Consider the following 113,438-nt stretch of genomic DNA (forward strand, 5'->3'; position numbering starts at 1 on the left):
GGCCAGTTGCCGGCGGGGGCAGGCGCCGCGGCCGAGCAGCGCCTGGATGCGACGTACGCAGCCGCCGCAGTCGGTGCCCGCCTTGCAGGCGGAGGCGATCTGCCGGGGCGTGCAGGCGCCGGCTTCCGCGTGGTTCCTCACCTGTTCCTCGGTGACACCGAAGCAGCTGCAGACGAACACGCGGTTCACCTCCCGAGCGGGGTACAAGGTCGTGCCGTACCGACGACCGGAGGGCCCGACTGATCGGTGAGGCAAACCTAACCTTACCCATCGCGCAAGGTCGGCAAAAGTGGAGGGGGCGCGGATCCTGTGTGACCCGCGCCCCATTTCACCGCCCGTCCGACGGGCGGGCCATCACTGGTCCCGGTACATCTCCGCCACCAGGAACGCCAGGTCGAGCGACTGGCTGCGGTTGAGCCGCGGGTCGCAGGCCGTCTCGTAGCGCTGGTGCAGGTCGTCGACGAAGATCTCGTCGCCGCCGCCCACGCACTCGGTGACGTCGTCGCCGGTCAGCTCCACGTGGATGCCGCCCGGGTGGGTGCCGAGCGCCTTGTGGACCTCGAAGAAGCCCTTGACCTCGTCGAGCACGTCGTCGAAGCGGCGGGTCTTGTGACCGGAGGCCGCCTCGTAGGTGTTGCCGTGCATCGGGTCGGTGATCCAGGCGACGGTCGCGCCGGACGCGGTGACCTTCTCCACCAGCTCGGGGAGCTTGTCGCGGATCTTGTCCGCGCCCATGCGGACGATGAACGTCAGCCGGCCGGGCTCGCGCTCGGGGTCCAGCCGCTCGATGTACTGGAGCGCCTCCTCGGCCGTCGTCGTCGGGCCGAGCTTGATGCCGATCGGGTTGCGGATCCGCGAGGCGAACTCGATGTGGGCGTGGTCCAGCTGCCGGGTGCGCTCACCGATCCACACCATGTGCCCGGAGACGTCGTACAGCTGCCCCGTGCGCGAGTCGACGCGGGTGAGCGCCGACTCGTAGTCGAGCAGCAGCGCCTCGTGCGAGGAGAAGAACTCGACGGTCTTGAACTCCTCCGGGTCCGTGCCGCAGGCGTGCATGAAGTTCAGCGCCTGGTCGATCTCCCGGGCGAGCTGCTCGTAGCGCTGGCCGGAGGGCGAGGACTTCACGAAGTCCTGGTTCCAGGCGTGCACCTGGCGCAGGTCGGCGTAGCCGCCGGTGGTGAAGGCGCGCACCAGGTTCAGCGTGGACGCCGACGCGTGGTACATGCGCTTGAGCCGCTCGGGGTCCGGGATCCGGGCCTCTTCGGTGAAGTCGAAGCCGTTGACGGAGTCGCCGCGGTAGGTCGGCAGCGTCACGCCGTCGCGGGTCTCGGTGGGCTTGGAGCGCGGCTTGGAGTACTGGCCGGCGATCCGGCCGACCTTCACCACGGGCACGGAGGCGGCGTACGTGAGGACGGCGCCCATCTGGAGCAGCGTCTTCAGCTTGTTGCGGATGTGGTCCGCGGACACGGCGTCGAAGGCCTCGGCGCAGTCGCCGCCCTGGAGGAGGAACGCCTCTCCCTTGGCGACGGCCGCCATCCGGGCGCGCAGCTGGTCGCACTCGCCCGCGAAGACGAGCGGCGGATACGACTCGAGGTCCGCGATCACTGCGCGCAGAGCCTCGGTGTCGGGGTACTCGGGCTGCTGCGCCGCGGGCAGGTCTCGCCAGGTGTTGCCGGCGCTCGGGCCGGTCTTAGCGTTCACGGTCACCCCTCAACCCTACGGGGTCCTGTCACGCGGTTTTCGTACGGCTCGACAGGTGAGACAGCACCCCGGCGCGGACCGCGGGGCGGCGGTTGGTAACCTCACGCGCCTTTGAAGTTTGAATCACAGACATCTCACATACATACCGAGCGCATATCAGGGGTGGGACTTGAGCGCGGATCATCGCAGAGACCGCAAGAAGAAGAGACTGCTCGTCTACGGTGTCGCCTCGGTCGTCGCCGCCGCCACGACGGCCGGCACCCTGGCCCTGGCCTCGCCGAACCTGCTCGGTTCGGACGACGCCAAGGCGGCCGCCGCCCCGGACGTCCGGCTGCAGGCGGAGTTCGAGAAGGCCGCGGAGGAGTTCGACGTCCCGCGGAGCGTGCTGATGGCGGTCTCGTACCGGCAGACGCGCTGGGAGGACCACGACGGGCTGCCGAGCACCACCGGCGCCTACAACGTGATGGGGCTCACGGACGTCGACCCCAAGGACCTCGGTGACGGCGACGCCGACGAGCGCGAGCACCAGCTCGAGCACATGAACCGCAGCGGCGACCCGGCCATCGAGAAGAACTTCGACGCCGAGAAGGCCCTGGCGAGCCTGCGCGAGAAGCCCGTCGACACGAGCGACCCGCGGCTGCACACCCTGGACGAGGCGGCCGGGCTGATCGACGCGTCGGCGGAGGAGGTGCGGAGCGACCCCGGGGAGAGCATCAGGGCGGGCGCCGCGCTCCTCGCCAAGTACCAGGAGGACGCCACCGGCTCGCTGCCCGAGGACCCCGGCGCCTGGTACCCGGCCGTCGCGCGTGCCAGCCAGGCCACGGACCACAAGGGCGCGGAGCTGTTCGCGAAGCGCGTGTTCGAGTCGATCAAGACCGGTGAGCGGCGCCTCACCGTGGACGGCCAGTACCTCACGCTGCCGGCCGACCCGGCGGTGGAGCCCGACCGGGGCACGGACTTCGATCTCGCGGCCGCCTACACCGCCGAAGCCGCCGCGACCCCGGACTGCCCGACCGGCCTGAACTGCGACTTCCGCCCCGCGGCGTTCAAGCAGAACAGCAGCAGCCTGGACGACTGGGGCAACTACAGCGTCGCGAGCCGCCCCGCGGCCGGCCACGAGATCAACTCCATCCTGCTGCACGACACCGAGGGCAGCTACGAGAGCGCCCTGGGCGTCTTCCAGAACTCCCGCACGTACGCCAGCGCGCACTACCTGATCCGCGCCTCCGACGGCCTGGTCACCCAGATGGTCGAGAACAAGAACGAGGCGTGGCACGCGGGCAACAAGTCCCTCAACATGCACTCGATCGGGATCGAGCACGAGGGCTACGCCATCAAGGACGGCAGCTGGTACACCGAGCCGCAGTACGAGTCCTCGGCGGCCCTGGTGAAGCACCTGGCCGGCACGTACGACATCCCGCTGGACCGTGAGCACATCATCGGCCACGACGAGGTGCCGGGCGTCCTGGACGCCAAGGTCAAGGCCCAGCACTGGGACCCGGGCCCGTTCTGGGACTGGAACCACTACATGGAGCTGCTGGGCGCGCCCACCGGCGCCGAGGGCCCCGGCGGCCCGTACAAGGCCGGCCAGGTGATCCGGGTCGTGCCGCCGTTCACCACGGCGAACCGGCCCAAGCTCACCAACGGCGGGTCCGCGGTCGCCAAGCAGCCCGCGAACTTCACGTACCTGTACTCCTCGCCGACCACCGGCTCGGCCACCCTCACCGACCCGTACCTGGGCAGCCAGACCTGGACCGAGGGCTGGAACTGGGCCAACAAGGTCGTGGCCGGCGGCGAGTACGTCGTCGCCGAGGCGCGGCAGGACTGGACCGCCATCTGGTACGGCGGCAAGAAGGCCTGGTTCTACAACCGGGGCGGCCAGTTCGCCACCGCCGTCGGCACCCCGGACGTGATCACGCCCAAGTCGGGCGTCGGCACGGTCCCGGTGTACGGGCGCACGTACCCGGAGGACGGCGCGTACACGGACACCGGAGTGGATGTCCAGGACGACAACACCGCGTCGCTGACCAAGTACGGCGTCCTCGCCGGGCAGAAGTACGCGCTGGCCGGCTCGGCCGTCAACGGCTCGTACTTCAACAGCGGCAACATCGACGGCTCGGGCGAGGGCTCCCGCACGGTGGTCGTGGGCGACACGGTCTTCTACCCGATCCGCTACAACCACCGGCTGGCCTGGGTCCGCGCCTCGGACGTCCAACTGGTCAAGGGCACCGCGCCGGACGCGGGCACGAACCGCTACGACATCCTCGGCCGGGACTCGTCGGGCGTGCTGTGGCAGTACCAGGGCACCGGCAGCGCGTCCTCCCCGTTCTTCGGCCGCTTCCGCATCGGCGGCGGCTGGGACGCCTACAACGCGGTGACCACGCTGACGGCGCTGCGCGCGGACGGCACCGGCGACGCGGTGGCCCGCGACAAGAGCGGCGTGCTCTGGTACTACCAGGGCAGCGGCGACCTGACGGAGCCGTTCCGCAAGCGCACCCGGGTCGGTGGCGGCTGGTCCGTCTACGACACCATCACCGGCGCCCGGGACCTCACCGGCGACGGCAGGCCGGACCTCGTCGCCCGCGACAAGAGCGGCGTCCTGTGGCTCTACCGCGGCACCGGCAGCACCTCGGCGCCGTTCGAGAGCCGGAGCAGGATCGGCGGCGGCTGGTACATCTACAACGCGCTGACCGACACCGGCGACCTCACGGGTGACGGCAGGCCGGATCTGGTCGCCCGCGACAAGAGCGGCGTCCTGTGGCTCTACCGCGGCACCGGCAGCGCCACGGCGCCGTTCGCGAGCCGGACCAGGGTCGGCGGCGGCTGGTACGTCTACAACGCGCTGAACGGCCCGAGCGACCTGAACCGCGACGGAGTGCCCGACCTGGTCGCCCGCGACAAGGACGGCGTGCTCTGGCTCTACCGCGGCACCGGCAGCGCCTCCGCGCCCTTCACGGGCCGGAGCAGGATCGGCGGCGGCTGGAACACGTACAACATGATCGTCTGAGGCCGCTCGGCGCCGCGGCACGTCCCGGGACACGGAAAGTGCCGCGGCGCCACGGGCGGATGCGTTAAGGTCGGCTGCATGTTCGCGCACTCGACCCAGAACTGGTGGTGGACCGCTCATCCGGCGGCCCACTGACTGCGCGTGACGAAAGACTTCGCGAAGGCCGCCCGAGGGGCGGCCTTCGGTGTTTTCGCGACCGGGGCCGTTCCTCCCACCGAGAGTCTCTGTGAGACACCGAGAGGGACACGGACCCATGACACCGATCGCCCCCATGACACCGCTCGACGGTCTCCTGGCCGATACACGCCCGTTCGCCCTGCTCCGCCGCCGCACCCCGGGCCATGACCACGACACCGTGGAACTGCTGCTCGGCCCGGTGACGGAGCACGACAGACTCGCCGGCCTGCCCGACGAAGGGCTGGCACTCGTCCCCTTCCGGCAGATCCGCGAGCGCGGCTTCGACGTCCGCGACGACGGCACACCGCTGCTGGTGCTGACCCCCGAGGAGCGGTACGACATCCCGCTCGCCGAGGCCCTCGACCGGCTCCCCGCGCACGACGTCCACGTCGAGAACGGCGCCTTCGACGTGGACGACGAGGAGTACGCGGAGATCGTCGGACGCGTGCTGGACGAGGAGATCGGAGGCGGCGAGGGCGCCAACTTCGTGATCCGGCGGACGTACGAGGGGCGGGTCCCGGGGTTCGGGCGGGCCGACGCGCTGGCGCTGTTCCGGCGGCTGCTGGCGGGCGAGCGGGGCGCGTACTGGACGTTCGTGGTGCACACCGGGGACCGGACGCTGGTCGGCGCCAGCCCCGAGGTGCACGTGCGGATGTCCGGCGGGACGGTCGTGATGAACCCGATCAGCGGGACGTACCGCTACCCCGCCGAGGGGCCGACCCCCGAGCACCTGCTCCGCTTCCTCGCCGACGGCAAGGAGATCGAGGAGCTGTCGATGGTGGTCGACGAGGAGCTCAAGATGATGTGCACCGTCGGCGACATGGGCGGCGTGGTCGTCGGGCCGCGGCTCAAGGAGATGGCGCACCTCGCGCACACCGAGTACGAACTGCGCGGCCGCTCCTCGCTGGACGTGCGTGAGGTGCTGAAGCAGACGATGTTCGCGGCGACGGTCACCGGCTCGCCGGTGCAGAACGCCTGCCGGGTCATCGAGAGGCACGAGGTCGGCGGGCGCGGCTACTACGCGGGAGCGCTGGCGCTGCTCGGCAGGGACTCCGGCGGTGCCCAGACGCTCGACTCCCCCATCCTCATCCGCACCGCCGACATCGACGCCGCCGGGCGGCTGCGGGTGCCGGTCGGCGCCACGCTGGTGCGGGGCTCGGACCCGGCGGGCGAGGTCGCGGAGACCCACGCCAAGGCGGCCGGGGTACTGGCGGCGCTGGGCGTACGTCCGTCCCGGCCGCGTGCGAAGGCCGGGCGGCCGAGCCTGGCCGACGATCCGCGCGTGCGGGCGGCGCTGGACGGGCGCCGGGCCTCGCTGGCGCCGTTCTGGCTGCGGATGCAGGAGCCGTCGGACGCGCTGGAGGGGCACGCCCTGGTCGTCGACGCGGAGGACACCTTCACGGCGATGCTCGCGCACGTGCTGCGCTCGTCGGGGCTCACCGTGACCGTACGGCGGTACGACGAGCCGGGGCTGCGCGAGGCCGTGCTCGGGCACGAGGGCCCGGTGGTGCTGGGGCCCGGCCCCGGTGACCCCCGCGACCCGGCGGATCCGAAGATGCGCTTCCTGCGCGCCCTGACCGCCGACGTGCTCCGGGAGAACCGGCACGGCGTCCTCGGCGTCTGCCTCGGGCACGAGCTGATCGCGGCCGAGCTGGGGCTGGACATCGTCCGCAAGGAGGTGCCGTACCAGGGGGCGCAGACGGAGATCGACCTGTTCGGGCGGCGGGAGACCGTCGGCTTCTACAACAGCTTCACCGCGCGCTGCGACGAGGACGCCCTCCAGGAGCTGACCGCGCACGGCGTGGAGGTGAGCCGCGCGGACAACGGCGAGGTGCACGCCCTGCGCGGGCCGGGCTTCGCCGGGGTGCAGTTCCACCCGGAGTCCGTGCTGACGCTGAACGGTGCCGCGGTCGTGCGGGAGCTGGCCGGTCAGCTGCGCGGTACGAGCACGTTCTCCGAGCGGCGGCCCTCCCGGTAGTCGAGGACGTTCCGCACCGTGGCGTCGACGATCTGACCGACGGCGTCCTCGGTGTAGTACGCCTGGTGCGAGGTGACCAGGACGTTCGGGAAGGTGACGAGGCGGGCCAGGGTGTCGTCGGCGATGGCCTCCAGGGACTTGTCGAGGAAGAACAGGCCCGCCTCCGCCTCGTACACGTCCAGGCCCACGCCGGTGAAGCGGCCCGCGCGCAGCTCGCCGACGAGGGCGGCGCTGTCGATCAGGCCGCCGCGGCTGGAGTTGACCAGGATGGCGTCGTCCCGCATCGACTTCAGGGCGGCCGCGTCGATCAGGTGCCGGGTCTCGGCCATCAGCGGGAGGTGCAGGGTGACCAGGTCGGAGTGGGCGAGCAGCTCGTCCTTGGGGACGTAGCGCATGCCCAGCTCCATGCAGGCGGGGTTCTCGGCGACGTCCCAGCCGAGCAGCCGCATGCCGAAGCCGTGGGCGATCCGGGCGAAGGCCTCGCCGATCTTGCCGGTGCCGAGGACACCGGCGGTCCGGCCGTGCATGTCCCGGCCCATCAGGCCGTGCAGGCGGAAGTCGAAGTCCCGGGTGCGGGTCGAGGCACGCACGATCCGCCGGTTGACGGCCATGGCGAGGGTCCAGGCGAATTCGGCGACCGAGTAGGGCGAGTAGTACGACACCCGGGCGACGGTCATGCCGAGCCGCCCGGCCGTGTCGAGGTCGATGTTGTTGAAGCCGGTGGAGCGCTGGGCCACCATCCGGGTGCCGCCGGCCGCGAGGATCTCCAGGACGCCCGCGCCGAGGTCGGCGTTGACGGACGTGGAGACGATCTCGTGGCCGGCCGCGATGGGGGCGGTGTCCTCGTTGAGGAAGACGTCGAGGCAGCGGATCTCGTCGTGGCCGTGGAAGGCCCGCTCGATCAGGGGCTTCTCGTCGGCCTGGACGCCGAAGGCCAGGATCTCCATGACCGCTCCCGTTCTGCTGGGCTCCGGGCTTGTGCTGGGCTCCGGGCCGAATATACGGCGCGGCGCCCGGAGCCGCCGGTCAGCGGTCAGCGGTCAGCGGTCAGCGGTCAGCGGTCAGCCGAAGAAGACGCCGACCTCCTCGTACAGTTTCGGGTCGACGGTCTTCAGCCGGGCCGTGGCGTCGGCGATCGGGACGCGGACGATGTCCGTGCCGCGCAGCGCGACCATCTTGCCGAAGTCGCCGTCGCGGACGCAGTCGACGGCGTGCAGGCCGAAGCGGGTGGCGAGCCAGCGGTCGAAGGCGCTGGGCGTGCCCCCGCGCTGGACATGGCCGAGGACGGTGGTCCGGGCCTCCTTGCCGGTGCGTTTCTCGATCTCCTTCGCCAGCCACTCGCCCACCCCGGACAGCCGGACGTGCCCGTAGGAGTCCAGCGACTGGTCCTTGAGCACCATGTCGCCGTCGCGCGGCATCGCCCCCTCGGCGACGACGACGATCGGGGCGTACGAGGCCCGGAACCGCGAGGTCACCCAGGCGCAGACCTGCTCGGTGTCGAAGCGCTGCTCGGGGATGAGGATGACGTTGGCGCCGCCGGCCAGGCCGGAGTGCAGCGCGATCCAGCCCGCGTGCCGGCCCATGACCTCGACGACGAGCACGCGCATGTGGGACTCGGCGGTGGTGTGCAGCCGGTCGATGGCCTCGGTGGCGATGCCCACCGCCGTGTCGAAGCCGAAGGTGTAGTCGGTGGCGGACAGGTCGTTGTCGATGGTCTTGGGCACGCCGACGCACGGCACGCCGTACTCGTCCGCGAGGCGGGTGGCGACGCCCAGGGTGTCCTCGCCGCCGATGGTGATGAGCGCCTCGACGTCGAGCTTGGCGAGGTTCTCCTTGATGCGCCGGATGCCGTGCTCGTGCTGGAGCGGGTTGGTGCGCGAGGAGCCGAGGATGGTGCCGCCGCGGGGCAGGATGCCGCGGACGGCCGGGATGTCGAGGCGGACGGTGTCGCCCTCCAGCGGACCGCGCCAGCCGTCCCGGAAGCCGACGAAGTCGTAGCCGTACTCCTGTACGCCCTTGCGGACGACGGCCCGGATGACGGCGTTGAGCCCGGGGCAGTCGCCGCCTCCGGTCAGTACTCCGACCTTCATCACGTAACCCCTTTGCCACGGTGGGTGGTTGGGGCCACTGTCCCGCGAGGGGTCAGGCGTCGTCCAGACCTCGTTCTATCGCGTACCGCACCAGCTCCACCCGGTTGTGCAGCTGGAGCTTGCCCAGGGTGTTCTGTACGTGGTTCTGCACGGTGCGGTGGGAGATGACGAGGCGTTCGGCGATCTGCTTGTAACTCAGGCCCTTGGCGACCAGGCGCAGCACCTCGGTCTCACGGTCGGTGAGCCGGGGCGCCCCGGGCTCGCCGGTCGCCGCGGCCGGGGCCGGTTCGGAGGCGAGGCGGCGGTACTCGCCGAGGACCAGTCCGGCCAGTCCCGGGGTGAAGACCGGGTCGCCGAGGGCCGTGCGGCGCACCGCGTCCTGCAACTCCTCGGTGGAGGCCGACTTCAGCAGGTATCCGGTCGCGCCGGACTTCACCGCCTCCAGCACGTCGGCGTGCTCCCCGCTCGCGGAGAGCACGAGGACGCGCAGCTTCGGGTCGGCGCCGACGACCTCCTTGCAGACCTGGACGCCGGGCTTGCCCGGCAGGTTGAGGTCGAGCACGAGGACGTCGGGCGCGGCGGCCCGGGCCCGGCGCACGGCCTGGTCGCCGTCGCCAGCGGTGGCGACCACGTCGAAGCCGGACTCGGCCAGGTCCCGGGCGACGGCGTCGCGCCACATCGGGTGGTCGTCGACCACCATGACCTTGATCGGCTCCTGTCGCTCGGTCATCGGTCTGCCGCCTTCCCCCGCGCGGTGGCGCTGGTTTCCTGAGCTGCCTTGGGTGCCTTCAGTTCGACCTCCGTGCCCTGGCCGGGCACCGAGACCAGCTCGGCCGTGCCGCCGAGTTCGCGCAGCCGGCCCCGGATCGACAGGGCCACGCCGAGGCGCCCTTCGCCCTCGGCCTCGGCGAGCCGCCCCTCCGGGATGCCGGGCCCTTCGTCGCGGACGGTGACGATCACCTCGTCCGGCTCGTCCTCGACCAGGATCCACGCGCGCGCCTGCTCACCGACGTGCTTGCGGACGTTGTCCAGGGCGGCGCCCACGGCGGCCGCGACCTCCCGGGCCGCGAGGGGGGCCAGCAGGACCGGCGCGCCCGGCTCGGCGAGGTTCACGAGGGAACCGGCGTACGGGGCGAGCAGGGCGCGCAGATCGACGGGACCGTCCGGATCGTCCCGCTCCGGTTCCTCCACCGCGCGTACGAGGGCGCCCTCGGCGGCGTCCTCCGACACCCGGGAGACGGGCACCAGACCGCCGGAGACCAGCGTGCGCAGCGCCACCTCCTGCTCACCGGCCATCCGGCCCAGCTCGGCCGCCTCGCCGCCGATGACGGCGCCGCGCCGCTGCACCATCGCCAGCACCTGGAGCACGCTGTCGTGGATGTCCCGGGCGAGCCGCTCCCGCTCCCTGGTCGCCGCCTCGATCTCCAGGGCGCGGGCGAGGGTGCGCTCGGAGGCGCGGGCCACCTCGACGACGTAGCCGATCGCGATGGAGGCGACCCAGACGAGGATGACGTTGTGGACGGTGTCGCGGGCGGGGCTGCCGCGTTCGACCAGGTTGGCGACGGCGACGAGGGTGGAGGCGACGGCCGCCCAGCGCCAGCCGCCCTTGATGGCGAAGGCCAGGACGGAGCCGGCGGTCCATATCGACGGCAGGGTCGGGCCGCCGTCCATGACCCGTTCGTGGGCGTCGGCGAACGGCGTGAGCAGGATGCCGGTCAGCGCGATGGTGAGGTCGGCGGCGAGGAACCGCTTGGTGCAGCTGGCCGCGCCAGCGACCTTGGGAAGGGTCGCCAGGGTCCAGACGAAGAGGACGGCGTAGTAGGCGACGGCGAGCCAGGGGCGGGCGAAGCCGGAGTAGGCGGTGGTGAAGAAGCCGATCGCGTACAGCATGGTGAGCACGCGGTAGCCCGCGAGCGCGCGCCACAGCGGCTGCTCGACCGACATCCTCATGACTCTCTCGCGCCTGGCCATGTCCCCCCGTCCTACGGCCCGTACGGTCCGCTGCCCGGCCCCCGGCCGCTAGCGGTCGCCGGCGGTCCGGTCCTGCTCGGCCGCCGCCTTCTCCTTGGCGGTCTGTTCCTTCTCCGCCTGGGCGAGCGCGGCCTTCGCGGCCTTGCCCGCCTCCTTCTCGGCCTTCGCCGCCTCCGCGAGCTGCCGCTTCATGGCGGTCGCGTACATGTCGACGTACTCCTGACCGGAGAGCTTCATGATCTCGTACATGACCTCGTCGGTCACCGCGCGGAGCACGAAGCGGTCGTGCTCCATGCCCTGGTAGCGGGTGAAGTCCAGGGGCTTGCCGATCCGGATGCCGGGCCGCATCAGCTTCGGCATCACCTGGCCGGGCGGCTGGATCTTCTCGGTGTCGATCATGGCGACCGGGACGACGGGCGCACCGGTGGCGAGCGCCACGCGCGCGAGGCCGCCCGGCTTGCCCCGGTAGAGCCGGCCGTCCGGGGAGCGCGTGCCCTCGGGGTAGATGCCGAACAGCTCGCCCCGCTCCAGTACGTCTATGCCGCTCTTGATGGCGGCCTCGCCCGCGCCGCGTGCCCCGGAGCGGTCCACGGGCAGCTGGCCGACCCCTTTGAAGAAGGCGGCGGTCAGCCGGCCCTTGACCCCGGGAGTGTTGAAGTACTCGGCCTTGGCGATGAAGGTCACCTTGCGGTCCAGGACGGCCGGCAGGAAGAACGAGTCGGAGAACGACAGGTGGTTGCTCGCCAGAATGGCGGGGCCGTCGGCCGGGATGTGCTCCATGCCTTCCACCCAGGGCCGGAAGGCGAGCTTCAGCGACCCTCCGATGGTGAGCTTCATCGTGCCGTACAACACCCCAGTGCCTCCCGTGTCCGTGGGTCCGACCTTATCCCGGGGCACCGTCAATGGCCCCGACGGCCCTGGTCGGTGTCAGTGCGGTCGCGTACGGTGAAGTACCCGCGAGTACCGCCGCGAAGTACCCGCGAGTACCGCACCGCGTCCATCGCACCCGACGGTCCGGCTGTGCCGGCCCCCCTGACGACAGGAGACCGAGACGTGCCGGTCCTGCCCGGAGCCGAGCCGTTCCGCCACGAGGGCGGTGAGGTCGGCGTCCTCCTCTGCCACGGCTTCACCGGTTCCCCGCAGTCGCTGCGCCCCTGGGCCCAGTACCTCGCCGCGCGCGATCTGACCGTGGCGCTGCCACTGCTGCCCGGGCACGGCACGAGCTGGCAGGACATGCAGGTCACCGGCTGGCAGGACTGGTACGCGGAGGTGGACCGCGAGCTGCGTGCCCTGCGGGAGCGCTGCGCGCGCGTCTTCGTGGCCGGCCTGTCCATGGGCGGCGCGCTGGCCCTGCGGCTCGCCGCCAAGCACGGGGACGCGGTGTCGGGCGTCGTGGTCGTCAACCCGGCGAACCGGATGCACGGCGTGGCCCAGCACGCCCTTCCCGTCGTGCGCCATCTGCTGCCCGCGACGAAGGGCATCGCCAGCGACATCGCCAAGCCGCTCAGCTCGGAGCTGGGGTACGACAAGGTGCCGCTGCACGCGGCGCACTCGCTGCGCAGGTTCTTCCGTCTCGCCGACGGCGACCTGCCGCAGGTGACCCAGCCCCTGCTGTTGTTGCGCAGTCCGCAGGACCATGTGGTGCCGCCGGCCGACTCGGCCCGCATCCTCGGCCGGGTCTCGTCGACGGACGTCACGGAGATCCTGCTGGAACAGAGCTACCACGTGGCGACGTTGGACCACGATGCGGACCGGATCTTCGCGGAGAGCGTCGCGTTCATCGGCCGGCTCGCGCCCGGTTCCGTCGGGGAGCCGGAGCCCGGTCTCGGCAAGGAAGGGACGGCCGCAGGTGGCTGAGCACGACTCCGACCGCGAGGACCGCGAGGAGCGCGAGGAGCGGGACCTGGAACGGGAGCGGGAGCACCGCGAGGGACAGGAGCGCGCGGCGGACCGCGCGCCCGAGGAGCAGGGCGTGCCCATCGACGAGGACGCCGCCTGGGCCGCGATCGTCGCCGGGTACGGGGACGAGCCGCCGGACCCGCCGGGCGCGAAGCCGTTCAAGTCGGTGGAGGACCTGGCGCTCCTGGAACCGGAGACCAACGACGACAGACCCGAGACGGACCGCCCCGAGACGGACCGCCCCGCGGCGGACCGGCCGGCCTCGGCCCGGCCCCTGGGCGGCTCCGTGGCGTTCGCCCCGGGTGTCGGCCCGCGCGACCACACCCTGGCCGAGCCCTCGGACGACGAGCTCGGCGAGGACGGTGACATCGGCGAGGACGACGAGGGCCACTTCGTACCGCCCGAGCCGCCCCCGCTTCCCGAGGGCGACCCCACCGCGAAGTTCGCCTGGCTGGGCGTGCTCGGCGGCCCCGTGCTGCTCCTGCTGGCGGTGGTGCTCGGCTGGGACATGACCTGGTGGCTGCAGACCCTCAGCATCGGCGGCTTCCTCGGCGGCTTCGCCACGCTGGTCATGCGGATGCGGACGGGCGACGAGGACGACGACGATCCGGGGCGGGGCGCGGTGGTCTAGGGCCTGTCAGACAGACGCGGGAACGCGGAGGGCGGTCAGGACCGGGAGGTGGTCCGTGGCCGCCCTCAGGTCGTCCTCGGCCACCCCGGGGAGCCCGAGCGGCACCCCGCAGCCCAGGACCTCGATGCCCTCCGTGACGAAGACCGCGTCGATCCGCCGGTCGGGACCGGTGGCGGAGAAGGTGTACTCGCCGCCCCAGGGCTCGGCGGTCCAGCAGTCCCGCAGACCGTCGCCGAGCCGCCGGAAGGTGCGGCCGCCGGGACGCTCGTTCAGGTCGCCGCCCGCCACGGCGTGCGTCACGCCCAGGCCGGCGAGCCGGTCGAGGAGCAGGCCGGCCTGCTCGTACCGCTCGTCCGCCTCCAGTGACAGGTGGCAGCTCAGGACGCCGAGGCGGGCCCCGCCGATCCGGACCACCGCGGTGGCGAGGCCGCGGCGGTGCCGGCCGGGGGTGAGCGGGAGCAGCACGTCCTCGGTGCGCTCCACGGTGGCGCGCAGGGAGCACAGCAGCGCGGGCCCGGCGGCGGTGCCGCCCCCGGACAGGAGTACCAGCCCGGACGCGGCGGCAAGGCGGGTGAGCTTCTTGCGCCAGCGGAAGAACCGGGGAGCCTCCTGGAGGAGGACGAGGTCGGGGGCGCAGGCCGCGATCACGCGGGCGAGGGCGTCGGTGTCGTCGCGCATCGAGCGGATGTTGTAGCTGAGGACCCGGATGACGGCGGAACCGTCGGGTTCGGTGCGGGAGTTGGGGAGCGGCTGGAGGGACGTTGCCATGGGGTCAATTTACGGGAGCGGAGGCCGGACGCCCGACAGCGCGGGGCGCGAGGATCCTGGGCGACTGCCGGTTCGTCGTGGCGTGTCGCGCCCGCGGGGCGGAGCCCTGAATGGACTCCGCCCCGCGCCCCTTCAAGGACGTGCGAGCGCCGTACGCCTACATGATCGGGTCGGGCTCCCGGGCCAGGTCGGCCGCGCCGACGAGGCCGGCCTTGTTGCCGAGCCGGGCGGCGACCACGTCGGCGACCGGGCGCCAGTTGCCGCCGACCAGCCACCGCTTGTACGACTTGCGGATCGGGTCGAGGACCAGGTCGCCCTCGTCGGAGAGGCCGCCGCCGACGATGAAGGCGGACGGGTCGAAGAGGGAGGCCAGGTCGGCGAGGCCGGCGCCGGCCCAGCGGGCCAGCTCGCGGTAGGAGTCGACCGCGACCGGGCAGCCCTGGCGGGCGGCGACCGAGATGTGCTTGCCCTCGATGCCGTCGGGGGTGCCGTCGCCGAGCGCGAGCAGCACCTCGGCGCGCTCGGGGGTGGCGTTGGCGCGCTGCTTGGCGTAGCGCACGAGGGCGCGGCCGGAGGCGTACTGCTCCCAGCAGCCCTGCGAGCCGCAGCCGCACAGCAGGCCGTCCGGCACCATGCGGATGTGGCCGAACTCGGCGGCCACGCCGAAGTGGCCGCGGCGCAGCTTGTTGCCGATGATGATGCCGCCGCCGAGGCCGGTGCCGAGGGTGATGCAGATGACGTTGCGGTGGCCCTTGCCGCCACCGAACTTGTACTCGCCCCAGGCCGCGGCGTTGGCGTCGTTCTCCACGACGACCGGGAGGCCGACGCGGGCCTCGACCTTCTCCTTGAGCGGCTCCTGGCGCCAGTCGATGTTGGGCGCGAAGTAGACCGTGGAGCGCTGCCGGTCGACGTATCCGGCGGCGCCGATGCCGACGCCGACGATCTCGTGCCCCACGCGAGCACCCTCCACCGCGGAGGCGATGGCGTCCACGATGGCCTCGGGCGTGGTGGGGGTCGGCACCTTGTGGGTCGAGAGGATGTTGCCTTCCTCGTCGACCACGCCGGCCGCGATCTTCGTGCCGCCGATGTCGACGCCGATGGTGAGTCCCATGAATCCCTCAGTTCGGTCGAGCCCCGCTAGGGCCAACCGTACCCGAGGGCGGTGTCAGTCCAAGTCGATGCGCTGGCCCGGGCCGGTGCCCTCGTCGCCGTCGTCGCGTCCGGTGTCGCCTGCGTCGTCACGCGGTTCGTCCAGGTCGCGGGGGTCGCGGGGGTCGTCCCCCGAGGCCCCGGCGGTCCAGCGGCGCTCCTGGTTCTGGACGGCGGAGCGGTAGGCGGCGAGGAGTTCGCCGCCGGCGGCGGCGAGGTGGTCGAAGACGTCCGGGTTGCGCTCGATGACCGGTTCGACGGCGGCCTTGGCCTGCTGGACGACCTGTCGGACCACCTGCTGGGCGGCCGGTCCGGCGACCTGGCCGAACAGCGGGGACTGGAGGCCGGCCAGCTTGTCCGCGACGGTGTCGACGAGCCGGCGCAGCTCCTCGGCGGCCGAGCCGGACGGCGGCCCGTACTCGGCCCGGCGGCGGGCCTTCTCCGCCTCCAGGTCCTCGGCGCACGCCGTCGCCCAGGCGTCGGCGTCGGCCGGCCGTGTTGCGCCGGCCCCGTCGACCGCGTCGGCCTCGTCGGGGCGAGGGGCCTCGGACGGGGGGAGCTCTTCGCTCATGACGGACTCCTGACTACGGTTCGTCCTTACGACGTTACCCGAACGGGTGCGGCGCGTTCAGCGGCTCCGCGGCCACAGCCTCGGGTCCGGCGCGAACCGGACGGCGAGCGTGCCCTCCCGCAGGGCGGCCCCGTCGACCGTGCAGCGGCGCAGCGCGGACGGCAGCGGCACGATCCGGCGGAACGGCCCGGCGGTGACGACCAGTTCGTCACCGCGGCGGACCAGGTCGAGCTCGTCGCGTGCGGCGCCGGGCAGCGGGATGTTCCAGACCAGCACGCCGTCCTCGGCCAGCCGGTCGGTGACGGGCCACTCGACCGGGGGGACGCCCCCGTTGACGCCCGGCGCGTCGAGCGCCGCCAGGTCGTCCCCGCCGCGCGGGTCCCGTCCGAGGTGGGCGACGGTGCGGACGTCGTACGTACCCTGCCACTCCTCCAGCGTCTTGCGCTGCTGGGTGAGGGGGCCGGTGAGCCAGCTGTCCGCCGGGGTGTCCTCGGGCAGGACGCGGTTGGCGACCAGCAGGTCGGTGCGCAAACCCCGCAGGGCGAGGCCGAGGGTGGCGGAGCGGACGGCGTCCAGACCGGCCGGGCCCGGCTCGGCGACCAGCCGTACGACGGTGTTCCGGTCGGCGACGACGGCTTCCGCGGCGGCGAGTTCCAGGTCCCAGCGGGCGGCGGCCTCGTAGAGCGCCTCGGCGGGCATGGGGACGCCGGCGAGCCGGCCGAGGACGGGGCGCAGGGCACGGGCCGCCTGCCGCTCGGGCGGCAGGAGACGGCGCAGGTAGCGGCGCAGTTCCTCGGGCAGGGCGAGTAGCGCGAGGGCGCGCGGCGCGGGCGGGAGGTCGACGACGAGGAGTTCGTGTCGATCGGGGCCCTCGGCGAGGGCGGCGTCGCGCAGGGCACGCAGCAGGGCGAGTTCGCCGGCGCCGGGCAGGGGGGTGAGTTCCTCGGGGTCGAGGCGGCCGGCGCCGAGGAGGTCGAGCGCGGAGGCGGCGCGGTCCTGGAGGGCGGCGAGGCCGTCCCGGAACCCCTTCGCGGCGTCGGGCCGCCAGGCGGTGAGGCGGGGCTCGACGGTGATCGGAGCGGGTCCGCCGGTGGGCATCCCGAGCACGGCGCCGAGGGTGTCGTCGCGGTCGGCGCCGAGGAGCAGGGTGCGGGTGCCCTGCCGGGCGGCGGCGAGCGCGGTGGCGGCGGCGACGGTGGTACGGCCGCTGCCGCCGGGGCCCGTGATCAGGATGGTGCGCATGAGGCTGAACGGTACCGGTGCCTCGGCGGCGCCGGGTGCGGGTGCCGGGGGGCGGCCCGGCGTCGCGGGGTGCCGCTGCCGCTGCGCCCGCCCGTGCCGCCCTGCGGCACGACTGCCCGCGGCTACGCCGACTCGACTCGCTTCTTCAGGCCCGCCAGTGCCCGGTCGATGATGACCTTTTCCGCCTTGCGCTTGATCATGCCCAGCATCGGGATCTTGACGTCGACCGTGAGCCGGTAGGTGACCTCCGTGCCCGTGCCGGCCGGGCGGAGCAGATAGGAGCCGTCCAGGGAGCGCAGCATCTGGGACTTCACCAGCGTCCAGGACACCTCGTGCTCACCGGTCCAGGTGTACCCCAGCGTCTGGTCGTCCTTGATCGCCCCGGCGTCCATGACGAGTCGGACCTGCTCGGCACGCCCCTGCGCGTCGGTCGCGAGGACCTCCGCCTCCTTCACCTCACCGGTCCAGTCCGGGTAGCGGGCGAAGTCGGCGATCACCGCCATGACGTCGGCCGGTGCCGCCTCGATCGTGATGCTCGAGCTGGTGTGTTCCGCCATCGCTGTGGCTCCTCCAGATGCGGGCCGGTACTGAGGGTCGTCGTGCGCCGGATCGTCGTGCGCCCGTGGCACGCACGTGTGTGCCGCGTGAAGGCTATCGCGCACGGGCAGCGCGAATGTCACCACCTACCTGCGCAAGTCCGGCCACCGCGACGCCCCCGGCTCACCACTCCAGCGCCCACGGCCGCCCCGTCGACGCGAAGTGCCCGACGTTCACGCACTCGGTGGCCCCGATCCGCATCCGGCGCGCCAGCGGCTGGTGCACGTGCCCGAACAGGGCGTAGCGGGGGCGGGTGCGGCGGATCGCGTCCAGCAGCGCGCGGCTGCCCCGCTCGAAGCGCCGCGCCACCGTGTCGTAGACCAGTTCCGGCACCTCCGGCGGGATGTGCGTGCAGAGCACGTCCACCTCGCCGACGGCCTCGATCTTCGCCGCGTACTCCTCGTCGCCGATCTCGTAGGGCGTGCGCATCGGGGTGCGCAGGCCGCCGCCGACGAAGCCGAAGACCCGGCCGCCGATCTCCACCCGCTCACCGTCGAGCACGGTGGTGCCGGGGCCGGCGTACTCCCGCCACAGGGGCGGCATGTCGACGTTGCCGTAGGTGGCGTACGTCGGGGTGGGGAAGGCGGCGAACAGCTCGGCGTACTGCTTGCGCACCGCCCCCTCGATCAGCTCGCGCCGGTCCCCGCCGACGCCGGCCCACAGCCGCGCCTGGAACTCCTGCGCCTCGGCGAAGCGGCGGGCGGTGCGCAGCTCGACGATGCGGTCGGCGTTCGCGGCGCCGAACAGGTCGGGGAAGATGCCGCGCGTGTGGTCGGCGTAGTCGAGGAAGAGGACCAGGTCACCGAGGCAGATCAGGGCGTCGGCGCCCTCACCGGCCCTGGCCAGGTCGCGGGCGTTGCCATGGACGTCGCTGACCACATGGACGCGCGTCCTTCTGTTACCGGGCGGTGTGGGTGCCATGACGATCAAGCGTAAGCAGCGCGTGCCTCCTGTGAACAGTGGCGGTGGGACCTGCGGTTACTGGCTGGTCGGTTGATCCGTCGACTACTGTGCGCAAAGGAAACCCCATCCGTGTGACGCAGCGAACATCTCGCGGGGACCCCCTGTCGGAGAAGGCATACCGGCGGGTAACGTCCGGGCAGTCCAGTCGTGCTCTGGTTTTCAACATGTGAATCGGCATGTGATCCAACATCTGATCAGCATGTGTTCTCCCGAGCACTTGCCCGAGCCTTGGACCGCACCGTCGCATCGCACAACGTCGTGGCGCCGGCGCCTTATGAGGAGCAGCAGTCTTGCGCGAGTTCAGCCTTCCGGCTTTGTACGAGGTCCCTGCGGACGGAAATCTGACCGACATCGTCCGCAGAAACGCCGCGCAGCACCCGGACGTCGCCGTCATCTCCCGCAAGGTGGCCGGCGCGTGGCAGGACGTGACCGCCCGCGACTTCCTCACCGAGGTGCAGGCCGCCGCCAAGGGCCTCATCGCCTCCGGGGTCCAGCCGGGCGACCGGGTCGGCCTGATGTCCCGTACGCGCTACGAGTGGACCCTGCTGGACTTCGCGATCTGGTGCGCGGGCGCGATCACCGTGCCGGTGTACGAGACCAGCTCGCCCGAGCAGGTGCAGTGGATCCTCAGCGACTCGGGTGCCACGGCGTGCGTCGTGGAGTCGGCCGGGCACGCCGCCACCGTCGAGTCGGTGCGCGAGCGGCTGCCCGCCCTGAAGCACGTCTGGCAGATCGACTCCGGGGCCGTGGAGGAGCTGGGGCGCCTGGGCCAGGACGTCACGGACCAGGCCGTCGAGGAGCGCGGCTCGATCGCGAAGGCCGACGACCCGGCGACCATCGTCTACACCTCCGGCACCACCGGCCGCCCCAAGGGCTGCGTGCTCACCCACCGCAGCTTCTTCGCCGAGTGCGGGAACGTGGTGGAGCGGCTGCGGCCGCTCTTCCGCACCGGTGAGTGCTCCGTCCTCCTCTTCCTCCCGCTCGCCCACGTCTTCGGCCGCCTCGTCCAGGTCGCGCCGATGATCGCGCCGATCAAGCTGGGCTGCGTCCCCGACATCAAGGACCTCACCGACGAGCTGGCCGCGTTCCGGCCCACGCTGATCCTCGGTGTGCCGCGCGTCTTCGAGAAGGTCTACAACTCGGCGCGCGCCAAGGCGCAGGCCGACGGCAAGGGCAAGATCTTCGACAAGGCCGCGGACACGGCGATCGCGTACAGCAAGGCCCTGGACACCCCCTCGGGCCCGTCCGTCGGCCTGAAGATCAAGCACAAGGTCTTCGACAAGCTCGTCTACAGCAAGCTCCGCACGGTCCTCGGCGGACGCGGCGAGTACGCCATCTCCGGTGGCGCCCCGCTCGGTGAGCGGCTCGGTCACTTCTTCCGCGGCATCGGCTTCACCGTCCTGGAGGGCTACGGCCTGACCGAGTCCTGCGCGGCCACCGCCTTCAACCCCTGGGACCGGCAGAAGATCGGCACGGTCGGCCAGCCGCTGCCCGGCTCCGTGGTGCGCATCGCGGACGACGGGGAGGTGCTGCTGCACGGCGATCACCTGTTCAAGGAGTACTGGAACAACCCGGGCGCGACCGCCGAGGCGCTGGCCGACGGCTGGTTCCACACCGGCGACATCGGCACCCTCGACGAGGACGGCTATCTTTCGATCACCGGCCGCAAGAAGGAGATCATCGTCACCGCCGGCGGCAAGAACGTCGCCCCGGCCGTCATAGAGGACCGCATCCGCGCGCACGCGCTGGTCGCGGAGTGCATGGTGGTCGGTGACGGGCGGCCGTTCGTGGGCGCGCTGGTCACCATCGACGAGGAGTTCCTCGGCCGGTGGTGCGCGGACCACGGCAAACCGGCCGGTTCGACGGCGGCGTCGCTGCGGGAGGACCCGGATCTGCTCGCCGCGGTCCAGTCGGCGATCGACGACGGCAACGCGGCGGTCTCCAAGGCGGAGTCGGTGCGGAAGTTCCGTGTGCTGTCCGCCCAGTTCACGGAGGACTCGGGGCATCTGACGCCGTCGCTGAAGCTGAAGCGGAGTGTCGTCGCCAAGGACTATGTGGACGAGATCGAGGCGATCTACTCCAAGTAGGGGGGCGCGTACCGGGGTGCCCCTCGTCGGCGTCGCCGTGGGCGGGTGCGGATGCGGGTGCGTGGTGGCTTGTCGCGCCCGCGCGGCGGAGCCGCACCGCGACACAGCCTCGCGCCCCTTGCCGGGGCGCTGCTCTACAGGAGTGTTCTCAAGTGCTCCGCCAGCAGGTCCCAGCGCCACTTCTCCTCGACCCAGGTCCGGCCGCGCTCGCCCATGCGGCGGCGTAGTTCCGGGTCGCCGAGGAGGGTGACGACGCGGTCGGCGGCCTGTTCCTCGTCGCTGCCGCGCACCACCCAGCCGGTCTCTCCGTCGAGTACGGCGTCGGGAGCCCCGCCGGAGTCGCCCGCGACCACGGGCAGGCCGGTCGCGGAGGCCTCCAGGTAGACGATGCCGAGGCCCTCGACGTCCAGGCCGCCCCGGCGGGTCCGGCACGGCATGGCGAAGACGTCGCCGGCGCCGTAGTGCGCGGGCAGCTCGGACCAGGGGACGGCGCCGGTGAAGTGGACGGAGTTGGCGACGCCGGTCTCGGCGGCGAGGCGGCGCAGGTCCTTCTCGTAGGGGCCGCCGCCGACGATCAGCAGTACGGCGTCGGGCTCGGCGGCGAGGATGCGGGGCATCGCCCGGATCAGGGTGTCCTGGCCCTTGCGCGGCACCAGCCGCGAGACGCACACCACGACCGGCCGCTCGGACAGTCCGAGCCGGGCCCGCACCTCGTCGCCGCCGCTGCCCGGGTGGAACGTCTTCTCGTCGACACCGGGCGGCAGCCGCACCATCCGCGCGGCGGCGTCCGGGGCGAGCGCGCCCGCGATCCGCGAGCGCGTGTACTCGCCGAGGTAGGTGATCGTGTCCGTCGACTCCCCGATCCGGCGCAGCAGTCGCCGGGCGGCGGGCAGCTGGGCCCACCCTGCCTCGTGGCCGTGGGTGGTGGCGACGATCCGCTCGGCCCCCGCCTTCCGGAGCGCCGGCGCCATCAGCCCGAGGGGCGCCGCCGCCCCGAACCACACCGACGTGCACCCGTGCTCGCGCAGCAGCCCGACGGCCCGCCGGGTCGCGCCCGGTGTCGGCAGCAGCATCGTCGTACGGTCCCGTACGACCGTGAAGGGCTGCTCGGCGTCGAAGGCGGCGGTGGCCTCGGTGCCCTCCCGGCCGCGCTTCCAGGTGGAGGCGTAGACGACGAGCCGCTCGGGGTCCAGCCGCAAGGCCATGTTGTGCAGGAAGGCCTGGATGCCGCCCGGGCGGGGCGGGAAGTCGTTCGTCACGATCAAGGTCTTGCGCATCGCCGCCGACCCTACCGAACCCGTCGCGCGGCGCGGGGCCCGGTGCCTCCGGTGGCACACGCACAGGTGTCCGGGTCATCATGGCCGCGAAGCACGGCACGCGGACGGGCAGGGAGCACGTGGAGACGACGGACGCGAGGCGGCCCGCGGCGTGGCTGCTGACGGCCTGGGGCGCCACGCGGCTGGTGCTGCTGCTGTTCGTGCTGAAGGTGCTGGTCTTCCCCGGTCCGGACGTCACCGGCGACGTGTCCGTCATCTACCGGGACTGGTACGAGGTCCTGCGCACCGGAACGTTTCCGCTGGACGACGTCACCTGGCAGTACCCGCCCGCGGCGGCCTTCGCGATCCTCTCCCCCGCGCTGCTGCCCTTCCTGGAGTACGCGACGGCCTTCTTCGTCCTGGCCTGTGCCGTGGACCTGGCCGTCCTCGCCCTGCTGTGGCACGCGGGCCGGGGCACCGGGCGCTCGTCGCGCGGTGCGTGGGTGTGGGTGGCGGGCGTTCCGCTGCTCGGTCCGACGGTGTACGCCCGCTACGACGTGATGGTCACCGCCGTCGCGGTGGCGGCGCTGCTCGCCGCCGGCCGGCATCCGCGCGTGGCGGGGGCCCTGGCGGCGCTCGGGGCGCTGCTGAAGGTGTGGCCGGCACTGGTGCTCCTCGGGATGCGCGGGCGGGCGCCGTGGGCCGCCGCGGCGCTGAGCGGGGCCGGGCTTGCGGCGCTGTTCGCCGCGACGATGCCGGGGGCGTTCGCGTTCCTGACGTTCCAGCGCGACCGGGGCACCGAGGTGGAGTCACTGGGCTCGCTGGTCTTCCACGTCGCCCGGCACTTCGGCTGGGACGGCGAGGTGCTGCTCAACTACGGCTCGGTCGAGTTCCTCGGCCCGTACGTGGGCGCGGTGAGCACGGTCGCCCTCGCACTGACCGCGACGGCGTTCGGCTGGCTGCTGCTGTGGCGGCTGGCGGCCACGCGCTTCGCGGCGCACACGGCGGCGGACGCGGCCTTCGTGGCGGTGCTGATGTTCACGGTCACGAGCCGGGTGATCAGTCCGCAGTACCTGGTGTGGCTGATCGGCCTCGCCGCGGTCTGCCGGTGCTTCCGGGCGAGCCGCATGCGGGTCCCGGTCGCCCTGGTGCTGGCGGCGAGCCTGGTGACGGTGCTGGAGTTCCCGGTCTGGTTCGCCGAGGTCGTCGCGAGCGACCCGCTCGGCATCGCCCTGCTCGTCGTCCGCAACGGCCTGCTGGTCGCCGCGGCGCTCCTCGCGGCCCGCGCCCTGTGGCGCGACACGGCACCGCGCGGGACACCCGTACCGACGCCGCCGTCCCGCGCCGCCCGCCCCGACAAGGCACCGGCCTCCCCTTGAGCGGACGGCGTCCGCACCGACCCGTGGGGCGACGCGAGCGGAGCGGCCTCAGTCGAACTGCGCCCGCAGATACTCCCGCCACCGTGCCGTGAACTCCTCCGGCGTCGTCGCGAGCACCTCGTTCATCGCGTCCTCGACCGCGCCCGCGCGCTTCTCGTGCGCGCCGACGGCGCGGTAGAAGGCGTCCAGGCGGTCCTCGCCCCACAGGTCGGCGATCATGCGGCAGGCCAGCCAGCCGCCCTCGTAGGCGCGGGCCAGTCCGCCCGCGTCGGCGGTGAAGCCGAAGTCCTCGTCGGTCGGGAGACTCGCGGGCACGCGGCCCTCGGCGACCGCGCCGGCCAGCTCGGGGGCGGCCTCGGCGGGGGTGCGGTCGCCGTCGCGGTAGCCGACCCAGTCCGCGTAGCCCTCGGACAGCCACAGCGGGGTGGCGGCGGTGGTGTCGGCGCGGGTGGCGACGTGGGTGGTCTCGTGGGTGAGCACGACCTGTTTGCCCAGGTCGCCGAGGAGCCCGTACGCGTCGGGATTGACGATGATCCGGTCCGCCGGGGCCTGCTCCCGGCCGCCCGTCTCGCCGGTGGTGACCGCCGCGATGCCCCGGTAGGAGGAGGCGGGCGAGCCGAGCAGGCCCGCCATCCCCTCCAGCGACTTCGGCACCAGTACGACGACCCGGCGGGCCCAGTCGCCGTCCCAGGCGTCCGACACGGCCGGCACCGCCCGGTCGGCCAGGTCCGCGTAGCCGCGCAGCGCCCCGGTGGACTGACCGACGCCGAGCACGAGGCTGTGCGTCCCCCGGACGACCTCGACCGCGCCCTGGTCCCACGGCTGCTGGCCGGACCGCTTCGCGGGCCGGTCGGAGTCGACGGTCCACCGCCCGTCCGCACCGTCCCGGCTCAGCCGCAGGGTGCGGCCGGTGGTGACGGGGCCCCGGTCGTGGCCCTCGACGCGGTAGCGCAGCTCGACGTCGGCGGTGGCGGTGTCCCCGGTGCGGTCCACGCCGGTCACGCGGTACGACCAGGCGGCCAGCGGCACCTCGCGCAGGTTGTCGAAGCCGGCCCCGGTGCCCGTACGCGTGTAGGCCGCCCGGTCGTGGTCGAGGACGGCTTCCGCACGCCGGTCCAGTACCCGCTGCACCTCGGCCGGGACGGGGTCGGCGGCGGCCCGGCCGCCGCAGGCCACGAGGGAGACGAGCAGCAGGCACAGCGCCACCACCGAGGAACCCGACACCCGCCTTCGACCAGCCACCTCCCGATCGTACGGGCGTCCGGCCGAAGGGGGCAGCGGGCGGAGGGACCGAAGGGCCGCGAGGCCCAGGCCCGGTGACCGAGAAGGTCAGACCCGGTGACCGTGAAGGTCAGCCCCGGGCGACCGAGAAGGTCAGACCCGGGTGACCGACGAGACCGGCATCATGCCGACCGGGTCGTAGCGCACGGGGGCGCCGGGGTAGGGCGCGTGGATCACCTGGCCGTTGCCGACGTACATGCCGATGTGGCTGGCGTCGTCCCGGTAGGCGACCAGGTCGCCGGGCCGGGCCTCGGCCAGGGACACCCGCTGCCCGGCGCCGGACTGCGCCTGCGAGGTGCGCGGCAGGCCGACCCCGGCCTGCGCGTACGACCACTGGGTCAGGCCCGAGCAGTCGAAGCCGGTGGGCCCGTTGGCGCCCCAGACGTAGGGCTTGCCGAGCGCGGAGCGGGCGGCGGCGACGGCGGCCGCCGCGCGGCCGGAGACGGGCCCGGCGGCGCCGGGGGCGGGCAGGTCGGTACGGCCGGAGCGGGAGCCTCGGTCGTAGGCGGCGCGTTCGTCGTCCGGGAGGGAGTTGAGCAGCTCGCGAGCCTGGGCGAGCTTTCGCTCGACGGTCCTCTTGTGGGCGGCGACGGCCTTGCGGCCCTTCTCCAGCTCGGCGAGTTTCCGGCCGGCCTCGGCGCGGTCCTGGGCGAGGTCGCGCATGGCGCCCTGGAGTTCCCTCAGTTCACCGGCCTGGTGGGTGGTGATCCGGTCGAGCACGGATGCCTTGTCCAGGTAGTCGTCCGGGTCGGTGGCGAGCAGCAGTTCCAGCGAGGGGTCGATGCCGCCGGAGCGGTACTGGGCACCGGCCAGCGAACCGAGCGCGTCCCGCATGGTGTTGATCCGCGCCTGCTGCCGGGCGATCGAGTCCTGCGCGGTGCTGACCTCCTCGCGCAGGGCGTCGGTGCGCGCGTCGGCCTTGTTGTAGGCCTCGGTCGCCTGCTCCGCCTCCGTGTGGAGCCGGTCCACCTCCGCCCGCCGGTCCTCGTGCGGGGTGGCCGTGGCCGGTACGGCGCCCAGGACCGCGGCGGCGACGGACAGCAGGCCGACGGCGGCGGTGGCGCCGCGGTCGAGCCCGGTTGGTGCAAGGCGGCGATGGAACCCCACGGGAAGCCGCACTCCTTCCTCTGGCGGACAGGGAAACGCGGCAGACAGTAACCCCGCGGCGGGGCACCGGCCAACGACCTCGGGGGCCCGCGCAGCACGACGCCCCGCCGCTGACGCAGGTCACCGGCGGGGCGGAGGTCAGAAGGCCGTACCGTGATTCGCCCGAACGGGCGGCATGGCGAGGGCGACTGAAGGGTTCGGGAGGGGCGTCGGGTCAGACGCGCACGCCGAACATGAACGGGCCGCCGATGGTGTTCATCGACTCGTAGCGGACGACGGTGCCGGTACGCGGCGCGTGCAGCACCTGGCCGTTGCCGGCGTAGAGGCCGACGTGGTGCAGGTCGTTGAAGAAGAACACCAGGTCGCCGACCTGGAGGTCGCTCATCGAGGAGATGCGCGTACCCGCGCCGGTCTGCGCCTCCGAAGTGCGCGGGATGCCGACGCCGGCCTGCGCGTAGGCCCAGGAGGTCAGGCCCGAGCAGTCGAAGGAGGACGGGCCGGTGGCACCGTAGACGTACGGTGTCCCTATCTTGCTCTGGGCGGCGGCGAAGGCGGCGGCGGCCCGGCCGGAGGCGGGCTTGCCGGTGCCGGAGAGAACCTCGCGCTCGCTGCTTCGGGTGGAGCGCTGCTCCTCCTCCTGGAGGGCGGCCTTCTCCTGCGCGGTGAGCGAGTTGAGCAGCTTCTGCGCCGAGGAGAGCTTGCCCTGGACTTCCTTCTTCTTCTTGCCCAGTTCGGTGCGGGTGGAGGCGAGGTCCTGGAGCTTCTCGGTGGCCTCGGAGCGCTGCTGGGCGAGGTCGCGCTGCTTGTCCTGGATCTTCTTCAGCGCCTCGACCTGCTGACCGCTCAGCTGGTCGAGCGTGGAGGCCTTGTCCAGGTAGTCGTCCGGGTCGGCCGAGAGGAAGAGCTGGAGGGAGGGGTCGATGCCGCCGGACCGGTACTGGGCGCTGGCCATCGAACCGAGGCCGTCACGCAGGTCGTTGAGCTCCTCCTGGCCGCGGGCGACGTTGTCCTGGATCGTGGAGATCTCCTTCTGGAGCTTCTCCTGCTTCTCCTTGGCGCCGTTGTACTTCTCGGTGGCCTGCTCCGCCTCTTCGTAGAGCTTGTCGACCTTGGCCTTGACCTCGTCCTTGCTCGGCTTCTCGCTCGGGGCGGCGTTGGCGGCCTGCGAGCTGAGAGCGACGGCGGCGGCGGCAGCGGTGGTCAGCACGGTCACGCGCGTGCGGCTCGGCTGCTTGGGACGACGGTGGGACGCCACGGAGACGAGCTCCTTCTTGAGAGGGATCACCCGTGCGAGGGTTCGAGGGCTGACCCTAGTGACCCACTCGTGATCAGTTCAAATCCTCCGCCGAAAAATCCCGGTTACGCACCGCATTCTTTGCCACAACTCACGTGCAGTAATCCCCACTTGACACTACGTTGCGTGACGGTTCCGTCAATTCAGGCATAGAGCGCCTACGTTGCGGTTGCCACGAAAGTGAAGCAAGGGGCCGGCGAGGGGCTAGGAAAGCCGCTTGAGGAGTACCGCGGACGCCACCGGTCGTGCGCCGGCGCGCGCCACGCCGTCGGCGACCTCGCGGTCGGTGGAGACCACGATGACCGGCCGCCCGGGCGGCTCGGCCCGCACCAGCTGGCGGATCAGCTCGTCGGCGGTGACGCCGGGCTTGGAGAACAGCACCCGCACCCCGCGCGGCGGCGCGAGCAGTACCGGCGCCACCAGTTCGGCGCCGTCGAAGACGCAGGTCATCTCGGCGCCGGTCTGTGCGGCGAGCTGGGAGAGCTGGCCGAGCAGCCGGAGCCGCTGCTTCTCCAGCGGCATCTGCGGATAGCCGGTCTTGGTGACGTTGTAGCCGTCGACGACCAGGTGCGCCTGGGGCAGCGCGAGCAACTGGTCGAGGATGGCGGGGTCGTTCTCGGACAGGGCGCGGGCGGCGATGTCCTTGGGCGTCATCCGGCCGGGCTCGACCGCGTCCACCGTCTCGGCGGGCCGCACCGACACCGGGGGCAGCGCGAGCTCCCGGCGCAGCCCCTGCGTCGCGTCCAGCAGGGTGTCCAGCAGCAGCCGCACCCGCATGTCCTCGACGCTGCGCCCCTCACGGGCCGCCTTGCGGGTGGCCTCCAGGGCGGCCTCCGCCTCCCCGAGCCGGGTCTTGAGCCGCCGGGTCTCGCTCTCGGCGGCGGACACCTGCGCGTGCCCCTCGGCACGGACGGCGTCGATCTCGGCCCGGATCTTGCGCAGCGCCGCCTCGCCGCGCTTGACGTCGCTGAGGGCCGAGCGCAGCTTGCGGTGCAGCGACTCGCCCTCCTTCTTCGCCGCGTCCAGCTCGGTGCGCAGCCGCTCGGTCTCGGTCCTGGTGTGCTCCCGGGCCCGGGCCAGCTCCTCGTGCAGCCGCTCCAGCTCCGCGCGGCTCTCCTCGTCGGCGCGCTCGGCGTCGGCGCGCTGCGCCTCCTCGCCGGCGGCGGTCACCAGCTTCACCCAGCCGTGCGGCCGCAGCACGTAGGCGGCGGCCGCCACGTCGAGCGGGTCCGCGGCCGGCGGCGGGGAGGCGGCGTCCAGGGCCCCGGCCAGCTCCGGCTGGGCCTCCCTGAGCTTCTCGCCGATGCGCTGGCGGAAGAGGGGATCGCTCTCCACGGCGGCGGCCATGGCGTTGCCGGCGAACTTGGCCCTGCGGTTCGGCGCGAACCGGGCGTACTGCCTCAGCTGCGCCGGCAGCTCGCCGACCGTGAGTCCGCCGAAGCCGTCGGACACGATCTGCACGACCCTGCGGCGCACGCCGTCGGGCAGCGGGCGGTCGAGCACCTCGGCGGCGCCGTCGCCCGGCTCCCCGCCTTGTGTCTCCACCATCCGTCACCCCAAATGTCTCAGGGCGACCCCACCGCGGGATCGCCTCGTGCGGGGGCCGCTCCGCTCAGGAGGCGGCACCCGGCCTGTCCACGAGTTCCACCTGGTCCACGGCGTTGCACCAGCGGCACCGCACCGACTCGATGGTCTCACTGAGCACCTCGCGCTCCTCGACCTTCGGCTCACCGGCCAGATCGAGGTGCACGTACTCGACGACCTTCGAGGCCCGGGTCACGTCGAAGCGGGTGAGGTTGCCGCAGAGGGTGCAGCGCCACCGCGTCGTGTCGGTCGGCAGGGGAACCGTCATCGTGGCTGTTCGCTCTCTTCCAGTGTGGGTGCCGCGCCGGGCTCCCCCGGCGCGTGTGGCTCGTAACCCTACGGCCTGGCGGGTACCCGACGCCCGCGTGTCCACGGCGGCGAGGCGGGCCGGTCGGTTGCGTCCCGTTACGTCATGCTCTGTGTCCATGATCCGCAACTGGAGCACGGCGGCCCTCAGGACAGCAAGGACGGTCAGAACGCCGGGCAGGTCCCGCACGACCCGGGGCCGGTCGGCACCGGTGACGTACGGGCTGATCACTCTGTGCTGTCTGCTGTTCCTGGTCAGCCCGGCGGCGGGCCTGAATCCGGTGTACGGCACCGGCGACGAGCTGCTCGCCGCGCAGCGCGCCTACTTCCGGCGCTGGGGCGTGATCCCCGCAGAACTGTTCGAGGACTCCCCCGGATCGGCCCTCACCCCCGCCACGGCGCTGTTCGTCCACGGCAGCTGGGTGCACCTGCTGGGCAACATGCTCTTCCTCTACGTCTTCGGCGCGATGACCGAGGAACGGATGGGCAGGCTCCAGTTCGCCCTGTTCTACCTCGGCTGCGGCTACCTGGCCCTGCTCGGTTACGCGGGGGCCAACGCCCACTCCCAGCAGTCCCTGGTCGGCGCCTCGGGGGCCATCTCCGCGATCCTCGGCGCGTTCCTCTTCCTCTTCCCGCGCGCCCGGGTGACCAGCCTCCTGCCCTTCCTCTTCTTCCTGCCGCTGCGCTTCCCGGCCTGGGTCGTGCTGCCCTTCTGGGCCGGCCTCCAGTGGATGGCGGCGGGCCGGGCCGGTGACGGGCCGGGGGTGGCGTACCTCGCGCACCTGGTGGGCTTCGGGCTGGGCTTCGCCTTCGCCTGGGTGCGGTTCGGGCGTACGGCTAGAGTGCAGAGTGTTCCAGTGACGGCCCCCGAGGGAGAGAAACAGCCGTGATCAGCGCGATCGTCCTCATCAAGACCAGCGTGGACCGGATCCCCGAGATCGCGGAGCAGATCGCCGCGCTGGAGAACGTCAGCGAGGTCTTCTCCGTCACCGGCACCTACGACCTGATCGCCATGGTGCGGGTGAACGAGCACGAGGACCTGGCGGAGGTCATCCCCGGCCGGATCAGCAAGATCCCGGGCGTGGAGGGCACGGACACGCACGTGGCCTTCCGGACGTACTCGCAGCACGACCTGGAGGCGGCGTTCGCCATCGGGCTCGACAACTAGCGTCCAGCGAGGACGTGGATGAAGAGTTCTTCATCCCGGACTCATCCGGGACACGGGGTGTCGGGCGCAGGATCAGGGACATGGTCTTCTCACGCCGGATGGCGGCCCTGGCGGCCGTCGTCCTGATCCCGCTCGGCATCGCGGCGACCAGCTTCGCCCTCACCGACAGTCCGCAGGAACCGAAGGTCCCGGCCAAGGTGGAGCTGGAGAGCGGCTCCCCCACCCCGACCCCCACCTCCTCCTCACCCACCTCCTCCTCGCCCGAGCCGACGCCGAGCGACCAGGTGGTGACCCGGCCGCCGGTGACCGACAGCGCCCCGGATGACGACGATGACGACGACCGAGGCAACGACGCCGGAGACGACCGGGGCGCCGACGACGGAGCCGGCGACGACGGCTGACCGCGAGCGCCGCCGGATCTCGGCCCGGGTCCGCATCCTGCTCTGGCTGCTGCTCGTGATGGCGGTCGCCCTCGCCTCGGTGGCCGCGACCACCCGCTCGATCCTGCTGCGCGACACCGACCAGCGGATCAACGGCCTGCTCGCCCAGGAGGCCGGCGAGTTCGCCAACTTCGAGGAGCAGGGTTTCGACCCGGAGACCGGCCTCCCGTTCACCGAACCGGAGCGGCTGCTCAAGGTCTTCCTGGAGAGGCAGTACGCCGACCTGGACGAGGAGCTGATCGGCCTGGTGGGCGAGGTGGGCAGCAGGCCCACGCAGATCATCCAGCAGCGCGAGATCCCGGTCGCCCTGCCCCTGCGCAAGGACGCGGACGCCCGGCGCCGCATCTACGCCTCCCCGGATTCCACCGGCACCCTGGAGCGGCCGCAGGGGGACATCCGCTGGGCCAAGGTCACCGTGGCCCGCTACGGCGGCGAACCGGCGGCCGCCTTCGTGGTCGCCTTCCATCCCGGGCGGGAACAGGCGCGCGCGGACGAGGTGTTCCGCGTCCTGCTCGCCATCTCCGGTGTCGCCCTGCTGATGACGACCGGCATCGCCTGGGTGGTCGCGGGCCGGATCCTCAAACCGGTCCGGCTGGTGCGCACCACGGCCGCCCAGCTCACCGAGCAGGACCTGACCCGGCGCATCCCGGTGCACGGCCACGACGACGTGGCCGCGCTCGCCGAGACCTTCAACGCCATGCTCGACCGGCTGGAACGCGCCTTCGGCACCCAGCGCCGGTTCGTCGACGACGCGAGCCACGAGCTGCGCACCCCGATCACCATCGTGCGCGGCCACCTGGAACTGATGGGCGACGACCCGGCCGAACGCGAGGAGACCGTCCGCCTCGTCACCGACGAACTGGACCGGATGAGCCGCATCGTCGAGGACCTGCTGCTCCTCGCCAAGGCCGAACGCCCCGACTTCGTCACCCCCGAGCCGGTCCAGCTCGCCGAACTCACCGCCGACGTCTACGTCAAGGCCCGCACCCTGGGCGACCGGGACTGGGTGCTGGCCGAGGTCGCCGACCGCGAGGCCCGGCTGGACCCCCAGCGCATCACCCAGGCCATGGTGCAGCTCGCGCAGAACGCCGTGCAGCACACCACCACCGGCCAGACCATCCGCATCGGATCCCGCGCCGACGGTCCCCGGATCGAGCTGTACGTCGCCGACTCCGGACCCGGGGTCCAGCCGCAGGACGCCGAGGTCGTCTTCGAGCGCTTCCGGCGTGGCACGGCCCGGCGCGGGGTGCGCGGCACGGGCGCCGGCCTCGGTCTGTCGATCGTCAAGGCGATCGCCGAGGGCCACGGCGGCCGGGTCGCCCTGCGCGCCACCGAGGGCGGCGGCGCCACCTTCGTACTCACTCTGGAAGAGGCACGCCCATGAACCGCATCCTCATCGTCGAGGACGAGGAGCGCATCGCCTCCTTCGTCGAGAAGGGCCTGCGCGCCAACGGCTTCACCACCACCGCGGTCACCGACGGCGACACCGCCTACGAGTACGCCCTCACCGGCGGCTTCGACCTGGTCGTCCTGGACATCGGACTGCCCGGCCGGGACGGATTCACGGTCCTGCGGGAGCTGCGCGAGTCCCGGGTGACGACCCCGGTGATCGTGCTGACCGCCCGGGACTCCGTACGGGACACCGTGGCGGGCCTGGAGGGCGGCGCCGACGACTGGATGACCAAGCCGTTCCGCTTCGAGGAACTGCTCGCCCGGGTACGGCTGCGGCTGCGTACGGCGGCCAGGGCACCGGAGGTGACGGTGCTCAGGTCCGGCGACCTCTCCCTGGACCTGCGCACCCGCCGCGCCCGTGCCGCGGAGCGGACGGTCGACCTGACGGCCCGTGAGTTCGTGCTGCTCGAACTCTTCCTGCGCCACCCGGGGCAGGTCCTGTCGCGGGAGCAGATCCTGTCCCATGTGTGGGGCTACGACTTCGACCCCGGCTCCAACATCGTGGACGTGTACGTGCGGGCGCTGCGCAAGAAGCTGGGGGCGCAACGGGTGGAGACGGTACGGGGCATGGGGTACCGGCTGCCGGGCTGACGCACCCGGCCCGGCCACGCACCCGACCCGCCGACGGGCCGACCGGCTTTTGTGTGAAGTTTCCTTCATGTCGGACTCATTGAGGGCTCACCGCCCGGGAGAACCCTCGATGACGTGACGTTGAACCTCCGCCTGGCGGCGGCCCTCTGCGTGGCGCTGTCCCTGTGCGCGCTGCTCGCGGTACCCGCGAACTTCCCCGCCCTCGGTGGTGACGCTCGCCTCACCCTGGCCGTGTTCGCGCTGGCCACGTGTGCCTGGATCGGTACGGCGATCGACGACACGTACATCGCGCTGGGCGCCGGACTCGCCCTGACCGCGACCGGTGTGATCAGCAGCGACACCCTCTTCGGCACCCTCGGCGACGACACGGTGTGGCTGCTGATCTGCGCCTTCGTGCTGGCGGCGGCGGTGGCCCGGACCGGGCTCGCGGGGCGGGCCGCGGCGTTCCTGGTCGGCGGGGCGCGCAGCGTACGGCAGTTGGTCCACCTGACGACGGCCGCGCTGGTCGTGACGGCGTTCGCGGTGCCGGCCACGTCGGGCCGGGCGGCGCTGGCGCTGCCGGTCTTCCTGGCCCTCGCCAAGGCACTCGCCGACCGGAAGCGACTGGTCGTGATGCTGGCACTGCTGTTCCCGACCGTGATTCTGCTGTCGGCGGTGGCGACCCTGATCGGCGCGGGCGCACATCTGATCACGGTGTCGGTGCTGTGGGAGGCGACCGGGGACCGGATCGGCTTCACGCAGTGGCTGCTGCTCGGCCTCCCGCTGGCGGTGACCTCCTCCCATCTGGCCGCCGAGACGGTCCTGTTGACGACGACTCGGCGCACGGACCGCAAGGGCCCGGTCCACATCACCGCCGAGGAGATACAGCGGCACACCGAGAGCCCGGTCACCGGGCCCTGGACGCAGGCGGAGAAGCGCTGCGCCCTGCTGCTGGCCACGGTGGTGACCCTGTGGTGCAGCGAGCCCCTGCACCATGTCCCGCCCGCGGTGGTGGCGCTGATCGGGGCGGTCGTCGCTTCCTCCCCCGCGCTCGGCACCGTACGGCTCAAGGACGCGCTGAAGACCGTGCCCTGGTCGCTGCTGCTGTTCATGGCGGCGACCATGGCGATGGGCGTCGCGCTCGCCGACTCCGGTGCCGCGAAGTGGCTGGTGTCGGGGCTGCCCGCGCACGTCGCACCGGCCGTCTTCCTCGGGGTCGTGGTGGCGGTGAGCACGGCGGCCCACCTGGTCCTCCAGTCCCGCTCGGCCCGCTCCTCCGTCCTGGTCCCGCTGGTGATCGCCGCGGCCGTGGGCGCCGGGGTCAACCCGGTCGCCGCCGCGCTCGCGTCCACCGCCGCCGCCGGTTTCTGCCACACCCTCCCGGCCTCCGCCAAGCCGGTCACGCTCTTCTCCGACATCCCCGGCACCCCCACCTACACCCCGCGCGACCTGCTGCGGCTGTCCGCCGTCCTGGCACCGCTGACCGCCGCCCTCGTGCTGTTCTTCGCCGCCGCCGTCTGGCCGCTGCTCGGCGTGCCCGTGACCCGTTGAAGGAGTCCTCCATGTCCTCCATGCCCGCCGCGTCTTCCGTGCCCTCCACGCCCGCCGCGTCTTCCGTGCCCGCCGTGCCCTCGCTGCTGAACCGTGTCGTCGTGGCCCCCAGCGGCTTCAAGGAGTCCCTGTCCGCCCAGGCCGCCGCCGACGCCATCGCGGCGGGTGTCCGCCGGGTCCTGCCGGACGCCGAGATCGACCTCATCCCGCTGGTGGACGGCGGCGAGGGCACGGCCGTCGCGCTGGCCGCCGCGACCGGCGGAAGGCTGGTCGCGCTGGCCGCCACCGGCCCGGTCGGCGAACCCGTCGGCACCCACTTCGCACTGCTCGGCGCGCAGGACACGGCGGTGGTGGAGATGGCGGCCGTCGCGGGCCTCTCCCTGGTCCCCCGTGCCCTGCGCGACCCGGGCGCCACGACGACCTACGGCGTCGGCGAGCTGATCCGCGCCGCGCTCGACACCGGGGTACGGCGCGTCCTGGTCGGCTGCGGCGACTCGGGCACCTCCGACGGGGGCGCCGGCGCGCTCCAGGCGCTGGGGGCCCGGCTGCTGGACGCGGACGGCTTCGAACTCCCGCACGGCGGACGGGAGCTGATCCGCCTCGCCCGTGTCGACCCGTCCGGTCTGGACGCCCGGCTGAAGGACACCGAGCTGCTCGTCGCCTGCAACCCGTTCAACGTGCTGTGCGGCGAACGGGGCGTGGCCCGGGTGTTCGGCCCGCAGAAGGGGGCGACGCCCGCGCGGGTCGAGGAGTTGTCGGCCGGTCTGGAGAACTGGGCGCGCGTCCTCACCCGGGACCTCGGTGTCATCGGCACGGACCTGCGGGGCGGCCCCGGCACCGGCGCCTCCGGCGGGCTGGGCGCCGGGCTTGCCGCGGTCGGCGGACGGCTGCTCCCCCGCTTCGACGTGCTGCTCGACCACCTCGACCTGGACGCCCGCCTCGCCCGCGCCGACCTGGTGCTCACCGCCGAGGGCGCCCTGGACCACCAGACGCCGCGCGGCAAGGTCCCGGCCGAGGTGGCCCGCCGCGCCAAGCTCTACGGCCGTCCCGTCCTCGCCCTGGCCGGCACGCTCGGCGAGGGCGCGCACGAGGTGCCGGGGGTGGACGCCTTCCACGGCATCATGCCGGCGCCGATGGCCCTGGCGGACGCGCTGCTGCGCGCCGCCGAACTCGTCACGGACGCCACGGAGCGGGCGCTGCGGATGATCCTGCTGGGGTCGCGGCTGCCGGGTCAGGCGGCGGCGGTGCCCGCCGCGGAGGTGTCGGCGGCGGACGTGTCGGCGGCGGACGTGTCGGGCACGCACCGCCCGTCCTCGGTGCGGTAGTTCCAGCGGGCGCCGTCGCTCACCAGCTCCTTGACGGCGTTCACGAACCGCTCGACGTGCTCCTCCGGGGTGCCCGCGCCGAAGCTCACGCGGATGGCGTTGAGGGACTTCTCGCCGGGCTGCGCCTCGGGGGCGCCGCACTCGCCCTGCGCCTGCGGGTCGCTGCCGAGCAGGGTGCGCACCAGCGGGTGGGCGCAGAACAGGCCGTCGCGCACCCCGATGCCGTACTCGGCGGAGAGGGCCGCGGCGAAGTGGGAGCTGTTCCAGCCCTCGACGACGAAGGAGAGCACGCCGACGCGGGGGGCGTCGTCGCCGAAGAGCGAGAGGATCCGCACCTGGGGCACCTCGGCGAGCCCCTCCCGCACCTTGCCGATCAGGTACTCCTCGCGGGCGACCAGCGTGTCGAACCCGGCCTCCGTGAGCGCCTTGCAGGCGGCGGCGACGGCATAGGCGCCGATGACGTTGGGCGACCCGGCCTCGTGCCGCGCGGCGCTGTCGTGCCACTCCACGTCCACGCCGCCGTCGGCGCGCCGGGTGACCCTGCGGCTGGCGCCGCCGCCGGCGAGGTACGGCTCCGCCTCGCGCAGCCAGTCGGCCCGGCCGGCCAGTACGCCGGCGCCGAAGGGGGCGTACAGCTTGTGCCCGGAGAAGGCGACCCAGTCGACGTCCAGGTCGGCCACGGAGACGGGGTGGTGCGGGGCGAGCTGGGCGGCGTCCAGCACGATCCGGGCACCGTGCGCGTGCGCGGCGGCGGCCAGTTCACGCACCGGCCACAGCTCGCCGGTGACGTTGGAGGCACCGGTGACGCAGACCAGGGCGGGCCCGTAGGGCTCACGGGCGGCGAGGGCGCGCTCCAGGGTCTCGACGGCCTGCGCCGGGGTGCGCGGGGCGTCCAGGTAGGTCACGTCCGCGTCCCGCCAGGGCAGCAGCGAGGCATGGTGCTCGGTCTCGAAGACGAAGACCCGACAGCCGGCGGGCAGCGCGCCGGCGAGCAGGTTGAGGGAGTCGGTGGTGGACCGGGTGAACACGACCTGGTCCCCTTCCCGGCATCCGAGGAACCCGGCGACGGTCTCCCGGGCGTTCTCGAACAGGTCGGTCGACAGCTGCGACAGGTACCCGGCCCCGCGGTGCACGCTGCCGTAGTACGGGGCGTAGGCCGCCACGTCGTCCCAGACCTGCTGGAGCGCGGGCGCGCTGGCGGCGTAGTCGAGCGCGGCGTAGGTGACCTCTCCGCCGGTGACGAGGGGGACGGTGACGTCCCGGCCGAGGACGGGCAGCGGGGTGGCGACAGCGGTGGGTACGGACATGGCGGACTCCCGTGAGGACCAGCGCGAGGAAACGCGCTGTGAAAGAGAAGAAAGAGGTGTGCGGAGGCGGGGCTCTGCGGCCCTATCGCATTCGCCGGTTCACGGGAGACTCCTCGGACGACCCAGGACCCCTGGTTTCGCGAGGGGTCCGCGCTTGCCGTGAACCTTGCTGTCCACGGCCTGGTCTTCACCCGGGGCACCCCGCCACGGACGGAGGGTTGCCGGACAGTCGGCCGGGGCCTCATGACTGTCACTCATGACCTGTCGAAAAACCTAGGGGAAATGATCGGCGCCCCGCAACCCGAGTCCGGATCGCGGGACGCACGTCACACGAGAGGGCGGCTACGCGTGCGTCGCGGCCACCCAGCGCTCCAGGACGCGCCTGGCCGCGCCCGAGTCGACCGCCTCCGCGGCCCGGTCCATCCCGGCCCGGATCTGCTCGGTCAACGGCCCGTCGCCGGGCTCCAGCGCCACCAGCGCCGCCGCCGAGTTCAGCAGCACCGCGTCCCGCACGGGGCCCGTCTCGCCGGCCAGCAGGCGGCGGGCGACGTCGGCGTTGTAGGAGGCGTCGGCGCCGCGCAGCGCCTGGACCGGCACGAGTTCGAGGCCGACGTCCCGCGGGTCGAAGGTCTCCTCGGTCACCCGGCCGTCCCGCACGACCCACACCCGGGAGGTGGCCGTCGTGGTCAGCTCGTCGAGGCCGTCGTCACCCCGGAAGACCAGGGACGAGTGGCCGCGCTCGGCGAAGACACCGGCGATGATCGGCGCCATCCGGGCGTGGGCGACCCCGATCGCCTGGGACTTCACCTTGGCGGGGTTGGTCAGCGGACCCAGGAAGTTGAACACCGTGCGGATACCCAGCTGGCCGCGCGCCGCCGCCACGTGGCGCAGCGACGGGTGGAACTTCACGGCGAAGCAGAAGGTGATGCCGGCTTCCTCGGCGACCTCCGCCACCCGCTTCGGCGTCAGCTCCAGATTGACCCCGAGCTTCTCCAGGACGTCGGAGGCCCCGGACGCCGAGGAGGCGGCCCGGTTGCCGTGCTTGACGACCTTCGCGCCCGTCCCGGCCACGACGATCGCCGACATGGTGGAGATGTTGACCGTCTTGGCGCCGTCGCCGCCGGTGCCGACGATGTCGACCGTCTCCCCCGGCACCTCGATCACGTTGGCGTGGGCGTACATGGTGCGGACCAGCCCGGAGATCTCCTCGACGGTCTCGCCCTTCGACCTGAGCGCCACCGCGAAGCCGGCGATCTGCGCGTCGGTCGCCTCGCCGCGCATGATCACGTCCAGCGCCCAGGCGGTGTCGTCCGCGGAGAGGTCCTGGCCGTCCAGCAGCCCGTTCAGCAGGGTGGGCCAGGAGCGGCCCGCCGCGGTGTCGCCTCCAGCGGGGGTCACAGCGCTCATGAGCCGCTCCTGAATCGTGTGTATGGCGGAAAGGGAGTGTGGTCCCACCCTATCCAGCCCCGGGCACGGCGAAGGGCCCCGTCCGCGGAACGGACGGAGCCCTTCGCCGTGGTGTGGCGACGCCGGAGGGTCAGTGGTGGCCGTGGCCGCTCGTGACCTCCTTGTACTCCTCGACGGTCGGCTTCGGGATCTGCGACTCCTCGCCGTAGTACCCCTTGCTGAGCTTGGCGCGGAGCCTCTCCGTGCGCTTCACCTTGCGCCGGACGCCGTTCTCGTCGACCTCGGGGCCGATCTCGGCCGGCTTGTACTGCTCGTGCGCCGTGAGCGTGTGCAGCTGCTCCTGGCTGAGCGGCTCGTGCACCTCGATGAACTCACCGTGCGGCAGGCGCTTGATGATGCCCGACTCGCGGCCGTGCAGCACCTTGTCCCTGTCCCGGCGCTGGAGGCCGAGGCAGATCCGCTTGGTGATGATGAACGCGACGACCGGGGCGACGAAGAACCCGATGCGGACGAACCAGGTGATCGCGTTGATCGACAGGTGGAAGTGCGTGGCCCACAGGTCGTTGCCGCCACCGATCAGCAGCACCATGTACCAGGTGATCCAGGCGACACCGAAGGCGGTCCGGGTCGGGGCGTTGCGCGGGCGGTCCAGGATGTGGTGCTCGCGCTTGTCGCCGGTGACCCAGGACTCGATGAACGGGTAGACCGCGATCGTCGCCAGGACCAGCGGGAAGATGATCAGCGGGATGAGCACACCCAGGACGAGCGTGTGACCCCAGAAGTTGATCTCCCAGCCCGGCATCACACGGATCAGGCCCTCGGAGAAGCCCATGTACCAGTCGGGCTGGGCGCCGGTGGAGACCATGTCCGGCCGGTAGGGGCCGATGGACCAGATCGGGTTGATCGTGGCGATGGCCGAGACGGCGGCGATCACACCGAAGACCAGGAAGAAGAAGCCTCCGGCCTTGGCCATGTAGACCGGCAGCAGCGGCATGCCGACGACGTTCTTGTTGGTCTTGCCGGGGCCCGCGAACTGCGTGTGCTTGTGGTAGAAGACCAGGATCAGGTGGCCGACCACCAGGCCGAGCATGATGCCCGGCAGCAGCAGGATGTGGATCGAGTAGAACCGGGCCACGAAGTCGTGGCCGGGGAACTCGCCGCCGAAGAGGAAGAACGAGATGTACGTGCCGACGATCGGCACGGACAGGATCGCGCCCTCCATGAAGCGGATACCGGTACCCGAGAGCAGGTCGTCCGGGAGCGAGTAACCGGTGAAGCCGGTGAACATGCCGAGGACGAACAGCAGGAAGCCGAACAGCCAGTTGATCTCACGCGGCTTGCGGAACGCGCCGGTGAAGAAGACGCGCATCATGTGCACGAACATGCCGGCGAGGAAGATCAGCGCCGCCCAGTGGTGGATCTGCCGGATGAGCAGACCACCGCGGACGTCGAAGCTGATGTCCAGCGTCGAGGCGTACGCCTCACTCATCAGCTGGCCCTGCAGCGGCACGTACGAGCCGTGGTACGTGACCTCGTTCATCGACGGGTGGAAGAACAGCGTCAGGTACACACCCGTGAGGATGATGATGATGAAGCTGTAGAGGCAGACCTCACCCAGCATGAACGACCAGTGGTCGGGGAAGATCTTGCGCATGTTGGCCTTGGCCAGGGAGTAGATCCCCAGCCGGCCGTCGGCCCAGTCGGCGACGCGCTCGCCGGCCGGTGCCTTCCCGCGAGAGCGGGGGGCTTCGTTGGCTGTAGTGCTCATCCGCGCTCCCAGAAGGCAGGACCGACGGGCTCTTCGAAGTCGCCGAGCGCTTCGAGGTAACCCTCGTCGTTCACGCCGATACGCAGCTGCGGCAGGGCGTGACCGGCGGGACCGAAGATCACCCGGGCGCCGTCGGCAAGGTCGAAGGTGGACTGGTGGCAGGGGCAGAGCGCGTGGTGCGTCTGCTGCTCGTACAGGGAGATCGGGCAACCGACGTGGGTGCAGATCTTCGAGTACGCCACGATGCCCTCGTGCGACCACTCGAGCTCGCGCTTGTCCTTGATGGCCTCCGGCTCCAGCCGGATGATCATCAGGGCCGCCTTGGCGATCTCGGTCATGAACTCCTCGTCGTGCTCCTCCAGGCCCTCGGGCATGGCGAAGGTGAGCGAGCCCACCGCGACGTCGGAGGGGCGCAGCGGCTCGTGGGTGTTCATGTTGACGAGCAGCTTGCCCTTGGACCACAGGGTGTGGCGGAGCTTGGTACCGGGCAGCGGGCCGAGGTCGCGCAGCAGGACGACACCGGAGAGCGGCACCAGCGTGAGCGCGCCCAGCATCGTGTTGCGGATCAGCTTGCGGCGCCCGATCACGGACTCCTTGGCGCCCTGCTTGAAGTCCGCGTGGACCTTGGCACGGGTCTCGGCGTCGGCCTCGATCGGGTGCCGCTCGTCGGCGACCTCCTCGTCGGACATCAGCGTGCGGGCCCAGTGGACCGCGCCGGCGCCGATCGCGAACAGCGCGACGCCGAGCGTCATGCCGAGCGCGAAGTTCAGCGCACTGATGTGACCGAGCGGGAAGATGTAGACCGACTTGTCGACCGGGATCGTCACGAACGAGGCGATGAAGCCGACGGTGGCCAGCATCGACAGCGTGAACAGCAGGGCGACCGTGCGCTCGGACCGCTTGGCGGCCCGCTCGTCGGTGTCCTGGATCCGGTGCTCGTGGGGCGGCAGACCCGGGTCGGCGAACGGGTTCTGCTCGTCCGCGGTGCGCAGCGAGCCGTGCCCGTGCGGGGCGTCCTGCTCAGCGGGCAGGTTCTCTTCTGGAATGTCTTGGCTACTCATGACTTCTTGGCCTTTGCGGTCCGAGCGGCGACCCAGACGGCGACGGCGATCAGGGCGCCCAGTCCGAACACCCAAGCGAACAGACCTTCACTCACCGGACCCAGTCCGCCGAGGTTGAGGCCACCGGGCTCCACGGTGTCGTCGCTGTTGACCGCGTCCAGGTAGGCGATGATGTCCTTCTTGTTCTGCTCCGACATCGTGCTGTCGGGGAAGGAGGGCATGTTCTGCGGGCCGGTCTGCATGGCCTCGTAGATGTGCTTGGGATCGACGTCCTCGAGGTTCGGCGCGTACTTGCCGTGCGTCAGGGCGCCGCCCTTGCCGGTGAAGTTGTGGCACTGCGCGCAGTTGTTGCGGAACAGCTCACCGCCCTTGGCGATGTCCGCGCCCTCCGGGCCGTACTTCTCCTCCGACGGGATGGCCGGACCGGCACCCAGCGAGGCGATGTAGGCGGCGAGCTGGTCGATCTCGGCCTGGGAGTAGATCACCTTCTTGCGCGGGACCTGCGCACCCGGCTGCTGGGCCGGCATACGTCCGGTGCCCACCTGGAAGTCGACGGCTGCGGCGCCCACGCCGACCAGGCTCGGACCGTCGGTGGTGCCCTGACCCCCGGTGCCGTGGCAGCTGGCACAGCCGACGGCGTAGAGCTTCTTGCCCTCGTCGATGGCGAGGGACTGGGCGGTTTCATCGGCCTGCGCCTTGTCCGCGGGTGCGAACGCGGCGTACAGCCCCCCTGTGCATGCCAGCGCGAGGAGTAGGACGACGAGCGCCGCCAGCGGGTGGCGTCGTCGTGCGGAGAGCTTTTTCACGGATTACCCCGGTGTCAGGATCTTCTGCGTCGATGCTTCTGGAATTGGGCGGGTGCGCGCCGCGACTACTTGATCATGTAGATCGTGGCGAAGAGGCCGATCCAGACGACGTCGACGAAGTGCCAGTAGTAGGACACGACGATGGCGGCGGTCGCCTGCTCGTGGGTGAACCTCCGGGCCGCGTAGGTGCGGCCGAGGACCAGCAGGAAGGCGATGAGGCCGCCCGTCACGTGCAGTCCGTGGAAGCCGGTGGTCAGGTAGAACACCGAGCCGTACGGGTCCGACGAGAGCGAGAGGCCCTCGTGCTTGACCAGCTCGGTGTACTCGAACACCTGACCGCCGATGAAGATCGCACCCATCACGAAGGTGACGATGAACCACATCCGGAGCTTCTTCACGTCACCGCGCTCGGCAGCGAACACGCCGAGCTGGCAGGTGAGGGAGGAGAGCACCAGGATCGTGGTGTTCGTCGCGGAGAACGGGAAGTTCAGCGCGTCGGCCTTCTCGGACCAGAAGTCCGGGCCGGTCACCGATCGCAGGGTGAAGTACATCGCGAAGAGGGCCGCGAAGAACATCAGCTCGGAACTCAACCAGATGATGGTTCCGACGCTGGTGAGGTTCGGTCGGTTGACCGACGGGTGCGCGTGCCCGGTTTCTACTGTCGTTGCTGTCGCCACGACCGACATTATGTCGGTCGCTTATCCCGCCCTCACCCCGGGGGGTGCCGTTCGGAGTGTCCGCACCGTCTGTACTGCCCGTATGGCCCATCGAACGGCCCGTCGAAGCCGTGTCCGAACCAGTGTTGACGAGGTGTTCAAGGGAGTAGCATCCGGCGCGACGGGCTACGACTGTTTCACTGCGTATCGGAGGAAGCATGCAGCCGACCGCCACGGTGCTGGTCTACAGCGACGACTCCAACACCCGCGAGCAGGTGCGGTTGGCGACCGGTCGCCGGCCGGCTCCGGACGTGCCCGTGGTCGAGTTCGTGGAGTGCGCCACCCCGGCCGCCGCGATCAAGGAGCTGGACAAGGGCGGGATCGACGTCTGCGTCCTGGACGGCGAGGCGGTGCCCATGGGCGGCATGGGGCTCTGCCGGCAGATCAAGGACGAGGTCTTCCAGTGCCCGCCGGTGCTGCTGCTCATCGCCCGGCCGCAGGACGCGTGGCTGGCGACGTGGAGCCGGGCGGAGGCGGCTGTGACGCTGCCTGTGGAACCGGTGGAGTTCGCGTCCGCGCTGGCCGCGCTGCTGCGTGAGAAGAGGCTGCAGGGCGTCTAGGGCGCCTCCTGGGCAGGGGGTGCGGGTGTCCGGCGGGGGCGGCGCCGTGGTGGCTCGTCGCGCGGTTCACCGCGCCCCTGTGGGTCGCTCACACCGCCGTCGGCCGTAGCCTTGCCGCCTCCTGGGTGTTCGGGGCGTTCGCGGTGCCGGCCGTCAGGGCGCTGCCCGTGCGCCACTTGGTCCAGTCCAGGTTCCAGTCGCCGAAGCCATTGCCGAAGGCTTCCATCGTCTCGCCGCCCGAGTTCACGACCTCCACCAGGTCGCCCTCCTGGACGGCGCCGAAGAACCACTCGGCGTTGGCGGTGCTCATACCGACGCAGCCGTGGCTGACGTTGGCCGTCCCCTGGGAGCCGACCGACCAGGGGGCGGCGTGCACGTACTCGCCGCTCCAGGTGACCCGGGTGGCGAAGTACACGGGCAGGTCGTACGACTCCGAGGACCCCTCGGCGATGCCGACGGTACTGCTGCGCATGCGTACGAACGGTTCCTTGCCCAGGACGACCTTGACGCCGTTGCGGGTCTCGAAGCCGGGCTTGCCGGTGGTGACGGGGATCTTCCTGACCTCCCGGCCGTCCTGGAAGACCGTGAGCGTGTGTGCGGCGGCGTCGGTGACGGCCACGACGCGGTCGTCCGTGGTGATCGTCAGGGACTTGGCGGCGCCGCCCCACATCCGGTCGCCGATCTTGATGCCGTCGAGGGTGCTGCGGACCTGGACGGTGGCGTGGGCGGGCCAGTACTCCTTGGGCCGGTAGTGGAGCTTCTTGTCGTCCACCCAGCGCCAGGCGCCCTCCACGGCCGGCGTGGAGTCCACCTTCAGGGCACGTTCCACTATGGCCCGCTGGGCCGGGTCCGCGACCGGCTGACTCAGTTCCGCGGTGATGGGCTGGCCGACGCCGTACGCGCCCGCCTCGGGCCCGAAGGAGACGTCCAGGGTCTTCTTGGAGCTGGGCAGTCCGGTCTCGAAGGTGAGGACCTTGCGGCCGGGCGCGCCGTCGCCGTCCTCGGTGCTCACCCGGACCGTGTAACGGGCGCCGGCGGCCAGCGGTGAGGTGCTGTGCCAGCGGGCTCCGTCGGCGGAGAGTTCGCCCGCGACGTAGCGGCCCGCCGCGTCCATGGCCGTGACGTCCGTGATGCGCCCGTCGGCGCCCTCGGCGACGACCTCCAGGGGTTTGTCGGGGTCGGCCTTCTTCCCGGCGTCCGTGGGGCCGTTGAAGGAGATCTGGCCGGCCGCGTCGTAGGGCGAGGCGGACAGCGGGTTGTCGTCGTCGCCGCTGCAGGCGGTGACGCCCGCGCCGAGGGCCATCACCAGCAGGGTGCAGCCGACGACCGTACGCCCCCGCGCCTGGAAGTGAACCGTGTCGCTCATGACCTCACGCTAGGGAGACACGTCAACGACGGCACGGTGGGTAATCCGGACGAGTGAGGGAGTGTAGGGCAGACGAAGGGGCCCGGACGCTCCTGACGGAGTGTCCGGGCCCCTCGGCGCTCGGCGCGTGCTACTGGGTGCGGTTCTCACCGCGGTAGTACTCGAAAACCCAGCCGAACAGGCCCACGAGAAGGATCGGTGCCGAGAAGTACATGATCCACCAGCCGACCGCCACGCCCAGGAAGGCGAGCGCTCCGCCGAACCCGAGCGCCAGCGGCTGCCAGCTGTGCGGGCTGAAGAACCCGAGCTCGCCGGCGTCGTCCGCGACGTCCGCTTCCTTGTTGTCCTGGGCACCGGCGTCGACCCGCCTGGCCGTGAAGGCCAGGTAGAAGCCGATCATGATGGACAGGCCGAAGGCCAGGAACAGGGCCGTGGTGCCGGCCGGCTCCATCGACCAGTAGCCGTAGACGATCGCGACGGCCAGGATGAAGACGCTCAGCCAGATGAAGAGCTGTCCCTGGATCTTCACTTGCCGGCCTCCTTGCCGCCGGCGAGGGTCTTCTCACCGTGACCGACGTTCTCGAGCTGGTCGATCGCCGAGACCTCCGGGTGGTGCAGGTCGAAGGCGGGGGATTCACTGCGGATCCGCGGCAGCGTGAGGAAGTTGTGCCGCGGCGGCGGGCAGGAGGTCGCCCACTCCAGCGAACGGCCGTAGCCCCACGGGTCGTCCACGTTGACCGGCTTGCCGTACTTGGCCGTCTTCCAGATGTTGTAGAAGAACGGCAGCAGCGACATGCCGAGCAGGAACGAGCTGATCGTCGAGATCGTGTTCAGGGCGGTGAAGCCGTCGGCCGCCAGGTAGTCGGCGTACCGGCGCGGCATGCCCTCGGCACCCAGCCAGTGCTGGACCAGGAAGGTGCCGTGGAAGCCGATGAACAGCGTCCAGAAGGTGATCTTGCCGAGGCGCTCGTCCAGCAGCTTGCCGGTGAACTTCGGCCACCAGAAGTGGAAGCCGGCGAACATCGCGAACACCACGGTGCCGAACACCACGTAGTGGAAGTGCGCCACCACGAAGTAGGAGTCCGAGACGTGGAAGTCCAGCGGCGGCGAGGCCAGGATGACACCGGTCAGACCACCGAAGAGGAAGGTGATCAGGAAGCCGGTGGACCACAGCATCGGTGTCTCGAAGCTGAGTGATCCCTTCCACATGGTGCCGATCCAGTTGAAGAACTTCACACCGGTCGGGACCGCGATCAGGAAGGTCATGAAGGAGAAGAACGGCAACAGCACGCCGCCCGTGACGTACATGTGGTGGGCCCACACCGTCACCGACAGACCGGCGATCGCGATCGTCGCGGCGATCAGGCCCATGTAGCCGAAGATCGGCTTGCGGGAGAAGACCGGGATGATCTCACTGACGATGCCGAAGAACGGCAGCGCGATGATGTACACCTCTGGATGCCCGAAGAACCAGAACAAGTGCTGCCACAGCAACGCTCCGCCGTTGGCCGAGTCGAAGATGTGCGCACCGAACTTGCGGTCCGCCTCCAGCGCGAACAGGGCCGCGGCCAGCACCGGGAAGGCGAGCAGGACCAGCACACCGGTCAGCAGCACGTTCCAGGTGAAGATCGGCATCCGGAACATGGTCATGCCCGGCGCGCGCATGCAGATGATCGTGGTGATGAAGTTGACCGAGCCGAGGATGGTACCGAAGCCGGAGAAGGCCAGGCCCATGATCCACAGGTCACCGCCGATACCCGGCGAGTGCACCGCGTCGGACAGCGGCGAGTAGGCGAACCAGCCGAAGTCGGCCGCGCCCTGCGGGGTCAGGAAGCCGCCCACCGCGATCGTCGAGCCGAACAGGTACAGCCAGTAGGCGAACATGTTCAGCCGCGGGAAGGCCACGTCCGGCGCGCCGATCTGCAGCGGCATGATCCAGTTCGCGAAGCCGGCGAACAGCGGCGTCGCGAACATCAGCAGCATGATCGTGCCGTGCATCGTGAACGCCTGGTTGAACTGCTCGTTCGACATGATCTGCAGACCCGGGCGGGCCAGCTCGGCGCGCATGAACAGCGCCATCACGCCGCCGATCACGAAGAACGCGAACGACGTCACCAGATACAGCGTGCCGATCGTCTTGTGGTCAGTGGTCGTCAACCACTTGATCACGACGTTGCCGGGCTGCTTGCGCCGTACCGGCAGCTCGTTCTCGTACGAGTCCTCCGCTGCCGAGGCACCCTGGGGTTCGTTGAGGATGCTCACAGGTTGTTCGTCTCCCGGTTCTTCTCGTGGCTCGTCTGCGCGATGCCCGCGGGAACGTAACCGGTCTGCCCCTTCTTCACGAGGTCCTGGAGGTGCTGCTCGTAGCGCTCCGGGGAGACGACCTTCACGTTGAACAGCATCCGGGAGTGGTCGACGCCGCACAGCTCGGCGCACTTGCCGAGGAAGGTGCCCTCCTTGTTGGGGGTCACCTCGAAGGCATTGGTGTGGCCCGGAATGACGTCCTGCTTCATGAGGAACGGCACCACCCAGAAGGAGTGGATGACGTCACGCGAGGTCAGGACGAAGCGGACCGTCTTGCCCTTGGGGAGCCAGAGGGTCGGGCCGGGGTTGCCGGTCTGCGGGTTCTCCGTGCCCGGAACGCCGCAGTCGTAGGTGCCGCCGGCGTTCGCCGGGAAGTCCTCCTTGAACCGGTCCGGAATCGCGGCCAGTTCCTTGGAGGTCTTGGCGTCGCCGGAGGAACCGTCGACGTTCTCGACGTAGTTGAAGCACCAGCTCCACTGGAAGCCGACCACGTTGACCGTGACGTCGGGCTTCTTCTTGAGGCTCATGAGCTCGGACTCGTCACGGGCGGTGAAGTAGAACAACACCGAGACGATGACGAGCGGAACGATGGTGTACAGCGCCTCGATGGGCAGGTTGTACCTGTTCTGCGGAGGAACCTCGACCTTGGTGCGGGTGCGCCGGTGGAAGAAGCAACTCCACAGGATCAGGCCCCACACCAGCACGCCGGTGGCCAGCGCGGCTGCCCAGGAACCCTGCCACAGGGAGAGGATCCGCGGAGCCTCTTCCGTGGTTGGGGTGGGCATGCCGAGGCGGGGGAAGTCCTCGTATGTGCAACCGGTGGCGGTCGCCAGGACCAGGCCCGCGGTCAGTGCCTGCAGCAGCTTCCGCCGCATCGGGCGCCGCGGCGAGCGGTCGGAGCCGTTGGGACTCACGTAGCGCCTTCCCGAGAGTCTCGCCCGCGCTGTTCGGCTGCGGCCTTCTCGCTGGTCGGTCGCCGCCCTGCGTCGGGCAGGGGTTTGATGTTTATGCGGACCAAACCCTAGCCGACGCTCTCCGAGGGGTCGCGGGGAGGGTGGCATACGCGCCGGGGGGCACCCTGAAAGGGTGGGACGGAGGCGCCTACGGGGGTGCGAGCTGGGGGTTCGTCGGCGGCTGACGGTGCGTCGGGGCCGGTCGCGCCCGCGCGGCGGAGCCGCAGATCGAGCACAGCCCCCGCGCCCCTGGTCGGCGCCGCCCGGCCGGACGTCATAGCGTGGCCGTGTGGCTTACCTCGACGCCGCTTCCGCGGTTCCCCTTCACCCCGTGGCCCGCCAGGCCCTTCAGGCCTCCCTCGACGAAGGGTGGGCCGATCCCGCTCGGCTGTACCGGGAAGGGCGGCGGGCCCGGATGCTGCTCGACGCCGCCCGGGAGGCGGCCGCCGAGGCCGTGGGGTGCCGGGCGGACGAGTTGGTGTTCACCCCTTCGGGGACGCGGGCGGTGCATTCGGGGGTCGCCGGGGCGCTGGCCGGGCGGCGTCGCGCCGGAAGTCACCTGATCGTGTCGGCGGTCGAACACTCCTCCGTGCTCCATGCGGCCGAGGTGCACGAGGCCGGCGGCGGGTCGGTCGCCCGGGTCGCCGTGGACCGGACGGGGGCGGTGGACCCGGCGGCGTACGCGGCGGCCCTGCGCGGCGACACCGCGCTGGCCTGCCTCCAGTCGGCCAACCACGAGGTGGGCACCGAGCAGCCGGTGGCGGAGGTCGCCGAGGCCTGCCGGGCGGCGGGCGTGCCGCTGCTGGTGGACGCGGCGCAGTCGCTGGGGTGGGGGAAGGTGCCGGGCGACTGGTCCCTGCTCGCGGCCAGTGCCCACAAGTGGGGCGGGCCTTCGGGGGTGGGACTGCTCGTCGTGCGCAAGGGCGTGCGGTTCGCGCCGCAAGGCCCCGGGGACGAGCGGGAGTCGGGCCGGGCGCCCGGTTTCGAGAACCTCCCGGCGATCGTGGCCGCGGCGGCGTCGCTGCGGGCGGTGCGGGCCGAGGCGGTCGCGGAGGCGGCCCGGCTGCGGGAGCTGACGGAGCGGATCCGGGCGCGGGTGGCGGCTCTGGTGCCGGACGTGGAGGTGGTCGGCGATCCGGTGCGCAGGCTGCCCGGCACCGTCACCTTCTCGTGTCTCTATGTCGACGGGGAGACTTTGCTGCACGAGTTGGACCGTGCCGGTTTCTCGGTCTCCTCCGGATCGTCCTGCACGAGCAGCACCCTGATGCCGAGCCACGTCCTGAAGGCGATGGGAGTGCTCAGCGAGGGCAACGTCCGGGTGTCGCTGCCGCCGGGGACGCCGGCCGAGGACGTCGAGCGGTTCCTGGAGGTGCTGCCGGGCACGGTGGCCGCGGTGCGGGAGAAGCTGGGAGCGCCGGCCGCCGCGCAGGCCGCCCCCGAGAGCGGGGACGACCTCGTCGTGGACGCGATCGGCCGGCGCTGCCCCATCCCGGTCATCGAGCTGGCCAAGGTCATCGGCGACGTGCCCGTCGGGGGCACGGTCCGCGTCCTCTCCGACGACGAGGCGGCCCGCCTGGACATCCCGGCGTGGTGCGAGATGCGGGGGCAGGAGTACCGGGGGGAAGAGCCGGCGGATCAGGGCACGGCTTACCTGGTACGCCGAACCAGGTGACCCGACAGGGGCGCGGGGCTGTACCGACATACGGCTCCGCCGCGTGGCGATATGCGGCTCCGCCGCGTGGGCGCGAGCAGCCCCCACGCACCCGCACACGACCACGCGCCCCGGCCAGGCAGACGAGTGGTCGCGAACCACGTCCTCAGCTCAGGCGCGCCTGAACCTCGACCGCGGCCTCATCTCCGTACGCCTTGGTGAACCGCTCCATGAAGTGCGCCCTGCGCAGCTGGTACTCCTGCGTCCCCACCGTCTCGATGACGAGGGTCGCCAGCATGCAGCCCACCTGCGCCGCCCGCTCCAACGACACTCCCCAGGCCAGTCCCGACAGGAACCCCGCGCGGAAGGCGTCGCCGACGCCGGTCGGGTCGGCCTTGCGCTCCTCGTCCGGGACGCCGACCTCGATGGTCGGCTCGCCGGCCCGCTCGATGCGGACGCCCCGCGCGCCGAGGGTGGTGACGCGGTGGCCGACGCGGCCGAGGATCTCCTCGTCGGTCCAGCCGGTCTTGGTCTCGATGAGCCCCTTCTCGTACTCGTTGGAGAAGAGGTAGGTCGCCCCGTCCAGCAGTATCCGGATCTCGTCGCCGTTCATCCGGGCGATCTGCTGGGAGAAGTCGGCGGCGAAGGGGATGGACCGCGTGCGGCACTCCTCGGTGTGCCGGAGCATCGCCTCCGGGTCGTCGGCGCCGATGGAGACCAGGTCGAGGCCGCCGACCCGGTCGGCGACGGTCTTGAGCTCGATGAGGCGGGCCTCGCTCATCGCGCCCGTGTAGAAGGAGCCGATCTGGTTGTGGTCGGCGTCGGTGGTGCAGACGAAGCGGGCGGTGTGCAGGGTCTCGGAGATGCGCACCGAGCCGGTGTCGACGCCGTGCCGGTCCAGCCAGGCCCGGTACTCGTCGAAGTCCGAGCCGGCCGCGCCGACCAGGATCGGCCGGGTGCCGAGCTGGCCCATGCCGAAGGCGATGTTCGCGGCGACGCCGCCCCGGCGTACGTCGAGCTGGTCGACCAGGAAGGAGAGCGAGACCGTGTGCAGCTGGTCCGCGACGAGCTGGTCGGAGAAGCGGCCGGGGAAGGTCATGAGGTGGTCGGTGGCGATGGAGCCGGTGACTGCGATGCGCACGGCGTGGACTCTCTCCTGAGGGGGAGGCGGGTTGACAGTTCACGCTACCCGGGAGTGCCCCTGCTCCGAAGCAGGCAAAACTACCCGGTAGTACAACTTTCTTCGCGGTCTGGGACGTGCCTACGGTTCTGTTATGACGAACCTGAGGACCGCCGACCCCGCCCCGGCCGACCTGGACGGCGACCTGGCGTCGCTGCGCGGCGACTGCGCCCGGATGACCCCGCGCTGGGAGGCACCGGTGAAGGTCTCCACCCGCCCCGTCCCCGTCTCCCTCATCCACGGCGTGCGGGTGCCCCGGACGTCGGCCCGATTGCTGGACGCGATGTCGGACTACGGCGACTGAGGGTCGTCCGGCGACTCGAACCGTCCGGCGGCTCCGAGGCCGTTCGGGCGGCTCCGAGGCCGTTCGGGCGACGCGTGACGTCGCCGGGAACCGGATCCTCCCCCACCGCGTCCCATCGCTGTCCCCAGTAACAGCCGAAGGAGCGATGCGGTGAACACCGAGCGACCCGACAACGACGCCGACGCCGCCGACGAGGCCGGCACCGGGCGTCCCGCGCGGCGGCGTCCCCGGGCGGTCGCCGTCGCCTCCGTCGCCGCCGCCGTGCTGTTGGTCGGGACCGGCGGGGCCTATCTGGCCACGTCGGCCTCCGATGGCGGCCCGGACGGCGGTACGGCCTCCGGGGCGTCCGGCGACGACACTCCCCCGCCGCTCCCCCTGGACGACCACGGGGCGCCTGCCCAGAGCGGCACGAACGGCATCGCACCCGGCGAACCCAACCCGTACGGCGTCACCTACCGCGCCGACGGCTCGCTTCCCGAGGGGCCCGGATCGGCGCCCGTGTACCGGGCGCGGGGCGAGGTCACCGAGGCGGAGGTGGCCCGGCTGGCCGAGGCGCTCGGGGTCGACGGCACGCCGCGCGTGCGGGGCGAGGCGTGGAAGGTCGGCAACGCCAAGGACGGTTCGGGGCCGTTGCTGACGGTGCACACTCAGGCCCCGGGCACCTGGACGTTCCACCGCTACACGCCCGGTACCGACGACTGCGAGAAGGGTACCGTGTGCAAGGGCCCGTCCGCCGACGGGGACCCGGTGAGCGAGGCGGCCGCGAAGAAGGCGGCGGCGCCGGTGCTGAAGGCACTGGGCCAGGACGACGCCAAGCTGGACGCGGGCCAGGTCATGGGCGCCCGGCGGGCCGTGAACGCCGATCCCGAGGTCGGCGGGCTGCCCACGTACGGCTGGACGACCGGTGTGGTCGTGGGCGCGCGGGGCGAGGTGGTCGGCGGCAGCGGCCAGGTGAAGGCGCCGGTCGAGGGGGACACGTATCCCGTCCTGGGCGCCGAGGAGACACTGGCGCTGCTGAACGCGCCGGGCGGCACCTCCGGCGCCGGCATCGGCGGCTGCGCGAGTCCCGTACCGCACCGGGACCGCACGGACTCGCCCTGCGAGCCGCCGACGGGCGCCCCCGGGAAGCCGGTGAAACCCGAGAAGCCCCAGAAGCCCGAGAAGCAGACGATCACGGTCGAGGACGCGGTGTTCGGGCTGGCCGCGCATCCGGTGCGGGGGCGGCAGACGCTGGTGCCGTCCTGGCTGTTCGAGGTGCGGGCGCCGGGCACGCCGGACGCCTTCACGGTGACGTATCCGGCGGTCGACCCGGAGTACCTCACGACCGCGGCCCCCGCCTCGCCGTCACCGGCCCCGTCCGACGAGCCGGCCTCGGCGCCGGGTGAGCCCCGGGACGTCGAGGTGAGCGGCTACACGGCCGCGGGCGGGGAGCTGACCGTGCACTTCACGGGCGGGGTGTGCTCCGACTACGAGGCGAAGGCGAAGGAGAGCGCGGACAAGGTGACCGTCACGGTGACCGAGACCCCGCATCCGGAGAAGGTCTGCATCCTGATCGCCAAGGAGTACGAGCGGACGGTGCCGCTCGACGAGCCGCTCGGCGACCGGACGGTCGTGGGCTCGGACGGCGAGGAGATCCCGCTGCACAAGCCGGGTGCGCGGCTGCCCCAGCCGTCCGGGGGCCGGTGACGGAGATCCCGTAGGCGGGAAGGCGAGAGGGCGGCGGCCCGGGTCAATCCCGGGCCGCCGCCCTCTCGTACGACTGTGGCGTGTCCGCCGCGTGGCTGGGGCGGGCCCTAGCTGAAGGAGTCACCGCAGGCGCAGGAGCCCGTCGCGTTCGGGTTGTCGATCGTGAAGCCCTGCTTCTCGATCGTGTCCACGAAGTCGATGGTGGCACCGCCCAGGTACGGGGCGCTCATGCGGTCGGTGGTGACCTTGACGCCGTCGAAGTCCTTCACCACGTCGCCGTCGAGCGAGCGCTCGTCGAAGAAGAGCTGGTAGCGCAGGCCGGAGCAGCCGCCGGGCTGGACGGCGACGCGCAGCGCCAAGTCCTCACGGCCTTCCTGGTCGAGCAGGGCCTTGACCTTGGCCGCGGCGGCGTCGGTCAGGATGATGCCGTCGGTGACGGTGGTGGTCTCGTCCGATACGGACATCTACATCTCTCCAAGGTTGTACGGAGACTGCTTGCCGACGGTTCCAACCGGCGGGGCCGCGGATTCATTCCGGGACGGACCCGTGTCTTGCTCCTCGACCTTCCCTTCATGCTCGCACACGCCCCGGAGAGCGAACAGCGGCTGTGGACGACGGCTCGGGCACCGGGATTCACGTCACACCGACACAATGGCCGTCGTCAAACTGACGTGAACCGGATATGATAGATAGCGTCAGTTCGACGAAAAGAAGAAAGGGTGCGTGTCGTGACCACCGCCCAGACCCAGGCGCTCGACGTACAGCCGTCGCCCCTCGCCCTGCTGCTGCTCGGCCGCGAGGCCGACCCGAGGAGCGAGCGCGGTGTGGAGTGCCCCGGCGACCTGCCCTCGCCCTCCGATCCGGACCTGGTCGCGCGCGCCCGCGCGGCCAAGGAGAAGCTCGGGGACAAGGTCTTCGTGCTCGGTCACCACTACCAGCGTGACGAGGTCATCCAGTTCGCCGACGTCACGGGGGACTCCTTCAAGCTGGCCCGGGACGCGGCCGCGCGCCCGGAGGCCGAGTACATCGTCTTCTGCGGTGTGCACTTCATGGCGGAGTCGGCCGACATCCTGACCTCCGACGACCAGAAGGTGGTCCTGCCCGACCTGGCCGCCGGCTGCTCCATGGCGGACATGGCGACGGCCGAGCAGGTCGCCGAGTGCTGGGACGTGCTGACCGAGGCCGGCATCGCCGAGCAGGTCGTGCCCGTCTCGTACATGAACTCCTCCGCGGACATCAAGGCGTTCACGGGCAAGCACGGCGGCACCATCTGCACGTCGTCCAACGCCGAGCGGGCCCTGGACTGGGCCTTCGAGCAGGGCGAGAAGGTGCTGTTCCTGCCCGACCAGCACCTGGGCCGCAACACCGCCGTGCGGGACATGGGCATGTCCCTGGAGGACTGCGTCCTCTACAACCCGCACAAGCCGAACGGCGGGCTGACCACCGAGGAGCTGCGCGCCGCGAAGATGATCCTGTGGCGGGGTCACTGCTCGGTACACGGCCGTTTCAGCCTCGACTCGGTGAACGACGTGCGGGAGCGCATACCGGGCGTCAACGTCCTGGTGCACCCCGAGTGCCGGCACGAGGTCGTGGCCGCGGCGGACTACGTCGGTTCGACCGAGTACATCATCAAGGCCCTGGAGGCGGCCCCGGCCGGTTCCAAGTGGGCCATCGGCACCGAGCTGAACCTGGTCCGGCGGCTGGCGAACCGTTTCGCCGCCGAGGACAAGGAGATCGTCTTCCTCGACAAGACGGTCTGCTTCTGCTCGACCATGAACCGCATCGACCTGCCGCACCTGGTCTGGGCACTGGAATCGCTCGCCGAAGGCACCCTCGTCAACCGCATCGAGGTCGACAAGGAGACGGAGGCGTTCGCGAAGCTGGCGCTGGAGCGGATGCTCGCCCTGCCGTAGGGGGCGTTTCCCACCCACTCGCCCGTACCGCCGCTCACGGCTGGGGCCCTGCCCGACCACCTTCGGTGTCGGGCAGGGCCCCAGCCGTTTCCGGATGCCTCAGACCTTCGCCGTCTCCGGCTCCCCGGAGGCCGCGGCCTGCGGCGGCACGTCGCCGCCCCGCTTCGCCGCCTTCTTCCTAGCGCGCCGTTCCTTGCGCAGCTCCAGCATCGCGTAGAGCGTCGGGACCAGCAGCAGGGTCAGCAGGGTCGACGTGATCAGACCGCCGATCACCACCACCGCCAGCGGCTGGGCGATGAAGCCGCCCTCACCGGTGACGCCCAGCGCCATCGGGAGCAGGGCGAAGATGGTCGCCAGGGCCGTCATCAGGATGGGCCGCAGACGGTGCCGGCCGCCCTCGATCACCGCTTCGACGACGCCGTAGCCCTGCTTGCGGTACTGGTTGATCAGGTCGATCAGCACGATCGCGTTGGTGACCACGATGCCGATCAGCATCAGCATGCCGATCATCGCCGGGACGCCCATCGGGGTGCCGGTCGCCAGCAGCAGGCCGATCGCGCCGGTCGCCGCGAACGGGATCGACACCAGCAGGATCAGCGGCTGGGCCAGCGACCGGAAGGTGCCGACCAGCAGCATGAACACGATCGCGATCGCCGCGAGCATGGCCAGGCCCAGGTTGACGAACGCCTCGTCCTGGTCGGCGGTGACGCCGCCGATCTCGGCCGTGGCACCGGCCGGCAGGTCCAGCCCGTCGATCTCCGACTGGAGTTCGGCGCCCACCGCGCCGGTGTTGTCACCGGTCGGCTTGGCCGTGATGGTCGCCGCCCGCTGCCCGTCGATGCGGGTCATCGACACCGGGCCGTCCACCAGCGCGACCGTGGCGATGTCGCCGAGCTCGGCCGGGCCCAGGTTCAGGGCCTTCAGCTGGGCCAGCGTCTCGGCCGGCTGGGCCGACCTGATCACGACGTCGCGCTCGGTGTCGTCGAGGATCGCCTTGGCGGCCGGCGTGCCGCGCACCGCCTGGGCGACGGCCGCGCCGAGCGTCTGGTCGGTGAAGCCGGCCGCGGCGGCCTTCGCGTTGGCCTTGACCGAGATGCGGGGCACGCTCTGCGCCAGGTCACTGGTGACGTCGGTGACGTCGTCGAGCCCGGCGACCGTCTCGCGGACCTCCTCGGAGGCCTCGCGGAGCACCTGCGCGTCGGCCGCCTTGACGACGACGCTCAGGTCCTGGCTGCCGAAGCCGTCACCGGCGGCGACCGTGGTGGTGCCGATGCCGTCGAGCTTCGCGAGCCCGTCCTCGATGTGGTCCTGGACGTCCTCGGTGGACGCCGAGTCCTCCAGCATCAGCTGGTACGAGGCCTGGTTGGTGTCCGTGCCGCCGCCGAAGGCGGCCATGAAGCCGGACGAGCCGATGGTGACCTGGTAGTCCTTGACGCCCTCGGTGTCGCCGAGCAGCTTCTCGACCTTCTCGGCCTGGGCGTTCGTCGCGCTCAGGCTGGTGCCGGGCTTCAGCTCCTGCTTGATGCTGAGGACCTTCTGCTCGCCCTGGTCGAAGAAGTTGGTCTTCAGCAGCGGCGCCATGCCGAACGTGCCGAGCAGGACGACGACGGCGATGGCCACGCTGGTGAGGCGGCGGCGGGTGGCGAAGCGCAGGACGGGGACGTAGAAGCGCTGGAGGCGGCTCCTGGCCTCCTTCTCCTCCGCCAGCCTGCGGGCTTCGTCCGCGTCTTGGGGGGTGCCCTTCGGCGGGCGCAGGAACCAGTACGAGAGCACCGGGACGACCGTCAGCGACACCAGCAGGGAGGCGAGCAGCGCGGCGGTCACGGTCAGGCTGAAGGAGCCGAACAGCTCGCCGACCATGCCGCCGACCAGCCCGATCGGCAGGAACACGGCGACCGTGGTGAACGTCGAGGAGGTGACCGCTCCGGCGACCTCGCGGACCGCCTTGAGGATGGCCTCCTGGCGCTCCTCGCCGTAGCCGAGGTGCCGCTTGATGTTCTCCAGAACCACGATCGAGTCGTCGACGACCCGGCCGATGGCGATGGTGAGCGCGCCCAGCGTCAGCATGTTCAGCGACAGGTCGCGCGTCCACAGGACGATCAGCGCCAGCACCACCGACAGCGGGATGGAGACCGCGGTGACCAGGGTGGAGCGGATCGACGCCAGGAAGACCAGGATGATCAGGACGGCGAAGAGCAGACCGAGCCCGCCCTCCGTGGTGAGACCCGAGATGGCCTTGGACACCGCCGGGCCCTGGTCGCTGACCACGGTGAGCGTCGCGCCGGAGCCGAGCTGCTCGCGCAGTTCGGGAAGCCTGTCCTCGACGGCGTTCGAGATCGCGACCGCGCTGCCGTCGTGGTCCATCGTGACGGCGACGGAGAGGCTCGGCTCGCCGTTGGTGCGGGTGAGGGAGTCGGCCCTGGCCTCCTCCTCCTCGACGGTGGCGACGTCACCGAGGCGGACCGGCTTGTCGACGCCCTCGCCGGTGACCATGAGGTCCTGGATCTGCTTCAGCGAGGTGAAACCGCCGCCGACCTGGACGGTGCGGTTGGCGCCGTCCTCGTCGAAGGAGCCCGCGGGGACGGTGGCGCCGCCGGCCTGGAGGGACTGGGCGAGCACCTGCGGGGCCACGCCGGCCTTCGCGAGCTTCGCCGGGTCGGGGGTGACGGTGACCTGCACGTCCCGGACGCCGTCCACCACGACCTGGGCGACACCGTCGATGTCCTTCAGCTCCGAGACGACCGTCTTGTCGAGCTGGTCGGCCAGCGCCTGCTGGTCCTTGTCGGAGGTGACGGCGAGGACGACGGTCGGGATGTCGTCCGTCGAGCCGGAGATGACCTGCGGGTCCACGTCGTCCGGGAGCTGGGCGCGGGCCCGGTTGACGGCCTGCTGGACGTCGGCCACGAGCTGCTGGGTGCCGTTGCCGTAGTCGAAGGACACCATGATGACGGCGTTGCCCTCACTGGCCGTCGCGGTGATGCCGGAGATCCCGTCGACGGCTTCGAGGCTGTCCTCGATCGGTTCGACGACCTGCTTCTCGACCACGTCCGGCGAGGCGCCCTGATACGGCGCCAGCACGGACACCATGGGCAGTTCGATGGTGGGCAGCAGCTGCTGCTTGAGCTGGGGGACGGCGATCGCGCCGAAGACGAGCGCGACGATCGACATCAGGCCTATCAGGGCCCGTTGCGCGAGGCTGAATCTCGACAGCCAGGACATGGATCAGGGTCTCTCTCTGTGGCCGAGCGGAGGGGGTGGGGGCACATCTGTACGCCCACCCCACACCCTGGTCCATGAGTGACCCCGGTTCCCTAGGTCCCAGGTCGACTTCCTTATGCGGCGCATACTCCCGCCGCAGTACGCCGGGGCGGAGGTCACTCCACCCTTGGACGTACCAGCCCGGATTCGTACGCGATGACGACCAGCTGGGCCCGGTCGCGGGCGCCCAGCTTGGACATGGCCCGGTTGACGTGCGTCTTCACGGTGAGCGGGCTGACCTCCAGCCGCTCGGCGATCTCGTCGTTGGAGAGTCCGCCGGCGACCTGGACCAGCACCTCGCGCTCGCGCACGGTCAGCGTCTGAAGCCGCTCGGCGCGGGCGGGGTCGCGGTCCTCGCCGGCCGGGCCCTCCTGGGCGAGGAAGCGGGCGATCAGCCCCTTGGTGGCGGTCGGGGACAGCAGCGCCTCGCCGCCGGCCGCGACGCGGATCGCGCTGAGCAGTTCCTCGGGTTCGGAGCCCTTGCCGAGGAAGCCGGAGGCGCCCGCGCGCAGCGACTGCACCACGTAGTCGTCGACCTCGAAGGTGGTCAGTATGACCACGCGGACATGGGCGAGGGACGGGTCGGCGCTGATCATGCGGGTGGCGGCGAGGCCGTCGGTGCCGGGCATCCGGATGTCCATCAGCACCACGTCGGCCCGCTGCTCGGCGGCCAGCCGGGCCGCCTCCGCGCCGTCGGACGCCTCCCCCACCACCTCCATGTCGGGCTCGGAGTCGACCAGCACCCTGAAGGCGCTGCGGAGCAACGCCTGGTCGTCGGCGAGCAGGACACGGATCGTCATACGGGGCCCTCCGCGGCATCGGTGCGGTTCCTGATCGGAAGGATCGCATGGACCCGGAAACCGCCTCCGTAGCGGGGACCGGTGGTGAGGGTGCCACGCACGGCGGTGACCCGCTCACGCATGCCGAGCAGGCCGTGGCCGCCGCCGTCGGCGGGGGGCCGGGGGTCCTCGCCCCCGCCGGCGCCGTCGTCGAGCACGGTGACCTCGATGTTCGGTCCCACCCTCACGACGCTGACCTCGGCCTTCGCCCGCGTCCCCGCGTGCTTCTGCACGTTGGTCAACGCCTCCTGGATGATGCGGTACGCGGCCAGGTCGACGGCGGCGGGCAGGTCGGTGCCCTGGTCGGTGCGGGCCACCTCGACGTGCAGCCCGGCGTTGTGGAAGGTGGCGACGAGTTCGCCGAGGCGGTCCAGACCGGGGGCGGGTTCGGTCGGGGCCTTGGGGTCGTCCGACTGGCGCAGCAGACCGACGGTGGCGCGCAGCTCGTCCAGCGCGGAGCGGCTGGCCTCCCGTACGTGGGCGAGGGCCTCCTTGGCCTGGTCGGGCCGCTTGTCCATGACGTGGGCGGCGACCCCGGCCTGGACGTTGACCAGGGCGATGTGGTGGGCGACCACGTCGTGCAGGTCGCGGGCGATGCGCAGCCGCTCCTCGGCGACCCGGCGGCGGGCCTCCTCCTCCCGGGTGCGCTCGGCCTTCTCGGCCCGGTCCCGGATGGCCTGCACGAAGGCGCGCCGGCTGCGGACCGCGTCCCCCGCGGTGGCGCCGATGCCGGTCCAGGCGAAGACGCCCAGGTTCTCCTGCGCGTACCAGGGCAGGGGTCCGGCCAGCATGGCGGCGCCGGTCAGCACGGTCATGGTGAGCAGGCCGACCCGCCAGGTCGTGGGGCGGTCGGTGGAGGCGGCGACGGTGAAGAGGGCGACCACGGCGGACATGACGACGGGGGCACGGGGGTCTCCGGTGACGCTCTCGGCCACGGAGACGCCGCCGGTGACCGCGAGGACCACCAGCGGAGCGCGGCGGCGGAAGACGAGCGCCGCGGCGCCGACGGCCATGAGGGCCAGGCCGAGCGCGTCCGGCGTGCGCAGGCCCCAGGTGACGCCCTCGGGGCTGTGCGGGTCCACGAAGGAGCCGGCGACCATGCACACCAGGACGGCGACCGCGATGGCCGCGTCCAGGGCGGAGGGGTGGGCGCCGATGGTGCAGCGGGCGCGGGCGAGGGTGCTCACGGCGATTTACGGTAGCCGGAGTGGGCGCGTCTTATGAGTGGGCCCGCCTTCAGTGGGCGTTGGCCGGGGGCCGCGCCCCCGGACCCTCGCTTCGGCCTGGACGGCCTCGTCCGCGAACGCCGGACGGGCTGGAAGTACGGGGCACGCTGGAGGTACCCGACAGACTGGAGGTACCGGACAGGCGGGAAATACCGACCGGCCTCCGTCAGGAGCCCCCCGGAATCAGGCCGTCGTCGCTCAGTAGCTCCCGGACCTCCTCCAAGGTGGCGTCCGGGGATGGGAGGATCAGGTCGGACGGCTCGAGGAAGTCGTCCGGGACCGGCTCGCCCAGTTCGCGGACCTTGGCCAGGAGGGCCTGGAGGGTCGCGCGGAAACCGGGGCCGTCGCCGTTCTCCATTTCGGCCAGGAGCTCGTCGTCCAGCTTGTTCAGCTCGGTGAGACGGCCGTCGGCCAGCGTGAGCTGTCCCTCCCCCATGATCCGTACGATCATGTCGCCCTCCTAGGCGTGGGCTACTGCTTGTCGAAGCGCGGGGTGTCCTGCGGCTGCTGCTGGGACTGCGCCTGGCCCTGGTCCTGACCGCCCTCGATGGCCTGCCGGTCGGAGGTGCTGCCCCCGGACAGTTCGGCCTTCATGCGCTGCAGTTCCAGCTCTACATCCGTACCACCGGAGAGCCGGTCCAGCTCGGCCTGGATGTCGTCCTTGTGCATGCCTGACTGGTCGTCCAGGGCGCCGGAGGCGAGCAGTTCGTCGATGGCGCCGGCCCGGGCCTGGAGCTGGGCGGTCTTGTCCTCGGCCCGCTGGATGGCCAGGCCGACGTCGCCCATCTCCTCGGAGATGCCGGAGAACGCCTCGCCGATGCGGGTCTGCGCCTGGGCCGCCGTGTAGGTGGCCTTGATGGTCTCCTTCTTCGTGCGGAAGGCGTCCACCTTGGCCTGGAGGCGTTGGGCCGCCAGGGTGAGCTTCTCCTCCTCGCCCTGGAGGGTGGCGTGCTGCGTCTCCAGGTCGGTGACCTGCTGCTGGAGCGCGGCGCGCCGGGAGAGCGCCTCGCGGGCCAGGTCCTCGCGGCCCAGCGCCAGCGCCTTGCGGCCCTGGTCCTCCAGCTTCGACGACTGGGACTGGAGCTGATTGAGCTGAAGCTCCAGGCGCTTGCGGCTGGTCGCCACGTCGGCGACGCCGCGGCGCACCTTCTGCAGCAGCTCCAGCTGTTTCTGGTACGAGTAATCGAGGGTCTCGCGCGGGTCCTCGGCCCGGTCAAGGGCCTTGTTGGCCTTCGCGCGGAAGATCATCCCCATACGCTTCATGACACCGCTCATGGGCTTCGCGCGCCCCCTTCTGACCGACTCCAGCTCCAGCACCTGCGACAGAACCCACAGTACGGGCCCTGCATCCATTACCGCACTGTTCGGGGACGGATGGGCTCATCCCCAAGGACGACTGCGTACTCCCCCGGTCCGGCGTAGGGAGTAGGTGCTCCCCGGGGTTGTCCGGAATGACCCGGTGCCCTGAGGCGTACGCAACGTCCCCTCTGTCCCTTTACAGACGACCGGCGTTGCCGGATCGTTCCCCACCGGACTGGGGCCCACACCCCGGCACCCCGTACCCTTGGGTTTTGTGTTCCGTAGCCGCGCCAAGGAAGAGAAGTCGCCGAGCCTCGTCAAGACGCCGGTGACCGACTCCAATCAGCCCCGTGACCCGCAGGCCCCGAAGGGCAGGCCGACGCCCAAGCGCAGTGCGGCCCAGTCCCAGCGCCGCAGCGTCGCCAACACCCCGATGACGCGCAAGGACGCCGCCAAGCGTCAGCGCGAGGAGCGCCGGACCGCGATGGCGCGCCAGCGCGAAGCGCTGGCGAAGGGGGACGAGCGGTACCTGCCGGCCCGGGACAAGGGCCCGGTCCGCAAGTTCGCGCGCGACTTCATCGACTCGCGGTTCAACATCGCGGAGTACTTCCTGCCGATGGCCGTGGTCATCCTCGTGCTGAGCATGATCCGGGTGGCCTCGCTGCAGAACGTGGCGCTGCTGCTGTGGCTGGTCGTGATCGTGATGATCGTGCTGGACTCGATCGTCACCGGCTTCCGGCTGAAGAAGCGTCTCGCCGAGCGCTTCCCGGACGAGCGCCGGCGCGGCGCGGTGGCCTACGCGCTGATGCGCTCCCTCCAGATGCGCCGGCTCCGGCTGCCCAAGCCCCAGGTCAAGCGCGGGGAGCGGCCCTGAGCACGACGCCGTTCGCCGGCGACGCGGCCGACGCCCGGCTGGACAGGCCGGCTGGTCTGCGGGACGTCGTACGGCAGGAGCTGGTGACCCGGCAGCTGGACGAGCAGATAGCCGGGCGCTTCCCGGTCGGCAAGCGGCTGCGGGTGCTCGACGTCGGCATGGGCGAGGGCGCCCAGTCGCTCCGGCTGGCACGGGCCGGGCACCAGGTGACCGGCATCGAGCGGGACGCCACGATGATCGCGGCGGCACGCGACGCCCTGGCCGGCCAGCCCGAGGGCATCCGGGAGCGGATGCGGATCGTCGAGGGCGACGGCCGGGACACCGGCGTGCACTTCCTGCCGGGCAGTTTCGACGTGGTGCTGTGCCACGGGGTGCTCATGTACGTCGAGGAGCCCGACCCGCTGCTCGCGGGGCTGGCCCGGATGCTCGCCCCGGGCGGACTGCTGTCGCTCCTGGTCCGCAACGGCGACGCGCTCGCGATGCGCCCGGGCCTGCGCGGCGAGTGGGCCGACGCCCTGGCCGCCTTCGACACCACCGTCTGTCACGACGGTGACGGCATCGAGGTCCGCGCGGACCGGCGGGCGACGCTGACGGCCAAGCTCGCGAGCATCGGCGCCCCACTGCACACCTGGTACGGCGTCCGGGTCCTCACGGACACGGTCCCCGACGACATCCCGGTCCCGGACGGCCTCGAAACCCTGCTGGCCGCCGAGGAGCGGGCCGGCCGGACGGACCCGTACCGCCGGATCGCCGCGCTGCTTCATCTGTGCGGAGTGCGGGGGTAGCTCCGGGGCGGTACCGCGCGGCGCCCGTTCGGGGGTTCCCCGGGGGCCGCGTTCCCGGTGCGCGCCGAGACTCGGGGCATGGACGCTTCCCACGCTTGCCGTACCCGCGTGCCACGGCCGCTCGGCCCGGTCGCCACGCTGGCCTGCTCCCTGCTGCTCGTCGCCGGCTGCTCCGACGCCGGGTCCGCTCCGGGCTCCCGGAGCGAGCGGAAGGGCGACACGGCACAGGCCGCGGCGCCGCGCGCGGCCAACGACCTGCAGGCCGACTACGAGCGGGTGATCAAGGACGTACTCCCGTCGGTCGTGCAGATCCAGGCGGGCGACTCCCTGGGGTCGGGGGTGGTGTACGACGACGAGGGGCACATCGTCACGAACGCGCACGTCGTCGGTGACACCAGGTCCTTCCGGGTGACGACCGCCCGCACCGAGGACCCGCTGGCCGCGGAACTCGTCTCCTCCTACCCCGAGCAGGATCTCGCCGTCATCAAGCTGGACAAGGTGCCCGACGGCATGCGGGCGGCCCGCTTCGGGGACTCCTCGAAGGTCGAGGTCGGGCAGATCGTGCTGGCGATGGGCTCGCCGCTCGGGCTGTCCTCCAGCGTGACGCAGGGCATCGTCTCGGCGACCGGACGGACCGTCACCGAGGGCAGCAGCGGGGGCGGTACGGGCGCGACCATCGGCAACATGGTGCAGACGTCCGCGGCCATCAACCCCGGCAACAGCGGTGGCGCCCTGGTGAACCTCGACAGCGAGGTCATCGGCATCCCCACGCTGGCCGCGACCGACCCGGGCATGAGCGACAGCGCGGCGCCCGGGATCGGTTTCGCCATCCCGGTGTCGATGGTGCGGACGGTCGCCGACCAGATCGTCGAGGACGGCCGGGTGACCGACTCGGGCCGGGCGGCGCTCGGTGTCACCGCCCGTACGGTCGTCGACGACGGCTACCGGCCCGCGGGCGTGGCCGTGGTCGAGGTCAGTGACGGCGGGGCCGCCGACCGGGCGGGGCTGCGGCCCGGGGACGTCGTCGTCCGGCTGGGCGACACGGACATCACCACGATCACCTCGCTGGCCGAGGCGCTGGCGTCGATGGAACCGGGTGACCGGACGAAGGTGACGTACACCCGCGACGGCGACGAGCGCACCACCGAGGTGACGCTGGGCGAGCAGTGACGGAGGCGGGGCCGGTCCGCCTCGGAACCGCCCCCGCCCACCCGCCAGATCAGGCCTCCGGGGCCTCGGCCTCTTCGGCCTCTTCGGCCTCTTCGGCGTGCAGGCTCATCGGGCCGTAGATCTCGGTGGCGTCCTCGAACAGCCGCACCTGGTCGGTGCCGCCCTCCTTGAGGTCCTTCCAGTACTCACCGATCCAGGACTCGGCGTCCCCTTGCGTGGTGAACTCCTCGGGCTGCACCGCGGGCTGGACCTCCGTCCCGCCGGCCGTCTCGAACCGCCACGTCCATGCCGCCATGTACGCCTCCAAGATGTGAGCACATGCAGAGCGGAAGCCGGATCTTGGTCCGGCCTCCGACCGCAGCCTATGCGCTGTGCCGGTTCCGCCGTAGAAGGCGGGGGGACGGAAGCCGGGACCGCCCACACCCCCAGGGCGTGTCCGACGATTCCCGCCCGCCTCGCGACTCCCGGCACGCACACTCGCGGAGTCGCCGAAGCGCCCACCCGGCTCCTCTCCCACTGCCTCGAAGGCGTGGGGGGGGGACCCCCGCCGCCGGCGCTCCGGCGCCTCGCCATCGCACGCACCGGAGGCCGCCTGGCCCGCCCTCCGGACGGCCGACGGGAATCGTCGGACAGGCCCTTGGGGGTCTCGGGCGCGCACGTCGTCGGGTGACCGGGGAAAATCGGGGCGTGGACGTGACTCTGCTCGGCACCGGTGCCCCCGCGGGACTCCCCCGCCCCGACTGTCCCTGCGCGGCCTGTGCCGCGGCGCAGGGCGCGAACGCGCGCGCGGCGACCTCGCTGCTGGTGGACGGGGCGCTGCTGCTCGACCTGACGCCCGGCGCCGCGTTCGCCGCCGCACGCGCCGGGCACTCGCTGACCGGCGTACGGCAGGTGCTGCTGTCGCACCCGCACGACGGGCCCGCCGTGGAGGTGCCGGCCGGGCTGCCGCAGCCGGGGCGGGTGCCGGACGGGCGGGAGCTGGCGCTGCTGACCGGGCACCGGGTGCGGGCGGTGGCGATGGACGCGCCGGGTACCGGGTACGCCGTGACCGGTCCGGACGGGCAGCGGCTGCTGTATCTGCCACCGGGCGGTGCGCCGGCCGGTCTGGAGGAGCCCGCCGATTCCTACGACCTGGTCGTCGCGGACGTCGTGGGACGGCCGGACGCGCTGGCGAAACTCCGGGCGGTGGGCGCCGCGGGGCCGACGACGGACGTCGTCGCCGTCCACCTGGACCACGACGTGCCGCCGGGCCGGGAACTGGACCGGCGGCTCGCGGCGGCCGGGACGCGGGCCGTGCCGGACGGGACGACACTGGTGGTCGGCTCCTACGAGGACGTACCCGACGTACCGCGGCGCACCCTCGTACTGGGCGGGGCCCGGTCGGGCAAGTCGGTGGAGGCCGAGCGACGGCTGGAGGCCTTCCCCGACGTGCTCTACGTCGCGACCGGGGGCTCCCGCAACGGGGACACCGAGTGGGCGGCACGGGTCTGCTCCCACCGGGAGCGGCGGCCGGGCTCGTGGCGCACCGTCGAGACGTGCGACCTGGTACCGCTGCTCAAGGACGACGGGCCGGCGCTGCTCGTCGACTGTCTGTCGCTGTGGCTGACGGACGCGATGGACGCCGTCGGGGCGTGGGACGACGCGGAGTGGGCCGACGGCGGGGAACGGGCCCTCAGGGACCGGATGCGGGAGCTGACGGAGGCGGTGCGCACCACCCGGCGCGCGGTCGTCGCCGTGTCGAACGAGGTGGGCTCGGGCATCGTGCCCGCCACCGCCTCGGGACGCCGCTACCGGGACGAACTCGGGCGGCTGAACGCGGCGTTCGCGGCCGAGTGCGAGCAGGTGCTTGTGGTGGTCGCGGGCCAGGCGCTGGTGCTACGGGGCTGAGGCGTCCTTGCGCGCGATGACGCGGTGCGTCCGCGCGCCGGTGAGCACGGTGCAGCCGTGGGCCACCAGTTCGGCGCGCAGGCCCGCCGGGTGCGAGGTGCCGGGCGGGAGGGCGAACAGGCGGCGCGGGTCCGCCACGTCGACGAGCAGATGGCCGCCGGGGCGGAGCACGTGGAGGGCGGCGCGCAGTTCGGCGTGGGGATCCGGGACGCGTTCCAGGTGGTGGAAGAGGCTGACGACGTCGTAGCGGGCGCGCAGCCGGGCCGCGATGTGCGGGTCCGTCAGCCGGCCGACGAACGCCTCCTCGACACGTTCGACCGCGCGGGCGCGCAGGACCCGGTGCGTGGCGTCCAGGCCGTCGAAGGAGGTGTACGGGAAGTACGCGCGGGCGGTGCGGGGGAAGTCGGCGTCGCCGGTGCCCACGTCGAGCCAGCTCTCGGGGTCGGGGCGGCGGCGGAGCATCGCGCGGGCGGCCAGGCCGTGTCTCAGGCGGACTCCGGCCCGGACCAGCGGGTGTTCGGGTCCGGGCGTGAACGAGGGATTGCGGAAGACGTGTCGGCAGTCGAGGCAGCGTTCGAGGACGGACCCACCGCGGCGCGACCGGGCGCGCAGCCGCCGGGAGCCGCACCAGGGGCAGTCCGCGCGGTGCGGCCCGTACCGGGGCATCGGAGGCACCCGGGGGACGGGGGGCGGCGCCGAGGGGACGGGAGAGGCGGAGGGTGCGGACATGGGCGGCTCCCGACGCGAGACGAGGACACAGGACGACGACATACGACAATTCCCGCAAAACGTTACGTAGGTGATCGCGATCCGGGGCGCAACGACGCAGCTCGGGCGCGGTGCGCACGGGCCCGCCGCCGTGGTCACCAGGGGCCGGTACTGTTCGGCGAATGAGCTCGCTGAATCTCGACGACTTCACCGATCTGATCGAGCGCCCCGACGGCGGGGTGCGCCGCGACGCCGAGGCGCGCCGGGAGCGTCAGGTCGTCCCGCCCGGATCGCTGGGCCGCCTGGACGACCTGGGCGAGTGGCTGGCCTCGGCGCAGTCGGCCGTACCGGTGCGGCCGGTCGAACGGCCCCGGGTGGTGCTCTTCGCCGGTGATCACAAGGTGGCCGAGCTGGGCGTCTCGGCACGGCCCGCGGGCGCCGCCGGCGAGCTGGTGCGCGAGGTCCTGGAGGGCGGCCGGCCCGTGTCCGTACTCGCCCGGCGCCTCGGCGTGCCGGTGCGGGTCGTCGACATGGCCCTCGACTGCGATCCGGAGACGCTGCCGGCCGAGGTGGTGCGGCATCGGGTGCGGCGCGGCGGCGGGCGCATCGACATCGAGGACGCGCTGACCCTGGAGGAGGCCGAGGCCGCCTTCCGGGCCGGGATGGCGGTGGCCGACGAGGAGGCCGACTCCGGTACGGATCTGGTGGTGCTCGGTGATGTGAGCGTGGGCGGGACCACGGCGGCGGGCGTACTGGTCGCCGCGCTGTGCGGGACCGACGCGTCGGTCGTCACCGGGCGGGGCGGGCTGGCGATCGACGACCTGGCCTGGATGCGCAAGTGCGCGGCGATCCGCGACGCGCTGCGCCGCGCCCGGCCGGTGCTCGGGGACCAGTTGCAACTACTCGCGACCGTGGGCGGTGCCGACCTCGCCGCGATGACGGGCTTTCTGCTGCAGAGCGCGGTGCGGAAGACGCCGGTGATCCTGGACGGCGTCGTGACGGTCGCGTGCGCGCTGGTCGGGCAGCGGGTCGCCTTCCGCGCACCCGACTGGTGGCTGGCCTCCCACGACAGCGGGGAGCCGGGCCAGGCCAAGGCGCTGGACCGGATGGCCCTGGAGCCGCTGCTGTCCCAGGGCGTGACGGTGGGTGAGGGCGCGGGGGGCCTGCTGGCGCTGCCCCTGGTCCAGGCCGCGGCGGCGCTGGCGGCGGAGCTGCCGGAGGTCTCCGACGGTAAGGAGTCCGTCGCCGCGCAGTGAACGGGCGTCACCCACCCCCGCCCCGCGTCGATGCGGGGCGGGGGTGGGTGACGCGGCCCGGCGCGGGCGGGGTGCCCGGCGTGGGTGTGGGCGCGGGGTCGGTCACACGGCCCGGCGCGGGCGCGGGGGCACACGGCCCGGCGCTACCGGGGTGCCCGGCGTGGCTGTGGGCCGGGGGTGGGTGACGCGGCCCGGCGCTGCGGGATGCCGCCGCGCCCACCCGTGCCGCCCCAGCGGCACGACTGCCCGCAGCTGAGGGGCGCGGGCGGAGAGCCGCGTACGGCGAGAAGGGACGTGTCGGGGGGTATCCGCCCGCAGCGGTTGGCGCGTCCGCGCCGTTGCTTCTGCGGCCGACCGATTCCGCGCCGTTCCGAGGACGGACACCCCCCGGCGCGGCCCGACCCACCACGCGACAAACCGCGCCACACGCACCCCCACCGAACCCGCACAGGCCGCCGCAGGCATCAGCGGTGGTCCGGGGCGGCCGGATCCGGGCGGCCGCCGATCCAGTCCTGGAAGGCGCGGCGAGGGCCGGACCAGCGGCGATCGTGGCGGTAGGCGCGCAGGCGGGCCCTGGCACGGGCGCGCGGGCGGCGGCCGTAGAAGCGGCGGGCCCAGGCCGAGCCCGGGCGGGCCAGGCGGACCGCGCCGATCAGGGCGACAAGGGGCACGATCACCCCGAAGATCGCGAGGCGGGCCTTGCCCTTGGCCAGGGCGAGGAGGGAGAAGAAGAAGTTCCCCGCGACGGTCGCGATGACGTTGGCGCGGCCCTGCGCCTCGTCCTCGGACATGCCGTCGACGCCGAACGGCGTGAACCCCGCGAGGACCAGTCCGACAAGGGCCGCGGTGACCACCACGACCTCCACGCTCTGCCGGCCCGCCTCCGTCCAGTAGACGTCGTCGAGGTGCAGGATCAGCGCGAACTCGTCCAGCACGAGGCCCGCCCCGATACCGAAGACCACCGCCGCGAGGGCGGAGCCGAAACCGTGCCGGCCCCCCGCGACCGCGCCGAAGCCGCCGATGACGGTGAGGACGATCCCCGGGACGACGTGGTGGATGTGCACCCCGCCCGCCTTGACGTTGCCGAAGGGCCCCTTGCCGGCCCGGATGAGCCGGGTGATGACCCGAGTGGTCACGAACGTCAGGACGAAGGCCGCCAGAGCGAGGAGCAGCGGCAGCTTGCCCGGTTCCATGATGTTGCGCTGCCACCAATCTCCCATATGCGAACTTTATCCCCAGCCCGCACCGGTGCCCTGGTGACCGCCGGGTAGTCTGCGCCGGTGCTCAGGACCCCCTCCCCCGACGGCCTCCGTTTCGCCTTCGGCACCCTCACCGTGTTCCCGGTCAAGGTGACCCGCTGGGACCGGGAGGCGGCGCGCGGCGGCATGCTGTGCGCGCCGCTGGCCGGACTGGCCGTCGGCCTCGTCGCCGCGGCGGCCGGACTCCTGCTGCTGTTCCTGGGCGCGGGAAGCCTGCTCGCCGCGGTCGCCACGGCCGCCGTCCCCGCCGTGCTCACCCGCGGACTGCATCTGGACGGCCTGGCCGACACCGCCGACGGGCTCGGCAGCGGGAAGCCCGCCGAGGACGCGCTGCGGATCATGAAGCAGTCGGACATCGGGCCGTTCGGCGTACTCGCCCTCGTGTTCGTGCTGTTCGCCCAGGTGGCCGCGCTGGCCCAGGCCTACGACGGGTCCTGGGCGCGGGGCGCGCTCGCCGCCGTGGTCTCGGCGACCGCCGCCCGGCTGGCGCTCACGCTCGCCGCCCGGGCCGGGGTGCCCGCCGCCCGCCCGGAGGGTCTGGGCGCGGCGGTCGCCGGAGTGGTGCCGGCGGGTGGCGCGCTGGCGGCCACCGCCGTCGTCACGGCGGCCGGGGCGGCGGCGAGCGCGCTCCTCGGGCCGTACGGGGGGTGGCACGGCGGGCCGTACGACGGCCTGCACGACGCGGTCCGTACGGCGCTGGCCGTGCTGTGCGCCGTAGCCGTGGCCGAACTCCTGCTGCGGCACTGCGTCCGGCGCTTCGGCGGGGTCACCGGCGACGTCTTCGGCGGTGTCGCTGAGACGGCGGCCACCACCGCCCTAGTGGTGCTGATCCTCGGCTGAGGCCGGGACACCGGCCGCCAGGCCCCGGGCACCGGCACCCGCACCCGCACCGGAACCCGCACCCACCCCCGCCCCCGCCCCCGCACCGGGCTCAGCAGGCCTCGCGCCACGCACCCAGTTCGTACTTCTTCAGCATCGAACTCAGCCTCAGCTCACGGGACTCCGCGCAGAAGCGGTCGGTCGGCAGCTCGTACTCGACGTGGAAGACCGCCTTGTCCGCGTCGATGAACGGCTGGTTGTCGGCGCACTCGCCGTACTGGGCGCACTGTTCGTTGACCGCGAAGTCGAAGTCGTCCACCAGCTCGGGGATCTGGTCCAGGTCGTTCTTGAGGCCGACGGCCAAGCCGCGGTCGTGGGCGAGCCGCGCGATCAGCCGGTTGTAGCGGAGCTGGTCGTCGGCGGTGAGCGGGAACCCGGTCTCGTTCTTGTAGCCGTCCATGTTGTCCGGCTCGACCGCGTCGAAGCCCTTCTCGCGGCACATGTCGATGCGCTCGGCCATCAGCGGCTCCAGGACGTCCGTCTCGCGGATGTCCAGCCAGCGTTCCCCCTCCCAGCCGTTGCCCTTGCCCAGCACCGACTTCGGGAATTTCTCCGCGTCGGGGCGGAAGTCCTCCCAGGCTCCGGTGGACAGGTAGCAGATGACCTTGCGGCCGTCGTCGTGCAGCCCGGCCACGGTGGCCCCGGTGTGGTCGAACCCGTCGATGTCGTAGACCGGCACGTCGACCGACGTGTCGAGCTTGCCGCTGAGCTGCCACTGCCAGGCGGTGCCGGGCCGCGGCTGCCAGTGGTCGCCGGCTTCCGGCTCGTCGCCCGGGGACGACGTGCAGCCCGCGAGCAGCAGGAGAAGGGCTATCGACAGGACCGGGCGTCTCACGGGGCGTGCTCCATGGGCTGGGGTGGCGCGGTGGCGTACCCCGGGAATGATCTCCCATCCCGGCAACCGGCGGGAAACCGCGCCCCGGAGGCGGCGAACCGCGGCCCCTGGACGGGAACCCGCGACCCTCTGGACGGAAGCCCGCGACCCTCTGGACGGGAACCCGCGACCCCGTAGGCGGGAAACCGCGGCCCCGCGGGAGGGAGCGGAGCCGGGCGCGAGCGTAGGCTCGTGCCGGGTGTTTGCCTGCCCAGGTAAAGACCGCATCGCAGGAGGGATCTAGGGTCGGTTGTCGGGCCCGGTCGACCCACCCGCATTCGGCCATACAAGACTTCATACGGAAGCGAGAATTCACCACCGTGACTGCTCTCACTCTCAGCACCGCCGCGGCGCCCGGCCTGCGGGCCGACGCGATCGTGATCGGTGTCGCCAAGGGCACGGCGTCCAGGTCCGGCGGCCTGGTCGTCGCGCCGGGCGCGGAGGCCGTGGACAAGGCGTACGACGGCCGGCTCGCCGGCGTCCTGGAGACCCTCGGTGCCACCGGCGCCGAGGGCGAGGTGACGAAGCTGCCCGCTCCGTCCGGCTTCAAGGCACCCGTCGTGGTGGCGGTGGGCCTCGGTGCCGAGCCCGAGAAGGACGCCGACTTCGACGCCGAGGCGCTGCGCAAGGCCGCCGGTGTGGCCGCCCGCGCCCTGGCCGGTGCCAAGAAGGCCGCGTTCGCCCTCCCGCTCGCCGAGGCCGCCGACGCCGGCGTCATCGGCGAGGGCGTGCTGCTCGGCGCGTACGCCTTCGACGCCTACAAGGAGTCCGGCAAGGACGCCAAGGCCAAGAACGGCAAGGCCCCGCTGGCCGAGGCCGCGCTGCTCGGCGGCAAGCCCCGCGACAAGGCGTACAAGGCGGCGATCGAGCGTGCCGCGGCCGTCGCCGAGGAGCTGAACCGCGCCCGCGACCTGGTCAACACCCCGCCGAACGACCTGAACCCCGAGGCGTTCGCGGCGGTGGCGCAGGCCGCCGCCAAGGAGCACGGCATCAAGGTGCAGGTACTCGACGAGAAGGCGCTCACCAAGGGCGGCTACGGCGGCATCCTCGGCGTCGGCGCCGGCTCGGCCGCCGGCCCGCGCCTGGTGAAGCTGTCGTACACGTCCTCCAAGGCGACGAAGTCCCTCGCCTTCGTCGGCAAGGGCATCACCTACGACTCGGGCGGTATCTCGCTGAAGCCGGCCGGGCACAACGAGACGATGAAGTGCGACATGGCCGGTGCCGCCGCCGTGTTCGCCGCGGTCGTCGCCGCCGCGCGCCTGGGCCTGGAGGTCAACGTGACCGGCTGGCTGGCGCTGGCCGAGAACATGCCGTCGGGCTCCGCCACCCGCCCGGGTGACGTGCTGCGCATGTACAGCGGCAAGACGGTGGAGGTGCTCAACACCGACGCCGAGGGCCGGCTCGTGCTCGCCGACGCCCTGTGGGCGGCCTCGCAGGAGAAGCCGGACGCGATCATCGACGTGGCGACCCTGACCGGCGCGATGATGCTGGCACTGGGCAACCGGACGTACGGCATCATGGCGAACGACGACGCGTTCCGCGCGGCGGTGCACGAGGCCGCGGAGGAGACCGGCGAGCCGGCCTGGCCGATGCCGCTGCCGGAGCACCTGCGCAAGGGCATGGACTCGGCGACCGCCGACATCGCCAACATGGGCGAGCGGATGGGCGGCGGGCTGGTGGCCGGGCTGTTCCTGCGCGAGTTCGTCGGCGAGGGGATCACCTGGGCGCACCTGGACATCGCGGGTCCGGCCTTCAACGAGGGCGGACCGTTCGGGTACACGCCGAAGGGCGGGACCGGGACGGCGGTACGGACGCTGGTGCGGGTTGCCGAGCTGGCGGCCGCGGGCGATCTGGGCTAGGGCGCCTGAGAGCTCGGGGGTGCGGGGATTCGGCGGCTGCGCGTCCGTTGTGGCCGGTCGCGCGCACGCGGCTGAGCCGCAGGTCAGATACAGCCCCGCGCCCCTGGCTGCGTCGTCCCGCCGTCGGTGGCCGACCGGCCCGGCCGGTCGGGTCCACGCGGCGGAGCCGCGGACCGGATACCGCCCCGCGCCCCCGGCGGCACTGTCCCACCGTCCCTCGTCGAGTGAACGTGGGACGTCTCACACACCGGCCCCACGTCTCGTCGGCCCCCTACAAGTGCGAAGATGGGGCTCGGCAGGACAGGGCCCCACCTAAGGGCCGAGAACAAAGAGCGGCCGGACACCAGCCGCCGACCGGTCACTGGAGACCGGCGTGGCGCACATGCATGGAGGACGTGACGTGGCGAACGACGCCAGCACCGTTTTCGACCTAGTGATCCTCGGCGGTGGCAGCGGTGGTTACGCCGCGGCGCTGCGCGGGGCGCAGCTGGGCCTGGACGTCGCCCTGATCGAGAAGAACAAGCTCGGCGGCACCTGCCTGCACAACGGCTGCATTCCCACCAAGGCCCTGCTGCACGCGGGCGAGATCGCCGACCAGGCCCGCGAGAGCGAGCAGTTCGGCATCAAGGCGTCCTTCGAGGGCGTCGACATGGCGGGCGTGCACAAGTACAAGGACGACGTGATCGCCGGCCTGTACAAGGGCCTGCAGGGTCTGGTCGCCTCCCGCAAGGTGACCTACATCGAGGGTGAGGGCCGGCTCTCCTCCCCCACCTCCGTCGACGTGAACGGCCGGCGTGTCCAGGGCCGCCACGTCCTGCTGGCGACCGGCTCCGTGCCGAAGTCGCTGCCGGGCCTGGACATCGACGGCAACCGGATCATCTCCTCCGACCACGCCCTCGTCCTGGACCGCGTGCCGAAGTCCGCGATCATCCTGGGCGGCGGTGTCATCGGCGTCGAGTTCGCCTCCGCGTGGAAGTCCTTCGGCGCCGACGTCACGGTCATCGAGGGCCTCAAGCACCTCGTGCCGGTCGAGGACGAGAACAGCTCGAAGCTGCTGGAGCGCGCGTTCCGCAAGCGGGGCATCAAGTTCAACCTGGGCACCTTCTTCGAGAAGGCCGAGTACACCCAGGACGGCGTGAAGGTCACCCTCGCCGACGGCAAGGAGTTCGAGGCCGAGGTCCTGCTCGTCGCCATCGGCCGCGGCCCGGTCTCGCAGGGCCTGGGCTACGAGGAGGCCGGGGTCGCCATGGACCGCGGCTACGTCCTCGTCGACGAGTACATGCGGACCAACGTCCCGACCGTCTCCGCCGTCGGCGACCTCGTCCCCACCCTCCAGCTCGCGCACGTCGGCTTCGCCGAGGGCATGCTGGTGGCGGAGCGGCTCGCCGGCCTGAAGACCGTCCCGGTCGACTACGACGGTGTGCCGCGGGTGACGTACTGCCACCCGGAGGTCGCCTCCGTCGGCATCACCGAGGCCAAGGCCAAGGAGATCTACGGTGCGGACAAGGTCGTCGCCCTGAAGTACAACCTGGCGGGCAACGGCAAGAGCAAGATCCTGAAGACCGCGGGCGAGATCAAGCTCGTCCAGGTCAAGGACGGTGCCGTGGTCGGCGTCCACATGGTCGGCGACCGCATGGGCGAGCAGGTCGGCGAAGCCCAGCTGATCTACAACTGGGAGGCGCTGCCGGCCGAGGTGGCCCAGCTCGTCCACGCCCACCCGACGCAGAACGAGGCACTCGGCGAGGCCCACCTGGCGCTGGCCGGAAAGCCCCTGCACTCCCACGACTGACCTCCCTCGGTCATTGGGCGCGACGACACAGACTTCCGCAATTCGTAAGGAGCAACCGAAACCATGGCGGTTTCCGTAACCCTTCCGGCGCTCGGCGAGAGCGTCACCGAGGGCACCGTCACCCGTTGGCTGAAGGCCGAGGGTGAGCGCGTCGAGGCCGACGAGCCGTTGCTCGAGGTCTCGACCGACAAGGTCGACACCGAGATCCCCGCGCCCGCGTCGGGCGTGCTGTCCTCCATCAAGGTCGCCGAGGACGAGACCGTCGAGGTCGGCGCCGAGCTGGCGCTGATCGACGACGGCACCGGCGCCCCGGCGGCCGAGGAGGCCCCGGCCGCCGAGCAGGCCCCGCAGGCCGAGCAGGTCGCCGAGCCGGCCCCCGAGCCCGCCCCGGCCGCCCCCTCCACCGAGCAGGCCGCCCCGGCGCCCGCTCCCAGCGGCGACGCCGCCACCGGCGGCGGTTCCGCCGAGGGCACGGACGTGGTCCTGCCCGCGCTCGGCGAGTCCGTCACCGAGGGCACCGTCACCCGCTGGCTGAAGTCGGTCGGCGACTCGGTCGAGGCCGACGAACCGCTGCTGGAGGTGTCCACCGACAAGGTCGACACCGAGATCCCGGCCCCCGCCTCCGGCACCCTGCTGGAGATCGTGGTCGGCGAGGACGAGACCGCCGAGGTCGGCGCCAAGCTCGCCGTCATCGGCGAGGCGGGTGCCGCTCCGGCCGCCCCGGCCCAGGAGGCCCCGGCCGCCCCCGCGCAGCCCGAGCCCGCCCAGGCCCCCGCGCAGCCCGAGCCCGCCCAGGCCCCGGCGCCGCAGCAGGCTGCCCCGGCCCAGCAGGCCCCCGCCGCCCCGGCCCAGCAGGCCCCCGCCGCTCCGGCCCAGCAGGCTCCGGCCGCTCCGGCGCCGCAGGCCCCAGCCCCGGCGCCCGCGCCGGCCCAGGCTGCCGCTCCGGCCGCTCCGGCCGCCGCCCAGCCGGTGGACGACGGCGCCTACGTCACTCCGCTGGTGCGCAAGCTCGCCGCCGAGAACGGCGTCGACCTGTCCGCCGTCAAGGGCACCGGCGTCGGCGGCCGTATCCGCAAGCAGGACGTCATCGCCGCCGCCGAGGCGGCGAAGGCCGCCGCTCCGGCTCCGGCCGCCGCTGCCGCCGCGCCCGCGAAGAAGGCCCCCGCCCTGGAGGCCTCTCCGCTGCGCGGCCAGACCGTCAAGATGCCGCGCATCCGCAAGGTCATCGGCGACAACATGGTCAAGGCGCTGCACGAGCAGGCCCAGCTGTCGTCGGTCGTCGAGGTCGACGTCACCCGCCTGATGAAGCTGCGCGCCCGCGCCAAGGACGCGTTCGCGGCGCGTGAGGGCGTCAAGCTCTCGCCGATGCCGTTCTTCGTCAAGGCCGCGGCCCAGGCGCTGAAGGCGCACGCGCCGATCAACGCCAAGATCAACGAGGCCGAGGGGACCATCACCTACTTCGACACCGAGAACATCGGTATCGCGGTGGACTCCGAGAAGGGCCTGATGACCCCGGTCATCAAGAACGCCGGTGACCTCAACCTGGCCGGCATCGCCAAGGCGACCGCCGACCTGGCGGGCAAGGTGCGGGCCAGCAAGATCAGCCCGGACGAGCTGGCGGGTGCGACCTTCACCATCAGCAACACCGGTTCGCGCGGCGCGCTGTTCGACACGATCATCGTGCCGCCGGGCCAGGTCGCCATCCTCGGCATCGGCGCCACGGTCAAGCGCCCCGCCGTCATCGAGACGGAGGAGGGCACGGCCATCGGCGTCCGCGACATGACGTACCTGACGCTGTCCTACGACCACCGTCTGGTGGACGGCGCCGACGCCGCCCGCTACCTGACGGCGGTCAAGGCGATCCTGGAGGCGGGCGAGTTCGAGGTCGAGCTCGGCCTGTAACCCGCTGCCCGTGGGCCTGTACGGTGCCCCCGCCCGGATCTCCCCGGGCGGGGGCACCGTCGCGTTCGGGCCGCGGCACGCTGTGTAAGTCTCGTCTCACCTGCGTAAAAGCGCCCCCATGCGCCCTTCCCGCCCGCCGCGACGGCCGTATTGTCTAAGCGTCAGTCGCCCCAGGGGGCCGAAGGGTCCCCTCCCGAAGGAGCTCTCATGACCGCGCCCGTCGTCCACTCGCTGCGCGAACAGATCCGCGAGCACATCCTGGAAGGGATCATCAGTGGACGCTGGCAGCCGGGCGAGCGGATCGTGGAGCGCCGGATCGCCACCGAGCTGGAGGTCAGCCAGACGCCGGTGCGGGAGGCGCTGCGGGAGCTGGAGTCGCTGCGGCTGATCGAGTCGGCGCCGAACAAGGGCGTACGGGTGCGCAATCTGACCGCCGCCGACCTGGAGGAGAGCTACCCGGTCCGGGCCGGTCTGGAGGCGATCGCCGCGGAGCTGGCGGCGGACCGGCTCGCCGGGGACTGCTCGGCCCTGGAACCGCACGTCGCCGCGCTGTACGAGGCCGACCGGGTGTCCGACGGGACGGCCCAGGTGCGGCACACGGTGGGCTTCCACCGCGAGCTGGTGCGGGCGGCCGGCAACTCGGTGCTGCTGCACACCTGGGAGGGGCTGGGCATCGAGGTGTTCACGGCGCTGTCGATACGGTGGCTGGGCACGGTGCAGCAGTCGTACGCGGAGGAGCACGAGGAGCTGGTCGCGGCGTTCCGTCGCCGGGATCCGCGTATCGCGGACCTGGTCAAGGCCCACGTCCTGGGCTGCGCCCCGCGCGCGTAGCTCCTCGCCCCCGCCGCCCCTTCCCTTCCCGACCCTGGGGGCTGCGTCCCCAGACCCCCGATTCGCGCAGTTCCCCGCGCCCCTGAAGGGGCGCGGGGAACTGCGCGATCAGCCACAAATCACCCGCGGACGCCATACCACCAGGCCTCCCGAGCTCATCCGCGCCCACCCCCTCTCACCTGCACGAATCCCCGACGGGGCCGTCACTCCGTGCCATCGCCGAAGGCACCCCGTGCCTACTTTCTCGTAATCAAGAGGTTTTGTCCCTCAACCCTTTGATCGATCATCGATCAGGGAGTTACAGTCACCGACGGGCTTCCACCGAAGCCCACCGCCCTGTCCTGCCAAAGACCTAGGGCACCCCCGAACCCTTGACGATGAGGGAACCCCCTTCGACTGAGGAAGGCGGCGACATGACCGACCCCAAAGCCATCCAGCCGAGCGAGCTCGACCAGCTCCCGGACCGCGACCCGGAGGAGACCGCCGAATGGCAGGCCTCCCTGGACGCCGTCACCAAGGCGGCCGGGCCGCACCGTGCCGCGTACCTGATGCGCCGCACACTGGAGCGCGCCGAGGGCGCCGGCATCGCGCTGCCGAAGCTCCTCGAGACGGACTACGTCAACTCCATCCCGACCGCCGACGAGCCCGCTGTGGACGGCGACGAGGCGATGGAGCAGCGGATCACCGCCTGGAACCGCTGGAACGCGGCGGCGATGGTCACCCGCGGCAGCAAGCACGGCGTCGGCGGCCACATCGCCACCTTCGCCTCCGCGGCCTGGCTCTACGAGACCGGCTTCAACCACTTCTTCAAGGGCAAGGAGGGTGACGGCTCCGGCGACCAGCTCTACATCCAGGGCCACGCCTCCCCGGGCATCTACGCCCGCGCCTTCCTCGACGGCCGCCTGAACGAGGAGCAGCTCGACAACTTCCGCCGCGAGGCCGGCGGAAACGGTCTGCCCTCGTACCCGCACCCGCGCCGCCTGCCCTGGCTGTGGGAGTTCCCCACCGTCTCCATGGGCCTCGGGCCGATCTCCGCGATCTACCAGGCGCGGTTCAACCGCTACCTGACCAGCCGCGGCATCAAGGACCTGACCGACTCCCACGTGTGGGCGTTCCTCGGCGACGGCGAGATGGACGAGCCGGAGTCCACCACCGCGCTCACCCTCGCCTCCCGCGAGGGCCTGGACAACCTGACCTTCGTCATCAACTGCAACCTGCAGCGCCTCGACGGTCCGGTCCGCGCCAACTTCAAGATCGTGCAGGAGCTGGAGGCCCAGTTCCGCGGCGCCGGCTGGAACGTCGTGAAGTCGCTGTGGGGCACGGCGTGGGACGAGCTGTTCCAGCTCGACACCACCGGCGCGCTCGTACGCCGCCTGCGCGAGGTACCCGACGCGCAGGTGCAGACGTACCAGACGCGCGACGCCGCCTACATCCGCGAGGACTTCTTCAACAAGGACCCGCAGCTCGCCGAGATGGCGAAGCTGCTGTCCGACGACAAGATCCTCGAGTGCTTCCACTACTCGCGCGGCGGCCACGAGTCCCGCAAGGTCTACGCCGCCTACCGCGCCGCGCTCGCCCACAAGGGCGCGCCGACCGTGATCCTGGCCCAGACGGTCAAGGGTCACACCCTCGGCACCGGCTTCGCGTCCAAGAACGCCAACCACCAGATGAAGAAGCTCTCGGTGGACGAGTTCAAGGACATGCGCGACCTGCTCGGCCTGCCGATCAAGGACAGCGACTTCGTCGACGGCGTGGTCCCCTACGGCCACCCGGGCGCCGACTCCCCCGAGGTCCGCTACCTCCAGGAGCGCCGCGCCGCCCTCGGCGGTCCGGCCCCGGCCCGCCGCGTGCACCCGGTCGCGCCGCTGCCCGCGCCCGCCGAGAAGGCGTTCGCGTCCTTCGACAAGGGCTCCGGTTCGCAGAACGTGGCCACCACCATGGCCTTCGTCCGCCTGGTCAAGGACCTGGTCCGCGACAAGGAGACCGGCAAGCGCTGGGTGCCGATCGTCCCCGACGAGGCGCGCACCTTCGGCATGGAGAGCCTCTTCCCCTCCCTGGGCATCTACTCGCCCAAGGGCCAGACGTACGAGCCGGTCGACCGCGACCAGCTGATGTACTACAAGGAGGCCGAGAACGGCCAGATCCTCAACGAGGGGATCACCGAGGCCGGTTCGATGGCCGACTTCATCGCCGCTTCGACGTCGTACGCGACGCACGGCGAGGCGATGATCCCGTTCTACATCTTCTACTCGATGTTCGGCTGGCAGCGCACGGCCGACCAGATGTGGCAGCTCGGCGACCAGCTCGGCCGCGGCTTCCTGGTCGGCGCCACCGCCGGCCGGACCACGCTGACCGGTGAGGGCCTCCAGCACGCGGACGGCCACTCCCCCGCCATCGCGGCGACCAACCCGGCGTCCCTGACGTACGACCCGGCCTTCGCGTACGAGGTCGCGGCGATCGTCAAGGACGGTCTGCGCCGGATGTACGGCGAGGCGGCCCCGGGCGAGGACCCGAACGTCTTCTACTACCTGACCGTCTACAACGAGCCGATGCCGCAGCCGGCCAAGCCGTCCGCCGCCGGTGTCGACGAAGGCATCGTCAAGGGCCTGTACCGCTTCAACACGGCCGAGTCGGCGGGGCTCACCCCGGCTGCCAACGCCCCGCGCATCCAGCTGCTGGGCTCCGGCACGGCGATCCACTGGGCGCTGAAGGCACAGAAGCTGCTCGCCGAGGAGTGGGGCGTGTCCGCCGACGTGTGGTCCGCGACCTCCTGGACGGAGCTGCGCCGGGACGCCATGGACGCCGACGCGGCGCTGCTGCGCGGCGAGGAGCGGACGCCGTACGTCCGCCAGGCGCTCCAGGGCGCCGAGGGCCCGGTCCTCGCGGTCTCCGACTACATGCGCCAGGTCCCGGACCAGATCGCGCAGTGGGTCGAGCAGGACTACTCGTCGCTCGGCGCCGACGGCTTCGGCCTGTCGGACACCCGTGAGGCCGCCCGCCGCCACTTCGGCGTCGACGCCGAGTCCATCGTGGTCGCGGCCCTGGCCCAGCTCGCCAAGCGCGGCGAGGTCAAGGCGACGGCCGTGAAGGAGGCGCGCGAGCGCTACGGCCTGTAAAGGCCCCCGAGGCAGGCCCCCTCCGTGGACGACCGCGGCGGGGGCCTCCCGCGTTCTCCTGCATGATGTGGGCATGCGCGCTGCCCGCCTCATCAAGATGGTGCTGCTCCTCCAGTCCCGCCCCGCCATGACCGCCGCCGAACTGGCCGAGGAACTGGAGGTGTCGGAGCGGACCGTGACGCGGGACGCGCAGGCGCTGTCGGAGGCGGGCGTACCGGTGTACGCGGAACGGGGCCGGGCCGGCGGCTACCGGCTGATCGGCGGGTACCGCACCCGGCTGACCGGACTGGCGCGGGGCGAGGCCGAGGCGCTGTTCCTGTCCGGGGTGCCGGGGGCGCTGCGCGAGATGGGCCTGGAGGACGCGGCGTCGGCGGCCCGCCTGAAGGTTTCGGCCGCCCTGCTCCCCTCCCTCCGGGACGCCTCCCGCACGGCGGCGCAGCGGTTCCACCTGGACGCGCCGAACTGGTTCCGGGAGCCCCGGACACCCGAGCTGCTGCCGGCGGTCGCGGACGCGGTCTGGGACGACCGGACCGTCGCCGCGCGCTACCGGCGCGGGGAGGAGGAGGTCGTCCGGGAGCTGGAGCCGTACGGTCTCGTGTTGAAGGCGGGCGTCTGGTACCTGTGCGCGAGGGTCGCGCGGGCGGCGGGCGGCGGTGCCTTCCGCGTCTACCGCATCGACCGGTTCACGGCGGTGGACGCGGGCGAGGAGCGCTTCGCGCGGGACGACGACTTCGACCTGCCCGCGTTCTGGGCGGAGCGGGCGGAGCAGTTCGCGCGGTCGATCCTGCGGGCGGAGGTCGTGGTGCGGCTGTCGGCGGAGGGCGTGCGCGGACTGGCGTACGTCCTGGACGCGCGGTCGGCCCGGGAGGCGCTGGAGGCCGCGGACGCGCCGGACGCGGACGGGTGGGTGACGGTGACGCTGCCGGTGGAGTCCGAGGAGGTCGCGCACACCCAGCTGAGGGGGCTCGGGCCGGAGGTGGAGGTGCTGGCGCCCGAGGCGCTGCGGGAGCGGTTCGCCCGGGAAGCGCGGCGCCTGGCCGGGTTGTACGGCGACGGGGCGTCCGGGGACGGGAGGGAGGAGATGTACGGCGACGCGCACCAGGCCGGCACATAACGATCCGCCCCACTCCACGTGCGTACCACCCTTCCAGGACCGATGCTGGACCCGTGATGGACGAGACGGAGTTCTGGGAGCTGATCGACGCCACCCGGCAGGGTGCCGACGGCGATCCCGAGGACCAGGCCGATCTGCTCGTGGAGCGGCTCCTCGGGATGGACCCGGACCTGGTGCTCGACTTCGCCCGCCATTTCGAGGCCCGCTACAACCGCGCCTGCACCTGGGACCTGTGGGGCGCCGCGTGGGTGCTGCTCGGCGGTGCCTGCGACGACGCCTTCGACTACTTCCGGTGCTGGCTGATCGGCCAGGGCCGCGAGGTGTACGAGGGCGCGGTGCACGAACCCGACTCGCTCGCCGAGCTGCTGGACGACTTCGACGAGGACCTGGACGGCGACGGCGAGGAACTCGGCTACGCGGCCGACGAGGCCTACGAGCAGCTCACCGGCACCGTCGCACCCGACCTGGGCATCGCGCCCGCGCCCGCGGAGCCGCTGGGCACCGCGATCGACCTGGAGAACGACCGGGCCGTCGCCGAGCGGTTCCCGCGCCTGTGGGAGCGGTTCGGGCCGGACTGACGCGCGGGTCAGCCATCTGCGCCCTGCCCCCTGCGCCCCCCTGCGCTCTGCCCCTCCCCCCGGCTCCCGGCTCCCTGCTCCCTGCTCCCTGCTCCCTGCTCCCTGCTCCCTGCTCCCTGCTCCCTGCTCCCTGCTCCCTGCTCCCTGCAAGGATCAGCCGGCCCGGCCCTGGAGTCGCGCCGCCCGGTCCCTGATGTCCGGGAGGCGGGCGGTGAGGGCCGCGCCCGGGCAGCTGGTCTGGTAGCCCTCGTCGTGGCCCGCGACGGCGGGCAGCGTGGCGGTGGCGCCGACGGCGTACCGGCTGAGGCCGTTGCTGGAGACCAGGCTGGCCTTCCCGCGCGGGTCGGTGTCGGTAGGGCCGAGTTTCCACGCGGCCAGCGCGGCGATCGCGTCGGTCAGCGCGTCGGGCACGGGCACGCCGGCGGTGAAGGTGCCGAGGGCGGCGATGCCGGTGGTGCGGTGGTTGAAGCCCTGGGTGTGGGCGCCGGTGACGGGCCGGTCGATGCCGCCCGCGCGGCCCTCGTAGATGGTGCCGCAGCGGTCGACGACGAAGTTGTAGCCGATGTCGTCCCAGTCCCGGACGCCGGTCTGGCCCGTGTAGACACCGCGGAGGATGGCCGGCACGTCGGCGCAGTCGTAGCCGTTCGGCGTGTCCGTGTGGTGGACGAAGACGGCGAGGACCTTGTCGTCGTAGCGCGGGGGCGGCTGTGCGCGGGCGGCGTCGCCCAGCCAGGCCGACCGGGGCACGACGGACGGCCGGGGCGCGGTGTGCCGATCGGCGGCGGCCGGCCGGGCGTGCGTCGAGGCGGCCCGTTCCACACCGGTCGCGCACAGCGCCAGCGCGGCGACGGCGGCCAGCCCGGGCAGGCAGCCGAGCAGCGCCCGTGCCGCGCCCGGCACGCGGGCGACGCCCGGTGTGCGGGCCGCGCCCGGTACGGGAACCGCACGCCGTTCCCGGGTCTCGCGCGGTCCTCGGAAGACACGCATGGTCCCACTGTCCGGCGGATCCGGCCCGTCCGCGACGTGTGCTGTGCCACCCGATGGAACCATCGTCCCGGTCCACGACGTTTTCTGATTGATCGCGCACACTCGCGCTCACTCGGGCACTCGTCGACGCGCACGGGCGGCCGTTTTCGGACAGCCGCGCGTCCCAGGCTGATCACCGGGCCCGTCCGGCACGTACTCCGGGTCCCGGGGTCCGCAGAGGGTCCGGACGGAAAGGCGGCTCGCGTGGACCTGCTCGACATCCTGCTGGCGCTGGTGGTGCTGGCCTACGCGGCGTCCGGCTACCGGCGCGGCCTGGTGGCCGGCTGTGTCTCGCTGGCCGGCTTCGTGGGCGGTGCGGCGCTCGGCGTGTGGATCCTGCCGTGGGTGATGGATCTGGTGACGCCGGGTTCGACGGCGGCGACGGTGACCGCCGTGGTCACGGTGCTGCTGCCGGCGGTGGTGGGGCACGAACTGGCGGGGCGGCCGGCGCTGCGGCTGCGCCGGGAGCTGGCCGCGGGGCCGCTCAGGGCGGCCGACGGGGCCGGCGGGGCGGTGGCCAACGCGGCGGCCGCGCTGGTCGTGGCGTGGGTGGCGGCGAGCGTCCTGGCGGCGTCCTCCTCCCCGCTGCTCACCTCGGCGATCCGGGACTCGAAGCTGCTGGGCGCGGTGCAGCGGGTGATGCCGGACACCACGCCGGCGTGGTTCTCCGGGGCGACGTCCGCGCTGACCGAGGCGGGGTTCCCGCAGGTCTTCAACCCCTTCGAGAACGAGTCGACCGCCGAGGTCGCCGAGCCCTCCGGCGACAGCGTCACGGCGGCGGCCACCAACGCGGCCAAGCTCAGCACGGTGAAGATCGAGGGCGTCGCCGGGACCCAGGGCCGGGAGGGCAGCGGCTTCGTCTACGCGCCGGAGCACGTGATGACCAACGCCCACGTGGTGGCCGGCATCGACGACCCGAGCGTGCGGGTCGGCGGGGTGGGACCGTCGTACGAGGCGCGGGTGGTGCTGTTCGACCCTGGCGAGGACGTGGCCGTGCTGTACGTGCCGGACCTGTCCGCGCCCGTCCTGCGGTTCGACGACGACGCGGAGCGGGGCGACCCCGCGGTGGTCGCGGGCTATCCGCAGGACGGCGACCTGGACCTGCGGGCGGCCACGGTGGCCAACCGGATACGGGCGACCGGGCAGAACATCTACAGCGACGCGAACGTCACCCGGGAGATCTACTCGATCCGCTCCACGGTCCGCCCCGGCAACTCGGGCGGCCCGCTGCTGACCACCGACGGCCGGGTGTACGGCGTGGTCTTCGCCCGCTCCACGTCCGACGCCCGGACCGGTTACGTGCTGACGGCGGACGAGGTGGCCGACGAGGCGCGGCGCGCGGCGGACGCGACGGAGGCGGTGGACACGGGCGAGCCGGTCGCGTCGTGAGCGTCAGGGGCCGATCAGCGACCGCCCCATCAGCACGTCGTCGACGTACTCGCCGTCGAGGTGGAACTCCTCCGGCTGCACGCCCTCCACGACGAAGCCCTCGGACTCGTAGAGCTTGCGGGCCGTGGTGTTGTGGCCGAGGACCCGCAGGGTGATGCGCCGGGCGCCCAGGCGCCGGGCCTCCTCCACGGCGGCCCGGACGAGCGCGCGGCCGGCGCCGTTGCCGCGGGCCGCGTCGGAGACGGCCAGGCCGCGGATCTGGCGCACGTGGGAGTTGGAGGCCAGTTCCGTGGGGAAGCCGAGACGCACGTAGCCCACGACGGCGCCGTCGAGTTCGGCGACCAGGTGGTCGGCGGGGCCCGAACGCTCGCTGAAGAAGGCGTCGTCCGGTGCCGGCCGGGGCGAGACGGCGTGCTGGTACGACCAGGTCTCGAGGTCGAGCCGGCGCAGCGGCTGCTCGTCGTCGGATCTGGCCCGGCGTATGTGCGGAGCTGGCATGACGGTCACTGTACGACGCCGTACCGGAGGCCGGTCCGGGGTTTTTCGCCGGCCACCCGGCAGGATGGGCGCATGGACGATGGACGCAAGGACAGGGAACGTTCCCGCGTCGCGGTGGCCGGCGCGTCCGGTCTCATCGGCAGCGCACTGGTGCGGTCCCTGACCGCGGACGGGCACGACGTGGTGCGCCTGGTACGCCACGTGCCCCGGAAAGCGGACGAGGTCCGCTGGGACCCCGAGGACGGGCGCGTGGACGCGGCCGGGCTCGACGGGTGCGACGCCGTGGTCAATCTGGCCGGGGCCGGGGTGGGCGACCGCCGCTGGACCGACGCGTACAAGACGCGCATCCGCAGCAGCCGGGTGCACGGCACGACGGCGCTCGCGGAGGCCGTCGCCTCGCTGGAGCGGCGTCCGCGGGTCTTCGTGAACGGCAGCGCGATCGGCTTCTACGGGGAGACCGGCGACCGTGCCGTCGACGAGAGCGCGCCCGCGGGCGAGGGTTTCCTGCCGTCCCTGTGCCTGGAGTGGGAGGCCGCGGCGGCCCCCGCCCGGGAGGCGGGGGTACGGACGGTGTTCGTGCGGACCGGGCTGGTCGTCGCCCGCGGGGGCGGGGCCTGGGGGCGGCTCTTCCCGCTCTTCCGGGCGGGGCTCGGCGGGCGGCTGGGCGACGGGTCCCAGTACTGGTCCTTCGTGGCGCTGCACGACGAAGTGGCGGCGATCCGGCACCTGCTGGACCGCGACGACCTGTCCGGCCCCTTCAACCTGACCGCCCCGCACCCGCTGACGAACCGTGAGATCACCGCGGCCATGGGGCGGGTCCTGCGCCGCCCGGCCCCCTTCGCGGTCCCCGCCCCGGTCCTGCGCGCGGCGCTGGGCGAGATGGCCGGTGACGTCCTGGGCAGCGCCCGGATCCTCCCGGCCCGCCTGCTGGACTCGGGCTTCCGCTTCGCGTTTCCGGAGATCGACGGGGCGATCCGGGCGGCGCTGTGAGGTGAGAGCAGGGTGGGGTGGGGTGAGGTGAGGGGGGTGAGGTGAGGGGGGTGAGGTGAGGGGGGTGAGGTGAGGGGGGTGAGGTGAGGGGGGTGGAGCAGAGAGTGGCAGGGCGGGGCGGCCGGGCCGGAGGCGCCGGGGGCTCCGCCCGAGGCCCTCCGAGAGTGCCGAGGGCTCGCCCTCCACCCGGCACACGACGGCGTCGGCCCGCCCCCCGCGCACGACCGCCCGGGACCACGCCCCCGCACACGACCGCGCACGATCCCCCCTGACCACGCCCCCCCCGGCGCACGGCCGCGCCCGCCGCGCACCATCACGCCCGCCGCGCCCAGCCACACGACCGCAGCCGTCGTCTCCGCCGCCCAGTCACCACATGACGGCCGCAGGGCGACCGCAGGGCGACCGCATGAGGCCGAACTGCACCCGTATGCGACCGCCGTGCGACCGTGCCCTGTCTCCGCGCGACTCCCCTTGACCGTTTCCGGCCCTAACCTCGACTCGAACTCGGGTATCCCTCAAGCCGGTTGGGGGCATGACGTCTCCAGCGGCCGCGCAACCTCGAGGAGGGGCACGTGCTTGAGCCCGCGTACCAGGCGGACGTCGTCGTCGTGGGGGCCGGGATCGCCGGACTCGCCGCGGCGCATCGGCTGACCAGCGCAGGAGTGACGACCAGGGTCCTGGAGGCCGCCCATGGCGTGGGCGGCCGGATGGCGACCGAGAAGGTCGACGGCTTCCGGCTCGACAGAATCGGACAGCTGCTGTCCACGGCGTATCCCGAACTGCGCCGCACCCCCGGGCTCGACGGCCTCGCGCTGCTGCCCTTCGCCCCCGGCGTCCTGCTGCACAGCGAGGGCCGCCACCACCGCGCGGGCGCCCCGGCGGGCGCACGGGGTGCAAGGGGCGCACTCCACGCGGTGCGCGCCCTCGCGAGCGCCCCCCGGTCCGTTCCCGCCCCCCGGCGCCCGGCCAACGCGCCCCGAGCGACCGGGACTGCCGTGAGCGCGCCCCGCACCCGGGTGGGCGCCCCGCTCGGCACCGCCGTCGACCAGGCCCGGCTCGGCGCCGCGCTGACCCGCCTGGCGGGCACCCCGGCCGAACGGCTGCTGGCCCGCCCGGAGCTGCCCGCCGCCCAGGCGCTCGCGGTGCGCGGACTGCCGGCCCGCACGATCGACGGCTTCCTGCGCCCGCTGCTCGCCGCCCTGCTGTGCGACCCGGACCTCACGACCTCCAGCCGGTGCGCCGACCTCGCGCTGCGCGCCTTCGCCGGCGGGCGGCTCGCACTGCCCGAGGGCGGCGCCGAGGCCCTGCCGGAGCTGCTGACGCGGGCGCTGCCGCCCGGCACCGTGCACACCGGCGTCCGGGTCACATCGGTCGCCACCAACGCCGTGGCCACCGCGGAGCACGGCGTCATCCGCTGCCGGGCCGTGCTGGTGGCGACCGACGCCCGTGCCGCGGCCGAGCTGCTGCCGGGCCTCAGGGTGCCGGACTTCCATCCGGTGACGGTCGTGCACCACACGACGGACGAACCGCCGACGACCGGCGCCTCCCTGCTGCTGGACGCGGACCGCGGCGGCCCGGTCGCCCACACGGCCGTGGTCAGCCACGTGGACCCGTCGCGCGCGCCGGCCGGACGCGCCCTCGTCTCCTCGACGGTCCTCGGCCCTCCCCCGTCCGACGTCGACACGGCCGTACGCATGCACCTGTCCCGCCTCTACGGCACCCCGACCACCCGCTGGGAGACCCTCGCCGTGCACCACACGCCCGAGGCGGTGCCCGCGATGCGCGTGCCGCACGACCTGCGCCGGCCGGTGCGGCTGCTGGCCGGCCTGTACGTGTGCGGGGACCACCGCGACACCAGCACCGTCCAGGGCGCGCTGCACTCGGGCCACCGGGCGTCCGCGGCGATCCTGACGGACCTGGGGGCGGGCCGGCCGATGCACACCGGCGACCCGCTGCCGACGGCGCGAGCCGCCTGACGCGCGCCCCGGCTACCCCAGTGCCGCCACCTTGTCCCGGTAGCCCCGTACCGGCGCGGCGTCCCGGTACGGCTCCAGGCGCCGTTCGAAGTCGCGTACGTACTCCGCCGCGCGCACCGACCGCATCTCGGCCGCCTGCCCGGCCGCCTCGGCGGCCAGCTGGCAGGCCTGGTCGAGTTCGCCGAGGCCGAGGCGGGCGGTGGCGAGGACGATCCGGCAGAACAGCCGGCTACGGGCGTAGACGGGGGCACGCAGCTGAAGTGAGCGTTCCGCGTGCTGGGCGGCGGCGCGGAACTGCTGCAGGTCGCGGTGGCAGTGCCCGAACTCGTCGGCGAGCTGTGCCTCGTCGAAGAAGCGCGCCCAGTGCGGCACCTCGTCGCCGGGCCGGGCGGTCTCCAGCGCGCGCTCGGCCCTGACCAGCGAGGCGGTGCAGGCCCGCACCTCGCCGAGCAGGCCGTGCGCCCGCGCCTCGGCGGCGTGCAGGAGCGTCTGCACGACCGGCGGCGCGGAGGTCCCCACCCCCTGCTGCGCCACCCGCGCGAGCTGCACGGCCTCCCGCCCGTGGCCCAGATAGACGGCCTGGCGGCTCATGGTGACCAGCACGTAGGAGCCGTACGCCCGGTCCCCCGCCGCCTGCGACAGCCGCAGGGCCTGCACGAAGTAGCGCTGGGCGAGGCCGTGCGCGGCGATGTCGTACGACGTCCAGCCCGCGAGTCGGGTCAGGTCGGCGGCGGCGGCGAACAGCCGGCGGCCGGTCTGCTCGCCGTAGGTGCCGCGCAGCATCGGCTCCAGTTCGTGCTCCAGGTAGCGCACGAGGGCCTGGCGGGCGTGTCCGCCGCCGTACCGGTCGTCCAGGCTGCGGAACAGCTCACCGACCGAGCGCAGCGCGGCGAGGTCGCCGCCGGTGACCTTCTGGCCGGGCCCGCGCTCGGCCGGTGCGCGCCGGCGGGACGGGTCGAGCGGGACGGGGATCCTGGGGGTGCCCGCCGGGCGGCCCTGGGCGGGGATGCGTACGGGCACCTCGACGCGGGCCACCTTCTCGTCGGCGCGGCCGATCAGCCAGTCCCGGCTGGGCACGACGAGGCCCGCCGGGGTGAAGGCGATCTTGCGCAGTTCGGCGTGGCTGCCGGAGTCCTTGCGCCACAGCCCGCCGACGATGTCGACGGCCTCGTCCGGGGTGGCGGCGAACTCCAGCCCCGCGTAGACGGGTGCGCAGGCGTCCAGGCCGAGGTCCTGGGCGGTGAGCCGGCGGCCGAGGCGCCGGGTGAAGACCTCGGCGATCAGGGCCGGGGTGGTGCCGCGGGGCTGCTGGCCGCGCAGCCACCGGGTGACGGACGTCTTGTCGTATCTCAGGTCCAGGCCGTGTTCGAGTCCGAGCTGGTCGACGCGACGCGCGAGACCCGCGTTGGAGAACCCCGCTTCGGCGATGAGCGCGGCGAGCTGGCGGTTGGGGGTGCGCTGCGCGGGTCGTTCCGTCATGGTGCGGTGCGGTCTCCTGCCTTCCGGGCCGTTCGATGTGCCCGGAGCGCCTATGAGCAGCCCTTATGGCCTCGTGAACGGCGCGAATGTAGCGGAGAGTAAGCGCCCGATCGCACAGTTCGGCAGGCATTCATCCGATCGTGTGAGGATTGCCCGCCCCGCTGACGACGGGCGGGCGGTCGTACAGTGGCATGGGCACGGTTCGTGCCTTACGACCTTCCAGGGAGGCACTTGCCGTGAGTGAGCTGCGGTTCGTCCGAATGGGGTTCGGTGCCGATCGCGTCGAGTACCAGGAGGCGTGGGACGAGCAGCGCCGGGTGCACGCCGCGCGGTTCGCCGACGAGGTCCCCGACACGGTGCTGCTCCTCGAACACCCGCCGGTCTACACCGCCGGCCGGCGGACCGAGGACAGCGAGCGTCCGCTGGACGGCACACCGGTCGTCGACGTGGACCGCGGCGGCAAGATCACCTGGCACGGTCCGGGCCAGCTGGTGGGCTACCCGATCCAGAAGCTCCCGCGCCCGGTGGACGTCGTGGCGCACGTACGGCGGCTGGAGGAGGCCCTGATCCGCACCTGCGCGGAGTTCGGCCTGGAGACGACCCGGGTCGAGGGCCGCAGCGGGGTGTGGGTCCTCGGCGACCCGCTCGATCAGCGCCCGGCGCTCGGCGGGCTGTCCCTGGACTTCGACCCCCGGCTGACCGACGAGGAGTTCGACCCCCGGATGAACGGGCCGGAGTACGCCCCGTCCAACGCCGGCCAGCGCCGCGAGGACCGCAAGATCGCCGCGATCGGCATCCGGGTCGCCAAGGGCGTCACGATGCACGGATTCGCCCTGAACGTGAACCCCGACAACAAGTGGTTCGACCGGATCATCCCCTGCGGCATCCGCGACGCGGGCGTCGCCTCCCTCGCGAACGAGCTGGGCCGCGACATCACCATCGAGAAGGTACTGCCGGTGGCCGAACGCCACCTGCGCGACATCCTGGAGAACGCGGAACCGAAGCCGCGGGTGATCGAGAAGACGCCGGCCTGAATCCCGCGCGGCATAAATCCAGCCCGTCCGGCGTTCGAGGACGAGGCCGTTCAGGCCGAAGCGGGGGCGTGGGGGCGGCAGCCCCCAGCAGGGCCAGCACCAACGCCGACCAACAAATCAACGGGCGTACCCTGGGGCACGCCGAAGAATCAAACGCTAGGGAGCCGGTCGTGTCCGCAGTCGCACCCGACGGACGCAAGATGCTGCGCCTGGAGGTCCGTAACAGCCAGACCCCCATCGAGCGCAAGCCCGAGTGGATCAAGACCCGGGCGAAAATGGGCCCCGAGTACACCAAGATGCAGAACCTCGTGAAGAGCGAGGGCCTGCACACCGTCTGCCAGGAAGCCGGCTGCCCCAACATCTACGAGTGCTGGGAGGACCGCGAGGCGACCTTCCTCATCGGCGGCGACCAGTGCACCCGGCGCTGTGACTTCTGCCAGATCGACACCGGCAAGCCCGAGGCGCTCGACCGCGACGAGCCGCGCCGGGTCGGCGAGTCCGTGGTCACCATGGACCTGAACTACGCCACCATCACCGGCGTCGCCCGTGACGACCTGCCGGACGGCGGCGCCTGGCTGTACGCCGAGACGGTGCGCCAGATCCACCAGCAGACGGCTGAGCGCGAGGACGGCCGCACCAAGGTCGAGCTGCTGGCCCCCGACTTCAACGCGGTGCCGGAGCTCCTCCAGGAGGTCTTCGCCTCCCGCCCCGAGGTCTTCGCGCACAACGTCGAGACGGTCCCCCGCATCTTCAAGCGCATCCGCCCCGGCTTCCGCTACGAGCGCTCCCTGAAGGTCATCACCGAGGCCCGCGACTACGGGCTGGTCACCAAGTCCAACCTGATCCTCGGCATGGGCGAGACCCGCGAGGAGATCAGCGAGGCGCTGAAGCAGCTGCACGAGGCCGGCTGCGAGCTGATCACCATCACGCAGTACCTGCGCCCGTCCGTGCGCCACCACCCCGTGGAGCGCTGGGTCAAGCCGCAGGAGTTCGTGGAGCTCCAGCAGGAAGCCGAGCAGATCGGTTTCTCCGGCGTGATGTCGGGCCCGCTGGTGCGGTCCTCGTACCGGGCCGGACGGCTCTACCGGATGGCGATGGAGCAGCGTCACTCCGCCACCGTGTGAATTCACGCACAAGTCGCTACTCGCCAGTAATGGCCGATACGCCGCGGTCCCGACCGTCCTCGCAGATGAGGACACCGGTCGGGGCCGCGGCGCCGTTCCGGCCCCGGGCAACGCGGCTTCATGTCCGTTTGACCGGGGGGTCACGCCCTGGTAACACCAATCAGTGACCCTGAAATCACACCACGTACACCCGTCTCCGTGCCCGGAGCCGTACCGAGGGGGGACCTCCACGATGCAGGCCGCGCCCGTTCGCGCCACCGCCGTTCGCGCCACCGCCATCCCGTCGTTCACCACCGCCCTGCGGGCCGTCGAGTCGCTGCTGATGAGCGGCGGTCAGCGCACCGCCCGGCGCAACGCCTGGACCTCCGTGCTGGAGGACCGCCGCCGCGCCAAGGACCGGATCGAGACGGAGCGCGTACTGCGGCAGTCCGTCACCGGCCGTCCCTGACTCCGCCCCGCCCGCGTCCCCTCCCCCGCGCCGGGCACTGCCGTCGTCGGCGCTTTCGGGGGCACGTAGACTTCGTGCCATGGCGAGGAAGGAACCTGCAGCGGACGCTGCGAATCCCGGGCGACTGAAGCAGATCGCTCTGACCTACAAGATGACCCGCAAGGCCGACAAGAAGATCGGTCTTGTACTCGCGGGTGTCGGCATCGTCGTTTTCGGTGTCCTCCTCGCGATCGGTTTCCTGATCGGTCACCCCATCTATGCCGGCATCCTGGGCGTGCTGCTCGCCTTCCTCGCGACGGCGATCGTCTTCGGTCGCCGGGCCGAGCGGGCGGCCTTCGGACAGATGGAGGGCCAGCCGGGCGCCGCAGCGGCCGTGCTGGACAACATCGGCCGGGGCTGGACGACGACACCCGCGGTGGCGATGAACCGCAACCAGGACGTCGTGCACCGCGCGGTCGGCAAGGCAGGCATCGTGCTGGTGGCGGAGGGCAACCCGAACCGGGTGAAGTCCCTGCTCGCGGCCGAGAAGAAGAAGATGAACCGGATCGTCGCCGACGTGCCCGTGCACGACCTGGTCGTGGGCACCGGCGAGGGCCAGGTCGAGCTGAAGAAGCTGCGCACGACCATGCTCAAGCTCCCCCGCGTCCTGAGCGGCCCGCAGGTCACCGTGACCAACGACCGACTGCGCGCCCTGGGCGACCTGATGAGCAACATGCCGCTGCCCAAGGGCCCGATGCCGAAGGGCATGCGCATGCCCAGGGGCGGAAACCCCAGGCAGCGCTGACCCCGTAGGACTTCGAGACGCCGTTACGGCGAGGGGGGCGCCCGGATCACTCCGGGCGCCCCCCTCGCCGTAACGGCGTACGCGCGCGCCGCCGCGACGGCGTACGCGCGCGCCGCGTCAGATCCGTACTTCCACGGTGCGCGCCAGCCGGTCGTGCAGGCCCCGGCCGTCGCGGTCCCAGATCAGCGCCGGGAGGGCGACGCACAGCAGGACCGAGCGCAGCAGGGCACGCAGCGGGCTCGGGCGGCCCGTGCCCAGGTCCACCACGCGCAGGCCGAAGAGGCGCTTGCCCGGGGTGTAGCCGACCGTGCCGACGGTCAGCACGCTCAGCACGAAGAAGATCAGCAGGGCCCAGTTGCCGGTCGCCTGGCCGTAGCCGTCCGTGATCAGGCCGTATGCGATCAGGAGGCACAGGGCCCAGTCGACGGCCAGCGCGCCGATCCGCCTGCCCGGACGGGCGATCGAGCCGGGTCCCTCCTCGGGCAGACCGAGCTGCTCGCCCCGGTATCCGAGATCGGCGCCGGCCTCTTCGATGGCCGCGCGCGGCCCGGAAAGCCACGATCCGATTGCTTGCCTGTTGTCCACCCGTCCACGGTACTGCGCCCGTATATGACCGGCGGACGGAGGGTGGGCGCGGGGGTCGCGGGGCGGCGTACGGCGGGGTGTGGCGGGCCGGGATGAGGCCTAGGCTGGAACGGAGCCGGTTAACTTCTGCGAAACAAATGGGTCACGCCCGAGAAATCACCCGTCCCTAGGGTCGAGGAAGCGTGTGCCACCCGCACTGGCCGCACGAACGATCTACCACCCCGGCGGGACGGTCGGGAGTAGGAGGAGCTGGATGTTCCAGAACGCCGACGACGTCAAGAAGTACATCGCAGACGAGGACGTCAAGTTCGTCGACGTCCGGTTCTGCGACCTGCCGGGCGTCATGCAGCACTTCACGTTGCCCGCCGCGGCGTTCGACCCCGACGACGAGCAGGCCTTCGACGGCTCCTCGATCCGCGGCTTCCAGGCCATCCACGAGTCGGACATGTCCCTGCGCCCCGACCTGTCCACCGCGCGCGTCGACCCGTTCCGCCGGGACAAGACCCTCAACATCAACTTCTTCATCCACGACCCGATCACGGGCGAGCAGTACTCCCGCGACCCGCGGAACGTGGCGAAGAAGGCCGAGGCCTACCTCGCCTCCACGGGCATCGCCGACACGGCGTTCTTCGGCCCGGAGGCGGAGTTCTACGTCTTCGACTCCGTCCGCTTCGCCACCAGCGCGAACGAGTCCTTCTACCACATCGACTCCGAGGCCGGCGCCTGGAACACCGGTGCCCTGGAGGACAACCGCGGTTACAAGGTCCGCTACAAGGGCGGCTACTTCCCGGTCCCGCCGGTCGACCACTTCGCCGACCTGCGTGCCGAGATCTCCCTGGAGCTGGAGCGGTCCGGCCTCCAGGTCGAGCGCCAGCACCACGAGGTGGGCACCGCCGGCCAGGCCGAGATCAACTACAAGTTCAACACGCTGCTCGCCGCCGCCGACGACCTCCAGCTCTTCAAGTACATCGTGAAGAACGTGGCCTGGAAGAACGGCAAGACGGCGACCTTCATGCCGAAGCCGATCTTCGGTGACAACGGCTCGGGCATGCACGTCCACCAGTCGCTCTGGTCGGGCGGCTCCCCGCTCTTCTACGACGAGCAGGGCTACGCCGGCCTGTCGGACATGGCCCGCTACTACATCGGCGGCATCCTCAAGCACGCCCCGTCGCTGCTGGCCTTCACCAACCCGACGGTGAACTCCTACCACCGCCTGGTGCCGGGCTTCGAGGCGCCGGTGAACCTGGTGTACTCGCAGCGCAACCGCTCGGCCGCGATGCGTATCCCGATCACGGGCTCGAACCCGAAGGCCAAGCGCGTCGAGTTCCGCGCGCCGGACGCCTCCGGCAACCCGTACCTGGCCTTCTCCGCCCTGCTGCTCGCGGGCCTGGACGGCATCAAGAACAAGATCGAGCCGGCCGAGCCGATCGACAAGGACCTCTACGAGCTGGCTCCCGAGGAGCACGCGAACGTGGCGCAGGTCCCGACCTCGCTGGGCGCGGTCCTGGACCGCCTGGAGGCCGACCACGAGTTCCTCCTCCAGGGCGACGTCTTCACGCCGGACCTGATCGAGACGTGGATCGACTTCAAGCGCGCGAACGAGATCGCGCCGCTGCAGCTGCGTCCGCACCCGCACGAGTTCGAGATGTACTTCGACGTGTGATCGACGCCCGGGTCGTCCCGGGTCGTCCGGCGCCCCCGTCTCCTGCTCGTCAGGGGCGGGGGCGCCGTCGTCGGCCCGCCGGCCCGCCGGCCCGTTGGCCCGTTGGCCCGTTGGCCCGTTGGCCCGTTGGCCGAAAAGCTTCACAGAGGGAACGAGGGCCGGGATCATGTTCACTGACACGGTTGTTCGAGTCGGGGGACGGGGAGAGGGACCGGACATGTCCGATCGGGACGAGGAACGCGAGTTCGACATCAAGTGGGCGGACGGTGCCGAGCACAAGGAACCCTCCGCACGCGCCCGGATGCTCGCCGCGCGCTGGAAGGAGAACCCGCCCGGGCCGGTCCCCTTCCGCGCCGACCCCGAGCACGTGGGCTCCGGACGCCGGTCGTCGTGGGTGTCCACGGCGGTGGTGCTGGGCTGCGTGGCCGCGGTGATCGTCCTGTTCGGGTACGCCAACTTCCGGGCGTCCTACTAGATCGTTCAATCGGTAGACCGTTCACCGGGCCGTCCGGCCCGGGACTGTCAGTGGCGTCGGGCAGGATGGCCGTACCGAGGACGCTACGGGCGGGTGGAGGCCGGTATGGGCGACGGGCGGCGGCACATCGGGGCGGCGGAGCGGCGGGACCGGCTCGCGCTGCGGCAGCGGCTGGCGGGACCGTCCCGGGCGGGGAGCCCGGAGGAGGTCGCCGGTTCGCTGGTCGCACTGCACGGCACGGACCCCGCGACCGTGCACCTGGCCGTCGGCGCACGGCTCGCGGACGCGGCGAGGACCGTGGGCGGGACGGAGCGGGCGCTGTACGAGGACGGGACGCTGGTCCGCATGCACGGCATGCGGCACACCGTGTTCGTGTTCCCGATGGAGCTGACCGCGGTCGTGCACGCCTCGACCGGCCTCACCGTCGCCGCCAGGGAGCGGGCCACGCTGCTCAGGAACATGGCGGAGGCCGGAGCCCCGGACGCGGCCTGGCTGACCGAGGTCGAGGAGTCGACCCTGGCCGCGCTGGCCCGGCGCGGCCAGGCGACGGCGACCGAACTGGCCCGGGACGAACCGCGCCTGAAGGAGCAGTTCGTGTACGCGGCCGGGAAGAGCTACGAGGGCGTGCACACCGTCTCCACCCGGCTCCTGAGGGTGCTGGGCGTGGAGGGGAAGGTCGTCCGGGGCCGGCCACTGGGCTCCTGGACGTCCAGCCAGTTCCGCTGGGCGCCGGCGCCCGAGCATCCCCAGCTGGACCCGGCCGAGGCACAGGCGGAGCTGCTGCGGCGGTGGCTGGCGGCGTGCGGGCCGGCGACCGAGGAGGACCTGAAGTGGTGGACGGGGTGGCGCGTGACGGAGGTGCGCCGGGCGCTGGCCGCGATCGGCGCGGAGGCGGTGTCCCTGGACGAGGGCACGGGGTACGTCGTCGCCGGTGACGCCGGTCCGGTCGCCGGGCCCGCGGAACCGTGGGCGGCGCTGCTGCCCGCCCTGGACCCGACGGCGATGGGCTGGCGGCAGCGGGACTGGTACCTCGCGCCCGAGCTGTGGCCGATGCTGTTCGACCGCAGTGGCAACGTGGGGCCGACGGTGTGGTGGAACGGCCGCGTGATCGGCGGCTGGGCCCAGCGGGCCGACGGTGAGATCGTCTGGCGGGTGCTGGACGGCGAGGGAATCGGCAGCGAGGGGACCGGCCGTGAGGCGGCGGCCTCGATCGCGGCGGAGGCGGAGCGGCTGGCGGCCTGGGTGGGACCGACACGGGTGACTCCGCGGTTCCGGACGCCGTTGGAGCGGGAGTTGTCGGCGTGAGCACGCTCATACGGCGCCGGGTGGCACTTCGACGCCGGTCAGCACTTCGGCGCCGGGCCGGATATCTCAGCTCGTCCGGCGTTCGAGGACGAGGCCGTTCAGGCCGACCGGGGGTCCGGGAGCGGCAGACCCCGGGGACGGCGACAGCGGCGCCGGACGCCGAAGACCAACGGCACCCGGCGCCACCACTCACCGCGAGTACCGCATCAGCGCCCGCACCATGTGGCACGTCGTGTCCGACGGCGGGTGGACGCCGATCGTCTCCGCGGCGCTCCGTATCCTCTCGTTGCGCGCCTGGTTCGGCAGGTAGACGCCGGAGTCGAGCAGGGCGATGGCGAGCCGCATCGCCTTGAGCCGGCGGTTGTGCGTGACGTACCACTCGCGGGGGCGGCCCGCCGGTAGCGGACGCTTCTCCACGGGTTCGTAGGGCAGGTCGAGCAGGACGGGCCGCTTGGCGGTGGACTGGGTGGGCAACGGCTTCGGCTTCAGTGCGGCAGCGGGCACGGGCATCCTCCTGTCGCGGTCAGGGCGCCGTCCGGACCTCCCGGCGACACCCTCGAACACTGCTTCTATTTTACCGCCCACCACTGACAAAAGCCCCTGGCCACAAGGGCTTTCGGGGTCACTGTGGCGCACGGGGTGAACGGGTTTTCCGCACCCTCGGGACCCTCGGGCTACCGTGTCGGCATGGAGATCTGGATCAACCCGGCCTGTTCGAAGTGCCGCAGCGCGGTCAGCCTCCTCGACGCCGAGGGTGCCGACTACACCGTCCGCCGCTATCTGGAGGACGTGCCGAGCGAGGACGAGATCCGCGAGGTGCTCACCCGTCTCGGTCTGGAACCGTGGGACATCACGCGCACCCAGGAGGCCGCGGCCAAGGAACTGGGCCTGAAGGACTGGCCCCGTGACGCGGCGTCACGCGACCGCTGGGTCACGGCGCTCGCCGAGCACCCGAAGCTGATCCAGCGCCCGATCATCACGGCGGACGACGGAACGGCCGTCGTGGGCCGCACCGATGAGGCGGTCCGGGACGCTTTGTCCCGTTAGGAAACGCCTTGTCGGGCGCCGGGACTCAGAGCTGTCCGCGCTGTTACCCTGCGCCGCCATGACCCACGATGATCAAGAAAAGCAGCACGGACCGTACGGGCAGCACGGACCCTACGAGCAGCACGGGCAACACGCTCAGCACGGGCAGCACGCTCGGTACGGCCCGTACGGCCCCGCGGCAGCCGCGGCGGCGCCCTGGACGGCCGAGCAGCACCGCATACGCAGACGCCGCCGCACCCGGACGGCGGTTCTCGCGGCGACCGGCGGCGTCCTCGTCGCGGCCGTCGTTGCCGGCACCCTGATGTACACGGGCGACGGCGACGGTGACGACCGGGCAGCCGGGCCGCCGCCCGCCCCCGCGACCGCCACGGCCGCCGCCGATCCCTCCGTCACCGCCGCCCTGCCCTCGCTGCTCGCCCGCCCGGTCGTGCGCCCGGAGCAGGCCTTCCCGGAGACGAACGTGCGGCTGTCCGACGGCTCCCGGTACAAGCGCGTCGACCTGGCCACGACCACCGAGTGCGCCCAGGGCACGTCACCGCGGCTCGCGGCCCTGATCGAGCAGGGCGAGGGCTGCCTGCGGCTCACCGCGGCCCTGTTCACGGACGCCGAGCGGCGCTCGCAGGTGAGCGTGACCGTGGCGAGCTTCGCGCGCGCGGAGGACGCCGGGTCGGTCTTCGCGATGGCCGCCATGGATCCGGTGACGTACCAGACGATCTCGCTCGACCCGCCGCCCGAGGCGGGGCTGCCGACGGTGCCGCCCGGGTCGGCCGGCGTGTTCAAGCGGCTGATGACCGTACGGTCGGTGGTGTTCGCGAACGGCCAGTGGGGCGACGGGTCGGAGACCGGGGAGGCGGAGCTCACCCGGCAGACGGAGGGCCTGCTCCAGTACGTCAACGACCACGTGGTGGCGTACGAACAGGGCGGGGTGTGACGCAGGTTACCTGTGCGCATCGATCCGACCGCTGAGCAACTGCGTTCGGTATCTCGTACATAGCGGCGTACGCTCCCCTACCTCTTTTGGAGGCGCGCATGTCGCGCAGGAGAACTCTCGGCACGAAGAAGAAGATCGCGCTGCTGGTCAGCGCGGCGGCGGTGGCCGGCGGTGGGGCGTTCGTGGCGGCGAACGCCTCGAACGCCTCGGAGGCCGGCCAGAACGCCCGGACGAAGGCCGCCCAGGACTCCTCTGTCTGCCAGGGCCTGGCCACCGCGCTCGGCAACAACCAGCGCTTCATCGAGGGTCAGCGGGCCGATCCCGACGCCCAGTCGGAGGCCCGGATCGCCAACCGCGAGGCGGTCATCGCGGAGATCGGACGCAAGCAGGAGGCCTCCGGGTGCGCGGTCGGGGAGTCGGCTCAGGACTCCCAGGCCCCGCAGCCGCCGCAGGACGGCCAGGAAGCAGGCCAGGACACCGGGCAGGAGGCCGGCCGGGAAACAGGGCAGGAGGCCGAGGACCAGGTTGGGGACCAGGCCGGAGGTGCCGCGCAGGCCGGTGAGCAGGTATGCGACGGCTCCACCGTCACCGTCTCCGGCGAAGGCGGCGCCCCTGCCGCGTCCAGCAACGAGTTCCCGGTGGGCACCAGACTCAAGGTGACCAACCTCGACAACGACAAGTCCACGACGGTGGAGGTCGATTCCGTCTCGGGAAGCTGCGTACTGCTCAACAACTCGGCGTTCGAACAGGTCCGGGAGCAGGGCAAGTTCCTGATCCGGCGGGCGTTGATCGAGAAGGTGGGCTGAGGCTCAGCCGCCTGACGGAGCGTGGGAGTCCCGGAGGCGGCGGCCCAGTTCGGGATGCGCGGCAGGTAGGCCGCCTTGAACCGGGCGAAGCACTGGGCCGGGTCCAGGAGGAACAGGCGGCGTGCCCGGTCGGGCGCGTGCGGGGCGTGGTGCAGGGCGATCCAGGCGCCGCAGCCGGCGCGGTCGGCGCGGTCGGCGACCGTACGGGGGTGGCGGTCGCCGGCCGGCGTGTGCGGCGGGTGCGGGACGAGCGGGAGTTGAAGGCAATCGCCTCCTTCCCGACCGGCGTACGGGAGGCGGCGGCCGAGGGCGGGCGGGCATCTTGAGATACGCGCCACACCGACCCCCGGTAACACGGGGTTCACATACGGGCAACGGACGGGAAATCGCCTGTTGACACGCTGCACGGCAGTAGACGCGGCGCCCAGTGCCGCAGCGCCGCAGCACCCGCGAATGCGCCCAGACCCACCCCGAAGGATGTGGCCCCGTGACCTTCAAGGCTGAGTACATCTGGATCGACGGCACCGAGCCGACGGCCAAACTCCGTTCCAAGACGAAGATCATCACGGACGCCCCCGCGGGCCTGGACGCCCTGCCGATCTGGGGCTTCGACGGCTCCTCCACCAACCAGGCCGAGGGCAGCTCCTCGGACTGCGTGCTCAGGCCGGTCTTCTCCTGCCCCGACCCGCTCCGCGGCGGCGACGACATCCTGGTGCTGTGCGAGGTCCTGGACACGGACATGACGCCGCACCCGAGCAACACCCGCGCCGCGCTGGCCGAGCTGTCCGAGCGCTTCGCCGCGCAGGAGCCGATCTTCGGCATCGAGCAGGAGTACACCTTCTTCAAGGGCGCCCGCCCGCTCGGCTTCCCCGAGGGCGGCTTCCCGGCCGCGCAGGGCGGCTACTACTGCGGTGTCGGCTCGGACGAGATCTTCGGCCGTGACGTCGTCGAGGCGCACCTGGAGAACTGCCTGAAGGCCGGTCTCGGCATCTCCGGCATCAACGCCGAGGTCATGCCGGGACAGTGGGAGTTCCAGGTCGGCCCGCTGGCGCCGCTGGAGGTCTCCGACCAGCTGTGGGTGGCCCGCTGGCTGCTCTACCGCACGGCCGAGGACTTCGAGGTCTCCGCCACCCTCGACCCCAAGCCGGTCAAGGGCGACTGGAACGGCGCGGGCGCGCACACCAACTTCTCCACCAAGGCGATGCGCGAGGGCTACGACGCGATCATCACCGCCTGCGAGTCGCTCGGCGAGGGCTCCAAGCCGCTCGACCACGTCAAGAACTACGGCGCCGGCATCGACGACCGCCTCACCGGCCTGCACGAGACCGCCCCGTGGAACGAGTACTCCTACGGAGTCTCCGACCGCGGTGCCTCGGTCCGCATCCCGTGGCAGGTCGAGAAGGACGGCAAGGGCTACATCGAGGACCGCCGTCCGAACGCCAACGTCGACCCGTACGTGGTGACCCGCCTGCTGGTGGACACCTGCTGCACGGCGCTGGAGAAGGCCGGCCAGGTCTGATCCGCCCCGCCCCCGCTTCGCCCGGAGGGGCGTCCACCGCGACGGTGGGCGCCCCTTCGCGCTGCCCCGGGAACCGCGCGATCGCGTTGTCGGTGGTGCATGGCACTGTGGGGGCATGGAGACCGACGGAGACCTCGCCATCAAGGTCGAGACGGAGAACCGGCAGACGCACGCACGCGTTCCGGCGGCCCGGCTGCGCGAGCTGGTGACGCGGATCGGCGGTACCGGCGACCGGTTCCTGGTCGTCCAGCGGATACCGGACATCCCTGACGTGTTCGCACAGGTGTGGCACGAGGAAGGCGGGGACTACCGGCTGGAGTACCGGGCCGCCGAGCACCTCTTCTTCGGGACGGATCTCGATGACCCCGGCCGGGTGGCGGACCTCCTGACCGGCTGGGCGCGCGAGCGGCCCGGCTGGGACACCGGCGTCGCATGGGAGCCGATCGATCCCGGGCCGCGGGAGGAGATCCCGGAACTGCCGGACGACGTCCGGGAGAAGGTCGAGCAGCGGGTGCGGGAGCGGCTGCGCTGCGGTTACGACAGCCGGCCGGCCCTGGCCGAGATCGCCGAGGATCACCTGGTCGGCGGCGAGCACGGCGAACGGCCGGTGTCGAAGGACCAGGCACGGCGGCTCGTGGACCGGCTGTGGCTGGAGCGGCTGGCGGAGCAGGAGGCGTGGGGCGACGGGACCACCGACCCCGACCGGCTCACCCGGGCCTTCGGGACCCTGGAGGCCGCCGGCGTCACCGCCCGGGAGAACTTCACCTGCTGCCGCGGCTGCGGCACGACCGAGATAGGCGCCGAGCGCGAGGGAGCACGGGGCTTCGTCTTCTTCCACCAGCAGAGCACGGAGGGCGCGGCCGAAGGGTACGGACTCGCCCTGCACTACGGCGGTTTCGACGGCTTGGAGGACACGACCACCGCGGTCGGCCACGAGGTCGTGGCGGCCTGCACGGCAGCCGGACTCTCCACGGAGTGGAACGGCGATCCGGGCAAGGCCATCACCGTGACACCGCTGGACTGGCGCAAACGCCTGGTGGGATGACCGGTACGGCGTCGGCCCCACGCCAGGAGCGGCGTCCACGCAGTGAGAGGGGCCTCCTGCGGTGGGCCGGTCTCCGCTTCCATGGGCCCATGGTCGGCTTCCGGAAGATCGCAGCGACGGGTCGCCACAACCTCGAGCCCTTCTGGCCGTCCCGTCAGCACGACGACTTCGACCGGGTGTGTTGCCGCGCGACGACCGCGCCGGCCCGCTAGAAGCCGTACACCCGGGCCTTCGGCCGGCGCGCACGACGTACGTCTCCGCGACGCGCCCGATCACCGACTCGCGCCCGTCGCCCCTCCCGACGAACCTCTCGCGCGAAAGAGCTGACGTCTCATGGCGACCACCCGTTCCCTGACCACCGTCCCCCTCGACTCCCCCAGTCCTGCCACCGCCCTCGCCGGATCCGGCGCTTCCCGGCACCGGTTGCGTGCCGTCGACCGGGACGAGGTGGTGGACATCGCGGACCTCCTGTCGCCCGAACTGCTCGCGCACCTCGTCGCGCACCCCCACCGGGTGCACACCCGAGACCGGCTGGTCACCACCGTGTGGAGGTACGGACACGTCGGCGACGGCCGCACCGTCGACGTGCAGCGTCGCCCGGCTGCGCCGCAAGCTGGGCGCCGAACACCGGCGGACGATCCAGACCGTGCGCCGCGTCGGTCACAAGTACACGCCGCCCACCGGACGCTGAACCGCCGCCGCCTCTGCTGACGGCAGACCGGTGTTCCCTCCGGCCACAGCGCCGGGCACAGTGATCCGCATGAGGCTACTGGTGCTGGGCGGTACGGAGTTCGTGGGGCGGGCCGTGGTGGAGGCGGCGCTCGGACGCGGCTGGGAGGTGACCGTCTTCCACCGAGGCCGGCACGCGGCGCCGCCCGGGGTGCGGTCGCTGCACGGCGACCGCACCGAGCCCGACGGGCTCACCGCCCTGTCGGACGGCACGTGGGACGCCGTCGTCGACACCTGGTCGGCGGCGCCCGGCGCCGTGCGGGACGCGGCGCGGCTGCTGCGGGGCCGCGCCGGCCGGTACGTGTACGTGTCGAGCTGCTCGGTGTACGCCTGGGCCCCGCCCGCCGGGTACACCGAGGACGCCCCGCTCGTCGACGGCGCCTCGGCGGACGCCGGTCAGACCGACTACGCCCGGGACAAGCGGGGCGCCGAGCTGGCCGTCCTGGACGCCTTCGGCGCGGACCGCTCGGTACTCGTCAGGGCCGGGCTGATCCTCGGCCCGTACGAGAACATCGGGCGGCTGCCTTGGTGGCTGAACCGCGTCGCACGCGGCGGGCCGGTGCTCGCGCCGGGCCCACGGGACCTCCCCCTCCAGTACGTCGACGTCCGCGACCTCGCCGACTGGGCCCTCGGAGCGGTCGAGCAGGAGCTGAGCGGACCGTACAACCTGGTCTCCCCGCCGGGGCACACCACCATGGGTGCCCTGCTCGACGCCTGCGCGACGGCCACGGGCAGCACGCCCGAACTGCGCTGGACCGCCCCCGAAACCGTCCTCGCCGCCGGCATCGAGCCGTGGGGGCAACTGCCCGTGTGGACACCGCCCGGCAGCGACCTGCACGACGCCCTGCACAGCGCGGACGTGTCCCGGGCGCTGGCGACGGGCCTGCGCTGTCGGCCGGTCGGCGCCACCGTCACCGACACCTGGGCCTGGCTGCGGAGCATCGGCGGCACGGCGCCCCGGCGCCCGGACCGGCCGCCGGTCGGCCTGGACCCGGAGACGGAGGCGAAGGTGCTCGCGGCCGACGGCGGCCGGCCCGGCGAGGGTGTACCTGGCACCACCCCCTGACCGGGGGGCCGGGCCCAGTGCCCCGCACCGACGCCTCCGGAAGACTGACGGCATGAACATCGAGACGAAGAGCGACGACCGGCACCGGCACCCCGTCCGGACGACACGGACGCGGAACGTGGCACTGGCGGCCGTGCGGGGACTCGCACTCGCACTGATCTCCCTGATCGGCTCGGTGCTGTGCTTCAGCCTGACCCTCGTCTCGATCGCCCTCGTCCCGATCGGCATCGGCCTCGTCACCACTCCGTGGGTGCTCACGGGCGTGCGGGCGTTCGCCGACCGGCGCCGGCTGCTCGCCGCCGAGTGGGGCGGGGTGCGGATCCAGCGGGCGTACCGGCCGCTGCCCGAGAACGCCAATCCGTGGGCGCGCACCTTCGGGATGCTCGGTGACCCGGCGACCTGGCGGGACTTCCTGTGGCTGCCGGTCGACATGACGGCGGGCTTCACCACCGCGCTGCTGGCCTTCGTGCTGCCGCTGTACCCGTTGGAGGGGTTCGCGATCGCGGCCGGGCTGTGGCGGGTCCTGCCCGACGGGTACTGGTACGGCTTCGTCCGGGTCACCGACCAGACCTCGGCCTTCTACGCCGCGGGCCTCGGCGCCGGGCTCCTCCTCGCCGCCCTCTGGCTCACCCCTCGCCTGCTGCACGCCCACTTCCGGCTCACCGGCGCGATCCTCGGCTCCGGCCAGGGCCGGCTCGCCGAGCGGGTACGCGTACTGACCGAGACCCGCCGTGACGCCGTGGACACCTCCGCCGCCGAACTGCGCCGCATCGAGCGCGACCTGCACGACGGGGCGCAGGCCCGGCTGGTCGCCATGGGCATGGACCTGGGCACCATCGAGGCACTGCTGGAGAAGAACCCGGAGAAGGCCCGCGAACTGCTCGCACAGGCCCGTCAGTCCTCCGCCGACGCCCTGACCGAACTGCGCGAACTCGTACGCGGCATCCACCCGCCGGTGCTCGCCGAACGCGGCCTGGGCGACGCCGTACGGGCCCTGGCACTGCGGTTGCCCGTCACCGTCGAGGTCGAGGTCGACCTGCCCGGCCGCGCGGAGGCGCCCGTGGAGGCGGCCGGATACTTCGCGGTCAGCGAGATCCTCACCAACGCCGTGAAGCACTCCGGCGCCGACCGGATCTGGATCGACGTGCACCACACCGAGGGGCATCTGCGCATCGCCGTCACCGACAACGGCAAGGGCGGCGCGGTGACCGGCGCGGGGTCGGGCCTGGCCGGGGTGGAACGCCGACTCGGTACATTCGACGGCGTCCTGGCCGTCAGCTCGCCCGTCGGCGGCCCCACCATGGTCACCATGGAGATCCCTTGCGCGTTGTCCTAGCCGAAGACCTGTTCCTGCTGCGGGACGGACTGGTCCGGCTCCTGGAGGCCCACGGCTTCGAGATCGTCGCGGCCGTCGAGACCGGCCCCGAGCTGTCCCGGGCGCTGGCCGAACTGGAGCCGGACGTCGCCGTGGTCGACGTACGCCTGCCGCCCACGCTGACCGACGAGGGGCTGCAGTGCGCGCTGGAGGCACGCCGCGAGCGGCCGGGGCTGCCGGTCCTGGTCCTGTCCCAGCACGTGGAGCAGTTGTACGCACGTGAGCTGCTCGCCGACGGCAGCGGCGGGGTGGGGTACCTGCTCAAGGACCGGGTCTTCGACGCGGAGCGGTTCGTGGACGCCGTACGGCGGGTCGCGGCGGGCGGTACGGCGATGGACCCGCAGGTCATCCAGCAACTGCTCAGCCGGCGTGCGGCGGAGGACCGGCCGCTGGAGCGGCTGACGCCCCGGGAGCTGGAGGTGCTGGAGCTGATGGCGCAAGGGAGGACCAACGCGGCGATCGCCGGCAAGCTCGTCGTGACGGAGCGGGCGATCGCGAAACACACGGCGAACATCTTCGCCAAGCTGAGCCTTGAGGTCTCGGACGACGACAACCGTCGGGTACTGGCCGTTCTGGCGTATCTGGACCGCGGCCGCTGACCGGGTCGCCGATCCCACCCGTCCCACAGGACCCAGCAATTTCCGAGACGAGTGAACACCCCTGGGACGGCCTCCGTATGGAAGGGAGCCGCTTCACTCCTGTCGGGCGCCCTCGATGCCCCGCAAGGAAGTCAGAGGAGTTCCATGGGACGCAACACAAGAAAACGCCGTACGCCACTGGCCACCAAGGTCGTAGCCGGGGCGGCGGCCCTGGCGGTCGGCGGGGGCGGGCTGGTCTGGGCCAACTTCTACGCCTCGGCGCACGAGGAGAATCCGCGACACGACCGGACCAGGTCCGCGGGTGCCCAGATCGCCACGATCCAGTGCCCCGACGTCGGGCAGAACCTGCGGAACGTGCCGAAGGGCGCACGCGCCGGTGTCGACCAGGAGCTGGCCAAGCTCGACAAGCAGATCACCGAGGCGTACGCCCGCCTCGCGTCGACCCGCCGGGACCAGGCGGGAGACGCCGGGTTCGTCCAGAACGCGATTCTCGGTCCGCTGAAGTCCAAGCGGACCGCGGCCCTCGACCGCATCGGGATCAACATCCGGCGGGTCGGGGGCAGTGCTCCCGACGGGCTGGACCGCTTCGCCGAGTGCAAGGGAATGGTGGCCGACCAGCCCAACGGCGGCGACGGCGGCAACGGCCAGGACGGCCAGGACGGCCAGAACAACGGTGGCCAGGACAACGGCCAGGACCAAGGCCAGAACCAGGGCGACAACGGCAACGGGGCCGCGGGTCCCTTCGCCGATGACTTCGTCGACATCAACGACGTCCAGCCCAACTCCCGGGACCTGGAGAACGGGCTGGCCGCCAACGGGGAGGACGGGTCCACGGGTTCCTTCACCACTGACTGCGGTGTCAACGAGAACAACCTGTTCAACAGCGACAACCTGATCGTCGCCCCGGGCGTCGACAACGGCGCGCACCACACGCACGACTACGTCGGCAACCAGGACAACGACGCGTTCTCCAGCGACGAGGACCTGGCGGGCGCCGAGACGTCGTGCCAGAACCAGGGCGACAAGTCCACCTACTACTGGCCGGTGCTCCGTCTCCAGGACGGCACCCAGGAGTTCGACGCGGGCGACCTGGGCGGTGGCGCCGAGGGCAACGTCGGCAAGATCCTCAAGGCCGCACAGGCGGAGATCAAGTTCGTGGGCAACAAGCGGAGCGACGTCGTCGCGATGCCCAGGTTCCTGCGCATCATCACCGGTGACGCCAAGGCCTTCACCAACGGTGTCGCCAACGCCAACAGCTCGTTCAGCTGTACCGGCTTCGAGGACCGGCAGGTGACGGACAAGTACGTGCTCTGCCCGGAGGGCAGCCAGGTCGTGCGCACGTCCAACTTCCAGAGCTGCTGGGACGGCCAGAACATCGACAGCGCCAACCACCGCGACCACGTGGCCTTCGTCCAGCAGGACGGCAGCTGCCCGAACGGCTTCCAGGCCATTCCCCAGCTGCAGGTCCGTCTGGTGTACGACGTGCCCACCCCGACCGTCGAGAACGGTCAGGTGCGGAACCCGTACGCCGTGGACGGCTTCCCCGAGCAGTTGCACAAGCCGATCACCGATCACAACGACTTCATCAACGTCATGGACGACGACCTGATGAACGAGGTGGTCGACTGCATCAACAGCGGCGAGGACTGCCAGTAGTCCACGCGGCGCCCCACTGAGAGGGCCGGTGACGGAAACCCGTCACCGGCCCTCTTCGCCGTCCCGGCCTCCGGTCAGCCGCCGTGACCACCGTGCCCGCCGCTCTCGCCGTCGCCGGCCGAGTGCGCGCCGCCGCCGTGTTGCGTGCCCTGCTCCAGGGTTCCGCCGAGCCGCCCGCGCAGGTCCGCCACGACGTCCTCGTGGCCGACGGCCACCCACTTGCGGCCGACGAGGTAGTAACCGCCGTAGTCCTTGGCCGTGTTGATCCACTCGCGCTGGCCGCGGTCGGTGGAGAAGGTGGCGAGGACGTACTTCTCGTCGCCCTTCTCGCAGAGCGCCTGGCGGATGGTGTCGGCGTCGGTCTGCATGTTCGGGGCGCACTTCACCTCGGCGGCCAGGTGCTCCAGGCTGCCGGTGGCCGTCTCGGGCACGGCCGCCTCGCCGTCCCCGTCGGATCCGCAGCCGGTCAGCGCCAGTACCGCCGCCGCTCCGGCCAGCGCGAGCATCGGTCGGGTCAGCCTCATGTGTTCCTCCGGTCCGTTCCGGCGACATGCCGCACGGAGCCCCGGCGAGGGCTCTCGTCATCGATACGGCCGCGGGGCGCGAAGTATTCAGCGATCCTGGTGCCCCGAGCACGCCCGTGCGAGAGTGGCGCCGTGGACCAGGACTGGGAAGACCGAGTGACAGCCGCGTGGGCGACGTTCGACGGCTACGCCGAAGACGACGCCGCCGATTTCCGCGCGGTGATCGACGCCCTCGCCGACGAGTTGCCCGCGGACAGTCCCCTCGGCCTGTTCGAGCGGGCCTGCGCCTGGGACTCCACGGGCCACTCCGACCGTGCCGTGCCGCTGTACCGCGAGGCGCTGGCGCGCGGTCTGGGGGAGGTCAGCGGCTACAAGGGCCGCCGGGCGAAGATCCAGCTCTCCAGCTCCCTGCGGAACACCGGGCACCCGGAGGAGGGCGTCAAGCTGCTGTCGCCCGAACTGCTCGCGCCTTCGGACGAGTTGGACGACGCGGTACGTGCCGTCCTGGCGCTCTGTCTGTCGAGCATGGGCCGTGACCGTGAGGGCCTGGCGCTGGTGCTCGGCGCGCTCGCGCCCCATCTGCCGCGCTACCAGCGTTCGACGGCCGCCTACGCGCGCATGCTGGTGGAGCCCGAGGACTGACCCGGGCACGGTGACCAACCACCGATTCGCTCGTTCTGCTGAACGTGCAGTCACAGGATGTCGCCCCGCGCCCCGCACCGTCCTCAGCCTCCTCGGCCGACCCGGTCGTCGACGTCGAGCAGGCCGAGGCCGCGCTCGTCGAGCACTATCCGCGCCTGGTCCGGCTCGCCTACATGGTGCTGCCGCCGCGTCTCGGCCGGGGCCGCCGCGTCCTGACCGCGCACGCCCTCACCCAGCGCGCGCTGCCCCGGAACCGGACGACGGCACCCGTGATCCCGGCCCAGTCGACCGGCCGCGGCGTCGACCCCGGCTATGCCCTGGTGCGTCTCCGGGTCATCCGTACGGCACTGGAGGCGGGCCTTCCGCTCAGGCGGCGCGCGTGGCCGAAGCGCTCCCAGCTGCCGCCGCTGCTGCCGCAGGTGCGGGGGCTCAAGCTCTTCCCGCGTTCCGGCGGCGCCGACGAACTCGCCCTCGACCAGCGGCTCTCCGCCCTTACCGCGCCGGGCCGGGCGGCGTACGTCCTGCGGGGCCTGGAGAAGCTCCCCGACGACGACGTACGGCAGTTGCTCGGGGCCGCCGGGGTGGCCGACGCGGACGCCGCGCTGCGGGAGGCCGACGAGGTGCCCGGCCAGTACGCGCTGCTCGGCTCCCCCGAGTTCGATCCCTGCTCACTGCAGGCCCGGCCGACCGATCTGATGCGCCGCCGGCAGCACACGAGGGCGGCGCTGGTCGCCGGGGCGGCCCTGGTGGTGTGCGGGGCGCTGCTGGGTCTGCCCGGTGACGGCTGGGGGCCGGACGGCGCCGCCGCCCCGCCGTACGCGCGGAACCCGGCCGCGCAGGCCGCCCTCGACCCCGCCAAGCTCACGAAGGTCGCCCCCGCCGCGTGGGAGACGTCCGCGCGTACCGACTTCTCGGTGTGGCCGGCCCGCGGTGATCTCACCGGCGACGAGGAGCTGCTGCGGCGCGCCCTCGCCGTCTGGGCCCGGCCCGGCGAGGGGGTGGGGGTCTCGGCGACACCGGGCACCCCGACCGGCGGCCCGTCCGGCCCTCCCCAGCTGCTCTACGCCGGGACCGTCGACAACGCGCGCGTGGTGATCCTGCACGACGGTCTGCGCATCGCCCGGTACGCCGAACCGAAGGACGGCACGGCCGGGGCCGCCCTGGACTTCGCGCGCACCGACGGCGCCGGCCGGGCCGAGGCGAACGCCGTGGTCCTGGGCCGGGCCGACGGCAACGTCCGCTATCTGACGGCGCCCTGGGTGACGAAGGCGGCCGGGCGGGACCTCACCGACCCGGACGCCGGTGCCCGGGACCTGACGCTGACCGACGGTGTGACCTCGCCGGTGGCCAGCCCCGTGCAGCAGCGGTCGGGGGCGTGCGCGTCCTGGGACGTGCTGGCGCTGACCGACGGCTCGGACACCCGCCTGGTGACCGACCTCGGCGAACTGGTCCCGGCCCGCCTCACCACCGGGCGCCCCGGCTCGGCGAAGGACGCCTCCGGTGCCGAGGCGCTGGGCACCTGGGCGCCGTACGCCTGCTCGCTGGGCGCGGTGCGGGGGCAGGGCGTGCGCTCGGTGAACGCCTGGGAGTTCGCGACGCAGCCGCTGCCCGATTCCAGCGGGTCGGCCGCGTGGGTGTGCACCCGGGCGGAGACCTGGCGGGGCGACGGGGCGCGGGTGCTGGCCCAGTTCCGGACGCCGGGCGGGGCGCAGGGCGCGGTGGCGGCGAAGGCACAGGGCGTGCCGGCCTGCGGCGAGCGCGACCCGCATGTGCTGGCCGGGGTGCTGTGGAAGTCGGGGAGCGGGCACTGGTACCTGCTCGCCGCCGGCAGCCGCGACACGGAGTCGGTCGAGGCCACGGGCGGCATCAGTGACTCCGCCGACGGGAACCTGCTGACGGCGAAGGCCGAGCAGGGCGCGCAGGCCGAGCTGAAGGGCACCCTGGAGAACGGCCGGACGATCGGCGGACTGCGCTAGCCGGGCCGGGCGACGCCTGCTGACACCGGCGTCAACAAGTGCCGGCGCGAGGGTTCCCCGGAGCCCTACCCGTCAGTACATTGACGCCATGTCTCATACGCATGTCCCGCTCAAGGCACGGAAGGTGTCCTTCGCCTGGGAGGACACCCCGCTGCACTGGGTGCCGGGGGACCCGTTCACGACGCACACGATCAATGTGCTGCACCTGCTGCTGCCCGCCGGGGAGCGCTGGTTCGTGCACGTCTACAAGCAGGTGCTGCCGTACATCCGGGACGAGCGGCTGCGCCAGGACGTCGTCGGGTTCATCGGGCAGGAGGCGATGCACTCCCAGGCGCACGACGAGGCGCTGCCGCACCTCAAGGACCAGGGGCTCGACCCGACGCCGTACACCGCGCAGGTCGACTGGCTCTTCGAGAAGCTGCTCGGCGACCGCACCCTGCCGCCGGGCCGGCCTCGCCGATGGTGGCTGATGGAGCGGGTGGCGCTGATAGCGGCCATCGAGCACTACACGGCGTTCCTCGGCGACTGGGTCCTCAACGCCGACGCGCTCGACCGGCGGGGCGCCGACCCGACCATGCTGGACCTGCTGCGCTGGCACGGCGCCGAGGAGGTCGAGCACCGCTCCGTGGCCTTCGAGGTGTTCCTGCACGTGGACGGGGGCTACGCGCGGCGGGCGCGCACCTGGGCGACCGCGTTCGCGGCGCTGGTGTTCCTGTGGCAGCGCGGGGCCAGGTACTTCATGGAGAACGACCCGACACTCATCGACGGCCGCGCCACCTTCCGGGACTTCCACCGGCGCGGCCGGCACGGCCTGCTGCCCTCGACGGGCGCCGTGCTCCGCTCCGTACCGCGCTATCTGAGCCGTGCCTACCACCCGTCCCAGGAGGGTTCGACCGAGCAGGCCGCGGCCTACCTCGCCGCCTCCCCCGCCGCCGTCGCCGCCGCCGCCGAGAAGTCGCAGGAGGGTGCCGTATGAAGCCCAAGCCGATGACCCTGGTGCTCGCGGCCGGTGCCGCGCTCGTCGTCCGCCGGGCGCTGCGGCGCCGTATCCAGGCCTCGCCGCTGTGGCCGATGCCCGCGCTGGACCCGCCGGTCTCCGGGCGGCCCCGCTCGCGCGCGCTGACGCTGCCGGTCACCGCGCACGAGCGGATAGCCGACGGGGTGGTCCGCATCCGCCTGGAGGGACACGACCTGCCGCGCTGGGAGCCGGGCGCCCACCTGGACCTGGTGCTGCCGTCGGGTCTCGTGCGGCAGTACTCGCTGTGCGGGGACCCGGAGGACACCTCGTCGTACACCGTCGCCACGCGGCTGGTCGAGGACGGACGGGGCGGCTCACGCGAGGTGCACGAGCAGGTGCGGGAGGGCATGGAGCTGGAGGTGCGCGGCCCGCGCAACCGGTTCCCGCTGGTCGACGCCCCCGCCTACGTCTTCGTCGCCGGGGGCATCGGCATCACGCCCGTCCTGCCGATGCTGCGGGCCCTGCCGGAGGGCGCCGAGTGGCGGCTGCTGTACGGCGGGCGGACGCGGGCCTCGATGCCGTTCCTGGAGGAGATCGAGAAGCTGGACCCGGACCACGAGAGGGTCACCGTCGTCGCCGAGGACGAGGACGGACGTCCCGGGCTGGACACCTTCCTGGCGGACCTCCCCGAGGGCACGGCGGTGTACTGCTGCGGCCCGGAGGGCCTGATGGCGGCCGTCGAGGAGCGCCTCCCGGCGGGCACCGCACCGCACCTGGAGCGGTTCGCGCCGCGTACGACGGCCGGTGGCGAGGCGGAGTTCGAGGTGGAGCTGCACCGCAGCGGGCGCACGCTGACCGTGGACGGGGACACCTCGGTACTGGCCGCCGTACGCGCGCAGCTGCCGGACACCCCGTACTCCTGTGAGCAGGGCTGGTGCGGGACCTGCCAACAGAAGGTGCTGGAGGGCGAGATCGATCACCGGGACGAGCTGCTGACCGACTCGGAGCGCGGCGACTCGATGCTCATCTGCGTGTCCCGTGCCCGGGGGACGCGGCTCGTGCTGGACATGTGAACACCTGCGCCCGGTCCGGCCCGTTCGAAGGCCGGATTCGATCGGTAAGGTGTTCGTATGACTACCGGGGTGCGCCGCAGAATGGGCGTCGAGGAGCGGCGGCAGCAGTTGATCGGCGTCGCGCTCGATCTGTTCAGCCGCCGCTCGCCCGACGAGGTCTCCATCGACGAGATAGCGTCGGCGGCGGGCATCTCGCGCCCGCTGGTCTACCACTACTTCCCCGGCAAACTCAGCCTGTACGAGGCCGCGTTGCAGCGTGCCTCGGACGATCTGGCGGCCCGGTTCGTGGAGCCGCACGAGGGCCCGCTCGGCGCGCGGCTGCTGCGGGTGATGGGCCGCTACTTCGACTTCGTCGACGAGCACGGCCCCGGTTTCTCGGCCCTGATGCGCGGCGGTCCGGCGGTCGGCTCCTCCACGACCAACGCGCTCGTGGACTCCGTACGGCAGGCCGCGTATGTCCAGATCCTTTCGCACCTGGGCATCACCGATCCGCCCGCGCGCCTGGAACTGATCGTCCGCTCCTGGATCTCGCTCGCCGAGTCGACGGCGCTGATCTGGCTGGACGGGCGCCGCATCCCGCGCGCCGAGCTGGAGACCCAGCTCGTGCACGACTTCGCCGCGCTGATGGCGGTGAGCGCCGCCTACGACGAGGAGATGGGCGCCCTGCTGCGCCGCGTCCTCGACGAC

The 113,438-nt window shown here is 72.2% G+C and carries 102 protein-coding genes, 1 pseudogene and 1 riboswitch (2 of these 104 running past the window's edge); of the genes and pseudogenes, 57 read left to right on the top strand and 46 right to left on the bottom strand.

Features of this window, described 5'->3' with window-relative positions; genetic code table 11:
* On the bottom strand, positions 1-189 hold the 5' portion of the coding sequence (locus ACIQ6R_RS09760) for a bacterioferritin-associated ferredoxin (RefSeq protein ID WP_404220014.1). The gene continues 45 nt to the left of window position 1, outside the view; only the first 189 of its 234 coding nucleotides appear in the window; the start codon lies at positions 187-189; the stop codon falls past the left edge of the window.
* 165 nt (positions 190-354) lie between these two features.
* Positions 355-1,707 carry a class II 3-deoxy-7-phosphoheptulonate synthase gene (locus tag ACIQ6R_RS09765; RefSeq protein WP_404174361.1) on the bottom strand — a complete coding sequence of 451 codons (1,353 nt, stop codon included), beginning with the start codon at positions 1,705-1,707 and terminating at the stop codon, positions 355-357.
* Between the two features lie 163 nt (positions 1,708-1,870).
* Between ACIQ6R_RS09765 and ACIQ6R_RS09770 the strand changes: the two genes are divergently transcribed.
* The 3 genes from ACIQ6R_RS09770 (at position 1,871) to ACIQ6R_RS09780 (ending at position 6,863) form a co-directional block, all read left to right on the top strand.
* Positions 1,871-4,708, top strand: a complete 2,838-nt coding sequence (locus ACIQ6R_RS09770; RefSeq protein WP_404220016.1) for an N-acetylmuramoyl-L-alanine amidase — start codon at positions 1,871-1,873, stop codon at positions 4,706-4,708.
* Positions 4,709-4,786: 78 nt separating this feature from the next.
* Positions 4,787-4,843, top strand: a complete 57-nt coding sequence (locus ACIQ6R_RS09775) for a trp operon leader peptide (RefSeq protein ID WP_071528813.1) — start codon at positions 4,787-4,789, stop codon at positions 4,841-4,843.
* Between the two features lie 136 nt (positions 4,844-4,979).
* Positions 4,980-6,863, top strand: a complete 1,884-nt coding sequence (locus ACIQ6R_RS09780) for an anthranilate synthase family protein (protein WP_404220312.1) — start codon at positions 4,980-4,982, stop codon at positions 6,861-6,863.
* Here ACIQ6R_RS09780 and ACIQ6R_RS09785 read toward each other — a convergent pair.
* The 5 genes from ACIQ6R_RS09785 to ACIQ6R_RS09805 form a co-directional block, all read right to left on the bottom strand.
* On the bottom strand, positions 6,815-7,810 hold the full coding sequence (locus ACIQ6R_RS09785; RefSeq protein WP_404220018.1) for a 2-hydroxyacid dehydrogenase: 996 nt from the start codon (positions 7,808-7,810) through the stop codon (positions 6,815-6,817). The two genes, ACIQ6R_RS09780 and ACIQ6R_RS09785, sit on opposite strands and share 49 nt — an antisense overlap.
* Before the next feature lie 114 nt (positions 7,811-7,924).
* Positions 7,925-8,953, bottom strand: coding sequence for a 6-phosphofructokinase (locus tag ACIQ6R_RS09790; RefSeq protein WP_404174371.1), 1,029 nt, complete (start codon positions 8,951-8,953; stop codon positions 7,925-7,927).
* 52 nt (positions 8,954-9,005) lie between these two features.
* Positions 9,006-9,683, bottom strand: a complete 678-nt coding sequence (locus ACIQ6R_RS09795) for a response regulator (RefSeq protein ID WP_404174374.1) — start codon at positions 9,681-9,683, stop codon at positions 9,006-9,008.
* Positions 9,680-10,924, bottom strand: coding sequence for a MacS family sensor histidine kinase (macS, locus tag ACIQ6R_RS09800; RefSeq protein ID WP_404220020.1), 1,245 nt, complete (start codon positions 10,922-10,924; stop codon positions 9,680-9,682). The genes ACIQ6R_RS09795 and macS overlap by 4 nt, the downstream gene beginning before the upstream one ends.
* A gap of 48 nt (positions 10,925-10,972) precedes the next feature.
* Positions 10,973-11,761: a lysophospholipid acyltransferase family protein gene (locus ACIQ6R_RS09805; RefSeq protein ID WP_404174380.1), complete on the bottom strand. Its 789-nt coding sequence runs from the start codon at positions 11,759-11,761 to the stop codon at positions 10,973-10,975.
* A 216-nt stretch (positions 11,762-11,977) separates the two neighbouring features.
* Between ACIQ6R_RS09805 and ACIQ6R_RS09810 the strand changes: the two genes are divergently transcribed.
* Both ACIQ6R_RS09810 and ACIQ6R_RS09815 read left to right on the top strand, forming a co-directional pair.
* Positions 11,978-12,781: an alpha/beta hydrolase gene (locus ACIQ6R_RS09810; protein ID WP_404174383.1), complete on the top strand. Its 804-nt coding sequence runs from the start codon at positions 11,978-11,980 to the stop codon at positions 12,779-12,781.
* Entirely contained in the window at positions 12,774-13,454 is a 681-nt protein-coding gene (locus ACIQ6R_RS09815) for a hypothetical protein (protein WP_404220022.1), read from the top strand. The genes ACIQ6R_RS09810 and ACIQ6R_RS09815 overlap by 8 nt, the downstream gene beginning before the upstream one ends.
* Before the next feature lie 6 nt (positions 13,455-13,460).
* Here ACIQ6R_RS09815 and ACIQ6R_RS09820 read toward each other — a convergent pair whose 3' ends face one another.
* The 6 genes from ACIQ6R_RS09820 to ACIQ6R_RS09845 form a co-directional block, all read right to left on the bottom strand.
* Positions 13,461-14,222 (bottom strand): endonuclease/exonuclease/phosphatase family protein, encoded by a 762-nt coding sequence (locus ACIQ6R_RS09820; protein ID WP_404174388.1) that lies wholly within the window; start codon positions 14,220-14,222, stop codon positions 13,461-13,463.
* Positions 14,223-14,379: 157 nt separating this feature from the next.
* Positions 14,380-15,333 carry an ROK family glucokinase gene (locus ACIQ6R_RS09825; protein ID WP_404174391.1) on the bottom strand — a complete coding sequence of 318 codons (954 nt, stop codon included), beginning with the start codon at positions 15,331-15,333 and terminating at the stop codon, positions 14,380-14,382.
* Between the two features lie 54 nt (positions 15,334-15,387).
* The gene (locus ACIQ6R_RS09830) at positions 15,388-15,942 is read right to left on the bottom strand and encodes a DUF5304 domain-containing protein (RefSeq protein ID WP_404220024.1); all 555 of its coding nucleotides are present in this window, start codon (positions 15,940-15,942) and stop codon (positions 15,388-15,390) included.
* Between the two features lie 57 nt (positions 15,943-15,999).
* Positions 16,000-17,184: an ArsA family ATPase gene (locus ACIQ6R_RS09835; RefSeq protein ID WP_404220026.1), complete on the bottom strand. Its 1,185-nt coding sequence runs from the start codon at positions 17,182-17,184 to the stop codon at positions 16,000-16,002.
* Positions 17,185-17,306: 122 nt separating this feature from the next.
* Positions 17,307-17,741 carry an SRPBCC family protein gene (locus ACIQ6R_RS09840; RefSeq protein WP_102930789.1) on the bottom strand — a complete coding sequence of 145 codons (435 nt, stop codon included), beginning with the start codon at positions 17,739-17,741 and terminating at the stop codon, positions 17,307-17,309.
* A 163-nt stretch (positions 17,742-17,904) separates the two neighbouring features.
* Positions 17,905-18,702: a metallophosphoesterase gene (locus ACIQ6R_RS09845; RefSeq protein ID WP_404174403.1), complete on the bottom strand. Its 798-nt coding sequence runs from the start codon at positions 18,700-18,702 to the stop codon at positions 17,905-17,907.
* 332 nt (positions 18,703-19,034) lie between these two features.
* Here ACIQ6R_RS09845 and ACIQ6R_RS09850 point away from each other — a divergent pair, with 332 nt between their 5' ends.
* Positions 19,035-20,831, top strand: a complete 1,797-nt coding sequence (locus ACIQ6R_RS09850; protein ID WP_404220028.1) for an AMP-dependent synthetase/ligase — start codon at positions 19,035-19,037, stop codon at positions 20,829-20,831.
* 134 nt (positions 20,832-20,965) lie between these two features.
* Here the strand turns inward: ACIQ6R_RS09850 and ACIQ6R_RS09855 are convergent, their stop codons facing one another.
* On the bottom strand, positions 20,966-22,108 hold the full coding sequence (locus ACIQ6R_RS09855) for a glycosyltransferase family 4 protein (protein WP_404220030.1): 1,143 nt from the start codon (positions 22,106-22,108) through the stop codon (positions 20,966-20,968).
* 119 nt (positions 22,109-22,227) lie between these two features.
* On the opposite strand from ACIQ6R_RS09855, the gene ACIQ6R_RS09860 reads away from it, so the two are divergent.
* Positions 22,228-23,466 (top strand): glycosyltransferase 87 family protein, encoded by a 1,239-nt coding sequence (locus tag ACIQ6R_RS09860; RefSeq protein ID WP_404220314.1) that lies wholly within the window; start codon positions 22,228-22,230, stop codon positions 23,464-23,466.
* Between the two features lie 48 nt (positions 23,467-23,514).
* On the opposite strand, the gene ACIQ6R_RS09865 is transcribed toward ACIQ6R_RS09860, so the two are convergent.
* The 5 genes from ACIQ6R_RS09865 to ACIQ6R_RS09885 form a co-directional block, all read right to left on the bottom strand.
* Entirely contained in the window at positions 23,515-24,708 is a 1,194-nt protein-coding gene (locus ACIQ6R_RS09865; protein WP_404220032.1) for a hypothetical protein, read from the bottom strand.
* Positions 24,709-24,840: 132 nt separating this feature from the next.
* Positions 24,841-25,854 carry an NlpC/P60 family protein gene (locus tag ACIQ6R_RS09870; RefSeq protein ID WP_404220034.1) on the bottom strand — a complete coding sequence of 338 codons (1,014 nt, stop codon included), beginning with the start codon at positions 25,852-25,854 and terminating at the stop codon, positions 24,841-24,843.
* A gap of 214 nt (positions 25,855-26,068) precedes the next feature.
* Entirely contained in the window at positions 26,069-27,109 is a 1,041-nt protein-coding gene (locus ACIQ6R_RS09875) for an NlpC/P60 family protein (RefSeq protein WP_404175197.1), read from the bottom strand.
* A gap of 243 nt (positions 27,110-27,352) precedes the next feature.
* Complete coding sequence (locus ACIQ6R_RS09880; protein ID WP_404174418.1) at positions 27,353-28,696, bottom strand: NYN domain-containing protein; 1,344 nt, start codon at positions 28,694-28,696, stop codon at positions 27,353-27,355.
* 64 nt (positions 28,697-28,760) lie between these two features.
* Positions 28,761-29,000, bottom strand: a complete 240-nt coding sequence (locus tag ACIQ6R_RS09885; protein WP_031030820.1) for a hypothetical protein — start codon at positions 28,998-29,000, stop codon at positions 28,761-28,763.
* A 157-nt stretch (positions 29,001-29,157) separates the two neighbouring features.
* Between ACIQ6R_RS09885 and ACIQ6R_RS09890 the strand changes: the two genes are divergently transcribed.
* The 7 genes from ACIQ6R_RS09890 to ACIQ6R_RS09920 all read left to right on the top strand — a co-directional run bounded on the left by ACIQ6R_RS09890 (position 29,158) and on the right by ACIQ6R_RS09920 (position 35,544).
* The gene (locus ACIQ6R_RS09890) at positions 29,158-29,928 is read left to right on the top strand and encodes a rhomboid family intramembrane serine protease (RefSeq protein WP_404174421.1); all 771 of its coding nucleotides are present in this window, start codon (positions 29,158-29,160) and stop codon (positions 29,926-29,928) included.
* On the top strand, positions 29,925-30,206 hold the full coding sequence (locus tag ACIQ6R_RS09895; RefSeq protein WP_055416531.1) for an Lrp/AsnC family transcriptional regulator: 282 nt from the start codon (positions 29,925-29,927) through the stop codon (positions 30,204-30,206). The genes ACIQ6R_RS09890 and ACIQ6R_RS09895 overlap by 4 nt, the downstream gene beginning before the upstream one ends.
* Positions 30,207-30,286: 80 nt before the next feature.
* On the top strand, positions 30,287-30,607 hold the full coding sequence (locus ACIQ6R_RS09900; protein ID WP_375919818.1) for a small secreted hydrophilic protein: 321 nt from the start codon (positions 30,287-30,289) through the stop codon (positions 30,605-30,607).
* Entirely contained in the window at positions 30,537-32,030 is a 1,494-nt protein-coding gene (locus ACIQ6R_RS09905; RefSeq protein ID WP_404174424.1) for an ATP-binding protein, read from the top strand. Before ACIQ6R_RS09900 ends, ACIQ6R_RS09905 begins: the two co-directional genes overlap by 71 nt.
* A complete protein-coding gene (locus ACIQ6R_RS09910) occupies positions 32,027-32,689 on the top strand; it encodes a response regulator transcription factor (RefSeq protein ID WP_404174427.1) in 663 nt (220 codons plus the stop codon). Before ACIQ6R_RS09905 ends, ACIQ6R_RS09910 begins: the two co-directional genes overlap by 4 nt.
* A gap of 114 nt (positions 32,690-32,803) precedes the next feature.
* The gene (locus ACIQ6R_RS09915; protein WP_404220036.1) at positions 32,804-34,219 is read left to right on the top strand and encodes an SLC13 family permease; all 1,416 of its coding nucleotides are present in this window, start codon (positions 32,804-32,806) and stop codon (positions 34,217-34,219) included.
* Positions 34,220-34,302: 83 nt separating this feature from the next.
* On the top strand, positions 34,303-35,544 hold the full coding sequence (locus ACIQ6R_RS09920) for a glycerate kinase (RefSeq protein ID WP_404175200.1): 1,242 nt from the start codon (positions 34,303-34,305) through the stop codon (positions 35,542-35,544).
* On the opposite strand, the gene ACIQ6R_RS09925 is transcribed toward ACIQ6R_RS09920, so the two are convergent.
* The 6 genes from ACIQ6R_RS09925 to ACIQ6R_RS09950 form a co-directional block, all read right to left on the bottom strand.
* A complete protein-coding gene (locus ACIQ6R_RS09925) occupies positions 35,451-36,851 on the bottom strand; it encodes an aminotransferase class V-fold PLP-dependent enzyme (RefSeq protein ID WP_404220038.1) in 1,401 nt (466 codons plus the stop codon). The genes ACIQ6R_RS09920 and ACIQ6R_RS09925 overlap by 94 nt on opposite strands.
* Before the next feature lie 145 nt (positions 36,852-36,996).
* Positions 36,997-37,113: riboswitch (SAM riboswitch) on the bottom strand.
* 80 nt (positions 37,114-37,193) lie between these two features.
* Positions 37,194-38,258, bottom strand: a complete 1,065-nt coding sequence (gene trpD, locus ACIQ6R_RS09930) for an anthranilate phosphoribosyltransferase (RefSeq protein WP_404220041.1) — start codon at positions 38,256-38,258, stop codon at positions 37,194-37,196.
* A 130-nt stretch (positions 38,259-38,388) separates the two neighbouring features.
* On the bottom strand, positions 38,389-40,026 hold the full coding sequence (locus tag ACIQ6R_RS09935) for a cytochrome bc complex cytochrome b subunit (RefSeq protein ID WP_404220043.1): 1,638 nt from the start codon (positions 40,024-40,026) through the stop codon (positions 38,389-38,391).
* The gene (locus ACIQ6R_RS09940) at positions 40,023-41,087 is read right to left on the bottom strand and encodes a Rieske 2Fe-2S domain-containing protein (protein WP_404220045.1); all 1,065 of its coding nucleotides are present in this window, start codon (positions 41,085-41,087) and stop codon (positions 40,023-40,025) included. Before ACIQ6R_RS09940 ends, ACIQ6R_RS09935 begins: the two co-directional genes overlap by 4 nt.
* Positions 41,084-41,893 (bottom strand): c-type cytochrome, encoded by an 810-nt coding sequence (locus ACIQ6R_RS09945; protein ID WP_404220047.1) that lies wholly within the window; start codon positions 41,891-41,893, stop codon positions 41,084-41,086. Before ACIQ6R_RS09945 ends, ACIQ6R_RS09940 begins: the two co-directional genes overlap by 4 nt.
* Positions 41,894-41,958: 65 nt before the next feature.
* Entirely contained in the window at positions 41,959-42,579 is a 621-nt protein-coding gene (locus ACIQ6R_RS09950; protein ID WP_029393865.1) for a heme-copper oxidase subunit III, read from the bottom strand.
* 188 nt (positions 42,580-42,767) lie between these two features.
* Between ACIQ6R_RS09950 and ACIQ6R_RS09955 the strand changes: the two genes are divergently transcribed.
* Positions 42,768-43,169: a hypothetical protein gene (locus ACIQ6R_RS09955; protein WP_404174448.1), complete on the top strand. Its 402-nt coding sequence runs from the start codon at positions 42,768-42,770 to the stop codon at positions 43,167-43,169.
* An 88-nt stretch (positions 43,170-43,257) separates the two neighbouring features.
* Here ACIQ6R_RS09955 and ACIQ6R_RS09960 read toward each other — a convergent pair whose 3' ends face one another.
* The 4 genes from ACIQ6R_RS09960 to coxB form a co-directional block, all read right to left on the bottom strand.
* The gene (locus tag ACIQ6R_RS09960; RefSeq protein ID WP_404220049.1) at positions 43,258-44,535 is read right to left on the bottom strand and encodes an Ig-like domain-containing protein; all 1,278 of its coding nucleotides are present in this window, start codon (positions 44,533-44,535) and stop codon (positions 43,258-43,260) included.
* A gap of 130 nt (positions 44,536-44,665) precedes the next feature.
* Entirely contained in the window at positions 44,666-45,064 is a 399-nt protein-coding gene (locus tag ACIQ6R_RS09965; protein WP_404174454.1) for a cytochrome c oxidase subunit 4, read from the bottom strand.
* Positions 45,061-46,797, bottom strand: coding sequence for a cytochrome c oxidase subunit I (gene ctaD, locus ACIQ6R_RS09970; RefSeq protein ID WP_310873746.1), 1,737 nt, complete (start codon positions 46,795-46,797; stop codon positions 45,061-45,063). Before ctaD ends, ACIQ6R_RS09965 begins: the two co-directional genes overlap by 4 nt.
* Entirely contained in the window at positions 46,794-47,753 is a 960-nt protein-coding gene (gene coxB, locus ACIQ6R_RS09975; protein ID WP_404174457.1) for a cytochrome c oxidase subunit II, read from the bottom strand. Before coxB ends, ctaD begins: the two co-directional genes overlap by 4 nt.
* Before the next feature lie 328 nt (positions 47,754-48,081).
* On the opposite strand from coxB, the gene ACIQ6R_RS09980 reads away from it, so the two are divergent.
* Positions 48,082-49,464 carry a cysteine desulfurase/sulfurtransferase TusA family protein gene (locus ACIQ6R_RS09980; protein WP_404220051.1) on the top strand — a complete coding sequence of 461 codons (1,383 nt, stop codon included), beginning with the start codon at positions 48,082-48,084 and terminating at the stop codon, positions 49,462-49,464.
* A gap of 145 nt (positions 49,465-49,609) precedes the next feature.
* Here ACIQ6R_RS09980 and ACIQ6R_RS09985 read toward each other — a convergent pair whose 3' ends face one another.
* On the bottom strand, positions 49,610-50,584 hold the full coding sequence (locus ACIQ6R_RS09985) for a carbohydrate kinase family protein (RefSeq protein ID WP_404174463.1): 975 nt from the start codon (positions 50,582-50,584) through the stop codon (positions 49,610-49,612).
* Between the two features lie 133 nt (positions 50,585-50,717).
* Here ACIQ6R_RS09985 and ACIQ6R_RS09990 point away from each other — a divergent pair, with 133 nt between their 5' ends.
* Both ACIQ6R_RS09990 and ACIQ6R_RS09995 read left to right on the top strand, forming a co-directional pair.
* Positions 50,718-50,927, top strand: coding sequence for a hypothetical protein (locus ACIQ6R_RS09990; RefSeq protein ID WP_404174466.1), 210 nt, complete (start codon positions 50,718-50,720; stop codon positions 50,925-50,927).
* 150 nt (positions 50,928-51,077) lie between these two features.
* Positions 51,078-52,613 (top strand): hypothetical protein, encoded by a 1,536-nt coding sequence (locus ACIQ6R_RS09995; protein ID WP_404220053.1) that lies wholly within the window; start codon positions 51,078-51,080, stop codon positions 52,611-52,613.
* 107 nt (positions 52,614-52,720) lie between these two features.
* Here the strand turns inward: ACIQ6R_RS09995 and ACIQ6R_RS10000 are convergent, their stop codons facing one another.
* Entirely contained in the window at positions 52,721-53,077 is a 357-nt protein-coding gene (locus ACIQ6R_RS10000; protein WP_053129615.1) for an iron-sulfur cluster assembly accessory protein, read from the bottom strand.
* Positions 53,078-53,341: 264 nt separating this feature from the next.
* Between ACIQ6R_RS10000 and nadA the strand changes: the two genes are divergently transcribed.
* Complete coding sequence (gene nadA, locus ACIQ6R_RS10005; RefSeq protein WP_404174472.1) at positions 53,342-54,526, top strand: quinolinate synthase NadA; 1,185 nt, start codon at positions 53,342-53,344, stop codon at positions 54,524-54,526.
* 99 nt (positions 54,527-54,625) lie between these two features.
* On the opposite strand, the gene ACIQ6R_RS10010 is transcribed toward nadA, so the two are convergent.
* The 5 genes from ACIQ6R_RS10010 to ACIQ6R_RS10030 all read right to left on the bottom strand — a co-directional run bounded on the left by ACIQ6R_RS10010 (position 54,626) and on the right by ACIQ6R_RS10030 (position 61,112).
* Positions 54,626-57,745 carry an efflux RND transporter permease subunit gene (locus ACIQ6R_RS10010; protein ID WP_404220055.1) on the bottom strand — a complete coding sequence of 1,040 codons (3,120 nt, stop codon included), beginning with the start codon at positions 57,743-57,745 and terminating at the stop codon, positions 54,626-54,628.
* Positions 57,746-57,900: 155 nt separating this feature from the next.
* On the bottom strand, positions 57,901-58,584 hold the full coding sequence (locus ACIQ6R_RS10015) for a response regulator (RefSeq protein WP_404174479.1): 684 nt from the start codon (positions 58,582-58,584) through the stop codon (positions 57,901-57,903).
* Positions 58,581-59,810, bottom strand: coding sequence for a sensor histidine kinase (locus ACIQ6R_RS10020; RefSeq protein ID WP_404220057.1), 1,230 nt, complete (start codon positions 59,808-59,810; stop codon positions 58,581-58,583). The genes ACIQ6R_RS10015 and ACIQ6R_RS10020 overlap by 4 nt, the downstream gene beginning before the upstream one ends.
* A gap of 205 nt (positions 59,811-60,015) precedes the next feature.
* Complete coding sequence (locus ACIQ6R_RS10025) at positions 60,016-60,300, bottom strand: hypothetical protein (protein ID WP_375923298.1); 285 nt, start codon at positions 60,298-60,300, stop codon at positions 60,016-60,018.
* Between the two features lie 20 nt (positions 60,301-60,320).
* Entirely contained in the window at positions 60,321-61,112 is a 792-nt protein-coding gene (locus ACIQ6R_RS10030) for a PspA/IM30 family protein (protein WP_404174484.1), read from the bottom strand.
* A gap of 271 nt (positions 61,113-61,383) precedes the next feature.
* On the opposite strand from ACIQ6R_RS10030, the gene ACIQ6R_RS10035 reads away from it, so the two are divergent.
* The 3 genes from ACIQ6R_RS10035 (at position 61,384) to ACIQ6R_RS10045 (ending at position 63,977) form a co-directional block, all read left to right on the top strand.
* Positions 61,384-62,022 (top strand): DUF3043 domain-containing protein, encoded by a 639-nt coding sequence (locus ACIQ6R_RS10035; protein ID WP_404175204.1) that lies wholly within the window; start codon positions 61,384-61,386, stop codon positions 62,020-62,022.
* Positions 62,023-62,105: 83 nt separating this feature from the next.
* Positions 62,106-62,807: a class I SAM-dependent methyltransferase gene (locus tag ACIQ6R_RS10040; protein ID WP_404174487.1), complete on the top strand. Its 702-nt coding sequence runs from the start codon at positions 62,106-62,108 to the stop codon at positions 62,805-62,807.
* A gap of 78 nt (positions 62,808-62,885) precedes the next feature.
* The gene (locus tag ACIQ6R_RS10045; RefSeq protein WP_404220059.1) at positions 62,886-63,977 is read left to right on the top strand and encodes a S1C family serine protease; all 1,092 of its coding nucleotides are present in this window, start codon (positions 62,886-62,888) and stop codon (positions 63,975-63,977) included.
* A gap of 49 nt (positions 63,978-64,026) precedes the next feature.
* On the opposite strand, the gene ACIQ6R_RS10050 is transcribed toward ACIQ6R_RS10045, so the two are convergent.
* Positions 64,027-64,272, bottom strand: a complete 246-nt coding sequence (locus ACIQ6R_RS10050; protein ID WP_404174493.1) for a hypothetical protein — start codon at positions 64,270-64,272, stop codon at positions 64,027-64,029.
* A gap of 392 nt (positions 64,273-64,664) precedes the next feature.
* Between ACIQ6R_RS10050 and ACIQ6R_RS10055 the strand changes: the two genes are divergently transcribed.
* A complete protein-coding gene (locus ACIQ6R_RS10055) occupies positions 64,665-65,864 on the top strand; it encodes a bifunctional adenosylcobinamide kinase/adenosylcobinamide-phosphate guanylyltransferase (protein WP_404174496.1) in 1,200 nt (399 codons plus the stop codon).
* On the opposite strand, the gene ACIQ6R_RS10060 is transcribed toward ACIQ6R_RS10055, so the two are convergent.
* Entirely contained in the window at positions 65,853-66,530 is a 678-nt protein-coding gene (locus ACIQ6R_RS10060; protein WP_404220061.1) for a class I SAM-dependent methyltransferase, read from the bottom strand. The genes ACIQ6R_RS10055 and ACIQ6R_RS10060 overlap by 12 nt on opposite strands.
* 224 nt (positions 66,531-66,754) lie before the next feature.
* Between ACIQ6R_RS10060 and cobT the strand changes: the two genes are divergently transcribed.
* Positions 66,755-67,828 (top strand): nicotinate-nucleotide--dimethylbenzimidazole phosphoribosyltransferase, encoded by a 1,074-nt coding sequence (gene cobT / locus ACIQ6R_RS10065; RefSeq protein ID WP_404220063.1) that lies wholly within the window; start codon positions 66,755-66,757, stop codon positions 67,826-67,828.
* A 464-nt stretch (positions 67,829-68,292) separates the two neighbouring features.
* Here the strand turns inward: cobT and ACIQ6R_RS10070 are convergent, their stop codons facing one another.
* Complete coding sequence (locus ACIQ6R_RS10070) at positions 68,293-69,048, bottom strand: hypothetical protein (protein ID WP_404220065.1); 756 nt, start codon at positions 69,046-69,048, stop codon at positions 68,293-68,295.
* A gap of 60 nt (positions 69,049-69,108) precedes the next feature.
* Here ACIQ6R_RS10070 and ACIQ6R_RS10075 point away from each other — a divergent pair, with 60 nt between their 5' ends.
* Positions 69,109-69,927, top strand: coding sequence for an adenosylcobinamide-GDP ribazoletransferase (locus tag ACIQ6R_RS10075; protein WP_404220067.1), 819 nt, complete (start codon positions 69,109-69,111; stop codon positions 69,925-69,927).
* 91 nt (positions 69,928-70,018) lie between these two features.
* Here the strand turns inward: ACIQ6R_RS10075 and ACIQ6R_RS10080 are convergent, their stop codons facing one another.
* The gene (locus ACIQ6R_RS10080) at positions 70,019-70,801 is read right to left on the bottom strand and encodes an endo alpha-1,4 polygalactosaminidase (protein ID WP_404220069.1); all 783 of its coding nucleotides are present in this window, start codon (positions 70,799-70,801) and stop codon (positions 70,019-70,021) included.
* A gap of 359 nt (positions 70,802-71,160) precedes the next feature.
* Here ACIQ6R_RS10080 and ACIQ6R_RS10085 point away from each other — a divergent pair, with 359 nt between their 5' ends.
* The 7 genes from ACIQ6R_RS10085 (at position 71,161) to ACIQ6R_RS10115 (ending at position 82,029) form a co-directional block, all read left to right on the top strand.
* Positions 71,161-72,699: a leucyl aminopeptidase gene (locus ACIQ6R_RS10085; RefSeq protein WP_404174514.1), complete on the top strand. Its 1,539-nt coding sequence runs from the start codon at positions 71,161-71,163 to the stop codon at positions 72,697-72,699.
* 400 nt (positions 72,700-73,099) lie between these two features.
* Complete coding sequence (lpdA, locus tag ACIQ6R_RS10090; RefSeq protein ID WP_375923330.1) at positions 73,100-74,488, top strand: dihydrolipoyl dehydrogenase; 1,389 nt, start codon at positions 73,100-73,102, stop codon at positions 74,486-74,488.
* Between the two features lie 63 nt (positions 74,489-74,551).
* On the top strand, positions 74,552-76,390 hold the full coding sequence (gene sucB / locus ACIQ6R_RS10095; RefSeq protein ID WP_404220071.1) for a 2-oxoglutarate dehydrogenase, E2 component, dihydrolipoamide succinyltransferase: 1,839 nt from the start codon (positions 74,552-74,554) through the stop codon (positions 76,388-76,390).
* Positions 76,391-76,597: 207 nt separating this feature from the next.
* Positions 76,598-77,221 (top strand): GntR family transcriptional regulator, encoded by a 624-nt coding sequence (locus ACIQ6R_RS10100; RefSeq protein ID WP_404174522.1) that lies wholly within the window; start codon positions 76,598-76,600, stop codon positions 77,219-77,221.
* A gap of 413 nt (positions 77,222-77,634) precedes the next feature.
* Positions 77,635-80,337, top strand: a complete 2,703-nt coding sequence (aceE, locus tag ACIQ6R_RS10105) for a pyruvate dehydrogenase (acetyl-transferring), homodimeric type (protein ID WP_404174524.1) — start codon at positions 77,635-77,637, stop codon at positions 80,335-80,337.
* Between the two features lie 73 nt (positions 80,338-80,410).
* Positions 80,411-81,451 carry a helix-turn-helix transcriptional regulator gene (locus tag ACIQ6R_RS10110; protein WP_404174527.1) on the top strand — a complete coding sequence of 347 codons (1,041 nt, stop codon included), beginning with the start codon at positions 80,411-80,413 and terminating at the stop codon, positions 81,449-81,451.
* A gap of 56 nt (positions 81,452-81,507) precedes the next feature.
* Positions 81,508-82,029, top strand: coding sequence for a DUF4240 domain-containing protein (locus tag ACIQ6R_RS10115; RefSeq protein WP_404220316.1), 522 nt, complete (start codon positions 81,508-81,510; stop codon positions 82,027-82,029).
* Positions 82,030-82,182: 153 nt separating this feature from the next.
* On the opposite strand, the gene ACIQ6R_RS10120 is transcribed toward ACIQ6R_RS10115, so the two are convergent.
* Positions 82,183-83,016 (bottom strand): peptidoglycan recognition protein, encoded by an 834-nt coding sequence (locus tag ACIQ6R_RS10120; RefSeq protein ID WP_404220073.1) that lies wholly within the window; start codon positions 83,014-83,016, stop codon positions 82,183-82,185.
* A gap of 243 nt (positions 83,017-83,259) precedes the next feature.
* Here ACIQ6R_RS10120 and ACIQ6R_RS10125 point away from each other — a divergent pair, with 243 nt between their 5' ends.
* Positions 83,260-84,444, top strand: coding sequence for a MarP family serine protease (locus ACIQ6R_RS10125; protein WP_404220075.1), 1,185 nt, complete (start codon positions 83,260-83,262; stop codon positions 84,442-84,444).
* Between the two features lie 3 nt (positions 84,445-84,447).
* Here the strand turns inward: ACIQ6R_RS10125 and ACIQ6R_RS10130 are convergent, their stop codons facing one another.
* Entirely contained in the window at positions 84,448-84,942 is a 495-nt protein-coding gene (locus ACIQ6R_RS10130) for a GNAT family N-acetyltransferase (RefSeq protein ID WP_404220077.1), read from the bottom strand.
* 72 nt (positions 84,943-85,014) lie between these two features.
* On the opposite strand from ACIQ6R_RS10130, the gene ACIQ6R_RS10135 reads away from it, so the two are divergent.
* Positions 85,015-85,932, top strand: a complete 918-nt coding sequence (locus ACIQ6R_RS10135) for a TIGR01777 family oxidoreductase (RefSeq protein WP_404220079.1) — start codon at positions 85,015-85,017, stop codon at positions 85,930-85,932.
* A 572-nt stretch (positions 85,933-86,504) separates the two neighbouring features.
* Positions 86,505-87,908 carry an NAD(P)/FAD-dependent oxidoreductase gene (locus ACIQ6R_RS10140; protein WP_404220081.1) on the top strand — a complete coding sequence of 468 codons (1,404 nt, stop codon included), beginning with the start codon at positions 86,505-86,507 and terminating at the stop codon, positions 87,906-87,908.
* Between the two features lie 12 nt (positions 87,909-87,920).
* Here ACIQ6R_RS10140 and ACIQ6R_RS10145 read toward each other — a convergent pair whose 3' ends face one another.
* Positions 87,921-89,387 (bottom strand): regulator, encoded by a 1,467-nt coding sequence (locus ACIQ6R_RS10145; protein ID WP_404220083.1) that lies wholly within the window; start codon positions 89,385-89,387, stop codon positions 87,921-87,923.
* A 236-nt stretch (positions 89,388-89,623) separates the two neighbouring features.
* Here ACIQ6R_RS10145 and lipB point away from each other — a divergent pair, with 236 nt between their 5' ends.
* From lipB to ACIQ6R_RS10165, 4 genes are all read left to right on the top strand, one after another.
* Positions 89,624-90,421, top strand: a complete 798-nt coding sequence (lipB, locus tag ACIQ6R_RS10150) for a lipoyl(octanoyl) transferase LipB (RefSeq protein ID WP_404220085.1) — start codon at positions 89,624-89,626, stop codon at positions 90,419-90,421.
* 170 nt (positions 90,422-90,591) lie between these two features.
* Positions 90,592-91,545 carry a lipoyl synthase gene (lipA, locus tag ACIQ6R_RS10155; RefSeq protein ID WP_404174549.1) on the top strand — a complete coding sequence of 318 codons (954 nt, stop codon included), beginning with the start codon at positions 90,592-90,594 and terminating at the stop codon, positions 91,543-91,545.
* 232 nt (positions 91,546-91,777) lie between these two features.
* On the top strand, positions 91,778-91,993 hold the full coding sequence (locus ACIQ6R_RS10160) for a hypothetical protein (RefSeq protein ID WP_404220087.1): 216 nt from the start codon (positions 91,778-91,780) through the stop codon (positions 91,991-91,993).
* Positions 91,994-92,072: 79 nt separating this feature from the next.
* Complete coding sequence (locus ACIQ6R_RS10165) at positions 92,073-92,777, top strand: DUF4191 domain-containing protein (protein ID WP_404174552.1); 705 nt, start codon at positions 92,073-92,075, stop codon at positions 92,775-92,777.
* A gap of 117 nt (positions 92,778-92,894) precedes the next feature.
* Here the strand turns inward: ACIQ6R_RS10165 and ACIQ6R_RS10170 are convergent, their stop codons facing one another.
* Entirely contained in the window at positions 92,895-93,362 is a 468-nt protein-coding gene (locus ACIQ6R_RS10170) for an RDD family protein (RefSeq protein WP_404174555.1), read from the bottom strand.
* Between the two features lie 253 nt (positions 93,363-93,615).
* Here ACIQ6R_RS10170 and glnA point away from each other — a divergent pair, with 253 nt between their 5' ends.
* The 3 genes from glnA (at position 93,616) to ACIQ6R_RS10185 (ending at position 96,805) form a co-directional block, all read left to right on the top strand.
* On the top strand, positions 93,616-95,025 hold the full coding sequence (glnA, locus tag ACIQ6R_RS10175) for a type I glutamate--ammonia ligase (protein WP_404174558.1): 1,410 nt from the start codon (positions 93,616-93,618) through the stop codon (positions 95,023-95,025).
* A 217-nt stretch (positions 95,026-95,242) separates the two neighbouring features.
* Positions 95,243-95,500, top strand: coding sequence for a hypothetical protein (locus tag ACIQ6R_RS10180; RefSeq protein ID WP_404174559.1), 258 nt, complete (start codon positions 95,243-95,245; stop codon positions 95,498-95,500).
* Between the two features lie 105 nt (positions 95,501-95,605).
* Complete coding sequence (locus ACIQ6R_RS10185) at positions 95,606-96,805, top strand: winged helix DNA-binding domain-containing protein (protein WP_404220089.1); 1,200 nt, start codon at positions 95,606-95,608, stop codon at positions 96,803-96,805.
* Between the two features lie 189 nt (positions 96,806-96,994).
* Here ACIQ6R_RS10185 and ACIQ6R_RS10190 read toward each other — a convergent pair whose 3' ends face one another.
* Complete coding sequence (locus tag ACIQ6R_RS10190; protein ID WP_055417700.1) at positions 96,995-97,309, bottom strand: hypothetical protein; 315 nt, start codon at positions 97,307-97,309, stop codon at positions 96,995-96,997.
* A 183-nt stretch (positions 97,310-97,492) separates the two neighbouring features.
* Here ACIQ6R_RS10190 and ACIQ6R_RS10195 point away from each other — a divergent pair, with 183 nt between their 5' ends.
* The 10 genes and pseudogenes from ACIQ6R_RS10195 (at position 97,493) to ACIQ6R_RS10240 (ending at position 107,578) form a co-directional block, all read left to right on the top strand.
* Complete coding sequence (locus tag ACIQ6R_RS10195; RefSeq protein ID WP_404174564.1) at positions 97,493-97,852, top strand: arsenate reductase family protein; 360 nt, start codon at positions 97,493-97,495, stop codon at positions 97,850-97,852.
* 58 nt (positions 97,853-97,910) lie between these two features.
* Positions 97,911-98,783: a hypothetical protein gene (locus ACIQ6R_RS10200; RefSeq protein ID WP_404220091.1), complete on the top strand. Its 873-nt coding sequence runs from the start codon at positions 97,911-97,913 to the stop codon at positions 98,781-98,783.
* 98 nt (positions 98,784-98,881) lie between these two features.
* The gene (locus ACIQ6R_RS10205) at positions 98,882-99,589 is read left to right on the top strand and encodes a hypothetical protein (protein ID WP_404220093.1); all 708 of its coding nucleotides are present in this window, start codon (positions 98,882-98,884) and stop codon (positions 99,587-99,589) included.
* 487 nt (positions 99,590-100,076) lie between these two features.
* The gene (gene glnII / locus ACIQ6R_RS10210; RefSeq protein WP_404220095.1) at positions 100,077-101,108 is read left to right on the top strand and encodes a glutamine synthetase; all 1,032 of its coding nucleotides are present in this window, start codon (positions 100,077-100,079) and stop codon (positions 101,106-101,108) included.
* Between the two features lie 115 nt (positions 101,109-101,223).
* Positions 101,224-102,153, top strand: a complete 930-nt coding sequence (locus ACIQ6R_RS10215) for a DUF6891 domain-containing protein (RefSeq protein WP_404220097.1) — start codon at positions 101,224-101,226, stop codon at positions 102,151-102,153.
* A 333-nt stretch (positions 102,154-102,486) separates the two neighbouring features.
* A pseudogene (locus tag ACIQ6R_RS10220) lies at positions 102,487-102,844 on the top strand (helix-turn-helix domain-containing protein).
* A 69-nt stretch (positions 102,845-102,913) separates the two neighbouring features.
* Positions 102,914-103,948, top strand: a complete 1,035-nt coding sequence (locus tag ACIQ6R_RS10225; RefSeq protein WP_404220099.1) for an SDR family oxidoreductase — start codon at positions 102,914-102,916, stop codon at positions 103,946-103,948.
* A 52-nt stretch (positions 103,949-104,000) separates the two neighbouring features.
* Positions 104,001-105,284, top strand: coding sequence for a sensor histidine kinase (locus ACIQ6R_RS10230; protein ID WP_404174581.1), 1,284 nt, complete (start codon positions 104,001-104,003; stop codon positions 105,282-105,284).
* Positions 105,269-105,922 (top strand): response regulator, encoded by a 654-nt coding sequence (locus ACIQ6R_RS10235; protein ID WP_404174584.1) that lies wholly within the window; start codon positions 105,269-105,271, stop codon positions 105,920-105,922. The genes ACIQ6R_RS10230 and ACIQ6R_RS10235 overlap by 16 nt, the downstream gene beginning before the upstream one ends.
* 144 nt (positions 105,923-106,066) lie before the next feature.
* On the top strand, positions 106,067-107,578 hold the full coding sequence (locus tag ACIQ6R_RS10240; protein ID WP_404220101.1) for a DUF1996 domain-containing protein: 1,512 nt from the start codon (positions 106,067-106,069) through the stop codon (positions 107,576-107,578).
* Between the two features lie 74 nt (positions 107,579-107,652).
* On the opposite strand, the gene ACIQ6R_RS10245 is transcribed toward ACIQ6R_RS10240, so the two are convergent.
* Positions 107,653-108,102 (bottom strand): hypothetical protein, encoded by a 450-nt coding sequence (locus ACIQ6R_RS10245; RefSeq protein ID WP_404174590.1) that lies wholly within the window; start codon positions 108,100-108,102, stop codon positions 107,653-107,655.
* A 156-nt stretch (positions 108,103-108,258) separates the two neighbouring features.
* On the opposite strand from ACIQ6R_RS10245, the gene ACIQ6R_RS10250 reads away from it, so the two are divergent.
* The 5 genes from ACIQ6R_RS10250 to ACIQ6R_RS10270 form a co-directional block, all read left to right on the top strand.
* Entirely contained in the window at positions 108,259-108,744 is a 486-nt protein-coding gene (locus ACIQ6R_RS10250; protein ID WP_404174593.1) for a tetratricopeptide repeat protein, read from the top strand.
* Between the two features lie 44 nt (positions 108,745-108,788).
* Positions 108,789-110,720, top strand: coding sequence for a hypothetical protein (locus tag ACIQ6R_RS10255; protein WP_404220103.1), 1,932 nt, complete (start codon positions 108,789-108,791; stop codon positions 110,718-110,720).
* An 88-nt stretch (positions 110,721-110,808) separates the two neighbouring features.
* Positions 110,809-111,696: a metal-dependent hydrolase gene (locus ACIQ6R_RS10260; protein ID WP_404220105.1), complete on the top strand. Its 888-nt coding sequence runs from the start codon at positions 110,809-110,811 to the stop codon at positions 111,694-111,696.
* The gene (locus ACIQ6R_RS10265; RefSeq protein WP_404220107.1) at positions 111,693-112,751 is read left to right on the top strand and encodes a PDR/VanB family oxidoreductase; all 1,059 of its coding nucleotides are present in this window, start codon (positions 111,693-111,695) and stop codon (positions 112,749-112,751) included. Before ACIQ6R_RS10260 ends, ACIQ6R_RS10265 begins: the two co-directional genes overlap by 4 nt.
* A gap of 57 nt (positions 112,752-112,808) precedes the next feature.
* A protein-coding gene (locus tag ACIQ6R_RS10270; protein WP_404174605.1) for a TetR/AcrR family transcriptional regulator crosses the window boundary here: on the top strand, positions 112,809-113,438 show its 5' portion. The gene runs 60 nt beyond the window's last position; only the first 630 of its 690 coding nucleotides appear in the window; the start codon lies at positions 112,809-112,811; the stop codon falls past the right edge of the window.

Source organism: Streptomyces sp. NPDC096048 (genome assembly GCF_044763415.1).
Lineage (GTDB): Bacteria > Actinomycetota > Actinomycetes > Streptomycetales > Streptomycetaceae > Streptomyces.

Coding starts and splice junctions, on each gene's coding strand:
- ACIQ6R_RS09785 (WP_404220018.1), bottom strand. CDS start 7,810: ATGGAGATCCTGGCCTTCGGCGTCCAGGCCGACGAGAAGCCCCTGATC.
- ACIQ6R_RS10115 (WP_404220316.1), top strand. CDS start 81,508: ATGGACGAGACGGAGTTCTGGGAGCTGATCGACGCCACCCGGCAGGGT.
- ACIQ6R_RS09910 (WP_404174427.1), top strand. CDS start 32,027: ATGAACCGCATCCTCATCGTCGAGGACGAGGAGCGCATCGCCTCCTTC.
- cobT (WP_404220063.1), top strand. CDS start 66,755: ATGAGCTCGCTGAATCTCGACGACTTCACCGATCTGATCGAGCGCCCC.
- ACIQ6R_RS10195 (WP_404174564.1), top strand. CDS start 97,493: ATGGAGATCTGGATCAACCCGGCCTGTTCGAAGTGCCGCAGCGCGGTC.
- ACIQ6R_RS10265 (WP_404220107.1), top strand. CDS start 111,693: ATGAAGCCCAAGCCGATGACCCTGGTGCTCGCGGCCGGTGCCGCGCTC.
- sucB (WP_404220071.1), top strand. CDS start 74,552: ATGGCGGTTTCCGTAACCCTTCCGGCGCTCGGCGAGAGCGTCACCGAG.
- ACIQ6R_RS10165 (WP_404174552.1), top strand. CDS start 92,073: ATGGCGAGGAAGGAACCTGCAGCGGACGCTGCGAATCCCGGGCGACTG.
- ACIQ6R_RS09790 (WP_404174371.1), bottom strand. CDS start 8,953: ATGAAGGTCGGAGTACTGACCGGAGGCGGCGACTGCCCCGGGCTCAAC.
- ACIQ6R_RS09845 (WP_404174403.1), bottom strand. CDS start 18,702: ATGGCACCCACACCGCCCGGTAACAGAAGGACGCGCGTCCATGTGGTC.
- ACIQ6R_RS10130 (WP_404220077.1), bottom strand. CDS start 84,942: ATGCCAGCTCCGCACATACGCCGGGCCAGATCCGACGACGAGCAGCCG.
- glnA (WP_404174558.1), top strand. CDS start 93,616: ATGTTCCAGAACGCCGACGACGTCAAGAAGTACATCGCAGACGAGGAC.
- ACIQ6R_RS09950 (WP_029393865.1), bottom strand. CDS start 42,579: ATGTCGGTCGTGGCGACAGCAACGACAGTAGAAACCGGGCACGCGCAC.
- ACIQ6R_RS09890 (WP_404174421.1), top strand. CDS start 29,158: ATGATCCGCAACTGGAGCACGGCGGCCCTCAGGACAGCAAGGACGGTC.
- ACIQ6R_RS10205 (WP_404220093.1), top strand. CDS start 98,882: ATGTCGCGCAGGAGAACTCTCGGCACGAAGAAGAAGATCGCGCTGCTG.
- ACIQ6R_RS10015 (WP_404174479.1), bottom strand. CDS start 58,584: ATGACGATCCGTGTCCTGCTCGCCGACGACCAGGCGTTGCTCCGCAGC.
- ACIQ6R_RS09835 (WP_404220026.1), bottom strand. CDS start 17,184: ATGCGCACCATCCTGATCACGGGCCCCGGCGGCAGCGGCCGTACCACC.
- ACIQ6R_RS09990 (WP_404174466.1), top strand. CDS start 50,718: ATGACGAACCTGAGGACCGCCGACCCCGCCCCGGCCGACCTGGACGGC.
- ACIQ6R_RS09880 (WP_404174418.1), bottom strand. CDS start 28,696: ATGGTGGAGACACAAGGCGGGGAGCCGGGCGACGGCGCCGCCGAGGTG.
- ACIQ6R_RS10135 (WP_404220079.1), top strand. CDS start 85,015: ATGGACGATGGACGCAAGGACAGGGAACGTTCCCGCGTCGCGGTGGCC.
- ACIQ6R_RS09805 (WP_404174380.1), bottom strand. CDS start 11,761: ATGAAGCTCACCATCGGAGGGTCGCTGAAGCTCGCCTTCCGGCCCTGG.
- ACIQ6R_RS10160 (WP_404220087.1), top strand. CDS start 91,778: ATGCAGGCCGCGCCCGTTCGCGCCACCGCCGTTCGCGCCACCGCCATC.
- ACIQ6R_RS10045 (WP_404220059.1), top strand. CDS start 62,886: ATGGACGCTTCCCACGCTTGCCGTACCCGCGTGCCACGGCCGCTCGGC.
- ACIQ6R_RS10230 (WP_404174581.1), top strand. CDS start 104,001: ATGAACATCGAGACGAAGAGCGACGACCGGCACCGGCACCCCGTCCGG.
- ACIQ6R_RS09825 (WP_404174391.1), bottom strand. CDS start 15,333: ATGGGACTCACCATCGGCGTCGACATCGGCGGCACGAAGATCGCGGCC.
- ACIQ6R_RS09960 (WP_404220049.1), bottom strand. CDS start 44,535: ATGAGCGACACGGTTCACTTCCAGGCGCGGGGGCGTACGGTCGTCGGC.
- ACIQ6R_RS10120 (WP_404220073.1), bottom strand. CDS start 83,016: ATGCGTGTCTTCCGAGGACCGCGCGAGACCCGGGAACGGCGTGCGGTT.
- ACIQ6R_RS10240 (WP_404220101.1), top strand. CDS start 106,067: ATGGGACGCAACACAAGAAAACGCCGTACGCCACTGGCCACCAAGGTC.
- ACIQ6R_RS09780 (WP_404220312.1), top strand. CDS start 4,980: ATGACACCGCTCGACGGTCTCCTGGCCGATACACGCCCGTTCGCCCTG.
- ACIQ6R_RS09955 (WP_404174448.1), top strand. CDS start 42,768: ATGCAGCCGACCGCCACGGTGCTGGTCTACAGCGACGACTCCAACACC.
- ACIQ6R_RS10070 (WP_404220065.1), bottom strand. CDS start 69,048: ATGGGAGATTGGTGGCAGCGCAACATCATGGAACCGGGCAAGCTGCCG.
- ACIQ6R_RS10200 (WP_404220091.1), top strand. CDS start 97,911: ATGACCCACGATGATCAAGAAAAGCAGCACGGACCGTACGGGCAGCAC.
- ACIQ6R_RS09900 (WP_375919818.1), top strand. CDS start 30,287: ATGGTCTTCTCACGCCGGATGGCGGCCCTGGCGGCCGTCGTCCTGATC.
- ACIQ6R_RS09925 (WP_404220038.1), bottom strand. CDS start 36,851: ATGTCCGTACCCACCGCTGTCGCCACCCCGCTGCCCGTCCTCGGCCGG.
- ACIQ6R_RS10000 (WP_053129615.1), bottom strand. CDS start 53,077: ATGTCCGTATCGGACGAGACCACCACCGTCACCGACGGCATCATCCTG.
- ACIQ6R_RS10180 (WP_404174559.1), top strand. CDS start 95,243: ATGTCCGATCGGGACGAGGAACGCGAGTTCGACATCAAGTGGGCGGAC.
- ACIQ6R_RS10110 (WP_404174527.1), top strand. CDS start 80,411: ATGCGCGCTGCCCGCCTCATCAAGATGGTGCTGCTCCTCCAGTCCCGC.
- ACIQ6R_RS09830 (WP_404220024.1), bottom strand. CDS start 15,942: ATGAGCGAAGAGCTCCCCCCGTCCGAGGCCCCTCGCCCCGACGAGGCC.
- ACIQ6R_RS09795 (WP_404174374.1), bottom strand. CDS start 9,683: ATGACCGAGCGACAGGAGCCGATCAAGGTCATGGTGGTCGACGACCAC.
- ACIQ6R_RS09855 (WP_404220030.1), bottom strand. CDS start 22,108: ATGCGCAAGACCTTGATCGTGACGAACGACTTCCCGCCCCGCCCGGGC.
- ACIQ6R_RS10145 (WP_404220083.1), bottom strand. CDS start 89,387: ATGACGGAACGACCCGCGCAGCGCACCCCCAACCGCCAGCTCGCCGCG.
- ACIQ6R_RS10245 (WP_404174590.1), bottom strand. CDS start 108,102: ATGAGGCTGACCCGACCGATGCTCGCGCTGGCCGGAGCGGCGGCGGTA.
- ACIQ6R_RS10185 (WP_404220089.1), top strand. CDS start 95,606: ATGGGCGACGGGCGGCGGCACATCGGGGCGGCGGAGCGGCGGGACCGG.
- ACIQ6R_RS10260 (WP_404220105.1), top strand. CDS start 110,809: ATGTCTCATACGCATGTCCCGCTCAAGGCACGGAAGGTGTCCTTCGCC.
- ACIQ6R_RS10215 (WP_404220097.1), top strand. CDS start 101,224: ATGGAGACCGACGGAGACCTCGCCATCAAGGTCGAGACGGAGAACCGG.
- ACIQ6R_RS09935 (WP_404220043.1), bottom strand. CDS start 40,026: ATGAGCACTACAGCCAACGAAGCCCCCCGCTCTCGCGGGAAGGCACCG.
- ACIQ6R_RS10225 (WP_404220099.1), top strand. CDS start 102,914: ATGAGGCTACTGGTGCTGGGCGGTACGGAGTTCGTGGGGCGGGCCGTG.
- ACIQ6R_RS10030 (WP_404174484.1), bottom strand. CDS start 61,112: ATGAAGCGTATGGGGATGATCTTCCGCGCGAAGGCCAACAAGGCCCTT.
- ACIQ6R_RS09940 (WP_404220045.1), bottom strand. CDS start 41,087: ATGAGTAGCCAAGACATTCCAGAAGAGAACCTGCCCGCTGAGCAGGAC.
- aceE (WP_404174524.1), top strand. CDS start 77,635: ATGACCGACCCCAAAGCCATCCAGCCGAGCGAGCTCGACCAGCTCCCG.
- macS (WP_404220020.1), bottom strand. CDS start 10,924: ATGGCCAGGCGCGAGAGAGTCATGAGGATGTCGGTCGAGCAGCCGCTG.
- ACIQ6R_RS10050 (WP_404174493.1), bottom strand. CDS start 64,272: ATGGCGGCATGGACGTGGCGGTTCGAGACGGCCGGCGGGACGGAGGTC.
- ACIQ6R_RS09840 (WP_102930789.1), bottom strand. CDS start 17,741: ATGGCGGAACACACCAGCTCGAGCATCACGATCGAGGCGGCACCGGCC.
- ACIQ6R_RS09820 (WP_404174388.1), bottom strand. CDS start 14,222: ATGGCAACGTCCCTCCAGCCGCTCCCCAACTCCCGCACCGAACCCGAC.
- ACIQ6R_RS10100 (WP_404174522.1), top strand. CDS start 76,598: ATGACCGCGCCCGTCGTCCACTCGCTGCGCGAACAGATCCGCGAGCAC.
- ACIQ6R_RS10025 (WP_375923298.1), bottom strand. CDS start 60,300: ATGATCGTACGGATCATGGGGGAGGGACAGCTCACGCTGGCCGACGGC.
- trpD (WP_404220041.1), bottom strand. CDS start 38,258: ATGAGCGCTGTGACCCCCGCTGGAGGCGACACCGCGGCGGGCCGCTCC.
- ACIQ6R_RS09905 (WP_404174424.1), top strand. CDS start 30,537: ATGACGACGACCGAGGCAACGACGCCGGAGACGACCGGGGCGCCGACG.
- ACIQ6R_RS10060 (WP_404220061.1), bottom strand. CDS start 66,530: ATGCCCCGGTACGGGCCGCACCGCGCGGACTGCCCCTGGTGCGGCTCC.
- ACIQ6R_RS10010 (WP_404220055.1), bottom strand. CDS start 57,745: ATGTCCTGGCTGTCGAGATTCAGCCTCGCGCAACGGGCCCTGATAGGC.
- ACIQ6R_RS09885 (WP_031030820.1), bottom strand. CDS start 29,000: ATGACGGTTCCCCTGCCGACCGACACGACGCGGTGGCGCTGCACCCTC.